A 115,343-nucleotide genomic window follows, 5' to 3' on the forward strand; every position below is an offset into this window, starting at 1 on the left:
CGCTCGCGCCCCGCCGCCCGGTCGGGTAACGGCTGAGGTTCCGGAACGGGATGTCGCATCACGTGCAGCCGCGACGGCTCAACGCCAATCGACTCCAGGCGTGTGCGATCCAGGAGCGTATGCACTACGATGGCGCGAATCTTATGATGGCAAAAGTTGCGCCGGTTGGCGACGGTCAGCGCCAGTCGGCGCAGCTTGCTGCCGGTCGGTGATACCACTTCGTGGGCCGTAACTACCAACGGCTTGCGCGCGGCGCCATAAACTGCGCCGATATGGCTTCGCAGCGGAGAGACTCCGCCGAACAGAAAGTACTGGTGCTGGATGTGAATCAGATCCGCCGACGCAGCGGCGGCCAGCGACCGGATATAGGCCGTGCCGTCTACTGCGCGATGCAGCAGTGCGCTGCCAATGCCGATTCGCCGGATCTCCGGTATCGGCGCACGAAGGACTGCGGGCGCGTCGGGCAGCCTCTCAAACGCACTCAACAGGTGCTCCGTATAATCCCGTACACCACACTGCAGTCGGTCCGGCAACATCATTGCCACCCGCAGCCGTGCGGGGTCGGTCACGGTGATTCAGTCCGTACCGGGCGACCGTGGACGGCTATCCAATCCAATGTTGCCTCCATTGGGAGGACCCCGGATGTGGCGCCGTTTCCCATTACCGAAAGCGCGCCTACCGCATTGGCGAACTCTGCTGCCGCGAATGGATCCCAGCGGCGTGCGAGGCACGCCAGGAAGCCGGCAACCCAGGCATCACCTGCTCCCAGCGTATCCGACACGGGTACCGACCATGCCTTCACGGTAACATGTCGTCCCCCCTCGAGCAACAGGTAGCATCCCTCGGCGCCTAGCTTTATACCAACGTTGCGTGCACCCAGGCTCTGCAGGCGGCATGCAATTTCGGGCACCGAGGTAATGCCATTGACCATGTGGCTCGCCTCCTCGTAGCTGGGCAGCAGGTAGTCTACGTAAGGTAGGCACGGCGCAAGACGTGACATCCAGTCACCAGCCGGATCCCAAACGACGTCCAGAGAGGTGGTGACGCCCGCCGCCCGAGCGCGGTGCAGCAAATCTGCCATTGGCTCGCCGTCGATGCCGGGCATCACCAGGGCGCCGCCGATGTTCAGGAAGCGCGTGTTGAGCAGGCGTTCACAATCCAGTCGTGACGCGGAAACGGTGCCGCTTGCCCCGACATCGTGAAGAAAGCTGCGCTCGCCATCCGGCGCGACCAACACTACGGTGCTGGCTGTCCGCGAGGCGACATCCACCACCACATCATCCGTTTCGACACCACTCTCGCGCAAACGGTGGAGGAGGAACTCGCCAAAGCCGTCTCCACCAACACATCCCGCCGCGGCGCAAGATACTCCGAGCTTGGCAAGCGCAATCGCCGTGTTGGCCGCATTACCGCCGGTCTGCAGTTCAATTCGCTCCAACATCGCCAGCTTGCCACGGCCGGGCAATCCCTCTACCGGCCGCGCCACCACGTCGGCAACCAGGATACCAAGACAGGTAACGTCGCGCAACGGCTACACCTCCCGCCCAGTTCCATGACTGGGCCCGGAGCGGTCGTCCAGCTGATAGGCTCGGGAATCCGGCGGAGGCTCACCCGTATCAAAGGCGGCGAGTACGCCGTATCGAACAAGTTGGGCACGCGCACCCTGGCAGCTGCAGATTGCCAACAGCGGTATGGCGCAAATCATCATCGGCAACACTGAGACCAGCATTATCGCAAACACGATCAGCGACATCCCCATGAGCTCGGCGGCAAACATGGGATCACCGATTGTGAGGAAAAAGGAACGCTTCAATGCCGCTCCGGCGCCTCGCCTGGCCTGGTGACCCGGGTCGTCCAGCGCGCCCAGCTCCTGCGCCGCAATCAGCGGGTACTGGTAAGCACCCATCATCAGCCAGAAAATGGTGATGTACAGGCAAACCATGGCGCCGAGCTGCCCGGCAAGTCCGAGATGACCGTAGAACCGAAAGTTTATGCCGATCAGGAATACGAACGCGAGGTGCAATATGCTGAGCATAAGTGACGCACGCCAGAGCCGGGCCGCGTTACGAAACAGATCTCCCCACGCTACCTCTTCGCGAGCGCAAATCTGCCACGCAACGCCAAATGTGCCACCGACCAGGAGCATCAGTACGCTCCAGAGAACCACGACCAGCGCGCCCCTCATGCCCCACGCCTGCGGCGGCAAAACGTCCCAAATGGAACCAATCGCCAGGATGATGGCCGCGATGGTAACGCTGATCGCCACTACAAGCCCGATGTGATCCCAGGTTAGGCCAAAAGCGGTGCGCATCTCGCGGAGAAACCGCGCGGGAGGCGGCCGATCCGTGACTTCAGATCGGTCCGGCTGCGGAGCTTGTTGGTCGTCAGCGCGCCGATTGTCGGGCGTCTTGAGCATAGCGTTGGCGAAACGTGGGTGGAGCAGCCGATTGAAGGAATAACGCGGCCTTAGACACAATACCCGAACCACATCCGTAACCGCTTGGCTACAAAATGGCATTCGCCCCGCTGCATACTCTCCTGACTTGGCTGGCTGCCGCCGTCGTGCTGCTTTGCGGCTGGGTAGTATGTGGATTCGCGCGATGGACTGCTGGGCGTTTGCCGGTTCGCTGGAGGAGGCTGCTGGTTGGAGCGGCCGGGTACGTCGTGTTGGTGCTCTTCGCCGTGGTGTTTGTTACCCCGTTCCTTTGGATGCTGGTCACCTCGGTAAAGGTTGATACCCAGATATTCAGCAACCACGTGCAATGGCTCCCAACGGTGCCAACGGTTCGCGAAACTGTGGTTGATAGCAACGGAATCCGCAAAACGAGCTACGTGCCGGTAGTCGTTTTGCACATCGGCATACAGACGCGGCGAGTGGCGCTGCTGGCAGACCTGGAACACGGGCAGAGCCGTGTCAGGGAACTTGGCGCAAACGCGCAAATTGAGGTCGTCCCAACTGCCAACATTACGCCGGTGCGCCGTGTTGAGCCGCAATGGCACAACTATCCCGACGCGCTCCGTTCGTTTCCGTTCTGGCTCTACACCGCCAATACGCTGCTGATCTGCGTGCTAACGATGGCGGGTACCGTGATCTCTGCAGCCTTGCCGGCGTACGGTTTCGCCCGGGTGCGGTGGCGTGGACGCGACACACTTTTCTTCATCCTGCTGGCCACCATCATGCTGCCTCCGCAGGTCACCATGCTGCCTGTGTTTCTTATCTTCCGAAGACTGCACTGGACAGGCACATTTCTGCCGCTGATTGTGCCGGCGTTCTTCGGCCCGGCGTTCTACATTTTCCTGCTGCGGCAGTTCTTCAGAACGCTTCCGCAGGAACTGTCGGACGCGGCGCGAATTGATGGGTGCTCGGAGGTAGGAATTCTGGCGCGAGTTATCGCACCGATATCCAAACCAGCTTTAGCCACTGTAGCGCTTCTAGCCTTCACCAGCGCATGGATGGACTTCAGTGGACCGCTGATTTACCTGCATGACGAACGAACCTATACGCTGGCTGTTGGCCTTCTGGCGTTTCTTGGCCGACACGGCGGCGAGTGGGCGCTCCTGATGGCAGCCAGTACCGTCATCACATTGCCGATGCTGGTGATCTTCTTCTTCGCTCAGAAGACCTACATCCAGGGAATAGCGCTTACCGGCATGAAGGGCTGATCTACCCGGACGAGCTTTTGCCCGGCTTACGGGGCGCACTGGCGGATTCTGGCCTGGAAGATACCGGCGCTACTACCCGTGCGCGGGCCAGCGTGCGCTCAGCATCGTCCTGCGGGCCCTTGCGAATTCCCGGGATGCCAAATCTGCGGACGATGCGGTCCAACAGCCGGTCTCGATCGACTGGCATCATGCTCTTCTCACCTCCACAACGCGCGATATCTGCCGTACGGCAAGATTACCGCGCAGGTTTCGCGGATTGTGCGCTTATGGACCAGCCGGTGACTCCATCGGCTATACTATCGATTCTGCGACGATCAGGCCTGGAGGAGGATCCCGAGCGTGAATACGTGGAAGCGGACGGTTGGCTGCGGCGAGTTGACGGTTACCGATGTCGACGCCACCGTTCGATTGAATGGTTGGGTAAATCGTCGGCGCGATTTCGGCGACCTGGTGTTCATCGACGTCCGTGACCGGACCGGACTGGTGCAGGTTGTAGCCGACGCTTCCGTCTCCCGTGACGTGCTCGAGCAGGCCGGCGCCCTTGGACGTGAGTATGTGGTTGCCGTTGAAGGAGCCGTGCGCTTACGCCGGCCCGGAACGGCGAATGCAGCCATGGCGACTGGTGAGATCGAGGTTGCTGCAGCGCGCATCGACGTGCTGAACGCCAGTGAACAACTGCCATTCGGAGTTGCCGATGACGAGTTTCAGGCATCTGCAGATGAAACGCTGCGCGTTCAGTACCGATACCTGGATCTGCGAAGGCCCGACATGTACCGCCGCTTGAAGTTGCGACACCAGGCCGTGAAGTACATCCGGGACTTCCTGGACGGTCACGGCTTCCTTGAAGTGGAAACACCGCTGTTTACCAAGAGTACTCCGGAGGGTGCGCGCGACTATCTGGTGCCGTATCGCCTGAATCCCGGCATGTTTTACGCCCTGCCACAATCGCCTCAGCAGTACAAGCAGCTTCTCATGGTCGGCGGAGTAGAGCGGTACTTCCAGATTGCGCGATGTTTCCGGGATGAAGCCCAACGGGCGGACCGGCAGCCGGAGTTTACACAACTCGATCTGGAAATGTCGTTCATCGAGCAGGAAGATGTGCTCTCATTAATCGAGGAGCTGCACATCGGCCTGGTCAGGGCAATGAGCGGCAAAAGCATGCTCACGCCTTTCCCGCGATTCACCTACGACGAGGCAATGGACCTGTATGGCACCGACAAGCCGGACATCCGCTTCGGTCTGGAGGTTGTTCGGCTGAACGGGATCGCGGCCCGATGTGACTTTGGCGTGTTTCGCTCAGCGGTCGATGCCGGAGGCGGCGTAGCCGCAGTCCGATACCCGGGTGGCAGTGCTCTCAGTCGCCGCGAGGTGGATGAGCTTGGCGCGATGGCGAGGGAGGCCGGCGCCGGCGGATTGGCCACTATTGCCGTAACGGAGTTGAGCGCGGCGCACGTAAAGTCTGCTCTGTCGCGCTACTTTGATGCGACGGAAATGGAGGCCATCCTCACCGCATGCCATGCCGAGCAGGGCGACCTGTTGTGCCTTGTCGCAGACGCCGAGCCGGATACGGTGAATGTCGCAATTTCAAGACTGCGCCTGGAGATTGGCCGCCGACTGAATCTTCGATCACCGGACATGCTCTGCTTTTGCTGGATCACCGACTTCCCTCTGGTGAAGTGGGACGAAGCGAACGAGCGTTGGGACTCGGAACACCATCCGTTTACGATGCCGCACGAACAGGATCTGCCGAAGTTTGATACCGACCCGGCCGCAATCCGGGCTCATTGCTACGACCTGGTGTGCAACGGGCAGGAGAGCGGATCAGGCAGCATCCGGATCCACCGGGCCGATATTCAGGAGCGGGTCTTTGACCTGTTGGGCATCTCGCGGGAACGCCAGCAGGAGCGCTTCGGCCACATCCTCAAGGCATTCTCGTACGGTGCTCCACCTCACGGCGGTATCGCTACAGGCATTGATCGGCTAATCATGAACCTGCTCGGTGAGGCAAACATTCGGGAAGTAATCGCGTTTCCTAAGACCGGCATGGGATATGATCCCCTGATGGACTCGCCGTCGCGCGTGGATCAAGAGCAGCTCGACGAACTCGGTCTGGCTGTCAAACGGCAGAAGCAATAATCGCGGCGTCCTGCCGACCACAAATGCGGGAGATTGCTGATAGAAGCGGGAGCCTTGCGCGTGCGCAGGTGCAGCTATGCCGCAGCCGGCACGCCCAACAATCGCGCAGAAGCCGGCACAAGCAGATCCGGCGCAAAACCGGCCAGGCTACAAGGCTTCGTCGCCCTCGTCACCAGTTCGGATGCGTACCGCGCGCTCTACATCCGATATAAAGATTTTGCCATCACCCACCTCGCCTGTGGCCGCGGCCGCGAGCGCAACTGCCAGCGCATCTTCGACATTTGCATCGGCAACGACCATTTCGACCTTCACTTTAGGAAGCAAGTTGACGACATAGGTATTGCCGCGATACTTTTCGGTCCGTCCGCGCTGGTGGCCGAAGCCACGAACGTCGGTCACCGTCATACCCACGATGCCGATGTCGGCCAGCGCCTGTTTCACATCCTCAAGCTTGATCGGCCGGATTACACACTCAATCTTCTTCATGGCGCTCTCCCGGCCGGTTAGAAGTCTGTTCCTTGAGCCGCTGGAGAACAGCAGCCCCGATGGCGCGAGTACCTACGGAGCACTCTCCCGGCGCGGCAATATCCGCCGTGCGGCAGCCGGCTGTGAGCGCGGCATCCACGGCCGCCTCAATGGCGACGGCCGCAGGTTCGCAGTCCAGCGAATACCGGAACATAAGCGCTACTGAGAGGATAGCAGCCAACGGATTTGCCACGTCGCGGCCGGCAATGTCGGGCGCTGAGCCATGTGCCGGTTCAAACAACCCCCGCCGGTGTCCGGCCGGGCCGAAGTCGCTGCCCAGACTGGCCGAAGCCAGCATCCCAAGGCTGCCGGTAAGCATCGCCGCTTCATCGCTCAGGATATCTCCAAACATGTTTTCGGTCACGATCACGTCAAACTGCGCGGGATTTCGGATCAACTGCATGGCAGCGTTATCAACCAGCATGTGACTGAGTTCTAGATCCGGATACCGGCTCAAGCCCATCCCGGTCACGGTCTCCCGCCACAGCCGTGATGTCTCCAGGACATTTGCCTTGTCCACGCTGCACATGCGCCCACGCCGGCTTGCGGCGGCACGAAATCCTGTTTCTGCGATCCGCTCAATCTCGGCGCGCGAGTACACGCATGTATCCACTGCGAATTCGCCGGTAGGATCGCGGTGCCTTGGCTGACCGAAATAGATCCCGCCCGTCAGTTCCCGGACGACCATCAGATCGACGTCGGGATCCTCCAGCGCGCGACGCAACGGCGAGCTGCCACGCAGCGCAGCGTGCACGCGTACGGGCCGAAGATTGGCGTACAGGCCGAGTTCCTTCCGGATTGGCAGCAGCGCACCGGATTCAGGCCTCTTGGTCGCGGGCTGTATCGCGTCCCACTTCGGGCCTCCGACAGCCCCGAGGAGCACCGCGTCCGAGGCCCTGCAGAGCGCTCGTGTGGCCTCAGGCAGCGGCTCGCCGATCGCATCCAGCGCGGCTCCGCCAATCAGCGCATGCTCGATATCGAGAGAGACGCCATGCAGTTCGGCTGCGGCTGCCGCAACCAGCTCAGCTTGAAGCAGAATCTCCGGTCCGACACCGTCACCAGCCAGAACAGCGATACGGAATCCAGTCATGCTTCTTGCTGTTCCGTTCCGCACCGGCTCAATTGCATCAGGTGCAGCACGGTTTCGAAAGCCTGTGCCCGCCAGAAGCCGACTGCGGCCGGGTTGGACGCAGCGGCACACAACTGAACGGTAGCTCCCTGCTTCAGCGAGAAATCACGTAGCAGTGCCCGGACCAGGTTACCAGCAACTCCGCGGCGGCGCCATTCCGGCGTCACGTACAGGTCGGCTATCCAGGCCTCGTTACCGGTGAACATGAATGGCGACGGTACGCGCGTGGACCCGGCAACAAATCCAAGAAGTGTGGTCGCCAACGGCTCCTCGGCGACCCAGACGTGCCAGTCGCGTCCAGTCAGCAGGCGCCTTGCGTGCTCCAGGTGCAGCCTTGTGCCCGGCGGCACCCCCGGCAGCCGCCGATCAAGTTCGTGGTGCTCGTTCATCAACCGCAGCCAGAGTGCGGCAACCTGCTCAGCATCGCGCACTCCGGCGCGGCGAACCGTTGGTACGGGGAGTGCGTCTGTGGGCAAAGTCATCCTTCCTGCGGCGAACCCAAATGAACCGATCCGAGCACAGGATTCTACCGTATTCGCCCGCTGCCAGGCACGTGGCTATGGCAGCGCCGGACCATCAAGGCTTCGGAACCAGACGCGCGCGGAGGTTACCGTATTCCGGGTGGGAGCCACGATACGGAACGGCACAGATGCGCCCGCCGGCATTGTGGTATCAGTGGCAACCGCAGCTTGCGACGACAGGAGCCGGCCGCTGCGGTCAACGAGGCTCACTGCCGCCTCCAATCCGGTCAGCGCCCGGCCGCTGGTGTTGCGAACCGAACCCGTCACGACCAGGAACCCGGGATGAGGCGCAACGTGAACTGCGCTCGCTTGCACAGCGCGATTCGAAAGGACGGCCACAGGCATCCGATGCGCCGCGGGGCTAACAAGGAACCATCCGGCCAGCGCCGCGAGCAGCGCAGCGATGCCCAGTGCAGTTTGAAGTGCGCGCCGTCGTGATGCGCCACGCGGATCGCCAGTTACCAGCCGGAGTTCGGGCTGCCCGTCCGGGCAGGCGGTTGACTTCGGAAGGCTGAACGCAGTTGCGTAGGAACGTGTCATTGGAGTTACCCCTGGTGGATATACGTATCGGCGTCATAAATCAACGCCTGTTTGTCTACTATCCCGTCGGGAGTGAACCCGGAAGCAACATCACAATTCTGCCCGAAATCGTTAGAAATCGGTTGTGGGCGGCCGCGTACGCGGGCTAATGCGGGTGCGAGGGCACTGCCGGAACTGCGGCGGCCGGTGTCGCAGCGCGGCCGTTTGGAGCGCGCGTCGCCTTCTCTCTAGCGATATTCCGCGGCTCAAGTGCGCGACGCAATACATCGCTCACGTCATCCACAAACTCGATATCAATCGCCTCACGAACCGGCTCGGGTACTTCCTCCATCACGTCCTTTCGATTACGATCCGGCAAAAGGAGCGTGGTGATGCCGGCTCGGTGCGCACCAAGGACCTTATCTTTGATGCCGCCGACCGGCAGCACACGGCCCGAAAGCGTTACCTCACCCGTCATGGCCAACAGTGGTCGCACACGACGGCCACTGAAGAGCGACGCCAACGCCGTGGTCATGGTAATGCCGGCGGATGGTCCGTCTTTAGGTATTGCGCCAGCCGGAACGTGGATGTGGATATCGTGCGTCTCGTAGAAGTCGGACGGAGAGCCGATCTCCTCGGCGTGTCCGCGGACATACGACAGGGCTGCCTGTGCCGACTCGCGCATCACATCGCCCAGCTGCCCGGTAATCGTAAGCACACTCGGCCGGGACGCCGGCGCCGGCGTGGCGGCTGCCTCGATAAATATAATATCGCCCCCCATCGGCGTCCAGACCAGACCGGTGGCCACACCCGGCCGTTCCACTCGCTTCATGGCTTCTTCACTCTCGAAGCGAGCCGCCCCTAGGTACCGGCCAACCACCTCAGTTGTCACGCGGAGGTGGTCGCGGGTGCCCTCCGCAAACTGCCGCGTTGCCTTACGGCAAATCGCCGCTATCTCTCGCTCCAGGTTGCGCACACCGGCTTCACGCGTGTAGCCACGGATGATCAGGCGGATTGCGGGCGCCAGGAAGCTGATTCTACCGGCGATACCATGTTCGGCCACCTGTTTGGGAACCAGGTGCCGCTTGGCGATGGCAAGCTTTTCCTCTTCGGTATAGCCAGAGATCTCGATCACTTCCATCCGGTCGCGGAGCGGCGGCAGAATGGTGTCCAGCACATTAGCTGTTGTTACAAACAGTACGTTGCTAAGATCGAACGGCACGTCCAGGTAGTGGTCTCGAAACGCGTTATTCTGCTCCGGGTCGAGAACCTCCAGCAATGCGCTGGATGGGTCCCCGCGAAAATCAGCCTGAACCTTGTCGATCTCATCGAGCATGAATACCGGGTTGTTGGTTTCCGCGCGCTTTATGCCCTGGATGATCTGACCCGGCAGCGCGCCGATATACGTGCGCCGATGCCCGCGCACTTCTGCTTCATCGCGCACCCCACCGAGCGATATCCGGACAAACTTACGATGGATCGCCCGCGCTATCGACTTGCCGAGCGACGTTTTGCCCACGCCGGGAGGCCCGACAAAACAGAGGATCGGTTGACGTGCCGATTCACTGGGGTTGAATTTGCGCACAGAGAGATACTCGAGAATCCGCTCTTTGACTTTGTCGAGCCCGTAATGGTCGCTATCCAGCACCTTTTTTACCGCGGCAATGTCGAGATTGTCCTTGCTGCTAACCTTCCATGGCAGCGAGACCATCCAGTCCAGATAGGTGCGCGCAACGTGATATTCGGGTGCGGCGGGGTTCATGCGCAAGAGGCGATCCAGCTCTCGATCGGCCTCTTTGCGCGCCTCTTCCGGCATACCGGCGCTGGCGATCTTTTCGCGGAGTTCGTCGGCATCTTGTGTTCTGTCGTCGCCCTCGCCCAGCTCCTTCTGGATCTGCCGCAACTGTTCGCGCAGGTAGTACTCGCGCTGGGTTTTACCAAGTTCCTGAGCCACCTCGCTCTGCAGGCGGCTTCCGACTTCGAGCACCTGAACCTCGCGCGCCAGAAGCTGGAGCAGTCGCGTCATGCGCGGTTTCAGCTCAATCGCCTCGAGAATCTCCTGACGTTCCGAGAAGGTCAGGCGTGGCATCTGGGCCGCGATGAGATCGGTGAGGACGTTTGGTTCCTGAACGTTGTTAGGCAGGTTCTGGAGTTCATCCGGCAGATCGGGTGAGAGTTGAACAACCCGTGCGAACTGTTGGCCGATAGCGCGTGTGAGCGCCTCAACGTCCAGCTTGTCCTCTTCGTTGATTTCCGGTTCGGCGATCGGCTCGATCTTGACCCGCAGATAGGGCGTGGTTTGCACCGCCTCCAGTATGCGGATTCGCTGTATCCCTTGAACGATCAAGCGGATGCCATCGGCAACTTGCGCCATCATTCGGATAGCGACGATGCATCCGATACCGTACACATCCTCCATCGTCGGATCCTCGATGGCAGGATCCTTCTTGCACACGACACCGATCAGGCGGTTGCCGTCGACCACCGATTCGTTGACAAGTTTTATCGAATTCTCACGGCCAACGCCGAGTGGCGCTACGAGGACCGGAAAAATCACAACCTCGCGGAGCGGCAGCAGATTGACCACATCGGGTAAAGGCGTCCGAACGCCGCCCTCAGATGCTGCCTCGGGAGTTGATATGCTGCTATCGTGATGTTCCAGTATCTCTGTAAGGTTTTTGGGTTCCATTCGTCCTCGCAATCGCGGATCACTAAATCGGCGCAAGTCAGGGTCGTGACTGCGCGATGAGCCGGTCAGCTGTCGCCGTCAACTTCAATCACGCGCGCACGCCCGCCGGTGGGCTCTCGCTTTCGCAGGGTGACTTGCAGGAATCCATCGCGATAGATCGCCCGGATTTGGTCCCGATCGATCCTGACTTCGGAAGGCAAGGGTATCTCCCGTTGAAACGGGCCGTAGTAGACCTCCAACTGAAAGCAGCGTGTCCGGTCGTGTCGTTCTTCATCCGGTTCGGTTCGTTCGCCAGAGATGAGGAGGTGCCGGTCATCACCGGAAAGCGTGATGTTCAGGTGCTCCGTACGCACGCCGGCAAGCTCTACCTTGAGTACCAGCGCCTCATTGGTCTCGTACATGTCGACGCACGGTTGAAATCTTATCGCGCGCATGGCTTCCTGTGCCGTGTGCCGCATATCGGATTCGAGCTGCAGAAACACGTCCAGCGGCGACAATCGTCTGCCTGTCATTTCACTTCTCCTTCCCTGGTGACGGTTTGCCATGGCGTTCAGCCCGATTTAGCCCACGCAAACCCGACGCGTCGTTGGGAAAAACCTTCAGAAAGCGCTCCCATGCACTGTGTGCCGCACGCCAGCGGCCCTCACGCTCAAACACCAGCGCCCATGCCATCCACGTTTGCCGATCTGTCGGGTCCAGCTGCCGTGCAATCCGGTAGTGCTGCTCCGCCAATGCATATTGACGATTCAGGAGGCAAGTTTGCGCCAGAAGCACCTCGTAGCGTTTGCGGTCTGCGGGCGCCACCTGCTCTCCGACCTCCAGCGTTTTCATGGCGTCTGCCGGGTCACCAGCATTGTCGTACAGGTCTGCCAACGCTTCGCGGGCAGCAAAGTAGCCGGGCTTAAGCGCTACCGCCTTCTTCATCTCCGTAAGTGCGCGGTTCTCGTGCCCGTCTTCTTGAAGTTCGTCACCTAGATTGAACGCATGCACTGCCGAATAGTCCACCGATCTTGGCAGTGCAAACCGAATCGCCATCGCCACGGCCAATACTGCCACGACCGCGGCGACAACAAACCGGCGCCGCCCATTTCGCGAGGGCTCGGTTACGTCGCCCGGATTGTTCGAGAGCATAGGCTGGAAACTACGATCGGCTGCAGCTTACACAGCACACGCATCGAATGCCTGCTGCATCGCCGCCCGGATGTCGCCTTCCGGTACCAACTCCTGCCCGATATACCCGGTATAACCCGTCTCAGCAATAGCCTTGCTGATTCCCCTGTAGTTCAGTTCCTGTGTATCGTCCAGTTCGTGGCGCCCCGGGTTACCCGCGGTGTGATAGTGGCCGATCCACTGCGCATTGTCGCGAATTGTTCGGATGACGTCGCCTTCCATGATCTGCATGTGGTAGATGTCATAGAGAAGCTTGACGGATGGTGAGTTGACCAAACGGCACACCTCTACCCCCCATGACGTGTGATCGCACTGGTAGTCCGGGTGGTTCACTTTGCTGTTCAGCAGTTCCAGCGTGAGCACTACTCCCGCCGACTCGGCCGCGCGAGCCACGCGTGCCAGGCCTTCGGCGGTAACGTCCAGGCCCTCCGAATCGGAGATTCCATCGCGGTTGCCGCTGAACACAATCATAACCGGCACCCCCCACTCGCCGGCGATCACCAGGTTATCGTTTATTTCCCGCTCGATCCGATCATGGTTTTCGGCGCGGTTCAAGCCATTGGTCAGGGTTCCGTGGCCACCCATCGTGGCAATGGCCAGACCGGCGTCGCGCACCATTGCCCACGACTCGCGCGGGATCATCTCCACGCCGTGGTAGCCAATTCGCTTCGCATCGCGCAGCAGGCTAACTGGATCGTTTCCATCTCGGTGGAAGCACCACCATGCAAACGATTGTTTCAATTTTGAATACTCCTTTCATTCAGCCACGGCAATTGCGCCTCACAATTCCTCACTTCAGATCGGCGCTCCTTCATCCGCACGGCGGTCGTGGTGCGTTCGCACAATTGCCGCTGCACGGGTTGACATGCCGCGCAGCGAGCAATATAATGACTGCGTTCAACACGGCGTCGGCAGCCGGGCATTTGTCCGACGGGCCGCCGGAGGCGATTATTGGCCCGTATGATCGGTAACCCGACCCAAACGCGTGGCGTCCAATCGTTTGTTCAGCTGTACCGCTCCAGATTCGCATTAGCGGCTGGGCCACCCACGGCATCCGGCAAAACAGGCAGGGGGTTCTACATGATCAGGCTTCGGCCCGCGTCACCCATTTATCGAGCAGTTGCACCGCTCGCGTTACTCCCGTTGCTCGCGATTCTGGTTGGAACTGCGCGTTCCGCCGCGGCACAGGACGCTGCCATCCAGGCGCCGTTGAGTATCTATTGGCAGTTCACGAGCATTCCAACGCCGAACAATCCGGCGGCCGTCGTCGAAGACGGGAACACCGCCTACCTCGCCGCAGGCGCCCGCGTTTACGCAGTGAACCTTGCAGACGGCTCCGAGAAATGGCGTTATCCTCGGAGCGGCAATCTCCCCTCAACGATTCAAGGGACGCCGGCGATCGCAGATGGAACGTTGTATCTCGCTACCGGCGAAGGCCTCGCAGCGCTCGATACCGCGACGGGTAAACCGGCATGGCCAACGTACCACGTTCGTGGCGGAGCGGCAACCGCACCGCGCGTCGTCGGGAGCGCCGTGTACTTCGCGGGCCAAAATGGATCGTTTTACGGCGTGGATGCTCATTCCGGTCTGTCGCTTGGCGGCGTATGGGATCAGAATGGCCGCATCGGAATCCCGTCCGGCGGTGACCTGGTCGGTGATTTTGACATCGCCAACGGCAGCCTGATCTATATCACGGCCGATCAGGCGATGCACTCCGTCAACATCGGTACCGGTGTTCAGGAGTGGGCGCGCAGGATGGATGCAGATGTTTCCAACGCTCACCTGGTGCTTGGCGGCGAAGTGATGTACGTTGCCGCGCAGAATACGCTCATGCAACTGCGCACGATGAACGGCGACCCGCGATGGACGATTCCTCTTCCGAGCTCGGCCGCAACACCGCCTGCGGTAGGGCCGGACGGCACCGTCTACCTGGTCTGCTCGAACCGGCGCGTCTACGCCATCAACGCGCAAGGGCACGGCGCGTGGAAGGTGTTTCCAAAGTTGCCGTACGACGTTGCAGCGCAGCCGACGGTTGCCGGCGGTCTGGTGATCGTTCCCACGCTCGAAGGCGGCGTATTTGCTCTGGATGCCGCCACCGGAACCCTGAAATGGAACTGCAAGATCGCCCCATCGGGACGCAACGCAACTGCGATCCCAACGGCGGCGAATGCGGTGCGTCGCGCGCTTGTGGCCAACGGAGCGCTGTATGTCTATACGGATGATGGCACGCTTACTTCGTTTCACAGCGGCGATGTTGCCGATGTGGCGCCGCGTGTCAAGCCAGTCGATCCGAAGTCCGGCGATTATCTGAACGGTGAGCCACCATTCCGGGTTGCCGCCACGATCACGGACGGGAGTTCTGGCCTCAATTTCGGAACACTGAGCTTGATGCTCGATTCCGCGCGCATTCCGTTCAAGGGCACGCCCGATGATGCATCCGCGGATAAGCCGGGCTTTACATTTGATCCGGACACGAACACGGTCGAGTTCTTCACCACCCAGACGGACGTTGGGCGATCCAACGCTCTCTCGGACGGACCGCATACAGCAACCGTGAGCGTCACGGATTGGTCCGGCGTCCAAACCGTCAAAACCTGGACATTTGTTGTGGATAACACACTGGCAAAGCGATCCGACACGAACAACAATCAACAGGGTCCCGGCAAGGGACTAGGCGGCAACGGAGGCAACGGTGGCAACGGCGGAGGGGGAGGCGGTGGCTAGGTACTGCACAGGCCACCGGCTTTTGAGCCGCTGTGGCCGCCATCGTGCACTACATGCCCGCTAGCTCCGATACTCCCGCGGAGACGGTCGACGGTACTCAACCTGCTGCGACGGAGTCGAATGCGTCGTTCGCAGAAATGGAAGCCTGGCTGTGGCTCGCCAACGCTCAGCTGCCCGCACGCGCCGCCTCGGAGCTGCTGCGCCAGACATCGTGGGACCCGCTGACTGCTCTGCAAGCCACGGATGAGCAGCTTATCCAGGTTGCGGGGCTGCTTTCCCGCCATGCCGAGCGCCTCCGTGACCGGCAAAACCGGCCTCCGGCGCGGGTTGTGGACTGGGCATTGGCGCATCACTTACAGGTGGTGCCTCAGTGCAGCGGCGCCTACCCGGCGGGACTCCGATCCATCGGTGATGCTCCGGCCGCGCTCTATGTGTTGGGCAATGTCGGTCTTCTAACCTCGCCGGGCCTCGCCATCGTTGGCACTCGCACTCCAACACCATACGGACGCGCCGTAGCCGAGAGGTTTGCCCGCGAGCTAGCGGCGCTGGGCGTTACGATTGTCAGCGGCGCCGCGCACGGTATCGATACGGCGGCACACCGCGCAGCGCTGGATGCCGGGGGTGGGACTACAGCGGTTATCGGATGCGGGCTGGACGTAGCATATCCACGCGAGAATCGCGAGCTACTTCAGCGGATAGCGCGATCCGGGGCACTTGTTTCTGAGTACGGCCTCGGCGCCAAGCCGGACTCGTGGCGATTCCCGCAGCGGAACCGCATTATAAGTGGCCTCTCCGACGGCGTATTGGTTGCGGAGGCTGCGGCGGTCTCAGGCGCGCTTCTTACAGCCCGGCTGGCAGCGGAGCAGGGCCGGGTTGTGCTGGCCGTACCCGGGAATATCGATCGGGCAAGCGCCGTCGGGTGCAATGAACTGATCAAATCCGGCGTCACGGTTGCAACGTGCAAAGAGGATGTGCTGGCCGCGCTTCGGTACTGGCCGGTGAAGGCGCCGGCCTCACCGGCTTCTCAGTTGACGTTTGACGAGGGCGAGCAGAATCCGCCGGCAGCAACGGGATCTGCAGCGGTCCGGATGCCCGACTTACCGACATCACAGGCAGCGGTCTTGGCGGTTCTTTCGCTAGTCCCGCAGCACATCGATACGGTTGCCGAACTGGTGCAGAGGCCGGTTGCCGACACCGCCGTGGAACTTACGATGCTTGAGCTCGCCACATTGGTCGCGCGGCTCCCGGGCAATCTCTTTGTACGCACGTTCTAGCCATCTGAAATCGCCTCAACTCAGAACGCACTCCACGCCAGTCGCTGTACGCAGGCGTGTACCGGGTTCCGCATGCTCATGGCGGACAAAGCCGAGTGCTAGCGCACCACCGGCCCGACTGTCGGCAAAACTAGTGATTCGCCCAACTACGGCTGGCTTGTCTTCCTGCAGAAGTTCCTGGCCAACGAGCGATTCCTCGGCATTCCGCACCGTCAGGCGGCATAGCTTGCGATTCGTATGACCGCGAGCCTGGATGCGCGCCACTATCTCCTGCCCGATGTAACATCCCTTCCGTGCGCTGATATGGGTGTCGTCAAGACCCAATTCAGGCGCTAACACCGCCTCGCCAAACTCCTGGGGCCATCGCGGAATCCCTGCTTCAATCCGGCAAAGCTCCCAATCGCTCAAACTGGCGCTCGGCATTGCCGCTTTCAGCCGAGCGACTAAGGGATGAACGGCAGACGCTGCTGTCACAACGTCAACTCCACCGGATCCGCATCTAGCATGAGTGACGAGCTGTGCGGCTTCGCCTTCACTCAGCGCACTTGCCGCTGCCTCTTCCGCCAGCGGGCCCTGAATACTTACGACCGATAACTTGTCAGCCGGAACACTTAACACCGCGTCTTCCGCGATTAGAAACTGATCCAACCAATTGACGACTGGACGTGCCGCGCCGTCCGGAACGATAAGCACGACGCAGGTATCCGGCGGCTCGGGATCGAGAACGGCTCGCAATTCGGGGCCAGGCAGCACCGTGCACGCCTCGAAACGGGCGTGTCCGGTTGCGTCCAGCAGCAGCGCGCGAACCGGGTAGTTCGGCTTCAGCTCGGCAAGGTCGTTCGAAACGAGGCCCTGCAGCCAGCTGATCGCGTCGGCGCCATGACAGCATACGATCTCCCCACAGGGAATTGGCAGCAGGGCGGCGCCGGATCGGAGCGCGGCCAATGCGTCAGTGGTTGCGCTAGCCGGGGGCACGGTGCGCCAGAGTCACCGAGGCCTGGGCCAGCGGCTTGACCACGATCTCATCCACATTCACGTGTGCCGGCCGGGTTGCCGCCCAAACCACACAATCTGCAACATCGCCGGCAGTAAGCGGCGTCAAGCCGGCGTAGACCTGTGCCGCCCGGGACTTGTCACCGCGAAAGCGCACCTCGCTGAACTCGGTCTCGACCATCCCGGGCACGATTTCCGTAACGCGCACCGGCTTGCCCAGAAGCTCCACGCGGAGCGCCCGGGTAATAGCTCGCACGCCGAACTTCATGGCGTTGTAGCCGGAACCACCTGCGTATACCTCGCGTCCGGCGATACTACCGATGTTGATGACGTGTCCATCGCCAGACTGCTCCAGCCTGGGCAAGAGCTCGCGAGTCATTCGCATCAATCCGAGAACGTTGCTGTCGAACATCTGCTGCCAATCCTCGTCTGTGGCGTCTGAGACACGATCCAACCCCAGTGCTCCGCCGGCGTTATTCACCAGCAGGTTGATGTTAGGAACATGTTCGCAGAACGCCCGAACACTAGCTGCGTCGGCAACATCCAGCGGCCACGCATCACCACCCGCGGTGCGAGCAACCTGGTTCAAGCGCTCGACCCGGCGCGCACCGCAAACCACGTGGAAGCCGGCTGCAGAGAGTGCGCTGACGCAGGCCGCGCCGATTCCGCTGCTGGCGCCAGTTACTACAGCTACCTTTGAATGCGTCATAAAAGAAAAGATACTCTCACGCTGCCGCCAGCTCGGTCACCAGCTGAGTCAGCGTCACAAACCTCGCGCCGCGCTTCTTCAAATAGTCGGCAACATTCCTTAAGTGGGCACCATTGTCTGCACAGTCGGTCATGCCCAGGCACAGCACCGACTGCGTTTGGCGTGAACTGTCGATGATCGGCTTGAGCTTGTCCAGCCCAACGTCCACATAGCCACGCACTTCATCCAATCCCGCGACCGGTACCACCCAGAGTTTGGATGGCCCGGGCTCGTGCACGTGATCGTACGCCGGGTGGTACGGCGACCGTGGTGCGCCCTCGGGTGGGTTGGAGCTGGATCCTGGCGTCGCATCGACCAATATGCCAACGTCCTCAAGCGCCTTCACATCGCCCGCCTGCAGATCGCCTTGCGCGGCTCGAAAAGCGGTGGGTTTGATGGAGTACTGCTTCAGTACATCCTTGCCCAAACGGATGAGATCGCCGCGCTCCACGGTGCTGCCCGCGGTGGCATCAAATGTAAGGTAAAGTCCCAGTTCGTGCCAGGCGGGTATACGATGCAGATACTCCCGATGGTACAGGCTGGCGTTAGTCAGCGGGTCGTGCTCTTGAACGCCGATCAGCCAGGTGAGCGGTATAGCCTCCTGCTCGGCCGCCGACACAATGCTCGAAACGAAACATTTGGATTGGGAGGCACAGGTGCAATCCACAGTGACCGCTACAGTTGTGTCCGACATTCTCCTACCTCCCACCATCTGGATTCGCCAAACATGGGGCGGGTCGCCGTCCGCCGATCACCGCCTCGGTTCGCCCAACCGGCCGTCTAATCCTGCACCGTAGCGCGCTATCCGTTCTTCACGGGGCCAAGGATCGGGGCGTTTATTGCCTGCACGTCGTCGGCCATGGTGCACGTGTAGACTGCCGTTCCGTCCCACGCCGGCGTGGAGAATATGTTGCCCGGGCCGAGATTATACGTCCACTGCAGCCGCCCAGTTGCGGTGCTGACCACAGCAACTTGACCGCGCACTCCCATGATGGCAAAGCTTGTGCCATCTGGCGACAGTGCAGGCGAGGAGTCGTAGATAGTCTGCCCGATTGCGCCCGTCCACAGCGGCGCGCCGGTCACGCGGTTGAATGCGTACACGTTGCCATTGGCGCCAAGGCCCCCAACGACGATCGCCTGGCCGGCAACCACCGGTGATGAGTAGCCCAGCGTGTCGCCGCCCGTTGGCGCCGACGTGGTCCATAGCTCCGCACCCGTGTCTACATTCATGGCATGCAGGTCACCGTCATCTGAACAGACGTATACGGCATCACCGGATACAGCAGGCGAAGAGATTGCCGGCGAAAAGTAAAAAAGCCGGCCGATGTGCCGAGTCCAGGCGATCGTGCCGGTCTGGCAATTCAGTGCGTAAAACGTGTTGTCCCATCCGCCCAGAAAGAAGAGCGTGCCGTTTGTTGCTGCGCGAGATTGAAAGAAGGCTCCAGCGGCTTGGCGCCATCGTAGCGTACCACGCTCCGCATCGAGTCCAATAATCTCGTGATCGCCGCCGATGCAGACCACACCCGCGGCTACGGCTGCCGAGCCAAACACTGGCGCACCCGCGTCGTATTTCCACTTCAAGCGGCCGTTTTGCGCGTGCAACGCATACACAAATCCATCGGTCGAACCGATATAGAGGCTGTCGCCCCTGATGACCGGCGAGCTCAAAACGGCACCTTTGGTGGCAAACACCCAAAGACGGCGTCCGGTTTTGGCATTGAACGCGTATACATGATGATCGTTACTGGAGACGTAGAGAATGCCGTTATCCAGCGTGGGACTTGATTGAATGGCCCCGTCCAGATCGACCGCCCAGCGCCGGTTGGGCTCATTTACATCGCGCTCAACCTCAAAAATCAATTCGTCCTCGAGAGTTATCTGATTGCTGGTGGTAAGGGCAATGTCACATGCGTGTATACCGATCTGCATACCGGCCGTAAGGAATTGGTCACGCCAAACGTTGCGCGCCGACCTGGTAAGCGGCTTCCAGGCGCCATCGTCGATCCGGTACTTGGCCGTCTCGTGGTCGGGTACGTCGGCGATTGCCCGCGGTTCGAGGCGAGCGGCGGGTCTCCGGCGCGCGAGGTAGGGTACATCCGGATCATCCCATGCTGCCTGCAGATGTGACGAGGATTCTCCCGGTGAGATTGGAATATCTGCGATGTGGACGGGCTTGTCAGGCTCTTCCTTTTCGACGCGGTCGATGCGCACAATGAGCGGACTGACACTTACCTGATACCACGAGCCTTGATAGAGGCCGCGCGCCATCAGCGTGAGAATGCCGTTCGTTCGCCATACCAGGTCCTGATGTCCATGGCCGACGAAGATCGCCAGGACGTTGTGACCGGCCAGCGCGTGGTCCACATCAAACTCATTATCGATCATCCGTGTATCGGGTGGATCGCGCCCTATCCAGTGATGCATGAACACAAAGATCGGTGTCGTGCTGCGAACGTGCTTAAGGTCAGCCCGGAGCCAGTCGAGCTCGTGCCGATCCACGTGGCCGAAGTGCTCCAGCATCACGGTGGTATCCAGAATGATAAAGTGGACGCCGTGATAGTCGAAGGACTGGTACAGCCTTCCGAACTGACGCACGAATCCCTGCTTTCCCTCCGGACACCAACGCACGTCATCGTTGCCGGGCGCGGCATAGAAAGCGATGCCGGCCTGCTGCAGGCCGTCAATGCCTTCTTTAAACCGGGCGTACTCCTCCGGCCGCCCCGACTCCGTGATATCGCCGCAATCCACGGCGAACGCCGGACGCGGATCCATGGCGAGAGCCGACGCAACAAGGTTCTTCAGCCCCTGATTGTCGCCGCTTGCCGTCTGGTGTGTGTCGCTAAAATCCAAGAAAGTAAACGAACGGTCGCCGGTGCCTTCCTGTGCTCGGCAGGGCTTCCCTCCGGCAATTTGGAGAGCCACCAGTAGCGATATGGTGACCGGCAAAAGCGCGGCGCTGAAAAGCCTGGCAGCGGTCACCGATCTATTTCCAGGCGGGGTGGCGTGGCAAATGCAGCGTACTGAGCGTTGAGGTCCGCCATCGTGCGCTCGCCAGGATGGAACAGCAGCCGGTAGTGAAGATGGAGTGTCTCGCCGGGTGCAAGCGTAAAATCGCCCGCGCCTTTAGGCTGGTGCAAGAATTCGTGCAGCCCAAACGGATTGGCGGCAAACAGTCCATAATCACGAGCGTGCCAGGTCTCCGGGTGCCGAAGGTTGTGCGGTGCGTCCATCATGGTGATTCCCCAAAGCTCCCCATGAACGGGACCTGTGTAGTCCACCCAGTCTTGACGGGTACCCCAAATCTGACCGTCAACCTTGCCGTCGGACGCCGTCATCCGCGCCTCCGGATCGCGTGATGGACAGAGTGTATCCGGTACCCGCATTCCAAAGGAGCCTTCCTTGGTATCGCCAAAAACGAGGGCCCGGGCAACTGGTGTCACGGTTACGTCGAAATCCATCACGCGGGTACCATCGGAGAGTAGATAGACCGTCACGCCGCGCGTGTCATCGGCCACGTGCTGACCATCGGGCTGGATCCAGGCGGTTTGCGCGGTGAACCCGGCACAAACCGGTCCGCTGTACACTTGCGAGAATCCGGTATTGATCGTCCTGCCCGTATTGCGCCCTTCACTCCAATAGTCCACGCCGTTTACATCCCCATGGGTAAACCACAGGCCCCTGTGGTGCGGGTGGTCGTGCGACTCTCCAGGCACGTTCTCCATCGGGTAGTGGCGCGTGAGAGCATGCCCATCGCCATCCAGAATGGGATAGAAGAACGGCTTGTTCGGACCTCCATGGGTTTGGTAACGGGTGAATAGTGCCTGCCCAACACGAATGAATACGTCACCGCCCTCTGTAGAAGCGGCGCAGATCGTCGGGGCGTCGGAGAGATGTTCCAGCAACGTATAAGTGCGCTTCTCCCCCTCATTCAGCGGCGCCATGATCAGCATGATCGACATTTGAGTGCCCACCGGCACAGCCTGGCAGTAACCACAGCCGGCATCGCTGGTGAACAGCCATGTACCGGCGGCCAGGTTCCATGGCGCCATAATACGGATCGCCGCCTCGGGGTAGGAGGAGTTTTCCGCGTGCAAGGTAAATCGGTGGTTCGCTTCGGCCCGTCCTGCCGCGCCCGCTGCAGCGACGGCAGCCATCAGAGCGGCGGAGGCGATCGCGGGCCTCACTCCCAACACTCGGAATAGAAACAGAAGGTGGTTGTGCATGCCGGTTGTGACAGTTGATGGAGAAACGAAGGTTGAATGTGAATGGGGTAAAAAGCTCGTGCTGTGCCTTGAGGATGGCGGCATTGACATCCTCCATCGATGCGGTGGTTTAGCCCGCTGTACCACATGCCGGGTCGTGGTTCTGGATGGCTCCGTTCCGCCTATGAGCATCCGCGAGCAAGCCGCGCTGGCTGATCCTGAGTTAATCGCCACATACCGGCTATCCTGCCAGTTGCGAGTCGAGGGAGATCTTGTTGTAAGCGTGGTCAACCGCGCAACGGCTTGCGGTCTCAGTCCGGGCCCTCGTCCAGCGCCGTAGGTCCACGACCGGCCCTCCCCTCACCAATATCTGCTCCGCGGTTCGACAGGGCATCGGCTTTGCGATTCTGCTCGCGCGGAATGTGGCGAATTGCAGCTTCATCGAAGGTCGCCATCAAGGCTAATGCCCGAGCGTGGAGTTGAGAAAGGTGTGCGGCGCGAACCTTGTAAATGCCCATCACCTGGCGTGCCATCAGCTCACTGTCGGTACGAACCTGAACACGCGTGGCGCCCAACTCCGCAGCCTTCTGCAGTCCCCGGATGAGCGCCGTGTATTCGGCCACGTTGTTAGTGGTTGGCGCCAGCGGCTCCGCCAGCTCTGCAAGCTGCTCGCCGGACCTTCCCTCAATATAGACTCCGATGCCGGCCGGACCGGGGTTGCCGCGGGCAGCGCCATCCACGTACACGATCACATCCATGTGGTCAGCCGCCGGACCGCCGCACGTGTTCCGCTAAATGGGACGTTCTACGCACGACGCTGCGGTGGCGGCGAACAGAGGAACCGACCGCAATTGTTGCACATTGGCAGGCCGCGCCCAGCCAGAACGTCACGGATCACCGAATCGGCAACTGCCATTCGGCATGACCCACAGTTGTGACCATCCAGCAACGGGGCCACAGCCACACCGCTTTTGGACGCACGAACGGCATTGTATTGTTGCAAACGCGCCGGCGAAAGACGGGATGCCGCCGTGGAGCGAGCGGCCTTCATCTCAACAGCCTCGGCCTGCAGACGATCCGCACTATGTTTCAAACCTGCACGGACCTCCGCCAGCCCTTTGGCCGCAACGTCTACTGCGGCGCGACGCGCGTCGCACTCGGTAGCCTGGGCATCGGAGGCTTCGGCAGCAGCGACGGCACGCGTCAGTAACAGGTCGCGCTGACGCGCCAGAGCCGCGACCTCGTCCTGCATCGCCTGGAGTTCCTTTGGGATCGTTACCGTGCCGGAGTATAGCTTCCTTTCGTAATCAACGCGCTTTTGCTCGACGCCGCGCGCTTCAATTTCCAGGTCCTTCGCCGCAGCGCGCTTCGCGTGAAGCTCCTGCTCCGCCACGGCCAGTGCCGCCTCGGCGTCTTGCAGCGCCGACTTTTGAGCGTCGCCGCGATTCAGATTTGCCCATGCATGGGTAATCGCTGCAATGCGATTGTCCACCAGTTGTAGTTCGTAAAGGTCCTGCATGATGTGAGTGGTTGTATTCATCGAAAATGCAGCGGCGCCGTTGCCTTACACCGTTTCGGTCGCACCGCTCGTTGCGGGTGCTTCAGTCCTCGTTTGAGACGCGGCTCTGTACCGCCAGCACAAATTGCATCTGCTCTTTCTCGTACCCGAAATCCTGCGGATCGTCATCCGGCGGCCTGAGGTAGCCCTGCTCGGCGATCAGCTGATGCAGTAGTCCCCGCACGACAGCGGATGCCGATACGCCATCCCAGTGCGCCTTCCTGCGCAGCCACTCCACCTCCTCCGTGGTTAGGCGAACGGTCGTGATATGGGGGCGCGACACTGCGGCACTCCGTAACCGATACATAACATCTGTTTAACCGTAAACATTATACCGCCGCCGGTGCCTACCGACTGATTTCGTCCTCGTTATGGTCGGTTTGCGTGCGCCGATTTATGATGACGCGCATGCCTTCCTGCGCTATACTTACGCCATCAAATGTTCTCTGGCCCCTCCCAGGTATTGGGTGTCGGCCGCAGTGGTTGATGAGGCTCCATTTCACTCTCGACCAGTCTCGCGGTATGGACGCGGCCGGATCGCACCTGCAGGGTTAGCACACCAATCGAGCAGCGTGAAGCGGTGAGGCTGGCTTGCCGCTTGTTTGCAAATGGTCGAGTTAATCGGTTGGCAACCAACCGCAGTGTCGTCGTGTGGAGAGGTCCGCATCCTATGCCGTCAAACACCAGAGCCGACCATCACGTGCCAACGGCACGGACACGCACTCGCAGCGTTAGCGCAGTGACAATTACCATTCTGTTTGCTCTGGTTGGCGCAGGCGTCATGGCTCAACAAGCTGGGCCCGGCCAGCCGGCGCCACCGGGTCCGGGCTCAGGCGCCAAGCCTCCGACGGGAAAATCGCAGGTTCACCCGCAGCCCCCGGTCGCGACGCCGAACAATCCTCTCGTCACGCCGCTAACGCCGCAACCGGCCACACTCATCCCACCCACTGCAAACTATGCCGGGCCGTTTCACGATTATCGCTTCGAGGGCACCGGCGTGCCGGAGGCCGTGTCCTCGACGAGCCTTCCGATTCTGGGTTACGACTTCTTTGCTCCCGCGCGAGAGTTAATTCGATTGCGGGCGAAAGCGCTGCAGCAGAAGTACTCGAACGCCAACTCGGTGCCGACCATAACCGGCGCGCCACAGCAAACTCCTGCCGTAGGCGCCGGTGGCGCGCCACCGGCCGGCACTGCGGCCACTGGCGATGCCCAGCAACCGGGCACCGGTCCGGCAACGGGGGCCGGTGTCACCACCGGCGGAACCTCCGGCACAACCGGCGCTGAACTGCAGGCACCGATCCAGGGTCCCCCGGGCCAGATCGGCCAGCCGTTTATGGACACCTCCGGCAGCCAGGCAGCAAATGGATATCAGGGCATTCTCGACCCGATGACCTTGATGTACGGCAACTATGCCGCCACTCCCCCACCCAACTACCGTTTGCAGCCGGGCGACACCATCGTGATTCGCTACTGGTCGCCCACGATGAACGCGCGGGAAGAGACCTTGACATTGGACACGCGCGGCGATGCGGCTCCCGCCGGAACCGGGCCGATCGCATTACGCGGGGTCACGACGCAAGAGGCAGACCGGATCCTGACGCAAAAGCTTCGCGGGTACTACCGCGATGTTGAGGTTACGGTTACTATGGGCCGGCTGAGGACCATTGCTGTGACGGTCAATGGTCAGGTACAGGAGCCGGGCACGTACCTGGTGCCGGCCGGCACAACGGCGTTCAATCTGCTGGCTGCCGCCGGAGGTCCCAGGTCGACAGGCACCATGCGCGACATCGAACTTCGCCGGAACACTCGGGTTGTTGCCCACCTGGATATGTACAAGTTTCTGCTGGACGGCCTCGCACAGGGCGACGTCCGTCTGGACCCGGGTGACATGCTCTATATCGCGCCGCGGCGCGCACAGGTCTCGGTGAATGGAGATGTGCGGAGCCCGGCGCTGGTCGAGATGCTTAGCGGCGAGACGCTCAAGGATGCGCTGCGCTACGCCGGTGGTATTAAGCCCTCCGGTGTGGCGCAAGAGGTGCAGATCACTACGCTGGTTCCCGGCGAAAAACGCGTACTGCGCAACGTGAACGTAACGGCGCCGGCTAGTGCCGGCCAGGTTGAGTTGTTTGACGGTGACCAGGTGAACGTATTCTCGGTAAGAAACCGGTTGGATAACCCCGTAATCGTGGAGGGGCCCGTTCAACAGCCCGGCGACTACGCCATGGCGCCCGGTATGCGCGTCTCCGATTTGGTAGCCCGTGCTCAGGGCCTTCTACCGGAGGCTTACCTGCAGCGGGCCGAACTGTTCCGTTGGAATCCGGACAACACCACCACGCTGGTGCCGGTCAATCTAGCTCAGGCTATGACGGGTGACGCCGCTCAGGATCCGGTTCTCGCACGTTGGGACCGCCTCCATATCTACACGCAGGACGAGATTGCCTGGACGAGCTTCCATCGCGTGACGATAAAAGGCGCGGTGAAGAACCCAGGCATCTACACCCGCAGCGATGGCATGCTGCTGAGCGACCTGGTGCGGATGGCCGGCGGGTTAACGCCAAATGCATCATTGGGTCTCGCGTGGGTGCTTCATCGGCACGGAGATGGCACAGCCAAATACAGCAACGTTCAGCTGGAAGCCGCTCTCAACGGCGACCCCACTCAGGACGTGGTGCTTCAAGACCGCGACACGGTTGCGATCTATACAGCGGATGAAGCGCGCTACATGCCGGAACATGTAGTCACGATCCGTGGTGAAGTCGTGTCACAGGGTTCGTATCCGCGCGGTGAAGGAATGAAGCTCAGTGACCTGATCCGGCTCGCCGGCGGCCTCAAGCCCTCGGCAGGGTCCACGGTCGTCGTGGCGCATGCGCGAAAGGTAGTCGATTCGCCCGGCTCGCAGCCGGTTGACATCACCGTGCACAGCGATTCGCACGGGAACTTCCGGCCCGACGACAATGTGCTGCTGAAGGATGGCGATGTCGTTACGGTGCAGGGCACCGGCGGCTTCATCGACCATGTTCAGATCGTAACGGTGGAGGGCGCGGTCGCACATCCCGGGCCTATTGTGATCAATACGAAAAAGATGCGGCTCAGCGACGCCATCCGACTGGCCGGCGGCCTTCGGCCCGAGGCCTATCCAACCGGCGCAGAGCTGACGCGTGATCCGAAGCAACTTGGCACCACTGGCCAGCGTGCGATTGCAGAGAAGATAGCGCAGTTGAACGACCTGCTGAATACGAGCGAATATGGGCGTGAGGAAGCCCGCGCCAACGTTGCGCAAACGCAGGCGCTGGAGTCGGCTGTTACCGGCGGGACTTCCGCGTTCGGAGGCGCCGCGCCGGCGGCGCCGGTTGGCCTGACCACGGTAACTGCCAGCAAGCTCGTTTCCCCGGCGCGCGAGCTCACAGATCAGCAGCTTCAACCTACCGGCAATGTGGCTATCAACCTACCGGACGCACTGCTCGATCCGGGTGGATCGCATGACATCCTGCTAGCCGACGGCGATAGCATCACGGTGCCCGAGCAGCCGACGACCGTCCAGGTTATCGGTGCGGTTTTCAATGCTCGCGGCGTTGTGTTCAAACGTGGTGCGAACTTGCATTACTACATCGATCAGGCAGGAGGCTTCGCGCCCGATGCGGCAACAAAACGCATCGAAGTCATCCACATGGGCGGAGGCTTGATACCGGCGAGAAGGGTGAGATCACTGTCGGCGGGTGACTTCATACTGGTTCCCACCAAGGTGCTCGCGGCACGAATCAGCAACAACCAGAACCTCTTCGACTCGTTCTTTCGGTCACTAACCAGCGCGGCGCTTGTGTACAAGGTGGCCACAAGCGTGTTCGGCCTGTAGCGCGTATGCCGATCAACAGCGATGGTGACAGTGATGGCGCGACCGCCTCGGGTGGCGCGGTGCCGGAGGCAGCCGTGCTGCGCGAGATGCTGCGGGTGCGGCCGCGGCAGTGGCTGCGCGCCTGGCTGATTGCATTCGTTGTGCTAACGCTTCTTGGCCTGTTTGCCCTTCCGCAGACGTACACATCCACGCTCTCGCTTTCGCTGCAGCAGCCCGGACCCAGCATCTCGGGAAGTGGTCTCGGCGCTCTTGTTGGCCTTGGAGGTGGCGCCAAGACCTATACCGGAGTGCTGCGCAGTCGACGATTTGCAACCGCCGCGGAGGCCGTGGGCCACCTGCAGCAACTGGAGCACCTCCGTTCTCACGCCGACGCCGTAGACGAGATTCTGAAAGACGTGCACATCGACGATAATGTGCTGGACGGCCTGGTGTACGTGAGTGTCTCCCTCAAGGGTCCGCCGCTTCTCTCCTTCGCCGGCGCGACGCGTGAGCGAGTTCGACGGACGGCAGAAGCGCTGTGCAATTCGTACGCCACGTCGCTGCGCAACTATCTGGTTTACAACGACACCGATCGCGACTCAATTCTCCGCCGCCACGCTATTGAGCAGCTCGATCAGGTCAACTCTGATTTCAACGCCAGTTTCGCCAGCTACGCCGCATTTGTTCGCAGGTCGAACGCCCGGAATATGGAGGCCGTAGCAACCGCGAACGCGATTCAAGCAGTTCCCATACCGGGCTCATCTGCCGCCACTGGCGCTCCAGTGGGTACGGTAGAGTTGCAGGCGCAGCTTCGCGGCATACAGGCAGAGATTAGCTCCCTGCAATCCGCACAGGACGTAACCCGTCAGATGCTGACCGCGCCCGGCGGAGATATCGCATCCGTTTCGATTGAGGATCCGGTTCTTCTGCAGGAGCGCAAGGCCTATCTGGAGGCACAAGCGACGTACGAGGGGCTCGCGCAACAGTTCGGCCCCAAGTACCCGGCACTAGTCCGTGCGCGCCAGGTGCGTGACGTGACTCGCACGCAGCTGCAAAAGCAGATCCACTCCGTACTGAGCGGTAAGACAAGCGACGCCGTCAAGCTCAAGGCTCTGCAAACGGAGTATGTCACGGTGGCCGACCAGTTGACGGATGCCGATCGCAACTTCAAGGCGGGGCGGGAGCTGGCAACCCGACTGCAATTGAAGGCCGACCGGGTGGCCATCAATCTCGAGAAGTTGAAGGCCGCTGAGACCAAATACCAGGAATTAACGATGGATACGGTCTCGGCACAGAGCCGCATGACCGTGGTCGATCCGGGTCGGGCGCCGCGTCGCGGGGATCCGCACTTTGGCGTGCTCCTGGCCTTGTGCGCCGTTCTGAGTGCGATGGCCGTCGGCGCCTGGGCGGGTTGGGAATATGTGAGCCGCTCCTACACCATGGCGGCGCGCTAAGTGACGGAGGAGCCTGGCACAGGCCGTGGCGCCGCGCATGACCGCTCCGACTACATCGGCGCTGCGGCTGCTGGCCTGAGCTACAACGCCGTCAACGTGGTGTCGCAGTTGGCGGTTGTTCCTATCTATTTGCACGCGATCGGGAGCTACGCTTTTGGGGTGCTTGCGATTCTGATGCAGGTGACCATGTATGCACCGATCGCGGTGAAGTGGATGTCTGGTTCATCGGAGCGCCTGCTTGGCGAAGCGTTTGTCCGTGGCGATTGGCAAGGGTTTGGCGAGGTGCTCCGCGTTACGCGGTTGATCTATGTTGGACACGCGGTCGTGGTGGCCGCAGGTATGGTGTTGTTTGCATACGTCGGCGTCGCCGGCGGCATGGTCCCACTTGCCAGGTTGGCAGATCGGCATGATATCGCTCTGGCGCTCACTTTTACTGGCGCTTACTATGTTTTGCTCTACGACCTGCACGTCATCCGCATTGCTCTCAACATGTGCAAGCGGCAAGCCGTGGGTAACGGTCTTCAGATACTGATGGTTGCGCTTTTCACCTGTCTTGTGATTCCGTGGCTGCACCTCGAGCCACACCTTTGGGTGATAATGGCCAGTTGGACGGCAGCCGTTGGCATCACTCGCATCGCCGCCGACATTTGCGTACGCCGGTCCGGGCTGGTTTTTCAAAGCGGTCTGCCTGGCCGCGCCTGCCGACCTGTTTTCGCCAGGTTGCTTGGCCCGATGGGTTGGGGATATATGCTCTACGGCTTGCTGCTGCTGACGCTGCAATCGGATACGCTTATTGTCGGCTGGCTGGGAGGCGCGCTGGCCGCGGCCGCGTTTGTAATGGTATGGAAGGTCGCCGACAATGTCGTGCAGATTCTCTGGCGCCTTGCCGACTACCTCGCGCCCTACCTGATGCACATGGATGCCGCCGATTCTACGGACCGCATGCGCCATTTGGTCGCGCGGGCGCGGCGCTGGTTGATTCCATTTGCGATCGTCTCGGGCGCTGCATACGCCGCTTTTGGACGTACCATTGTTCGGCTGTGGCTGGGCAACCGTGCGCCGGTCAATCCGGTCGGTTACTGGCTGGCAGGGGCCGCAGTCTTCTGGCTGGTAGCCGCGCGTCTGCCTGCAGTGGTTGCTTTTTCCACCGTCCGGCTCCGGCCATTGAACCTGGTGGCCGGCGCTGAGGTAGGCGGAAAACTCCTGCTCACGGTGCTGCTGTTCAAATCCATCGGTTATCTGGCGCCACTCGCGGCGCTCTCCATTGTGCATATCTGCGGCGTTGCGTTTGCCTACCAGCGGCTGACGGCCCAGACAGCACAGCAATCGGGTGGAATGGCGCCGGCATGACGCCCACCGTAACGCTCTTCCTTACAGTTACGCTAGCCTCGCTGCCAATTATCGCATATGCTGCGGTCAGTATCCGTCGCCTCGGCGTGGGAGCATGGCTCTTCACGCCTCAGCCTACTTTTTATTTCTCGTACTTGCTTAACTTTCTGGTTCGCCCCATCCTGTTTTTCACGTTCAACTTTGGCTACGGTCTCTCGCCGTTCGATCCACGAGTATTCATTGAGTCGCAGATATTGGGCACCGCTGGTTGTTGGGCGTTCATGGCGGGCTACGCTCTGCTCCGCGAGAAAAACCTCAGGGCGCGCATCGGCTGCGATGTTGGAAAGCCGCCGATGCCGGCCGATAGCCGTCGACAGACTTGCGCCCGGCAGCTTGCGGCCGGCCTGCTCGCGCTGTGCTGCATGCTGATCTACGCGGCCTTCGTTGCCAAAGCTGGGGCTCTGACGCTGAACATCGGCGAGAACCGCAAGCTGTTTCTGGCTGCCGTCATCGGCGGCGGGTACCTGCTGATGCTGAACACGATGTCGGTCGTGTTCATTACGGTATCGGTGGTTTGTGCGCTCTATACCGGCCGTATGGACAAGCCGGGTATGGCCGCCTTAGCGCTCTACGTGATCGTGAATTCGTTGGTTTCCACACGACACTACGTCACATCGGTAATCTATATCACCGTCTTTGTGCTTTACATACAGCGCCTTCGAATGGGTAGGGTTATTCGCACATCCCGGATAGTCGCCGGGCTTGCAGCGATTCTGGTACTTGGAGTGGGATTGGGGCTGCTGCGCGGCGGTACACAACAGAAGGGCGCGTTCCTGCTTCCACTTGCATACCTGACCGAAACGTTTGACATGTCGGAGATGCTGCAGGAGACGATCAAGGCCCGGTTGCCGCTGGAGTGGGGACGCTCCTGGGTTGAGGACGTGGCATACAGCTTCATTCCGCGGCAGCTTTTTCCAAACAAGCCAACCGTGTTTGGGACTACACGACTGGAACTTGAGGTTGCGCCGGGCCTTGCGCCGTTGCGGACGCTGGTATTCCGGGCTGTCTTTCCCATCGGTATCTATGGGGAGGCCTATGTCAACTTTGGCATTCCCGGCATCGTGCTCCTGATGTTTGGCATGGGCCTCTTTTTGCGGTTTGCAAGCAACTGCTGTCTGGATCTTGCTTACAGCAACGTTCCGCGCATGCGCCATGTGTTCTATCTGGTAATCTTCGGCACGCTCTGTGCAGATACCCTGGGATATATGCGGACTTTCGGCCAGTTTTTAGCAACGATCGGGTTTGATACCCTGCTGTTTGCAGTCTGCTGTCTCGTCGTTGCTGTTGGTCGCGACTTCGTACTCATTCTGACGCCAAAAGCCACGCCACCGGCGGAAACTTCGAGGAGCCTGGATGCGATCCGTTGACGGCAACTACATTCCCGTCGCCGCAATTACTGCGCTCAACGTGGCGTCCATTCGGCGTGCATACTGCTCGCTGGGTACCTCTCATGTATAAAGAGTTTCGCACCAAAGCGAGTACACCGGAGGTATGGACCTCTAACTTCGTGGGTGATCGAAGCTTTACGCTGAGTAAGCTCAACCGAAGCTTGTTCAGCCTCAACCGGCGCCTGTTCGACCCACGATGGCGCGAGATCGCCGCAGCAACACATTCCGGCCAGGAGATACTCGATGCCGGATGTGGCATGGGGCAATGGGTGCAGTTTTTGAACGCGCAAGGTTACGTTGCCGCCGGCCTGGACTACTCCGACCCAATGATTGGTCTGCTGAAGCAGGCATACCCGGCAACCGCCTGGCATGAGGGCGAAATTCAGGCGATACCACTGCCACCCGCCAGCATGGATGCGGTGATATCGTGGGGTGTTATCGAGCACGATGAGGCAGGACCGGAAGCCGCCTTGAAGGAGTTCCATCGGATATTGCGTCCTGGCGGCAAGCTGTTCGTAACGGTACCGATCGACAGCGCCGCCACGCGACGTCTTTCGCTGATCACAGAAGGTCCGCCAGATCGCGATACTGCGACGTTCTACCAGTACTTCTTCACACCGGAGGAGCTGGCCGAGCACGTTGCCGCGGCCGGCTTCACGGTCGATCGCGCGTTTCCATGCACGCGCCACTATATGGTCGCGGCGCCCGGTGTGTACAGGCGCCTTCGCGGATCTCGCCACGTGGTGGAGGCAATGTTGGCCCTGCTGCTTCGCCCCTGGCTAGCAATGCACAAGGATAGCTACCTGATGACCATGGCTGTGGCAACCCGGCATGGCTGACCGTGAGGCGCTGCAACCAGACAGGCGCCGTACCGTGGTGCACATCATTGCGCGGCTCAACGTCGGTGGCCCGGCCATCAACGTGATCTTGCTTACCGCGCGCCTGGATCCTGCGCGGTACCACTCTCTGCTTACCGCGGGAACTGTCTCTAAAAGCGAAGGCGACATGGCCTATCTTGCCGAGCTTGCCGGAGTTGAACCGATCATTGTTACCGGACTTGGACGGGAGCTCTCGCTGACGCGCGACTCCGCCACTCTGATTCGACTCGCACGGCTTCTCCGTGTACTGCGACCGGATGTTGTTCACACGCACACTGCTAAGGCCGGAACGCTAGGTCGGATTGCTGCCCGGATGGTACTTCCACGGAGCACGCGCGTGATCCACACCTTTCACGGGCACGTGTTTCACAGCTACTTCGGGAGGAATAAGACGCGCATCTTCCTTGCGATCGAACGTTGGCTGGCGAAGCGGACCGACCTGCTGATCGCGGTGAGCGAGACGACCCGCCGCGAGTTGATCGAACTGCGGGTGGCGCCACCCGAACGCATCTGCACGGTAGAGCTGGGGATCGACCTTGCCCCCCTCCAGGCGTGTTCCTCGCTAAAGGGCCAGTTGAAGGCGGAGTTAAAACTACCCGCCGATTCCGTGCTGGTTGGTCTCGTCTGCCGGCTGGTCCCGGTGAAAGCCGTGGATATCTTTATCCGTGCTGCGGCGGAGCTCAGGGATCAGTGGCCGCAGGTATACTTCGCCGTGATCGGCGATGGCGAATTGCGCGCGCCGTTGGAGGCTCTGGCAAGCAGCCTGGGACTGGACGGACGCTTGCTGTTTACCGGGTTTCGGCGTGATCTTCCACGGGTTTATGCCGATTTGGACATCGTTGCGCTCACGTCGCGCAATGAGGGGCTGCCGACCAGCCTCGTCGAAGCGATGGCGGCAGGCTGCATTGTGGTGGCGACGCGGGTAGGCGGCGTGCCCGACCTCATCGAAGATGGCGTTACCGGTTACCTGGTGGAACCCGGGGACTATGCCCGGTACGCCGAGCGCATGGCGCAGTCGCTGCAAGAGCAGGCAAAGTGGCCGGCAATGCGGGCCGGCGCGCGAAAATGCGCCTCAGCACGCTTCGGTTTGGAGCGCCTGCTGCGGCAAATGGCCGGCATCTATGACGGAACGGACGACGGCGCCGCCGGCGCAGGCGCCGGATAAGGAACTCCAACAGTGAATATCCTCGTGACGGGCGGCGCTGGATTCATCGGATCGCATCTGGTGGATTACCTCACCGAGAACGGTGCCGAGGTCTATGCCATTGATGACCTGAGTACCGGCCGGCGTGAGAATGTCGCGCACCTGCTGGCACATCCCCGATTCCATCTGGTAACCGAGTCGTGCCTTCAAGAAGCCGTGATGAACGAACTGATCCACCGCGTGGATCAGGTGTATCACCTGGCGGCGGTGGTTGGTGTGCGGCTGGTGGTGGAGAGCCCGGTTCGCACTCTGGAAGTGAACCTCAAGAGCACGGAGCTTGTCTTCAAGCTGGCGCACCAATTCAACAAGAAGGTGCTGATGGCCTCAACGTCGGAGGTTTATGGACGGCATGCGGCCAACAACCCTCTAAAGGAGTCCGACGACCGGGTATACGGACCAACCACGGTAGGTCGGTGGAGTTATGCCGGGGCGAAGGCAATCGATGAGTTTCTCGCGCTCGCGTACCATCGAGAGCGAGGACTTGACGTGGTGGTCGCCCGATTCTTCAACACAGTGGGACCGCGCCAGACCGGTGAATATGGGATGGTGATTCCCCGATTTGTTCAAGCGGCACTTGCCGGTGATCCGATTGTGGTCTATGGTGATGGCGAGCAATCTCGGTCGTTCACGTATGTTGGCGACGCCGTTTGGGCCGTTACGCACCTCATGCAGTGCCCTTCGGCCGTTGGCGAGGTCTTCAACATTGGAAATGGTCAGGAGGTCACCATCAATGCGCTTGCCCAGCGCGTGAAGGAGCTCGCAAATTCGCGCAGCGAAATACGGCACGTTGGGTATGAGGAGGTTTACGGCAAGCAGTTTGAGGATATGGCGTTTCGCACTCCAGACATCAGCAAGCTGGCAACCTTCACCGGATACGAACCGACCGTTGACTTGGACGGGATTCTGAAGCGAGTGATACTGTTCGAGGAAGAGCAGATGAGAATTCGCGATAAAGAACATGGCGCGCGACGCTCCGTACGCGGAAGCGCAGCATAACCAGGTGAGACCTGCTCCGGTTGTTGCAGCGTTTGCAGTCACACTGCTCATCAGCAGCGTCCTAACACGACTCATGATCCGAATCGCTCACTCGCGAGGATGGCTGAGCGAGCCGACGGAGGACCGATGGGGCAAGTCGAGAACCGCGCTATACGGCGGCGTAGCCATGGTATCGGCGTATTTTGCCGGAGCTGCAATCCTGCTGCGGCCACTGATTGTGGGAGCACATTGGGACCTTGTCGGTCTGCTAATCGGTGGGCTGTTGATCGGTATTCTGGGCCTTCGCGATGACATCCGTGCCCTGGACCCACAGGTCAAGATGCTGGGACAGGTAATGTGCGTCACGCCGTTCCTCGTTGGCATTGGCCTTACCGACCCATCGCCCGTGTTCCTTTTCAGCATGCCGGTCGTACTGTTCTGGATGGTATCGCACAGCAACCTCTTTAACCTGATCGATAATATGGATGGTCTTTCCGGGGGCACGGCCGCGATTGTTGGACTGGTGCTCGCTGCCTACTGTTACGTGAGCCATACCAGCGGATCGCGTGTCGGTCTCCCCGGAGACCTCGGGCTGCTGGTGTCGGCGACGGCGCTCGGCTTCCTCATCTTCAACTTCCGGCCAAGACGCCCCGCGGCGATATGGATGGGCGACAGCGGCAGCATGTTTCTCGGCTACATGCTCGGTGGCGTCGTGGTTGAGGGAGTGAGCGCAACAGCGCACGACTATGTTGGCGCAATCGTGCTGCCGCTGATCATTATGGCTCTCCCAATATTCGACGGTGCGCTTGTAATAGTTACGCGAAAGCGCGCACACCGCAGAATCTCGCAGGGCGGGCGTGACCATTCCTCGCATCGCATGGTTTACGCCGGGCTCACCGAAAAGCAGGCCGTTCTGACCTCTTACGCCATCAGCATGTTGGCCGGTGGATCTGCGGTAGCGCTGCAACTGCTCCACTCTCCGCACACCACCGTGGTAGTTGCCGGTCTTATCGCGGTTCTGCTCTGCTGGTTTGGTGTGTTCCTCAGCCGCGTGAGGCTGCCGGCTGCCGTGACTGCCCCCGGCAGCTAGAGGGGCACCTGGCTGGCCGGACACACAAAAGCGGCCGACGGCATTTGCCGCCGACCGCTTCTACAATCGGGGTGACTGGATTCGAACCAGCGACCTCACGGTCCCGAACCGTGTGCTCTACCATGCTGAGCCACACCCCGTTGGACCACGCCGTGGAGTATAGCACGGGCTGAGTAACTTTTCAACGGGCGGGGCGCGTCGAGTGGCTTGACTTGCACGCCTTGCCGGGCGCATAATCAACCGGCTGCTGCGTCGGGGTGTAGCTCAGCTGGTAGAGTGCATGGTTTGGGACCATGATGTCGCAGGTTCAAGTCCTGTCACCCCGACTTACCGCGGCGTCGCTAATTACGCCACGGCCATCCGCTTAATCGCGCCGTACCGCGTACTCGCCGCGGCACATCGATATGCCTTATGCTGTACCGCAGCAGACTTCACCGACTTGAGCGCCTGACCTCACCACACACAACACCTTGCGCCGCAGCGGTTGCAGTTGCCGCGGCGTTCATGGTTCTGATCGGTAGCCGATGCCTGGCCCAACCCTCGGGGCAAGGGGCGCCGCCCGTACTGGTAAAAATCGCAGCGATACCGCTCGCCGCCGGTGTCGAGTTCGCACAGTACAGGCTTGGACAGCCACTACCGCTGCTGGTAAATGAACTCCGCGTCGATCTCTCGGCTCCAGGCGTAACCGTTGGTGTGGGCCAGGCCAACGGCGCCGTGGTTACAACGGGCCATTGGCAAGGCCGGCAGCCTCTCAGTACCATCGTGAAGCGGGCCGGTGCGATCGCCGGAGTCAACGCCAACTTTTTTCCATTCACCGGTATGCCGATTGGGCTGGCGATACGGAATGGCGAAATCTATCACGACTCGACCGGATACCGCATGTGCGTAGGCTTTGATGGAGCCGCCGTTCACATTGGCGCTCTGGTTTTTCGCGGATTGGTTAGCTTTGACGGCGGCCGCTCGATCGCAATTGGGGGTATCAATCGCGCGCCTCTGCCGGGTGAAACGGTTCTCGTCACCTCCGCCTCGGCCAGTCCGCTCAAACTCCCGCGTGATGCGCAGGTTATCGTACTCTCGGAGTTTGACCAGCCCGTGCAATTGGGGCATACGCTCACTGCGAAGGTGGAGGAGACCGACACTGCACCAGCCGGGACGCCAATTCTGCCGCCGCCACCAACATTCGCCACTCTGATAACCCTTGCAGGACCCGCGCAACCGCCGACTCCGCCCGCAAATGGCGTAAGCGCAGCGGTTACTCTGGGTCTTTATCATCCTCCGCCGGCTGCGCGTGGAGATCTGCCCTCACGCGGGGCCGCGCCGGAACTGGCGGAATCGTGGCAGCGCGTCGCCACTGCCGTAGAAGGCGGTCCGTGGCTGGTCCGGAATGGGCAGATCAGCATCGACGCTACCGCGGAACACCTCGCCGGCGGCTTTACGACCGGACGGCACGCGCGAACCGGCATCGGCGTCCTGCCGTCGGGTGAACTCATTCTCGTAACGGTGGATGACTACGCGGGCATCAGTATCGGGGCCACTCTGCCCGAGTTCGCGGCGATTATGCAGCAGTTAGGTGCGCGCAATGCGGTCAATATGGATGGCGGCGGATCGACCAGCATGGTGGTCGCCGGCGCCGTTGTCAACGGCCCTGCCGATGGTGCGGAGCGCCCGCTGGCAGATGCTCTTGTCGTGTATGCGTCACCGTCGTCAAAAGGTGGATCCGGCAATGCGATTCCCACGATGAAGATTGTGGCTGCAAGCTCTTCGCCCACCCAGGTTCCAGCGGGAACACCCACCCGCTTGCAGCTGGTGGATGCACAGGCGGGTTCCCCGCAATCGGCAGGTCTGCTATGGGGCACGGCGGATGGCGACGCATTGATCACCCAGGACGGCACGATCACCGGTGTAAGAAGTGGACCCTGTACGGTGGTCTGCCGCTATCAGGGCGCCGAATACACGCAGCAGATCAACGTCATGCCGGGCGCGCCGGCAGAGCTTTCCGGTACCATGACGCCGGCGCCGAACAATCCGCCGGACCGGAACGAAGTGGTAATTGCGCTTCGCGATCGGTATGGCAACGGCATTCAGAATACTGCGGTGCAGGCAACTGTATCGGGCGGGCAACTCCTCGAGCCACTGCAGACCGATGTTCACGGCAAAGCGACTGCTGAGGTAGTATGGGACGCCAACCCGGGCTCGCGGTCGATAACGCTGCACTCCACAGGCGTGCGCGACCTGAGCCTTCACGGTTAGCCCGACTCTTGCCAAATGCCACTAATCGACTCGTACAACCGGTGCATTGATTACCTCCGCGTAAGCGTCACCGATCGGTGCAATTTCCGCTGCGTGTACTGCATGCCGCTGGAGGGTGCGGAAACGGCCCCCCGGGACGAAATCCTGACCTGCGGCGAAATTGTACGGTTGGTTCGAATTGCGGCTCGGCTGGGTATGCACCGGATCCGCCTTACCGGCGGTGAACCGTTGGTCCGGCCAGATATCATTGAACTTACGGCAGGCGTTGCCGCTACGCCAGGCCTCAAGGACTTTTCGCTCACCACGAACGGGTTCCTGTTGGCCCGACATGCCGCGGCGCTGGCCGCTGCAGGGCTGAATCGAGTGAACATCAGTCTCGATACGCTCCGCTCGGACCGATTTGAGGCCATCGCACGAAAGGGCAAACTTGAGCCGGTACTGCAAGGAATTGCAGCCGCCATCGCCAACGGCCTGACGCCGATCAAGCTCAACTGCGTGGTAATGCGAGGATGGAACGACGATGAGGTCGTTGCGTTTGCAGCTCGAACGCTCTCCGAACCGCTTAACGTTCGCTTCATCGAATTAATGCCGATCAACTGGTCGCGCGGCGACGACAGCATTCAAGATTGGGCCGCTGGTCCGCTTCCGACGCCGCGACGCGGAGACGGGACAAGTCAGATTACGCTGTTCGCCAGCGCTGAGGCGGCATCGTTCCGCAAAGCGTTCGTGATGCAGGAGAGCAGCGAGCGGATGCTGGATGGTGAGGCGCTGCGGCGCGCCTGGGTCTCGAGCAGCGAGTCGCAGGCGAGAATTGAGGCGGAGTTCGGTCCGCTCGAGCCGGCTGAGTTGCTCACAAACGGACCCGCGCGAACCTACCGGATCCCTGGAGCTGCGGGAACGGTTGGCTTTATCAGCCAGATCAGTAACGACCTGTGTGAACGGTGCAACCGGCTGCGGCTCACGGCGGACGGATTCCTTCGGCCCTGCCTGATGGCGGACGGTGAAGTGAACCTGCGAGTGCTGCTTCGAAACGGTGCGAGTGACCACGACCTGGCTGAGCAGTTCATTACCACCGTGCGGCACAAGCCGAAAGAGCACCGCATTGAGGACGGCCTGATGCCATCCAGCCGCAGTATGAGTCAGATTGGCGGCTAGTCCGGTCAGCGGAAGCTCGCCTGCAGAGTTGGTGAGCCATCGGTGCGGGCCGGCTGCCGAGCTTGCCCCGGTAACCACGAGTGAGTTTGACTACACACTGCCGGAGCAGTTGATTGCTCAAACTCCGCGGCGACGCGGCGCGGCGCGATTGCTCGTCGTCGAACGCAAAGCGGGCACGGTTCGCCATGCCCGCTTTGCCGATCTGCCCCAGTTTCTAACGTGCGGTGACACGCTCGTTTTGAATAACTCGAGGGTGACCGCGCGGCGGCTAACTGCGGTGGCGCCGAATGGCGTTACGCGCAATGCACTGCTATTGCGCCGCATCGGCGAGAAACAGTGGTCGTGCCTTCTGCCGGGCTCACGGAGCATCCGCATCGGCGGCTCCCTGCGCCTTCTGGAAACGGACGATCCAGGTGCGCGTTCTGTTCAGGCGGAGGTATCCGCCATACTTCCGGCCGGAGAACGGCTTCTCCAGTTCCGATCGATTACCGACGCGGCAGCGCTGGAGAGGTGGGGAACCTCGCCGCTGCCCCCGTATATTCGTCGCACACTTTCTCGCCGACAGGAGGAGCGCTATCAAACCGTATACGGTACTCAGCCCGGCTCTGCCGCAGCTCCGACCGCCGGCCTCCATCTAACGCGTAGAATGCTGGCGGAGCTCCACTCCATCGGCGTTGGCGCAGCGCGCGTTACACTCCATGTTGATATCGACACCTTCCGGCCGGTGCGGAGCGAACTCGCGGCCGAGCACGTGATGCACGGCGAACAGATGGTGGTGTCGCAACGAGCCGCCCTGGCAATCAACGCGACCGTTGGCCGAGTCATTGCCGTGGGCACTACCAGCGTGCGAGCACTGGAAACGGCCGGCGCGCATACCGGCCCGGGAACGACCGGCCGTATAGCGCCATGCGACGTGACGACAAGGCTCTTCATCACGCCGGGTTATCGTTTCCAGTGTGTTGACGCGCTTATCACAAACTTCCACCAGCCAAAATCCACACTGTTGATGCTCGTTTGCGCGTTTGGCGGCCGTGACCTGGTGATGCGGGCATACCAGGAGGCAATACGGGAACGATACCGCTTCTTCAGCTTCGGCGATGCGATGCTGATCTTGTAGACCACCGGAACCTGGCCAACCACACCGGAACGGGAGAAAACTTGGAACATCTGCTGGGCGCGCTGTCCAACTGGATCAAATCGGTGATCGCCACGGGCGGATACCCGGGCATCATTGCGCTGATGGCCATCGAAAGTGCGTGCGTGCCACTGCCGAGCGAGTTGATCATGCCGTTTGCCGGCGCGCTGACCGTAGCGGCCATTGCGGGAACACACGCACCGCTCAATCTGAACGCCGTTGCTTTTGCCGGCGCCTTCGGCTGCGCGATCGGCTCAGCCCTGGCCTGGGCGGTCGGAGCTACCGGCGGACGGGAAGCGGCGCTTACCTACGGTAAGTATCTCTTCGTTCGGCCCTCGGACATTGCCTCCGGTGAGCGCTGGTTCACCCGATGGGGATCGTCGGTGGTATTCGTAGCCCGGCTGTTACCCATTGTACGAACGTTTATCTCACTGCCGGCGGGCATTGTCCGGATGCCGTTCGTGCGGTTTATTGCACTATCGTTTCTCGGATCGCTGCCATGGTGCTACTTGCTGGCATGGCTGGGCATTTTGTTTGCGCGCAACCTCGATGCCCTCAAGCCGTGGTTCCACCGCGCCGACGCGCTCATTATTGCTGCGGCAATAGCAGGCGCGGCCCTCTGGTACTGGCGGCATTCGCGGCGCTCCGGTGGCGACGCAAGCTTGTAAGCCAGTGAAAAGCCGGCGCGAGTTACAGCCCGTGCTCGGAGTCGGGCCGACCGGCGCCATCAATCTCCGCCGCGTTTCAGCCGCGTTTAGTGCAGACCAACGATCTGCCACACCGGATGGTTGTTCGTGGTGATGGACCCACCGCCGATCTTCGTGACGCCCTGCATCAACCAGTAGGCCACATCGCCAGTGGTCTGGTTTTGCCAGATCAGGTCCGGATAACCATCGAGATTGAGGTCTTCCTGTCCGACCACGCGCCACGCAGGGTCGTTTCCCGTGGCCACAACACCGGTCGATACGATATGGACGCCGTTCAACAGCCAGTAGACCACGTCGCCGGTCTGCGTGTTTTGCCACAACAGGTCGGGATGGCCGTCGCCGTTCAAGTCTGGCGTACCGACAATGGTCCATGCGGAACTCACACCGGTGTAGAGCGTTCCACCGCCCGCATAGTGGGTACCCACCATGTACCAGTACGCCACGGTGCCCGTCACGGAGTTAAGCCAGAGGATGTCCGGATGCCCGTCGCCGTTGAGGTCCGGCGTGCCAACTATTCGCCAGCCTGGCGAGTTGCCCGTTACGAGCGTTCCACTGGAGACGCGCTGTGCGCCGTTCATGATCCAGTAGACAACGTCGCCAGTTTGCGTGTTCTCCCACAACAGGTCCGGCCGGCCGTTGCCGGTGAGATCCGGAGTGCCCACGATCTGCCACGCCGGCGAGACGCCGCTGGCGAGCGTGCCGCCACTCACTTTCTGCGCTCCTGCCATCAGCCAGTAGACAACATTGCCCGTCTGCGTGTTCTGGAAAAGCAGATCCATCTCACCATCATCGTTGAAATCGAACCCGTCGCTGACGATGGCGTGCATCAGGCCTGTAAAGTTGGCGCTGCCCCACCCGGTCACATAGTCCCATCCCGGCGTGCAAGTGAAGACACCGTTGTTGCCGGAAACTATATCGTGGAACTGATTGCGGGGCAGGGATGCCAGCTTATAGATCTCGGCATTCAGATTGCCGGGACGCAGTTTGCCGGCCTGGTTGATCAAGAGTTCAATGGATGCCCACAACGGCGCAGAAGCGCTCGTGCCGCCAATCAGCTCCCACGAGCCGCCGGCGTAGATGCTGTAGCCCGGATTACCGGCAGTGGCCGCAACATCAGGAACCTGGCGCATGCCATTGCTGTTTGCATTGTGCACACCGGGACCGGTTTGCCAGGCAGATTCGGGGAACAAAACCGAGAGGCCACCCGTGCTGCCTTGAACCGGGTTCGATCCGCCGGGCGGATTATAGGGCCAAGCGATCTCCGACTGCCAGTTACCACTGCCATCAAGACCCAGTTGTGTGCCACCGACGCCGGTAACCCACTGGCTGGAGGAGGGCATACTCACGGTAACCGTACCGTTTGCGTCGGTTGCGCCGGAATCTCCACTCGCCGCGTAGAGTGCTTCACCCTGCGTGTACATCTGGGCCAGTATCGTATTCCATGCGGCTGCCAGGCTCTGTTGTTGGTTCTGCGCCACAATGTCGGACTCGTTGATGCTCCAGCTTGTGCTGACGGCCGGCGGATTGTCCGCAGCCATGGCGTTAAACTCGTCCAGCAGGTTGTTCTCCGGGCCCTCGTACATCACCAGCGTGCAGTGCGGCGCCTGACCGACAATGACTTCGGTATCGAGCGCCGGTTCGGTGGCATCAATTAGCGTCGTCGGTCCCCCATCCACCATCACCTCCTGCAGCGTGTAACCTGAGATTCCGTATGTAGCGGTAAAGTGCGATAGGTCTGACGAATGCCACTGTGTAGGACTGTAGATTCCGATCTTGAACCCATCGCCGTTCAGCCCGGCGTTGTGCAGGCCGGCCACGTTGTAGATCCGGGACACGTCGGATGGCGCGAACCCACCCGGCGCCTGGAAGAACAAAAACGGTGACAATGCCGGCTGGAGCTTTCCGTGCTGCGCCATTGGCACAAGCAGGTTGTCCAGCCCGAAAACGTTCTTGATTGCGGCGGCGGCGGACGTCGGCACTTGCGGCGTAGCAGATGGCCCGTAAACCATCGGCACAGTGTTAGCGGCACGATCGGTCGTCGGGCGCTGGTACCGGCGAATGGCAACATGAAACGCCGCCTGAGCCGCCGCCACGGTGGCATCGGCTGAAACGAAGAGGTGATTGGGCCAGACATGGATCCTGCTAAAGGCGGCGCCGGCGGCGAACCGGGTTACCGCTCCGATCGCAGCGGCTGTAGCGCCGAACTTCGCGCCAAACTGGTCCGGCGTTAGCCACTTGTGGTAGAGCGGCGACGCAGGGTCTTGCTGACCGCGCGCATAAGCGGCAATCTGTGCGGCGCCGGCTCCGTTCAATTGGAAGGTGATGTGCAGCACATGCGTTGGCGCAAAGGCGGGCGCAGGAACGGCTGTGTACGATGCCGGCAGCGGTCGGCTACCATCAACTGTCGAATAGCGAGCAGCTGTCTGCGCGATTGAGATGGCCGGCGCCAGCATAAGCGGCGCTGCCGCAACGAAACCAAAGATACGTCGAGGGTTCAACGAGACCTCCTGATTCATGGTGAACGGCGCCGATGCAGCATCCCGCCGTGGGGGTGTGTCGGCGCCGATATCCGTTCGTAAGTTTGACAGAAATGCCCGCGGATTGTTCCGGGCTTACCGATATTCACGCGATACGCCCCGGCGCTCTGCCGGGGCGTATCGCGTGAGACGAACCAGTCACCTATCCGTGTATGCAGTTCGGGAACTTACTTCCCATGCTTGCCGCCGCCATGTGAACCGCCGCCGCCCCTCGATCCGCCACCACCGCTGAAGTGAACCGGCGGTGCGTGATAGGTAGGCCGCGATGGCTGGTACCGTGGCTGCTGCGGGCGAAACTGCGGCTGCGACGGCCGGTACACCGGTGGCCTATACGACGGCTGTGAGGGCTGCCATACCGGCGGCCGGTATGAAGGCTGGGACGGCCGGTATACCGGCGGTCGGTACGCTGGCTGGGACGGTTGGTACCGCGGCACGAACGGATTGCTCCGATAGGTCGGCTGCTGCCGCCCGCTGCCCCCAAACGGCTGGCTCGGAGCCGTGCCGAAACCGCTTCTGCCGGTTCCGGCGTTTCCACCGGTAAACGGAGAGCGCGGCGCGCTGCCCGAGTGGCTGGACCAATCGGCAGGTGGACCGCCGAAGTGACCCTGCCACTGTGGCGGGCTATTGCGGCCCACGCTACCACCGGAGGAACCATTAAGGCCGAAGGCCGCCCGAGCACGCGCCACACGATCTGCTACGCTGCCAGACTGCCCGCCGAACGATGGCGGCCGCGAGAACGAACCCGTCGAGCCGGAGCGGCCGGCGAAGCCGGGCGGTGCTACGGAAGTACCGGGTCGCGGCGCGGCAGGCTGCGACCGGAACGAACCGAACGGCGAAGGATTCTGGCCACCGCGCTGCGTCTGGCGAGGCGCGGAACCACCGAAGCCGAACGAACCCCTTCCACTTGCCGGGTTGCCAACGCGCCGCGGGGCCGTGGCAGGCTGCCCGAAGTTCGATCCAACAGAACCAGACCGACTACCGCGAACGACGGGCGCCGCGAAGTTGGATGACCGGGAGGTACGGACCACCTTGACGGCGCCGGCAGCAGGAGCGAAGCTCCGCACGGCTTGCGGCAACCGGGCGCCGATCACCGGGCGGTTGAGCACCAGCGGGCCGGGACCAAAGCCGGGATTCGAGAATCCGCCGCCACCGTTGAAGCTGTCGCTTCCCGGCTGGACCGAGGACGGACCCGAGAAAGGATTGCCGCTCGCACCCGGCGCCGGTATTTTGCCGCGCTGGAAGTAGCCGACGTCGCCCTTCGGAAGCCGTGTGAAGCTGCCGCCGCCGCGGAAGGAACTTGCAGTAGCGAACGTGGCCCCTGGAGCACGCAGCGCATTGCGCGGTACGAAGTTGACGCCGTGCATGAACACGGGATTTCCCGGCAGGTTCGAGCCGCCGCGGAATCCTGCATCCGTAACGCCACTGAAGCGACGCCGATTCAGGAAGCCGTTGTTCCATGGCGAGGGATTGCAGTAACCGCCGTAGCCCGGATAGTAGACGCCCGCGCCGCCGATCGAGAAGAACGCGCCCCAATCACCTCCACCGAAGCCGATGGAGAGGCTGACCGGGTAGCGCACCTCCCACGGGCTGAGGGGAGCCCAGGCCACGCCGCCGTCGCATACGCTGAAGCCGACGACTGCTGGGGACCAGTACTGCGTTTCGGGTCCAGGGCACCATGCCCAGCCGTATGGCTCATCGATCCACGTTCCGTAGTGGTACGGAGCCCAGCCCCATGGCTCGTTGGATACCCACGTCCAACCGAACGGGTCGACCCACGCCCAGTGGCCATCGCTGTAGGGCCGCCAGTCGCGTCGTCCGACGCGCGGCACCCAGACATGACCCCACTGCGAGTCCTCCTGCCAAACCCCGTAGTCACCCAGGTTGCCGGCGACAAGCGCGACATCCGGCGGGAGATAGGAGTCACCCTGATTCGGAGCATACAACTGCTCATCGCGCTGAGCGTTCCAGGTATCGAAGGAGTCTTGCGCGGGAAGCGGTGAGACTTCAAACTGAGATGAAGCATCCTGGATGTATAGATACTGGCTGGCGTCTACCCACGAGGTGCCTTGCTGCCCTTGTACCTGGGCACGCCCGGAGTATACGGCGACGCCGACCGCCTGCCCGGCGTTCACACGAAATCCAACCGGACCATCGGCCTTCACGGAAGCCAGCGGCGAGTCGACCTGATAGATCGAGTGCTGGTGAGAAACATGAAGCTCTGCAGACCCATTCTGCAGACTAAGCTCCGTAAACTCGCCTTGCGAATCGGAGTAGAGCGTCTGCAGAGTGATTACGGCGCCGTTACCGAGCCGCAGTGCGGAGCCGTCGTCAAACTGGACTTCGGCGCGGGCCGAGCCGCTCACCCAAATCTGTGAGCCCTGCCGCAGCGGCTGGTTTATGGAAGCGTCGGACCACGACTGGCCGGCGTCGGGCCGCCACGACACCTGACCGTCGATCGCCGAGAACCGCGCGAGGCGTACGGGCCCCTGCGAGGTAGTATCCGACGCACCGATACTGGCATCGGTGCCGGCGGCGCTCGGGTCGTAGGCTGTTTGAGCAGAGACGGCGGTTGCGGAGAGAGAGGCCGCGCCCAGAAGCGCGGCGAGCAGACCAATTCGGCCAAATTGAACACGACGTTTCATGCCGTGACCTCCTCGGCAAGCCAGAACGTTTAGCGAGGGCGCTGGAGAGCGAGCGGGCTTGCTGCGCGGCTCCTGCATGGAACTACGGATTTCGGGGCGTCGTGTGACGCGGCGTATCTGAGAGTTTACTACGAATTTCAAGCCGGTCTTCGCGCCCAGTTGCCGATGGGCGACATCCCCGCGACGGAGTGTGAGAGCACTGGGACTCGAACCCAGGGCCCACGCCTTAAAAGGGCGTTGCTCTACCAACTGAGCTATGCTCTCAACGGGCCGATGGTACCAGAACGCATGTCTGGTGTCAACGACCGCGTATTGCCCGCTTACGCCAGCGGATCGCTCAGCGTGATCGTCTGGTCGCGAGACGGGCCGACAGAAACGGTTGCAACCGGCACACCCGTCAGTTCGGAGATACGGTGCACGAGTTTCCGGGCGCTCAGCGGAAGCTCCGAAAACCGCCGAACCTCCGTCACGGGCTCATCCCATCCCGGCAGCTCCTCATAGACGGGACGTATGCCATCCGCTTGGAGGATAGACGAGGATGCGCATTCTGTCACGGTTCCATCCGGAAGCACATACGACGTGCACAACTTCACCGGACCAAGGCCCGAGAATACATCGAGGTGTCCCAGCGCCAAACTGGCCAGGCCGTTGATACGCACCGCATACCGCAGTACCGGAACATCCAGCCAACCGCACTTTCGCGGTCGCCCGGTGGTGGTTCCGTACTCGTTGCCACGCGCGCGAATCGCGTCACCCGTCGCATCCTCGAGGATCGTTGGAAACGCCCCTTCGCCAACGCGTGTCGCATAGACCTTGGAAACGCCGACGACCGAATGGATGGATGTTGGCCCGGCTCCGGTACCGATACATGCGCCGCCAGCTACGGTATGCGATGACGTGACGTAAGGATAGGTGCCGGAGTCGATATCGAGCAGGGTTCCCTGGGCGCCCTCGAAGAGCACCCCACCGCCGGCAACAGCCCGTGAAACCAGCACCGACGTATCGCACACGTGTGGTGCGAGCTCTCGCGCGGCCTCCGCGTATTCCGTCACGATGTCGGCAGCCGAGATACGTGCGTCTGGATCCTGCGATGCGAGTTCCGCGTTCTTGACCTTCAATGCCGCTTCCGTGGCCACAAGGAAACGGTCGGTTCGGATGAGGTCCGCCATGCGCACACCTAATCTCGCATACTTGTCGCGATAGGCTGGGCCAATTCCCCGGCCGGTGGTCCCGAGCTTGCCGGAGCCGCGGTTTAACTCCTCCAACGCATCCAGCCGCAGATGATACGGCATCACCACATGTGCTTCATCACTGATGAAGAGCCGATCCAATGACACACCGCGGTCCCGCAGATCGGCGATCTCGCGCGATAGGACGAGTGGATCGATGACTACTCCGGCAGCAATGATGCAGTCGACATGGGAGTGCAGAATCCCCGCCGGCATCAGGTGAAACTTCCAGGTGTCGCCGTTTGCGGTCACCGTGTGGCCCGCATTGGCGCCGCCTCCGTAGCGCACCACCATGCGCATGCGGCCGGCCAACATGTCCACAACCTTGCCCTTGGCCTCGTCGCCCCATTGGGCGCCGACAATCACAATGTTCTTATTCATGCGAAACCTCCTCGTGCAGACGGTGGAGAACCGCCATAATCGGTCCTCCCTTTTCCCTCATCTGCAGTCCACAAGGGGATTCGGAGGCGCTGCACCATGCGAGCAGCAGTACGCAACTCGCCGAACCGCCAAAACCGTGCAGCAAGCTGCGATTATGCCCCCAGCGGGGCCAGCTTGTCAACCAGGCGCCGCAGAGCCAGTCCGTCAGCCGGAGGTACCGAAAAAACGCCGCCGATGCTGCTGCTCGCAGCGCCGGTGACGCGTGGCAGAGCTGTCGGCAATCCACGCACGGCGCGCAGCCCCAGCATTGCAAAGGCCAGCGCCTCCTTAGCGTCACTGCTCACTCCGTATGCTTCGTGCGGCGACACCAGGGCGGGAGCCAGCGCCTGTTTCAGGCCATCCATCAGCGCGGGGTTGTGTACGCCTCCGCCACATACGATCACTTCCGAAACCGGCACGGCCGTGACCACAAAACTTGCAAAAGCATCGGAAACCGCGCCTACCGTGATGGCCGCAGCAGTCGCCATCGTGTCGGCCGAAGAGAGGTGCCGTCGACCGCAAGCATCGAGAAACCTCTCGCACCAACAATTGCCAAAGAGCTCGCGACCCGTAGACTTCGGCGGAGCCTTCCTGAACCATGCCGCGTCCAGTTCGGCTGCGACGGTCTCCGCGTCCGCGCGTCCTGCCAGCGCCAGGTGTCCGTCCTTATCGCAACGCAACTCACCACTTGTAAATCGCTCCGCCAGCCAATCCAGCACCATGTTGGCGGGTCCGATGTCGAACGCGACGACCTCATCTACGTTCGCTCCAGCTGGAATTACCGTAACGTTGGCGATACCACCCAGGTTAAGCACCGCACGCGTACAGCTATCGGATGCGAACAGTTCGTAGTCCACAACCGGAGCCAGCGGAGCGCCCTGCCCTCCCAGAGCCACGTCGGCCGTACGAAAGTTGGATATAGCCGGCCTGCCGGTCCGAGCGGCAATTACGGCCGGCTCGCCAATCTGGAGCGTGCCGGCGGCAGTGTTGCCGGCGAATTCATGCGCCGTCGGCTGATGCCAGATCGTGTGCCCATGCGAGGCAATAAAATCGATGTCCGAAATCTCCAGGCCGGCCGCGTTCGCCACGGTAAACGCCGCCTCAGCGAACTTTTCGCCGAGAACGACGCCAGCCAGGAGCGCCTCCGAAATCGGCGCCGCCGGTTGACAGAGGTTTAACAAAGCGCTCCGCATCGCGGCTTCATACGGAAAGCACTCAAATGCGCGCACGTGCCACTCCACGCCGCGATCAAGAATAGCGAACGAAGCGGCGACGGCATCCACGCCGTCGCAAGAGGTTCCGGACATAAGGCCGATCGCCGTGCCGCGAATAGCCCTGCTTGAAGACCTGATCTGGTATCCCGCTCCCGGCATCTTCTCGCCTCCGACGCCAACCAACAGCTATAATAGTGCCTGGCGGCCGTTTGGCTTCAACCCGAAACGGTGCGCGTCACGCTGAGGAGTCCACTTGCCAACTTACGCTTATCGTTGTACCGCCTGCCGCCGGGAGTTTACGACTGTCCAGAAGATGAGCGATGATCCGCTTAAGGTATGCCCGGACTGTGGCGGCCCGGTCGTAAGGTTGCTGGCGCCGGTCGGGATCGTCTTCAAGGGGTCGGGCTGGTACGTCAACGACAGTCGTGCACCGGATACCTCCGAACTCCCTCCGAAAGCAGATGCTGCCCCGGCTAAGGACGGCCAGGCTGGAGCAGAGGCAGGGTCTGCGGAGAGCGCAAAGGCGCCTTCGGCGGCGCCGGCCGGCAAGGCCGGCAAGGCCGAGAAAACGACGCCGGCCGCGTCGACCGCGGCCACGCCGGATCACAAGACGAAACCGCACGAATAACGCCGCCTAAAGAACTGCTGTTCACAGCGGCCGGCGTTAGTTCGAATCAGCTTCTGCTTCGGCTTCTGCTTTTGCTCCCGCCTGTTCGGGCGTCTCGACCATCTCCGCATCGGCCATCACGCGCACAAGGTTATCGTCGTTCTCCAGTGCGTCCGAGCATGCCATATTCACGAGGTGCCAGTACGGATGTTCTTCAGCAGCACGGATCGGCAAGCCAAGATCGTGTGCCTCGTTGCGGCTGATCACAAACTCATGTGTCGAGTACATCTCGATCAGGAGCTTACATATCCGTTGAATATCCTCTTCGCTCGTGGCTGAACATACATCCTCATTGCGCGCGTGCATCATCCGCACGGCATAGTCACCCGCCACGCGCAGCTGCTGGGCGGCGCGGTGCATCAGGTGTGGATCGAGCTTGGCGACAATCGGCTGCATGAATGCATCGATAAAGCGTGAGCTTTCACGAAGGCCCAGCTGTCGTGAGATGGCGGTATCGTTGACAAACGCGTTTGCGCCGCGAAGGACAAGCCGAACGCAAGTGTCTGCCAGATATTCGAGGCAGTAACGGGCATCAAGTCCCGATATCGTCTCCCCGTCGCGGTCCGGATGTGGAATCTGTACGTCCAGCGGTCCCAATTCGGCGCATGGTCCCATCCATATCTTGTCCATACCCAATACCAGAAGAGTCGCCGCACTTTTGGCATAGTCAGGTATTATAGCTTCAAGCACCATACACCTTGACCGCAAATCGAGAAACATTTTGTAGGTGGCATGCGCATCTCCGCCTAGCGATTGCAGCACAACGCAGATCTCGGTCTGCTCGGGCGGCGTCGAGATCGCCGCTTCCAACTGCTGATGAACGTGCCACTGAAGGTCGCGATCCATCGCCTCGTCAAGCCTTTGTACCAGGAAGAGCGTATAGCGCGTCAAAGCCACCTCGGTCGGTGGTGCCGATTTGGAGCGTGCGCCATTGCGACTCCTCGACGGTGCGGTGCGATGCGCAGTGGTTCGGCGAGGTTTTGCCGTTGATCTCATAGTTTTCTCCCGGTGCAAGACTTCCGGCGAGCAGAGCGTCGGACCCACTGACGCGAAAACATCCGGCCTCGCCTATGCGCGGGGCCGGATGTATTCCGAGAGCGGTTCCGGTCCGCGCGCTATTTCCTGTTTTCGAGTAGCAGGTGCCCGGTAACCGGGTCATAGCTGACGGTGACGTTCAGCGCCTCACGCACAAAAGAGACGGGAACGATCGCACGGCCCGAATCGATGAAGGGCGCCTGCTCCAGGGTCAGTGCCCGATCGTTGACGCGAGCGCCGCGCGCTCCGATCTTGAACTGGATGCTGGTGACGCTGTTCTTCGCCACGACCTGCTTGGAGCGGCTGAGCCACTGCAGGCTGCCACCTGTGTACTCGAAGATCTGGCGGAACGGCGCCAGTGGCACGCCATGTACCACGCGGGGCAGTACGTCGAAGTTCAGTTCAGTACCGTTGAAGTCGAGCCCGTACGGTCCGTTTGGCGCGAGAAAGTCGAGCCCATGCACTCCTGCGCCGGCCGGTACCAGCGCCAACGCCGGCGCCGTATGTGTAGGCGAGGCCGCGTGGTCGGAGCCCAGAGACGGCCTGGCAGCGATGTTGCCGCCTGGCTGCGGGCGCGCTGAAAGCCGCGCGAGGTGAATTGGTGCCGGTGCGACGGAAGGCACCATATCCACGAAGGCGTTGCTGTTGGAGAGTATGCCGCCGAATGCCGATGAGGCGTGCGGCGCGGGTGCTGCGCCATGCGGCGCCGGTGCGCTAACAGCTGGCGCTGGTACGTTGGCGAACGGCGCGGCCGGCCGCATGGAGTTACCATACCTGCCCGCGCCGGTGAGATGAGCCAGGTTCTCAACCGCTGCGATAGGCGCGAGCTTTGCTGGTGCAGCAACCGGTGCCAGCGCCGCTGCGATGCCGTGAACCACCGGAGCAGCTGCTGCGCCGCCAGCAGCGGTTCGGCGGGATAGGTCGGGCATTGTTGTTAGGCGCGATGTGAATCCGCCGGGATTGTTGACGCGCACCCGGAAAGAGAGGGTGCTGATTGCGGCGGCCGAAGCGCCGTCGAACACCTGCACCGACAAGAGGTGCGGGCCGTTCGGTACGGTCGTTGAATCCCAGTTGTAGGTGAAAGGCGCGTAATTGCCCAACGCCTGCCACTGATTGTCGACCAGGAAACTTACATAGGGGTTCTGAATCCCGGCATCTACACGAACCTGGATCGGAACAACGCCCTGAACCACCGAATTCTGAAATGGGGACGTCACGCGGGCGATAGCGTCACCGATCGATGCCCCGCCCACCATCATCCTGGCCGTGGCCTGGGCAGTGCCGCCGCGAACATCCCATGCCTTTATCTGGAGCTGGTGCTCTCCAGGTGAGAGGACGGTGGGATCGAGTTCAAACCTGATAATACCGTGGCCATCGTGCGTCTGGACCGCTTGATCCTTGATCAAAACGCCATCCAACAACAACTCCACCTTCTGGAGGTTGGCGCCATTGAATGAAACGGAAAGCGGAACCGTGGTGTCGCCGGTTACGTTCCCCGGCGCGACGATGTTGAGCTGCAGCCCGTTGATTCGCACCGGACCCAACACCGGTGACAGGGGCGAGGCGCCGGCAGCGGGCACAAGCCCTGCCCCGGCGACTATAGCGAACACGCAAGCCGACTGTTTCATGATCTGCTCAGTTGCTCCATTTCCCGTGGCGGCGCTCCACGGCGTTCGGCCGGCCCGTTTGCGGCAGCGTTGTCACAGTGGTCTGCGACCGGCCGCGAACGGGTCTGTTCACTGCATTCAGCGAACGAGCGACGTACTATTCACCACCGCATGCGGCGGCTCCTCCTGCATAGACGAGCCGGCGCAAATAAATGGCAGATAATTCTGCCGGAGGGCTTATGGGGAGCTGACGGGAGGCTGGTCTGTACCGTGCCGTTAGTGGATGGCTGCCGGATTTGGATTAATGGGCGGCGGACTTCCGGGCGACGTTGCGACCGGCGACAGCACAGACGGATGCGCCGTCTGGTCCGGGTGGATCCGCTTCTGGTATGCCATCCAGGCTTTCTGCGCCTTCTTCATGCGGGCATCATCGGTCTTCTCGCCGGCGGCGCCCATCGGCGTATTCAACCAATACGCAGGCGTCACCTGAGCGGCCACAGGATCTACAGGTGGCTTGACATAGGGAGCTTTTGGTCCCGGCGCCAGCTTTTTTTCGCTCCTCATAGTCTGCGCCATCTGGCCCATCTGCTTGACTCTGGCGATTTCAGCCTGATGCGGGTCGAGATTGGCCACCGCCTTCGGCGCGGGCGGCGGTGGGCCCGGCGGCGCCGGCGTTACAACACGGCCGACCCCATATATGGCGCCGATCAGCACAACCATCAGAACAACGGTGGTTATCGTTATTTTTCCGCTATGCATTGCTTTGACAAGCCTTCCGCGATTACAAGTGCCGCACTCGCTGCGCGCGTGCCGCCGCAGTATACGGGCAGAGCTCCTGCCCTGTCAACGAAGGTTACGCGGAATCGCCGTCCAGATGTTCCGCGCGGGACAATTCGCGGGAGAACTCAACGCCGGCGTCGGGGGCCTTAACCGGCACCGGAGTATTCAGGTAAAGCGCCGCATTCGCGGTGTCCTGCCAACTGGAGACACGCGCACTCACGATGTGCCAACCCAATCGCGCTGCAGCGCCCGCCATTTGGTAGAGCATCGACTGGGCGTCTGTGCCAACCGCCTCCACAATGACTAAACCACTGGCGCTTTCACCGTGCGAACCGGTCACCACAGGTGGCTGCGCCTTCACGATCGCCGACTTCCGTGCCGGAACGGTAGCGAGAACCGCATCAGCCGAGAGCTCACCCGACAGCAACCGTCGCAGCGCAGTGCTCACCTCTCTGCGTTTAGATGGCAGAATCGGTCGGCGCTTGTAATCAACCAGGAGCGTATCCATCGCGATTCTGTCGTCGGCGTCCTGGCGGGTCACAACCTGGGCGCTGTGCACATGCAGATCGCAAACGTACAAGCCGGCCGCGATACGCGCTAAGAGACCTGGCTTCGGATCGTCGAGCGCGTAGATCGCTATCTCGGTGCAGGCCGCATCGAAATTGTCTCGAAAATCGATGACAGGTTCTCCGGCGAGGACCGACCGGATGCAGCCGATGTCGAACGCTATCCGGTTCAATGGTCGGTTCAAGAGGTAGCTGGATGGGACGGCGGCAACGTGATGGCGCACCTCGGCCTCGGGGAGCTTTTCGAGCGCCAGGTCACGCGTGAGGCGGCTCCGAACGCGGCGGATCGCTGCGTCATCCCATCCCAGGGGCTCCTCATCGGTTAGAACTGCCGATGCGCGCCGCCACAGGTCGGAGAGGTATTGGCCAAATACACCGCTCCAGATTCCAGCGCCTACCGCGTGTACGTCGGCCCATGTCAACAGGTAGAGCATGTCCAGCCGCTCCACGTCGACCACCACACCGGTAAAGTCGCGGATTGTGGCGTCAACCTCCACATCGCGGAGCCGCGCCGTCTCCGACATCAGCAGGTGGTGACGCACGAGGAAGCAGACCGCATCCGCGGCTGCGGCGTCCCATCCCAGCCGGGCACAGACCTCGGCCACAATCTCCGCTCCGCGTTCCGCATGCCCGGATTCACCCATCGGCTTGGCGCAATCGTGGAGCAGCGCCGCAAGATGCAGCTGCTCGGGATGCGGCAGCCCACCGTACAACCGCTTCAGCTCCTCCTTGACCTCACTCGCGGGATCGTTGAGCGAATCCAACTTGCATAGGAGTTGAAGCGAATGCCAGCCCACGGTGAACTGGTGCGCACCGTCTCCTGGAACCTGCGTCATCGTCGGGCCAAGCTCCGGGATCATCCAGCGCAGCAGACCGAGCTGCGACATGGCGCGGACTGCAAACCAGACGCGAGTGCGGCCCGCCAGGATTCTTGTGAAAACTTCCGCGCAGGCTGCCGGCGGCGGCTCGTCACCTGCGGAGCCGGTGGCGGCGCAGATCCGGTCGCGGACGGCTCGTCCCAGTTGGAGGTCATACCGTTGAGCAAACTCGCATGCCCAGAACGCCCATGCAGGATCGCCGGCCGGCTCGCCACTGCTTGCCGGAACGATGACTCCGCCAACGCAATCCAGGCTGAGACTCAGGATCAGCCGCGAGTTGAGCAGCCTTTCCCATGCATCATCGGCTGCTCGGAAAATGGTCTCCATTGAGCCGTAAAGCTCTGTCATAAAGGCTTGCATAGCCTTAGGATCCGAAACATCCCAGCCAAGTGCGGTCGCCGTCTCCTCGTGCCGCGTGGCAACCAGTTGATTGCGGTCCGCGCCCGAAAGCGCCTGCAATGTATTCCGTATCGCCATAACCGAGAGGCGTGCTTCCGTCAGCTCCCGCGTGCCGTCACTGTGGTAATCGAGCCAGGCAGCCAGCCGATGGACACCACGCTCGCCACGGGCGCGGGCCGCATGAGTTTGTTCGGCAGCCTGCGCCATCCAGACGGCGAACTGGAGGTCGCGCAAGCCGCCGGCGCCCTCCTTCAGGTTCGGCTCAACCAGCCAGGGTGCTGTGCCGTAACGGTCGCGTGCCGTCGCGCGCTCCAGCTTCTTGGCAAAAGCAAACTCAGCCACATTGAAGGTTGACCAACAGGCTTCTTCAAAACTGAGAAACAGTCGCTGCGAGCCTGCGAGCAGCCGCGCGTCCATATAACCCGTCAGTGTGTGGTGATGCAGATCACCGAAGTCGCTGAGCAGCCGATATGCGTATCCGACTTCGATGCCGGCCCGTGCCATGAAGCTGTGCATGACCAGGCTGAACATCGAGCGAACTAATGCATCAACGGCCAGGTTGCCATCGCGTGCAGCGATAAACGTAAGATCGATATCGGACCATGGCGCCAGCTCCTCACGACCGTATCCGCCGGTAGCCACAATAGCGATAGGCGAGCGGTCCGGAGCGGTGCCGGTCTCAGCGCAGGCGGCGGCGAAGAGCTCCTTGATCGCGGTATCGGCGGCGGCCGTCAGCTCACGCGATGCGGCGGCGGCCTGAACGCGGCGACCCGACTCGCTCGCCGCACCGTCGCCTTCCGCGCCACGCAACCTGTCGAGAATCGCGATACGCGTCTGAATCAGGCGGTCCGCCACACCATCGCCGCGATCCGCGGCGCCACTCTGGTCGCCCGAAACCGAGTCGGGGCCCTCAGTCACACTCGCAGCCGATCGTACCGGAGTCGCCTAACCCTCACGAATCTCCACCACGAGGCCAATAGAGCGCAAAATCCTGGCCACACGCTCGCATTCCGGTAGATCGGCGTAGTGCACGGCGGCCTTCCCCAGGTGGTGTATCTCCCATGTCTCCATCGCGGCCTCTTCCAAACAGCAACCCGTAGCTTTCTGCAGAATTGCAATCACGGCGTCAAATGTGTTGTAATCGTTGTTGAAGACCACAACCACATGGTCCCAGTCGCGCTGATGATCGCTGGTGCTCTTGGGGTCCTTGATGATCTCCGGTACCGCGATTTCACCGGTGCTTGCTGCTGCCGCGTGCCATCGACTCTTCTGCGGCGGGGTCGTGTTCGGCATGGACCAATCGGACAAACAGATCCTCCAGCGTTGAAGCCGCCCGCCCCACGAAATGCACGCGCAAGCCGGCATGCACCGCCGCGGCGGCAGCGTCGGCTGCTTCATCCTCGGTGCCAAGGTTCGCGATTGCTCGGTCATCATCCTGTTTGAATACGCCGCCAGGCGCGCAAAATGCAGCAATTGCCGGTACAGCGCCTCGGACGCAGACCTGGTACGGCGCTGATTGTCGCAGCATCGTCTCCAATGAACCGGCGGCGACTACACGGCCGTGATCCAGTATCGCGACCTCGTCGCAAGTCTGCTCGACCTCCGAGAGAATGTGTGAATTGAGGAACACAGTAGTTCCACTCTCCTTCAGCGTCCGGATAACGCCACGGAGGTCGCGGCGGCCAATGGGGTCCAGCGCCGAAGCCGGTTCATCCAGAATGACGACGTCCGGCCGGTGCAAAACCGCTTGCGCCAGACCAACACGCTGCTGCATTCCCTTTGAGAACTCGCCAACGCGCGTGTCGGCGCGCCCAGCCAGGCCTACCAACTCGAGTGTTGGCGCGATACGCAGCCGGAGTTCGGCCTCGCTCATGCCCTGTAGGCTCCCGTGGAGGCGAAGCAGCTCCGTTGCGGTGAGAAACGGATGAAACTGAAACTTCTCCGGTAGAAAGCCCACGCGCCGCCGCGCCGCCCAATGGCCGACACTCTCGCCAAGCATGCGGGCTTCGCCGCATGTTGGATGCAGGCTGCCGAGCAGTGTGAGGATAGTGGTGGTTTTGCCTGCGCCGTTCGGGCCAAGGAATCCGAACACAACGCCGCGCTGCACCGATATGTTGAGGTCGCGAATTGCCCAGGTCCGACGGAAGCGCTTGCCAAGCTCTAAAGTCTCTATGGCCGGCGCACTCGCGCCCGAAGCGGTCACGCGTGGATATCCCGGTGCTGAAAAACGATCAGAGCGACGATGGCGGCTGCGATTGTCCAGGCTGCCACATACCAGATGCCTCCGGCTGGCGGGCCTATCTTAACCGGCGGATTGAAGAAGTTGGGATCGACGGCGCGCGGTGACAGGGTTCCGAGGCTGCGTTCCACCATCACCTCCACGTGATTCAGCGGGGTGAGATACCTGAGGATGGTTCCAGCCAACACGAGGGCACGCACGTGAAACTGCATTCCCATGATGCGGATTAGCAGGTGTGGCCATGCCGCGGCGCCGCAGACGAGCGCGAAGCTGGCAGCAAGGGCCGTTGTGCAGAACGTGGAGAACATTAGCGTGAGCGTGCTGAACATGACCGGGTAGAGCATGCTGACTGCGCCGGCGAGGAACAGTGTTGGAAAGGATTGATGCGTCTGCACAAGAAGCGAAACCCAGAGAAGCGTGGTCCAAAACAACAGGTTCAGGGCCATCACGCAGTTGATGCCGAGCCATTTGCCCGCTAACACATGCCAGCGCGGCATCGGTTTGGCAAGTATACAGACCAGGATGCCGCGCTCGATCTCACTCGATACCGCGCCGCATGAAAGGCCGATCACCTCGATAGCGCTGAAGAACTTCAGCATCGGCACACCCATGAACACCACCATGAGCACGGCTACGCTTTGCCACCGGCCGGTTGTCGGTATCGGAACGTCGTGCTTGCCGAAGAACAGCGGCATCAAGGATATCAAGAAAAAGAAGAATGCAATCACCACCGAGATCAGGTAGAGCCTGTTCCGCATGGTCTCACGGACCGTCAATCTGGTAATGATAACGATATTGCGCAACGACGGCTCCATCCCAAGCTGCCGAAGCGACCGAATGGCCAAAAACGGCAAGCCCCAGACCGCCATTCTGGAACTGTTGGTCGGCATTGTCAAGCGCTCGTGCTGCATGCGGCACGGTTTGAGACGAGCGATTCTCCGCGGTCGAATCCTTGTGGTACGTCAAACCACGGCCGATATGCCCTCTCAATGTGGGTTAGCCGGACGAGGCTGGGTATAATCCCCATCATTGGGCCCGGACGCCGCCCCTCTCAACATGGCCTTTGCGCACTTTCAGGAGTTTTTGCAGCAGCTGGAGCAGGCCGGTGAGCTTAAACGCGTCACCGAGCCGGTCGATCCGTACCTGGAGATCACCGAAATTGCCGATCGCGTGATGAAGTCGCCCGGCGGCGGTTCCGCTCTGCTGTTCGAGCATCCCAAGGGCAGCGACATTCCGGTAGCGATCAACTGCTTCGGCTCCCGCGCCCGCATGAGTCTGGCGCTGGGCGCGGCTGACCTGGATGATATTGCGGATGAGTTAGCCGCGCTGCTGAAGCCCGAGATGCCGGCGGGAGTCCTTAACAAGGCGCGAGCCGCCTGGCCTCGCCTCAAAACGTTGATGACGCTGCCGCCACGCCGCGCGAGCGGCCCCGGACGCTGCCAGGAGGTTGTCAATCTTGGCGCGGATGTCGACCTGACCAAGCTGCCGGTCCTGACCTGCTGGCCACAGGATGGTGGCCCGTACATCACCTTGCCGCTGGTCTTCACGCACGACCCACTGACCGGCAGCCGCAACGTGGGTATGTACCGGATCCAGGTGTTTGATGCCCGAACGGTGGCGATGCACTGGCAGATGCACAAGGTCGGCGCCGAACACGCGCGACGGCGCGCGGAACAAGGCGGCAAGATCCAGGTTGCCGTGGCGCTCGGTGGAGACCCGGCCTTGACCTACGCAGCAACCGCGCCCCTGCCGCCCGGAATCGACGAGATGCTGTTCGCCGGGTTTTTGCGCCATAAGCCCGTATCGCTGGTTCGGGCCAAGACGGTGGAGATCGATGTGCCGGCCGACGCGGAGATTGTAATCGAAGGGGAGATCGACCCGGCGGAGACCCGAATGGAGGGGCCGTTTGGCGATCATACGGGGTACTACTCACTGGCCGACCTCTATCCCGTGCTGCATGTATCTGCGATTACAATGTGCCGGGCTCCCGTGTATCCCGCAACGATTGTGGGGCGTCCGCCGATGGAAGATGCCTGGTTGGGCAAAGCCACGGAGCGCATCTTTCTGCCGCTGCTGCGACTCACACTGCCCGAAGTAGTGGATATGAATCTGCCGCCCGAAGGTATCTTCCACAATATCGTGCTCGTCTCAATCCGAAAGCGATATCCCGGGCACGCTTTCAAAGTGATGTACGCCCTGTGGGGGCTTGGCCAGGCGATGCTCTCAAAAATGATCTTCGTCTTCGATGCCGAGGTCGACGTTCAAAACGTGCAGGAGTGCCTGTGGCGGCTGGGCAACAACATCGATCCGGAGCGCGACACAGTGATTGTTCGCGGTCCCATCGATGTTCTCGATCACAGTTCGCGGGCGCTCGGCTTCGGAAGCAAAATAGGCTTTGATTGTACAAAGAAGCTTCCCGCCGAGGGCTTCGATCGCGAGTGGCCGGATGTTATCGAGATGTCGCCTGAGATTAAGACGCGCGTCGACAGGCTCTGGCCCAAACTGAAGCTGTAAGAGCCGGCAGGTAGCTTTGCCGGCTGCCACAAGCGGGAATTGAACGGAGACTGAATAGCTCTATATGCCCAAAGAAACGATAACTCCGCGAGCAGCCGACTACTCGCAATGGTACCTGGACATTGTGCGGGCGGCCGACCTGTCGGAAAACTCCGGTGTGCGCGGCTGTATGATTATCAAGCCGTACGGCTTCGCCATCTGGGAGCTTGTTCGCGATGCGCTGGATGCGCGGATTAAAGCCACGGGGCACGTGAACGCCTATTTTCCCCTTCTCATACCGATGAGCTATTTGACGAAGGAGGCGGAGCACGTGGCCGGCTTCGCTCCGGAGGCCTGGGAGGTCACGCGAGGAGGTGGCGAACCGCTTCCGGAGACCTATGTGATTCGACCCACTTCGGAAACGATCATCGGCGAGGCCTTTTCGCGCTGGATCAAGTCGTGGCGCGATCTGCCGATGCTGGTCAATCAGTGGGCCAACGTCATGCGCTGGGAGATGCGGACGCGGCCGTTTCTGCGCACTTCGGAGTTCCTCTGGCAGGAGGGCCATACGGCGCATGTAACCGAGGAGGAGGCAGAGCGGGAAACGCTGATGGTCCTCAATGACGTGTACGCCGAGACTGTTGAGAACGTGATGGCGCTTCCGGTATTGAAGGGCATGAAGACCGAGAAGGAGAAGTTTGCCGGCGCGGTTCGGACCTACACGATTGAGGCGATGATGCAGGATGGCAAGGCGCTGCAATCGGGCACCAGCCACAACCTGGGGCAGAACTTTGCGCGCTCGTTTGACATGAAATACCTCTCTTCAGCAAATACCGAGGAGTATTGCTGGACGACTTCATGGGGCGTATCAACGCGGCTGATCGGCGCCCTCATCATGGCCCACAGCGACGACGAGGGTTTGGTGCTTCCGCCGGCTGTGGCGCCTATCCAGGTTGTGATCGTCCCATTGTGGCGAAGTGACGCGGAGCGCGAACAGACGGTCGCGGCTGCGCGCCGACTTGGAGGTGATGCGGGGAATCGCTTCCGGTGGCATGTCGACGACCGCGAAAACCTGTCACCCGGCTTCAAATACAATGAGTGGGAGGTCAAGGGAGTACCGGTACGCGTGGAACTGGGTCCGCGCGACCTGGCATCCGGGAGCGTCATGGTCGCCCGACGTGACCTACCCGGTCGCGACGGCAAGCAGCCATTTCCGCTGGAGACGGCGACCGAGCGCATTGAGGCGCTGTTGACCGATATCCAGGCCAGCATCTACAAGCGCGCGCTCGATTTCCGAACCTCGCACACGTTTGAGGTCGAAACGCTTTCCGAATTCTCCGACGCAATCGAGAGCGGTTTTGCCGCCTGCTGGTTTGACGGCGATAGCGGGGCGGAGGATGAAATCCAAACGCGCTGGAAGGCGACGGTTCGCCTCTTGCCGCTGGAGCCGCCTCAAGGCCAAGGAGCTTGCTTCTATACCGGACGGAGAACCACACGGCGGGCCGTCTTCGCGAGGTCGTATTAGGTGGTTGAGTCTGCCGGTGTCACAGACAAGCGCCTGGTGGTTGCAATCACCGGCGCGAGTGGCGCCGCCTACGCGCGCCGGCTGCTTCAGGTCACAGCCGAACTCTACTCCGAAGTGTACGTTACCATGACCGCGCAGGCGGTTCAAGTAGCCCAGCAGGAACTGCTCGTTCAGCTGGACGCTGACACGCCGGATATGGAACTGCTCCTGGGCGCGCCCTGCCCCAATGTGATCCCGGTCGCCGGCAGAGACTACTTTTCACCGCCGGCAAGTGGCTCGTTCCGGCACGACGGCATGGTGGTGGTACCTTGCTCGATGGGCACACTGGGACGCATCGCCAACGGCATCAGCAACGACCTGATTACGCGCGCAGCCGACGTGTGCCTGAAGGAGCGGCGTAAACTCATCCTGGTACCGCGGGAATCGCCGGTCAATCTCGTCCAGCTTCGCAATATGACGGCGGTGACCGAAGCCGGCGCAGTGGTGCTTCCGGCTTCCCCGGGCTTTTACAATCGACCCACCTCGGTCGATGATCTGGTCGATCACGTGGTCGACCGGATTCTGATGCAGTTGGGCGTTTCCCGCCGGCTTTCTCCAGAATGGCAACATCCCAACAACTAGGCGTTGCGCCACTGCGCCGTATGCGGCAGCTGCTGGAGCTGGTAAAGTTTGAGCATACGGTCTTCGCACTTCCTTTTGCATTGATTGCCTTTGACCTTGCGTGGCGGCTGCCACATCCACAGCGCCCCATCACCGCGGCTTTGCTCTGGATTGTGACAGCGATGGCTGCAGCTAGAACCGGTGCAATGGCGTTCAACCGCCTGGCGGATTCACGGCTGGATGCCCGTAATCCCCGTACAGCCGGCCGTCACCTGCCAGCCGGAATACTGACGGCTCCGCAGGTCTGGCTGCTTTTCACGCTGGCGGTGGCCATGTTTGAAGGTGCCGCATGGCAGCTCAATTGGCTCTGTCTGGAACTATCGCCGATCGCCTGGATCCTGCTGCTCGGTTACTCCTACAGCAAGCGGTTCACCTGGTTGTGCCACTTCTGGTTAGGCGCCGCGATCGGGCTCGCGCCCTCGGCCGTATGGATCGCCGTGACCGGGTCTGTAGCGCTCACACCGTTGCTGCTGTCGGCCACAGTGATGCTCTGGATCGGTGGATTCGATATTCTCTACTCCCTTCAGGATTTAGAGCATGATCGGAACGCTCCAGTCTACTCGCTGCCGAAGCAATTTGGTCCGGCGCGAGCGCTGGCTGTATCGCGCACGATGCACGCGATGATGGTTCTGCTTTTGGTATGGCTGGGCTGGGCCGCGCACCTGCACCTGATTTACGCCGTAGGTGTCGTGGTGACGGCCGGATTGGTGTTCTACGAGCAACTGCTGGTGAAGGCAGACGACTTTAGCCGATTGAACCTGGCCTTCTTCACTCTCAACGGTTGGGTCAGCGTTTGCCTGCTGGTATTCGTTTGGCTGGATACCCTCGTAAAGCTGCCGAGGTGACACTGTGACTCTGCGAATCGGCTGTGTTCCGTATCTCAACGCCCGGCCACTGGTCGACTACTTCGATGGGCCCGAATCTCCACAAGGATGCGAGTTGATAACCGCGCCACCTTCGCAGCTGGCATTGATGCTGCGAGCGGGATTTCTGGACGTCGCGAACGTCTCCACATTTGAGGCGCTCCGCCTGCCTGGCCTTCGGATCGTACCGGGCATATCGGTCTCTGCCGATGGACCGGTGAAAAGCGTACGCCTTTTTCACCGTCGGCCCCTACCGGACCTGGAAACCGTTGCGCTCGACTCCAGTTCGCTGACCTCGGCAGCATTGATCCGCCTGTTGTTGAGCGATATGTACGGCTGCAATCCGGCGTACCGGAGTGCCGAGCCAGACTTGCCACGAATGCTGGCAGCACACGACGCAGCGTTACTGATTGGCGACCTCCAGCTATTTCACAACCTTTCCGGCGTCGGTGTATTCGACCTTGGCGCGGGATGGAAGCAGATGACCGGCCTTCCGTTTGTCTATGCGCTCTGGTTGGCGCGCGAGGAGGCAGCGACATCCGGATTGACAACGCTTCTCCAGGCATCACGTGACTGGGGCTGCACGCACCTGGATGCCATCGCCGACCGCTGGTCGTGCCGGCTCGGTTTGCCACCTGAGCAAGTGCACGACTATTTCGACCACGTCATGCACTACGGGCTTGGTCCGGAGCGCGCTGCCGCCATTCTGGAGTACCAGCAGCGCCTGCACCGTGCCGGCCTCATTGCCCGCTGCGACCCGCTGAAGTTCGCACCCGAGGCTGCATCGGTACCGGGAGTTGCTGCCACGGCTCGCTAACACCGCTGAGTGGGCTGCCGCGATGCATCCTCCTGCGCAGGAAGTCGGACGAGCGGCGGTGAAAGGAGTGGCCTACACCGTGGGGATTGGGCTTGCAGGAGTGGTTTTGCACGCATGATGATTTTGATGGCCGCCGAAGCAAGCGCGGCTGAGATATCGCAGGTTATTGAGCGCATTCAAGCCCACCAGCTGAACGCTCTGCGTCTGCCGGGCGACGTCCATGTGGCGATTGGTATCTCGAGTGCGATTCCGCCGGAGCTGCGCGAGCCCCTCACCGGCATCCTTCAGGCTCTGCCGGGCGTTGAGTCGGTTATTCAGATCAGTCGGCCGTACAAGCTGGCCTCGCGCGAGTTTCGGCAGGCCGATACCATAGCTGCGATTCGCGACGTGCGAATCGGGGGCAGCCGGTGTGTTGTGATTGCCGGTCCATGCTCGGTGGAGTCGCACGAGCAGATATTCGGCGCAGCCGAGGCAGTGAAGGCTGCCGGCGCTGTTATGCTGCGCGGCGGCGCCTACAAGCCGCGCACCTCTCCGTATGCGTTTCAGGGTCTGGGTAAGGAGGGGTTGGAGTTGCTTCAGGCCGCCGGCGAGAGGTACGGCCTGGCAACCGTAACCGAGGTGATGTCTCCCGAAGACGTCGGCCTCGTGGCGGACCATGCCGATATGCTGCAAATCGGCGCTCGCAACATGCAGAACTATGCGCTGCTGGTCGCCGTCGGTAAGCGTGGGCATCCCACGCTGCTGAAGCGTGGGCCCAGCGCATCGCTCGACGAGTTCCTCCTGGCCGCCGAGTATCTGCTCCACCACGGCTGCACCAATGTGGTCCTATGCGAGCGAGGAATCCACCCGCTGGACCGAACACATACCCGCAACACGCTCGATCTGAACGCCGTACCGGTTCTGAAGCAGCTGACCCATCTGCCGGTACTCGTGGACCCGTCGCACGGCACTGGCATCAGCCGTCTGGTGTCGCCGATGGCACGGGCTGCGATCGCCGCCGGCGCCGACGGTCTGATCGTGGAAGTCCACCCGAGCCCGCGCGAGGCGCTGTCCGACGGAGCGCAGTCGCTTGCTCCTGCGCAGTTCAAGGAGCTGATGACACAGGTTGCACGCGTGGCGCAAGCCATCGACCGCAGCCTTTAGTCCGGGCACACGCCGGGATGAGGAATCCGGGCTTTGGTTTATAATATGTTCGCTTGCCGCAAATGCGGACGGCTGCCGGCGGCATCGGCCCCGACGGAGGAGGAGACTGGCGTTGAGCAAATCGAGACTAATCGGCGTTGTTGCCGCGACGGCGACCGTGTTTGTCGCTGGCTGTCACTCCGGCGGCGGTTCGGGCAGTAGCAGCTCTGCCGGCGGTACTACCCTTCACATCGCCTGGGCACAGTGGAAGCCGTCGGACTACCTTCAGACTGTTGCGAACGAATACACCAAGCAGACCGGTGTGAAGGTGGTGGTCGACCAGATTCCGTGGTCTCAATACCAGGACAAGATCACCACGGCATGGTCGGCCCACAGTTCTGCATACGACCTGATCGTGGGTGACAGCCAGTGGCTGGGTCTTGGAGCGACGCAGGGCCATTACGTGGACCTGACCGATTGGGCAAAAACACATGTGGACATGGCCGGAATGTCTCCGGCTGCGTTAAGCAAGTACGGTGAGTACCCGCCGGGCAGCGGGAAGTATTACGGCATGCCGTGCGAGAGTGACGGCATTGGATTCGCCTACCGGAAGGACCTCTTCGAGAATCCAGCGGAGAAGGCGGCATTCCTGGCCAAATACCACTATCCTCTGGCGCCGCCTACAACCTGGGCGCAGTTCCGGGATATCGCCGAGTTCTTCACTCGGCCACAGCAGAAGTTGTACGGCTGCTCACTCTTTTACTCCAAGGAGTACGATGCGGTAACGATGGGTTTTGATCAGGTGCTTTGGTGCTATGGCGGCCACCTGAAAGATGCCAACGGGGTGGTGCAAGGAGTTATCAATTCGCCGACGGCCGTGAACGCACTCAAGTTCTATGCGCAGGATCTCAAGAAGTTCACTCCGCCCGGCTCATCCACCTACTACTTTAACGAAGATCTTGAGGCATTTGCCAGTGGCCAGACTGCTATGGTCGAAGACTGGTTTTCATTCATGCCGGGCTTTACCGATCCGAACGGCAAAAACAAGAACTACCTGAGCAAAACCGGCTACTTTATCTCCCCGGCAGGGCCGGGCGGCCACTACATTCAGCTTGGCGGCCAGGGCCTCTCAATCTCCTCGTACTCCAATCAAATCCCGGAGGCCGAGAAGTTCCTGGAGTGGTTCGAAAAACCGGAGCAGCAGCAGAAATGGGCGCAGCTGGGCGGCCTGACGGCAACGCTGAAGGTGCTGAACTCACCGGCTTTCGATACCTACGCGCCGTATAACAAGGTCTTCTCCGAAAGTCAGAAGTACTTCCGCGACTTCTACAACAATCCTGCGTACGCTGCTCTGTTGGATAGCTGCCAGAAGCACTGGAACGCAGTGGCATCCGGACTCGAAACGCCGCAGCAATCGCTGGATGCAGTGGCTCAGGAACACACGCAGATACTAAAGAGCGCGGGTCTGTTGAAATAGCCGCCCGGCGCATCCCTGTGCGGATCCGCGTGCGGGCGTTGGCGCCTGCCGCAGCGGTTTCAACAAAGGCCGCAACAGCTGGAGGCGTGCGCGCCCGCTGTGCTCGCCTGCCCGTTATACTGCCTGAACTGTCTGTACGATCCCCTCGGGCGATTCCATCAAGATGACCGACGGCGACACCGAAGCATCAACGACCGCGCGCCGCCGGCTGCCGGCTCTCTCAGACAGGTCTGTCGCCAACCTGTTCCTGCTGCCGACTATCCTTCTGCTGGTCGCAATGAATGTGTTTCCCCTTGTCTGGTCCCTGTACCTGGCATTTTGCCGTTACAGCACTATTTCCAACAATGGGCCGGTGTGGGTGGGCGGCGCAAACTTCTCCGCGCTCCTGACCGATCCGTCCGCGCATCAGAAGTTCACGGTAACCGCGACGTTCACGCTCTGCGCCGTCGGAATCGAGATGGCAGCGGGCTTCTGCCTGGCGCTGCTTCTACACCGGGCATTCCGCGCCAAGGCGCTGATTACCACACTGCTGCTCTTGCCGATGATGCTTTCGCCCGTGGTGGTGGGCCTGTTCTGGCGCCTGATGTTCGACTCCACGACGGGTCTCGTCAACTTTCTCCTCCAGGCTGCCCACCTTCAGAACCCGCTTCACCCGGTCAGCTGGCTTGGGCGGCCAGGCTACGCGATGGCGGCGCTGGTAATTACGGATGCGTGGATGTGGACCCCATTCGTAATGCTGATCTCATTGGCGGGCCTCAGCGCAGTGCCACCACACCTGTATGAGGCCGCCGAGGTCGACCGCGCATCCGTCTGGTTCAAGTTCCGGCACATCACGCTGCCTATGACGGCGCCGCTACTGATGGTTGCGCTCCTGTTCCGGACGATGGACTGCTTTAAGCTTTTCGACACCGTATTTGTCCTGACGTCCGGCGGACCCGGTTCCACCACGGAAACCGTCTCTTACAGCCTGTACAAACAGGCCTTCCAGTTTCACAACACCGGCGCCGCATGCGCGCTGGCGTATGTCATCCTGCTTGTAATCATCGGCCTTTCCAACATCTACATGAAGTGGCTGGCCCACATCCGCGGCGAAGGTACGGCAGATGACAGTTCACTGTGGTCCTCCACCGTTCAGCGCATCGCGCGTGGTACCAGGCTGCGCAAGCTTGCCGAACGCCCCGACGCATTTGCAATCGGACTGGCCGCAGCGCTGATGCTTGTTCTGGGTGGTGGCCGGTGGCTTGTGCAGAACGCTGCGGTCGCTGGTTGGTGCACCGGCGCCGTAGCATCGGTTGTCGCGCTGGTGTGGGTCGGTCAGTTGCTGCTGGCGCGCGCGCCAGCTTTGGTCCGCTCCGTGGTCCTCAACACACTGCTTCTTGGCGCCCTGGCGGCTTTTCTACTGCCGATCTACTGGATCACGGTCACCAGTTTGAAACCGCCGGTGCTGATCGACAGCCTGACGCCACGCTTCATCTTCCATCCGACACTGGTCAACTACGGTTCACTGCTGTTTCACCACCTCAACGACGACCCGTCGGCAAGAATCACAGGACTTTCGGCATTCCCAGTAAAGCTGTTCAACAGCCTGCTGATCGGTTTGGCTGCGACGGCGCTGGCCCTGCTTCTGGGCACTACCGCAGCCTATTCTCTGGCACGATTTCGGATCAAGGGAAAGTCAGACGCGCTGTTCTTCATCCTGAGCACGCGTATGCTGCCGCCCATCGTGGTCGTGATACCCATTTTTTTGATGTACCGATTTCTCGGACTGCTGGATACGCGCCTGGGGCTCGTTATTCTGTACACGATGACCAACGTATCGTTTGCGGCATACCTGATGAAGGGCTTTTTCGACGACATTCCGCACGAGTATGACGACGCTGCCCTTCTGGACGGCTGCTCGCGCCTTCAGGCATTCCGACGGGTCTCACTGCCTCAGGCAACGACGGGGATGGCGGCAACAGCGGTCTTCTGCTTTATCACGGCATGGAACGAGTTTGCGTTCGCGCAGCTTCTGGCGACCGGCGAGCCGCTCACCGCCCCACCCTATATCGTCTCGCGCACCGGCTCTGGCGGTATCGATTGGGGACCAATCGCGGCAGGCGCGCTGATCTTTCTGATACCGGCCGCCCTGTTTACCTTTCTCATGCGTCGCCACCTGCTGCGCGGCGTAACTTTTGGTGCAATAAAGCGGTAAATGGCAAGAGTTCAAGTAATCGACCTGGTGAAGCGGTTCGATGCCAATGTGGCTGTGAACCAGATATCGCTTGATATCGCAGATGGCGCTTTCATGGTGTTCCTTGGCCCATCGGGCTGTGGCAAAACCACCACGCTGCGCTGCATTGCCGGCCTGGAGCAGCCACAATCCGGCTCGATACGGATTGACGGCCACGATGTGACACGGCTGCCGCCTTCAGCGCGCGACATCGCCATGGTGTTTCAACAGTACGCCATCTACCCGCACATGACGGTAAGGCAGAACCTGGAGTTTCCCCTTCGCGCAGCCCACATGCCGCGTTCCACAGTGGACGAACGTGTGATCGAGACGGCAACGATGCTCCACATTGAGAAGCTGCTGGAGCGGCGCCCCGGCAAGCTCTCTGGAGGCGAGATGCAGCGCGTCGCGATTGGTAGGGCTATGGTCCGGCGGCCGCAGGTGTTCCTTATGGATGAGCCGCTCTCAAACCTGGACGCCAAACTGCGCGCCGAGATGCGGAGCGAGATCAAGCGGCTGCAAAACGACCAACGAGCGACCACCGTGTATGTGACGCACGATCAGCTTGAGGCCATGAGCATGGCCGATCAGATTGCTGTAATGTACGGCGGCATCCTGCAGCAGGTGGGTAGCCCCGCGGACGTGTACGACCGGCCGGCTAATCTGTTTGTGGCGGGATTCATCGGCTCACCCGCCATGAACTTCCTGCCATGCCGGCTCCGAACTGCCTCCCACGTGTTCGCCGTTGAGGGCGCTTCGGAAGTACCCATCCAGTCGCCGGCGGTTCCCCGCTTTGAGCGGGCAACGGACTCCGGATCCTACGTACTTGGCATCCGCCCTGAGGATATTGCCCTCAGCGTGGAGCCAAAGCCCGAGTTTACGGAGGCGGAGGTCTACGTGGTTGAGCCTCTTGGTTCCGAGAATATTGTGAACGTGGTGATAGGCGGAAAGATCGTCAAGGTGCGGACTGCGCCAACCTTCACCGCTCGACCAAAAGAGCGACTGTACGTGCGGTTTGAGCACACGCGATGCCATCTTTTTGATATGGAGACCACAGAGGCGGTGAGCCGCTGATGCTGCAGGGCCGGTTTGGTCAAGCGATGGAGGCGATATCGCTGACGCTCATCCTGGGAGGTATTGTGGCGCTGTGCCAGGCGCACTCACAGGTGCTGTACCACCATGGACTCGGGATACTGGTTGTTGGGTGGCTGGGTTTCAGCGTCTTCTCACACCGCAAGCCGGTATTGGCCAATGGCGCCGGTGGGAACCCCCAAACGACGATTGACGGGCGGCCGCCGGCCAGCGTGACGCTCGAAATGGAACCGCCTGTCGTAGGCGAGCGTCCGGACCATTCGACGGCTTGAGCCGACCCGAACCGGCGCATCGGTCCCGCGGATTTGGCGAGAAACAGCGCTCCAGCGCACGCACACTCGGTCCCGCGGGCCCATAAGGCCGTGCCTGAGTGGGCTTAACCGGGTCTCACGTCCCTAAACGCGTGGCATACTGCGTGCAAAACTACTGTGTGGGCGAGAACAGTGTGCCCAGCAGTCAGTCTTCACCGGAGTTCCCGGGTGCCGCAGGAAGTGTAGAACCATGATGAGCGACTTTGTACGCGTGACTCTCGATTTGGCCGCTGTGGCGATGGCGTTGCCGGCTGTTGGCCTTGCGACCCAGGTGTGGAAGCTGCGCAGCCAGCAGGTCCGCGTCTGTCGTGAGCGACAGGGCGAAGGGTACGCTGAGTTCGCGGCAGCCTTTACCGGCGCCAACCCGAACCTTCTGCATGCCGTATATCAAACGCTGCAGCAGATGGCGCTTGCGCCGGGCATGCCGGTGCGGGCCGGCGACTCACTGGAGCGAATGTATGGCATCGGCCAATTTGCAGGCACGAGGGCGTCCGAAGTGTGCGAATGGATCGGCGGACTTGCCGGTGTGTCCCGGGTTGCCGCGCCGGGAGCCATTGAACCTGCGACGGTGGCAGACCTTGTGGACGCGCTGGCCGCTCCGAATCCGGTCCAGGCGAGTCGGCGACGCGTTATTCAGCCGGCAGCCAGAACTCGGGTTGCGCTGGTCGCCAATCGCTGAACCTGTCTGAATCAAATTACGCGCTGCTTTAAAGGCTCCTCCGGTCACATTCCGGATGGAGCCTTTATTGCTGCGCCGCCCGCGGAAGGTAGCCGCCGCGCTTTTACCCGTAAGCCCCGCTTGGCAAAAAGCCCAACAGCCGCTTCAGGCGATCGTCTGCGCCCTGGAAGCAGTGCTCGGGCATCATGTAGTTCATAAACGGCGCATACTTGTGACCAACCAGCCGGCGTGCATACGAAACCTGCGTCATGTAGCGAGGAACGGTGCTGAGATTTGGCGCACCACGATGCCACACCTGATTGTTGAACATGACCACGCTGCCGGCGCCGCCAAGGCAGGATTCAATTCGGGGCTCGTACTCAGTCCCGCTCATATCGCCGCTCGGCGAAGCGCCGAACAGATGCGAACCCGGTATCACCTGCGTAGGACCGTTCTCCACGGTAAATACGTCGGTCAGGTAGTAGTTGGCTGTAAACAGCAAGACAGGCAGGCGTACATTCGTCGGCGGCTTGCCGTCGGTAACCAGAAAGTGCGGCGGGTCATCCTGGTGCCAGGTTGTTATGCCCTTTCCAACCGGCGTGCGAAACGAGTTGTTGTGTACTACGTGCGTGGTTGTCGCGATGAGGGCCTCAGCGAATGACACGATCGGCTCCATGGCAAACAGCCGTACATTGGCCGCACTGATTTCAAACATACGGCAGTGAATGTCGATAACGCCACTGCCGTTATCCTCGCGCTCCGCGAGGGCGGCGTCCAGATCCTCCTTCAACACGCGAACGGTTTCCGGTAGCAGAACGTTCTGCAAAAAGAGATAGCCGTCCCGGTGAAACTGCTCAACCCAGGCCGCGATCTGTTCGGCGTCGGCAACACGTCCTTCCAGGCAGCCATCCGATTCAGCGGCGATTGCCATTACCGTCCTCCCGCCGGCGCGCTTGCCCGGTTATGGCGCTCATTTCGCGGATTCACCCAGAGGATCCCGTTACGGAACACATGGCGTATCTCCGGCTGATAATAGATTGGATAGTCTTCGTGACCGGGTTGAAAGTAGAATACACGCCCGGCGCCGATCTGCCAAGTCATGCCCTGCCTCGACTCCTGCGTGGATCCGGCCGGAAGCGTATAGATGCCGTCGAAGACCAGAGTTTGAGGCGGCGGAACGTCGAACGGCTCGGTGTACCTCTCCGTGTGCGGCACCACAAAGTCCCTGACGTCACGAGCGATCGGATGCTTCGGCGCCATCACCACAACGTTCAGTCGCGATCCATCCTCTACATAACCACCAGCCCAGCCGCACGCAGTACCCATCAGCGCTTTGAACGGCTTGGACCAATGAGCTGAATGCGTGCCGATAAAGCCCATGGAGCCGGACCGGACACGGGCAGCAATGCGTGCCGCCAGATCGTCTTTCACCTGATCGTGCCGCAAGTGGCCCCACCAGATCAGCACCGAAGTGCGGTTCAGAAGTTCGTCGGGCAGGCCCTGTGCGGGTTCGTCGATATTGGCCGTGACAACATCCCAGCCGTCCATGCCGCGAATCCCATCCGCGATGGCGGCGTTGATATCGTGCGGGTAGATTCTGCGCGGCGCCGTCCTCTCGCTCCAAACCACGACGGTGCGAGGCGAAGAGGCCTCGGCGGCGCCCATGAGGAGCGAGGCTCCAAGTGATCCACCGGCGGCCAGAAGTGACCTGCGGGTTAGTCGAGGCATCGAACCTCCGATTGAAAGCTATATTTGGTACGCATCGGCTGGGATTGCGATGCGTGTGCCTTTTTGCATCGCCTCATTGGCTGTAAGGATGGCGACCGCCGTATTGAACCCTACCTGCGGGCCGCAGACCACAGGCTTGCCTTCACGGATACTGGCTGCCCAGTTGTACAGCTCCAAATCGTAGGCGTCCTTGCCTGTCGGCGAAACCGGCAGCTGCTCTTTGCCGATGTGAACCCCGGTGTCCAGCTTTTTGGTCGCGCTGGCATCCAGCACCACCCCGAGGTGGCCATGAGAGTCCTTTTCGGTCTGCGCGTATTTCGCCCAGTCCAGCGTCTCGGCCCGGGGTTCACGGTAGAGAAGTCCCATCGCGTGGTTGCCCGGGCCCAAAGTTGTGATCAGCGTGCCCTGGTCGCCCATGAACTCTTCCGAGAAGCCGTCGAACTGGTTGGTACAGATCGATTGATAGGTCAGTTTCACGCCACCGGGATACTCGAAGATGCACTGCACGTTGTCCCAGATATCGCGCCCATCCTTCCAGTAGTCAAGCCCAGCCATACCCACAACGGCAGTCGGTACGGCATTGAGGAACCAGTTGACTACCTGCACCTGGTGGCTCGCCAGCTCGGCCATCAGCCCTTGCGATGTACGGCGATACAGACGCCAGTTCACAAGGTGCTCCTCGTCGTGCCAGAATCCTGTGTCTCCCAGGATCCGCCCCTTCGGCAACGTGCGGCGCCAGGAACCGTTGCGATTCCACTGCGCGCGCACATGGGTCACTCGCCCGCAAATCTTTTTGTTCGCCAACAGATCCCAGGCGTGGTTATAGCCAACCGACGAGGCGCGTTGGTGACCGATTTGCAGCACCTTGCCGGAGCGCTTTGCAGCCGCCGCCATCCGTCGAGCCTCCGGCAGCGAGTAGGCCATGAGCTTTTCGCAAAACACGTGCTTTCCGGCCTCCAATGCCGCAATGGCGATTTCGGCGTGAAGCGGCAGCGGCACGGTTACCAGCACGGCATCCACGTCGGATCGATCCAGCACGCGCTGGTAGTCGGACACGGCATCGCGATCGCCGAGATGTGTGATCTGTTTGGCGCGGTTCAGGTTCGGCTCGAAGATATCGCAAACAGCCACGCACTGTATGCCAGGGATCGCTATGGCTTTTCGCAGGTCGAACTGGCCCTGTGAACCGGGTCCGATACTGGCGATGCGTAGCGGCGCTACGCTTCCGCCCGACTTGCTTTCAGCCAGCGTGTGGTTTGCGGCGAGAAATGCAAAGGCTCCGGCCGTGACGGCCGCGGATTCCTGGATGAATTCACGTCGACTGACGGCATGGACTCGGTAACGGGTGTTCATCGTGTAAAGACTGGGACGTAGGCCGATGCCGCTGGTTGCGCCACAGATTTCGACCACGTGCCGCGCTATACCTTCTGCTCAGGTCGGCCGCCAATTGCCGTACCAGCGGGCCCTGGTTCCGGGTCGCTGCTGCAAAGCGAGCCGTGAATCGGGAAGGCTCGCGGCAAGGCGTGCGGCAAAAGCGTCACCGCGCACGGCTGCGGCCGTGCTCATCGCCTCGGCGGTAAGCGCACTGTTGCAGATCGCAATGGCCGTCACCCCGTACCGGGCTGGACGCCCGTTTGCGGGATCGATGATGTGGCTTCGCCGCCGGCCATTCACGCTCAGCCACTGCTCTGCCGATCCCGAGACGCTCATCGCTTCATCACAGAGTGCAATACTATCGGCCGGGGCGATGTTCGGTGGCAGCCCCACCCGCCAACCTGCTTCGCCGGCTGGGAGCCCGAATGCCGCGATCGAACTGGATCCCAGGCTGACAATCGCGGCCGGCACGCCGCCGGCTTTCAGATACCGGCACGCCCAGTCGGCTGCGTAACCCTTTGCCGCCGCCGAGAGATTGAGCTCAACACCGGGTGAATGAAAGCGTACTGCTCCTCCCACCACATCCAACTCCACGTGGCGCCAGCCGGATAGCGCCGCCGCTCTATCGAGGTCCGCGTGAGTCGGCTGTCGCACCACGTGGTGGGCCGTCGCGCCATCGTGGAGCATGTTCCACATGCGCAGGAGCCGACCACAGGTGCAGTCAAACGCTCCCTCGGTCCATTCGCTCAAGCGCTTTAGTTCCACCAGCAGCGCCGCCATCCACGCCGGTATCGTACACCAGCCGCCAGCCGCCTCTTCGTTGATGCGTGCGACTTCGCTCTCCGAATTGTACGGGTTGAGGTGACAATCCAGCCAGTCAAGGCGTAGAAGAGACTCCTCCGCGATCTCCACACCAGCCGTGTCCGGCAGCACCACCTGCGCCTCAGAGCCCATCACACGCGAAGTGCAGCGCCTGAAGCTGGTACCAACTATCGGCCGATCGGCCATCACGTCATCCGTTCGGGCATTCGACACGTGTGTCGGTTTCAAGGTCAAGAGGGGCAAGGTCGATACGCACGGTGCTGTAGACCAGCGAGACAGGATGCGCACCCGCCGGCGCGTGCCGGCTGCGTGAGACGAGCTGAAAGCAGAAGCGCTCGCGTAGAGTTACGATAAGCCCGGTGAAATCCCTGCGCCTGTTAGCAGGTGCGCTTGTTCCGACACGTGGCATCCGGCCCTTGCCGGCGGCCTGAGGTATACTTTGCGAGAGGAAATGTGGCATTGCCGCCCATGAGCGGGGCGGCGCGTTGGCCCGATCCAGGAGGATTGTTGATGACGATTGCAGAGCGTGCTACGGCTCCAACGGCAACGGAATATGTCCATCTTAACGGCCGGCTCACACCGTTCGCGGAGGCCTCCGTTTCGATTTACGACCATGGGTTTTTGTACGGAGATGGCGCGTTCGAAGGTATCCGCGTTTACGAAGGCAATATCTTCCGGCTGGATGATCACGTTGCCCGGCTCTTCCGCAGCGCCAAGGCGCTTGGCATCGATCTCAAGACAACGCGGCAAGCCATCACGGATGCTATCGTGGCCACGGTTGCCACAAACCGGCTAGCTTCAGGTTACATCCGCGTCACGGTATCGCGCGGCATCGGTTTGGGCCTCGATCCTTCGCACATCGATCTTACGCCCACGATCGCGATCTCCACCAACGCGCGAATGCGGCTCTATGCGCCTGAGATGTATGTGAATGGCCTTGACGTGATAACGGCGTCAACACGCGTTCCACCCTCCGTCTGCGTGGACCCGCAGATCAAATCCCTTGGCCGTTACGTCAACAATATCATGGCGAAGCAAGAGGCAGCGCGGGTTGGCGCAGGTGAGGCTCTGATGCTGAACATGCAAGGCAATGTGGCTGAGGCCACGGGCGATAACATTTTCGTGCTGTCCGGCGGCGTGGTGCGCACTCCGCCGACGCACCAGGGCGCGCTGCCTGGAATTACGAGGGCTGCGGTAATGGATATTGCCGGCGAGTTCGGCATCGAAGTACGCGAGCAGGAGCTCACTCTGTATGATGTGGTGAACGCAGACGAGGTCTTCCTTACCGGCACAGCGGCCGAGATCGTCCCGGTTGCCATGTGCGACAACAGGAGAATCGGCTCAGGGGTAGCGGGCGATGTAACAAAGCGGCTAATGGAACGTTTTCAGACTCTGGCAAGAGCGCAAGGCACAACGGTGCCGACCGCCTGAGGGAGCGATTGGGAACTTTTTCCCGTGTTCATGCCCTTGTATAGAGAGTTGCGCGGAGTCCGGGCGTGGCCTGCCGGCTGCCGTGCTGACGATCGGAACGCAGCGGCGGGCATCGGCAGGAGCTGGCACACGACGTGGCATCGGTTTACAGAACGCGCGCGCCGCGCGGTGTTTTTCGCTCAGGACGAAGCCGGCCATCTCGGAGTGAACAACGTATGCACGGAGCACGTGCTGCTGGGTCTGGTTCGTGAAGATGGCAGTGTCGCGATGAGGATACTCGAAGGAATGGGCGTTTCGCCGGGCCGCGTTCGTAGCGAAATTGAGCACCTGGTAACACGTGGTGAAGGCCGCCTGGAGCACGCGATGCAGTTGACGCCTCGTGCAAAGCGTGTGATAGACCTGGCTCTCGATGAGGCACGCCGGTGCAATAACGATTACATCGGCACGGAGCATTTGTTGCTCGGCCTGATTCGTGAAGGGGACGGTCTTGCCAGCCAGGTGCTCGCGAGGCTTGGCGTGGAGTTGGAGCGTACACGCTCCTGCGTGCTTGCAATTCAAGGTACAGCCGCGGCAACGGAAGGAACTAGCTAACCATGTGGCAACGGTTTACAGAACGCGCGCGTCGCGTTGTGTTTTTCGCTCAGGAAGAAGCCGGCCGCCTCGGCGAGAACTACGTATCCACCGAGCACCTGCTGCTCGGCTTGGTACGCGAGAATGACAGCGTCGCGGCCAGAATCCTGGATCGCATGGGCGTCTCTCTCGGTCGGATTCGCAGTGAGATTGAGCGTCAGGTAACGCGCGGTGAAGGTCGGCTGGGCCAGGAGATGCAGCTCACGCCGCGTGCGAAGCGTGTGATCGACCTGGCCTATGATGAAGCGCGCCAACTCAATAACAACTACATCGGCACGGAACACCTTTTGTTGGGTCTGATTCGTGAGGGTGACGGCCTTGCCGGGCGCGTGCTCGCCAAGCTCAGCGTGGAGCTGGAACGTACCCGACGTGAAGTGCTTGCCATGCAGGATACCGACAGCGGTATGCCTACCGGGCAGAAGCAGGGCGCCCGCTCACGCACGCCGACGCTTGATGAGTTCGGCCGTGACCTCACGGACCTTGCCCGCAATGAGAAACTGGATCCGGTTGTTGGCCGCAACACGGAGATTGAGCGCGTCATTCAGATCCTCAGCCGGCGCACCAAGAACAATCCGGTGCTGCTGGGCGAGCCGGGCGTTGGCAAGACCGCCATCGCCGAGGGTCTGGCGCAGCGGATTATTGCCGGCGACATCCCGGACACTCTGAAGGACCGCCGCATTGTGTCGCTCGATCTCGCCGGCCTGGTGGCGGGAACCAAATATCGTGGTGAGTTTGAAGAGCGAATGAAGCGGGTGATGGAGGAGGTCCGCAAGGCCGCCGGCGAGGTAGTGCTGTTCGTTGACGAACTCCACACACTGGTGGGCGCCGGCGCCGCGGAGGGTGCGATCGACGCCTCCAATATCATGAAGCCGGCGCTGGCCCGTGGCGAACTGCAGTGCATCGGAGCGACAACGCTCGATGAGTTCCGCAAGTACATCGAGCGTGACGCAGCGCTTCAGCGCCGGTTTCAGCCCGTGAAGGTTTCGGAGCCGTCGGTTGAGGAATCGGTGGAGATCCTGCGGGGCCTCCGAGACCGGTATGAGGCTCACCATCACGTTAAGATTACCGATGCGGCGCTCAAAGCTGCGGCGTTGCTCGCCGAACGTTACATCACCGACCGCTTTCTGCCTGACAAGGCTATCGACCTCATCGACGAGGCAGCCAGCCGCGTGAGACTGCAATACGCCTTGCCACCCGTGGAACTCCGTGTGGCGAAGTCGCGTCTGGCCGAGGTTGAGAAGGCCCTGGCGGCCGGCGACACCGCCGGCTGGGAACCAGGTGCGCCGAACTATGAAGAAGAAGCGGCCACGCTCAAGACGAGCATCGCAAATTTGGAACTGGAGTGGCACAGCAATCGAGAAAACCTGGCCCGCGTTGTTGATGAGGATGAAGTCGCCCGGATCGTCCAGAGCTGGACCGGCATTCCAGTCAGCCGGCTGGTGGAGGCCGAAACACAGAAGCTGCTTCGCATGGAGGATGAGGTGCACAAGCGCATCATCGGCCAGCACGAAGCCATTGTGGCAGTTAGCCGCGCTGTCCGCCGCTCACGCAGCGGAATGAAGGACCCGAAGCGACCGATGGGCACCTTTATTTTTCTCGGTCCCACCGGCGTAGGCAAAACCGAGCTGGCGCGAGCTTTGTCGCAGTTTCTGTTCGACTCGGAAGCCAATCTGATCCGCATCGATATGAGCGAGTATATGGAGCGGTTCGCGGTGTCGCGCCTGGTCGGAGCGCCACCCGGATATGTGGGCTACGATGAAGGCGGCCAGCTGACCGAGGCCGTGCGCCGCAACCCGTACGCCGTGGTGCTGCTGGATGAAATCGAGAAGGCTCATCCCGAGGTCTTCAACATCCTGCTGCAGGTGGCGGAAGATGGTCGGCTCACCGATTCGCAGGGCCGCGTTGTCGATTTCAAGAATACCGTGCTCATCATGACCTCCAATATCGGCGCGCGCGCCATTCAGGGCGAACGCACAATGGGAATCCGCGCCGACCTCGAACGGCGCGGTGAAGACAGCAAGTTGTACGAGGGCATGAAGAATCGGGTGATGGAAGAGATGAAAAAGGTCTTCCGACCCGAATTCCTCAATCGCGTGGACGAAGTGATCGTATTCCATCCGCTCTCCGCCGACGAGATTTTCCAGATCGTGGACCTGATGCTGGCACGTGTAAACAAGCAGGTGCAAACGCAAGGCTTTACGCTGGAAGTCACTCCGGAGGTCAAAGAGTTTCTGGCGAACGAAGGCTTCGATACCACGATGGGCGCGCGACCGCTGCGGCGGGCGGTTCAGCGGCTCGTTGAAGATCCGCTGGCCGAAGAGGTGTTGCGGGGAACGCTGCGGCCCGGCGACACGATATTCGGCGAGATGGAGGATGGCAAGGTTGCGTTCCACGCGCGGCCGCCCAAGATCGATGAGGGCATGCCCAGCGCGGATGATCCGCCGAACGACGGCGGGCTGCCGCCGCTGGACGAGCCTGCGACCGTAAGCTGACGGGAGGTATCGACTCGCATCTTCAGAACGCCTCCGGTGCGCGCCCGCCCTGGCTGCGGGTCGCAAACCGGAGGCGTCTGTTCGGGTTGCTTATCGCCCCGGCAGGCGTGCTCTTCCGCCAAATCCACCGTCCGTCACACCAATCGACCGCTATTCCACAGCGGTCAGCCTCAGCACGGCTGCCTGCCGCTCCGCAAGGTCGGCGCCTCGCTGCACGGCCGCGCGTTCAATGAGCCCCCGATCACACGCATTGCAAAATGTACATGGTGCGGTATGGCAGTCGGGCGTCAACTGCTCCGCGCGTGACCGCTTGTCCTCTGCCCGCAGGTAGGCTTTCGAGACGCCACAGTCGATGTGATCCCACGCCAGGGCTTCTTCATGCGCCTTCATCCGATGCGCATAGAACGCGACGTCAACGCCCGTTTGCTCAAACGCGCTCATCCAGCGATCCATATCCAGATACTCGTCCCAGGCGTCAAATCGCGCGCCGGCGCGCCATGCCCGTTCGATCACAGCCGCCACTCGCCGATCACCCAGCGAAAGCGCCGCCTCAAGCACCGCACAGCTCGCGTCGTTCGGGCGGTAAGCCACGGCTCGATCGCGAATTGACCGCTTGAGCAGTTTCTGCTTACGGTCAATCTCCTCCCGCGTATCCTGGCCGTGCCACTGCCACGGCGTGTTCGGCTTAGGTACAAACGCCGAAACGCCGATATTGATGATAGGCGCCCGAACGCCATGTTTGCGCGCGATGGCAGCGCATTGCGCGGCAAGTTGGCCGATCGCCAGCACGTCATCGTCGGTTTCGGTGGGTAGTGAAACCATAAAGTAGAGCTTGATGCGCTGCCAGCCGTTTTGGAACGCCGCATCCGCCGCATCAAACAGATTCTCCTCCGTGACGCCTTTGTTGGTGACGTTGCGCAGCCGCTGTGAACCTGCCTCCGGAGCGAACGTAAGGCCGGTTTTGCGAACCTTGTTGATCTCCTGTACCAGCTCAACACAGTCACGATCGGCGCGCAGGCTGGGAAGCGACACTCCAACCCGACTGCCGGCATGCTGCGCGATGAGGTCGGTGACCACCGTCCGCACGCGTGTATAGTCCGCAGTGGAGAGCGATACCAGTGAAACATCCTCGTGCCCGGTATTGCGGATCAGTTCCTCGGCAAGCTGCATCAACCTCCGCGGCGATTTCTCGCGGACCGGCCGCGTGATCATCCCGGCCTGGCAAAAGCGGCAGCCACGCGTACAGCCGCGCATCACCTCAAGGGAGATTCTGTCGTGCACAACCTCAATAAATGGGATGATCGGGCTGGTAGGATACGGCAGCGCGTCCACGTCCCAAACCAACCGGCGCACAATACGTCGCGGCACGTCATCACGCAGCGGTCGCGTCTCCAGCAGATGCGGCATGGTGTCGTACTGCCGACCGCTGCTTTCCGTGCCCGGAGAGTAAATGGGCTCGTAAAACCTCGGCACGTAGCAGCCGGGTATCTGCGCAATTCGCAGCAGCAGTCCCTCTCGATCTTTGCTCCGATGGAGGAGGAACACCTCGTGCAGCTCAACCAGCACCTCCTCGGCCTCACCGATAATAAAAACGTCCACAAATGGGGCCATCGGCTCCGGATTGAATGTGCAGTGGCCACCGGCAAAGACGATCGGCCACGCCCGGCCGCCGACCTGCGCCTCATCGCGGTCGGTCGTGCGCACCGGAATGCCGGCCAGGTCCAGCATGTTGAGGAGGTTCGTATAACCAAGCTCAAACGAAAGAGCGAACCCGATGAGGTCGCACTGCGCCAGCGGCGTCCGGCTCTCCAGCGTGAAGAGTGGCAGGTCGACGCGGCGCATCTCCGCTTCCATGTCCGGCCATGGCGCATAGACACGCTCTGCCGAGCAGTCTTCCCGACTGTTCAGCAGGTGGTAGATGATGCTGCATGCAAGGTTGCTCATGCCGATTTCATAGGCATCGGGGAATGCGACTGCATACCGCACTCTCACACTGGATGGGTCCTTGGTGATGCTGTTCAGTTCTCCGCCGGTATAGCGCGCCGGCTTTTGAACGCGCGGGAGCACCTCCTCCAGCAGGCTGTCCATATCATTACGATTGAGCATTACATCCTTCCATCTGCGCCGCACCAACGTCCGCTCTTAATATAACACACCCGATTGCAGCCGCCGATTGACGCGTCGCGCCCATGGCCGCAGCGGAGCAGAATCGTGATGGCCGCCGGAATGCAGTTTGGCTACCAGCCGCCGTGGTCTTTGAACCATCGAATGCTTTGCAGTGTGAGCGCTTCCTCATCGGCAGCCACGGCGGCCGCGCTGCCACCGCGCTCCCAGACGCTGCCGTATGGCTCGAGCATCGGGCGGCCGGACGACCAGAGCAGTTGGAGAACCGGTAGGAACTGCGGCACGGACCGAGGTGCAAACTCCTCCCACCAGGCCGGGTCGATCATCGGTATCGTTCGCGTAGCCTGCGCGGCCAGCTCCACGCCCGGTAACAGTGCGTGTTCACTGGTTCGCAGCGCCTCTCGAATCGCGCGGAAGTTGATAACACCATCCCCGGCCGCGCACCGAACCAGGCGATACCCTTCCGGGCAAAAGTGGAGCGTGTAGTCCTTCATATGTAGGTGTCGGATTACCGGCGCGAGCTGCCTGGCAGTGATGACAGGATCCTGGCCCACCGCGAGCGGATTGCCGGTATCCAGCGTAACGCCATAAGAGGTTGACTGTCCGCTCACGTCAAACAGGCGGAGCAGATCCTCAACCGCGGCGTCCTGGTGGTTTTCGATCGCGATACACAGACCGAGGCCTTCGGCAACCGGCAGCAGCTTCCTCAGGCGATCGGCGGCCAAATCCATGCGGGCTTTCCAACCGCCCTCCAGTTTGCCGCGCTCGCCGCAGAGCACACGACTGAGCGTGGTCCGGGTGATGCGAGCGCCAAGCGCGGCGGCGGTCTGCAAATCCGCAAGCAGTTGCTCCTCCGGTGCCTCCGTCAGTGAGCCAATATCAACGATAATTCGCAGGTTCTCCTCGGCAAGTGCTGAGCGCAGCTCGCCGGGGTCAACGTCGCGAAGCGGCATTTCGATGCCGGCCAAACCCTCGTCGCGAGCAATCGCAATTAGTTTCCGCCAGTCTGCCGGCTGTGGATTCGCTTCACCGGCGATGGTGTCGAGCCAACCCATGGTGAGTGGCAAACTGAACGCCGTGAGCACCATCGGCAGCGTGGCAGCGGTCATCGCACAGCCTCCGGGAACCGGACGTGCAGCAGGTGCGACACGGCCCGGAATCCGCATGCATGGCACACGCCATTGGCTGCCGGGTCGTCACGCTCGACGATCGTGCAGCACTCAAGCCCGGCAGCCGCGCTGTTGGCGGCCAGCGCGCTGAGCGTGCTGGACGCATACCCCTTCAACCGGTGCTCGGGCAAGGTGTAGAGCATACCTACGCGGGTCATATTGGCCGAGCGACCAACAACCGCCGCCATCGCGCGCGGCTCGGGATCGCACCACAGCCACAAGCCACGTGCCCGGAACAGAGCGTCGATCACACTGGAGACGCGGCTGGTGCTGCGCACCGTATCGAGAAGGTACTCTCCCGCGCACGCCATGCACCAATCCCGGTGACGACGGGTCGCTTGCTCCAAATAGCCCGTAACCGCCGACGGTCTTGGTGGGCCGGAGATACTCCATACCCGCATCGAACGGTGGACGCGCCCTCGCGGCCCACCGATGGCCCGGGCTTCCGACAATAGGCGTTGAACGGTTGACGGTCGGCCGATGACGCCGGGGCACCGAGCCGCCGCTGCGCAAACATGCGCTACCACCATGCGAAGGACGTCCGACCGCGCGTGCGTAACCAGCAGCGGCATCCCGCTCGCGGCAGCCGCAACTGCTTCCACCTCACCGTACCGCGCAACGGACAGCATTACCCGTCCGGAAGGCTCCTCCAGCAGTTTCCCGTTTTCCGGGCCGCCCGCCGCCATACCGCCAATCAGCGAGTTTTCGGCAGGCGTGCGCGCCAGAAACGAGGAGACGTCCCGGGCAAACTGACGCCGATCTGCGTACGGCGTCAAAGTCAACATGGCCGCAGGACTCCCAGCGTTACAACAGCCCGATTCGGCATATGCCCTACCCTTTCAGCGCACCGACGGTGATGCCGCGCGTAAGCTTCTCTTGCAGAGCAATATAGACAAGGAGTGTCGGCACCATTGTGATGACCAGACCGGCAAATAGCAGACCGTAATCGCTCTTGTACTGTGCTTGGATGCCTATGGAAGCCAACCCAAGCGGAAGGGTCTTCAGGCGGTCACTGGTAATGAACACCAGGGCAAACAGATACTCGTTCCACAGGCCAAGGAAGTTGAATATCGCCACCGTAACGATACCAGGTTTAGCCAACGGCATCATGACGCTGATGAAGGTGCGGTATTCGCCGGCGCCGTCCATCATGGCCGCCTCACGCAGTTCACCCGGCAGTGTGCGGAAGAATGCGTGGAGCACAAACACCGTGAACGGCAAACTGGCCGCCACATAGATCAGAATGAGACCCGCATGTGTATCGTGCAGCGACACGGTGAGCGTACCGAGGCCGATCGCCTTGACAGGTGGCGCCAGAATTGCGGTGAGCGCACGACCCATATCCGTGAACTGGAAAAAGAGCGGAATCAGGATAAGCTGCATCGGTATCAACAGCCCGGCCAGAAAGAGGTAGTAGATCGTCCCACGGAGCGGAAACGAGAACCGCGCCAGCGCATAGGCGGTCATGCTTCCCAACAGGAGGATCAGCGCCAGGCTGATGCTGACCACCTTGACGCTATTGAAAAAGTACCAGCCGAAATGGCTGCCGGTCCATGCGTTGGCATAGTTTGCCGCGATGGTGTGCAGCGCTGCCGCGCTCGGTTTGACCAGGACCTCAGGCAAGCCAAACGGGTTTCGGAAGATCGCGCGTGTGGTCCGCAAACTGGTGGAGACCAGCCAGAGCATGGGCAGGACCACCGCGCAAAACCACGCGAGCAGCACTGCAAAGTGAATGGCGCGAGTAGTGGCTCCAACAACGCGTGCGATCAATACTCCAGCGCCTCGCGCCGCATCAGCCGCTGGCTCAGAAGAGTGGCCAGAAGCACCTGCAGAAACAGGAAGACGGCGATCGCCGTGCCGTAACCCACGTTGTACTCTTCAAACACCTTGCTGTACATCAGCGTGGCCATGGTATGTGTCGAGTTGGATGGCTGTCCGTTATCCATCACCCAGATGACATCGAATATCTTGAGGCCGCCAATGACAAGGAAGATCACGCCAACTGTGATCACATCCCAGATCAGGGGTACTGTGATTTTGCGGAACAGCACGGTGGGCCCAGCGCCATCCAGCCTGGCTGCCTCATAGTAGCTTTCGGGGATGTTCTCCATGGCGGCCAGTAACAGCACCATGTAGAATCCCGTTGCCGCCCATGCCATCATCGGGACCAGCGCCCATAGCAGATTCTGATCCGAAGTGAACGGTACCGGCTGCTTTACATGGAACCAGGCATGCAGCGCGTGGTTAAGCAGCCCGACCTGGGCCGTGCTGTAGATGAGGATCCAGAGCAGCGAAATAGCGACCGAACTGATGACGTTTGGAAAGAAGAATGTAATGCGAAACACGCGGGCGCCCGGTACGCGCTGGTGGATGACAAACGCGAAGTAGAGCGCCAGCGCAAGGATGAGCGCGCCCGGTACCACTGTGAGGAAGACGTTATGGCCAAACGCAACGGCAAATTGCGAGCCGTGCGCGACGATTGAGCGAAAGTTCTTCAGCCCCACATACACCGGTTTGCCGAGCCCATCCCACCGCAGCAGGCTGTAGAGGAAGGCATTGATGGCAGGCCATAAAACGAACGCGCCGTAGAGCAGCAGTGATGGGCCGATGAACACGGCCAGAAAATGTAGAGGCGGTCCGCGCCGGCGGCCGCGGCGCGCTACTTGTGCTGCCATGGAACTCCCCGCGCGGGCGGCTTGTAGATATCGGGGTTGGCTCGCACCGCCTGCATACCTGCCTCGAGGCGCTGCGCGAATCGAAGAGGTGTCACGTGGCCGGAGACCAGGTCGCCAAGAGCGTCACTCACCACGTTGCGATTCCAATCGAGGTAGAGACCACTGAGCCGGTCGGAAAAGAGGTGGTCGGCATGACCCAGCACGGTCACGGCGCTCGAGAGAGCCGATGAGAGTTTCAACCCGTCAGCTGCTCCAATCACCGGCGAGAGCGTATCGAGCTGGGTAATGTACGATTTGCTGCTCTGCCGGCTCACCATGAACTTGAGGAAGTCTGCCGCCAACCTCGGATGCTTTGCCTCGCGGAACACAACAAAATCCTCACCGCCTCCGGCATAGACGGCGTTCGGATCGCCGAGCCCGCCGGTTACCGGCGGCACCTTGAAGCAGGCCATGCGGAATCCTTTTGGGATCGCATTCTTCATCTCGTTCTCCAGCCAGAGGCCGCAGAACACCATGGCCGCCCGGCCGTTGCACCACTCCATCTGGCTTTCGGTGTGCGTCATCGCCAGCGCGCCGGGCTCGTAGTAGTTGAGGGCCATCTGCTGCATCATGGTGGCCGCCCGAACGAATCCGGGATCCAGAAAGGCGCCGGGCTGCGCGTCCTGCATCGCATAGTAATTTCGCCACGGCACGATTCGCTGATACAGGCTCAGCAGCGTTGCCCAGGCGTAGTAGGGGTATTTCCCCTGAAACGCCAGCGGTGCTATATGGGCAGCCTTGATCTGGGCGCACAGGCGCATGAACTGGCCCCAGGTTTGCGGCACGCTCCAGCCATGCGCGTCGAACATCCGCTGATCGTACCAGCAGACCCAGGCGCTTAGATTGCTGGGAATCGCGTATGTCTTGCCTTCGTACTGTGAATCGGCAAGCACACCCGGCACCAGTGTGCTGCGCCATGTACCTTTGGCGCCGTATGCTGGTGAATCGAGCGCCGCATCCAGCGGATAAAGCTTGTTGGCCACTATCAGCTTCCAGAATGGGAGGCTGCTGTTCGCCGCGTCCGGCGGATCGCTGCGCAGAATACGCGGCTTCAGCTTTTCATCCACGCGCGGATCTCCCCACAGGTTGACGTGTATGCCGGGATGCAGGCGCTCGTAAGCCCGAGCAATGCTCTTGTGCCAGGATATGCCATAGCCACCTTCGAACACGGCAACTTCGATTTCAGTCTTGTGGCGTTCGCCTGGCGGCTGGAGGTGGCAGCCGGCCAGACACAAGGGCAGAAGGAGCAAAAGGAGTGCTGGGCGGCGCATAGGCGTGCATTAACCACCGGCAGGATGCTCTCCTGCCGGAAGGGAGCCGGGGCATAGGGATAGAATTATGACCGCAGGCGACCCACCTGTTGAATCGCCACTTGCCGACCGCGGGAGCTAAGCATGAGTTGGAAGGTACTGGTAACTGCGCGCGCGTTCTGGATCAACGGACAAAAGGCCAACGACGCCCTGGAAGCGGCGGGCTGCCGAGTGGTGCGGTCACCGAGAGCCGGACCATATTCGCAGGAGGAGCTTGCGCCGATTCTGGAGGGCTGTGACTCCATCGTTGCAAGCAGCGACTGGTTTGGCGATCACCTGTTCGCCGCGTGCCCCAACCTGAAGCACGTGTCGCGATGCGGCGTCGGCACCGATTCGGTCGACATGGCTTCGGCCACGCGATTCGGCGTCGTGGTCACCAACACGCCCGGCGCCATGACCGAGGCGGTGGCGGATTATGCGTTCGGTCTACTTCTCGCTGCAGCCCGCAAGATTCCACAAGGCGACCGCCTGATGAAGAGCGGTGGTTGGGATGAGTACCCGGGAACCCTTGTGGTTGGCAAGACACTGGGACTTATCGGCCTCGGTGCGATCGGACGTGCTACAGCGGAGCGATCCATCGGTTTCCGCATGCGGCTCCTGGCGTACGATCCGCAATTGGAGAGGAGCGGCGCGCTGCCTGAGAACCTGCGCCATGTAACCTTCTGCAGCCTGGATCGGCTGCTTGCAGAAAGCGACTTTGTGTCGGTACATGCGCCCAGTACACCGGAAACACGCCACCTGATCAATGCCGAGCGCCTGGCCATGATGAAACCGAGCGCTTATCTCATCAATACTGCCCGTGGCGCGCTGGTGGATGAGCCGGCCCTGATCGATGCTTTGGAGCGTGGCATCATCGCCGGCGCCGCAACCGATGTGTACGGCGAGGAGCCGCTGCCGGCCGAGTCACCGCTGCGGCAAGCGCCGAATCTCGTATTGACGCCGCACAATGCATTCAACGCGGTCGAAAGCGTAGCGCAGATGAGCATGGCAAGCGTTACGCCGATTCTGGACCTGCTGAACGGCAAACGGCCGGAGTTCACATGCAATCCGGAGGTATGGAGCGCGCCGTCGCTGCGCATGACGGAGCTCGCCTCCGCACGTTGAGGGGGTGGATGGCGGAGCGGAAAGCGGTTGCTCACGCGGCGTGCGCACCGCCGTCCGGATCGGTCGGATCGATCGCGTGCAGCCAACGTGTCCGGTTGGCATACCCGAGGCGACAAGGGCGGACATCCTCGCAACAAAATCCACCGCCGGTTGTCATCCTGAGCGAGGTGAGGGATCTCCCTGCCTCGACACCCGCGACACGCAACCCGATTCAACGGAGCCGGACGCAGGGCGATTTTCAATTGCCCGTCCCTCCAATCCGGCCGCTCCGAAATCGCCGCGGGCTTTCTGCTTCCGGAAGCCCTTGAGCGTCGAGAATCACGCTGGAGGAGCGCGCCGACGGACGCTGGCCCCGTGCAGGCGTCCGCTTCGTCAGTGATGCGCAGGTTGTGCACGTTGTAGCGCCGAAGGTTGGGCGGCAGACCGCTGCCCTCGATAGGTTGCTGAGCGTATGACATGCAAAGAGCCTTCCCGGCCCTGGATCCCAGCCGATGTCGATGCAGTGACCTGTCTCATTCTATATGGACACACAGGGACGTGCGGACGAAGCGCCGGAATCGGTCAACGGCTCCGGTGTAGCCCATACGTCCGATCTCTTCGAGCAGACGCACCGCCGAGAGCCCGCACTCGGTAAAGCGGGCCCGGATGTACGCCTTGTGCGGGTCGATGCGCGGCGCGGGGCCGCAAAAGAGCGTAGGCTCCTTTACTTTGAGCTTGCGATTCACCGTGTTTCGAGCGTCACACGTCAACTGGGCGATCATCCGAATGGAATAGCCCTGTCGATGCATATCTTTGATGTTCATCGATTCCTCCAGGTTGACCATAGCCGGTTCCATTGACTGAATTTGGACCAGCATACAACCGGATGGGGCATCCGATCCCGCCAGAACCCGGAGGGTGGGTCAATTCTAAATGCCTGTTAGTGGGTCACAGCTGAGCGGCTGTTTTCATCCTGCAGCATCGGCCGAAATTGCGCTCTCCCGGTCAACTGAGAATTACCGAAAGGTCGTGGGATTATAGTGGAGCAAACGACCAGATGCATGCACAGCTATTCGCTTCGCGGCATCGTAACGGCGGAAATTCGGCTATTGGGTCAAATCTGAGTGCCTGTCTTCAGGCGAGAGGATGTTCAGTACGATGGCGGCCGCGGTAGCACTTGTGGGCGCGACCAGAAGCCACAACCACGGCGCCACAGGCGGCCTCGCTACGAGCAAGTGCCCCGTGCGAACGCACAGAATGACGGAATAGGTCGCCCACACCGCCGGGTACCCCACTACGGTGACCACCGGCACCGCCAGCCAGCGGCTACGCCTGCGCTTCCGCCACCAGTGGCCACCACCAGTGGTGGCATCCGGTCCCCGGCAATTTTGCGTTCGCATCCTTGCGTACCTGTCCCATCTGCGCTCCGATCAACGCGCTAAAGGTTACCGCGGCCTTCATCAAGCCACGCTAAAGACGGCGGCGCCTCTATTCGGATAAGGCCGTTGTACGGCCACGGACCGGGCCCGAAGGGGGACGGTTCGGGGACTGGGTCGGTGGTGAAGCGATCCCAGGGCACATCTCCGACGAGTAAGCCTACGACCGGGCCGCCGACCGCTCCGGCGGGTCCGAGGGGCGAGAACGCGACGCCGCCTAGCCGGGCCATGCCTGTTTCGAACGCGCCCTTCCAGTCGATCTCGTGTCCGCCCGGGTCCACGTAGTCGTTCGGCTCGCCCCCGCAATACGCGTACGGTATCTGGTCCAGCATGCTGTCGCGGCTGGCGAACCGCCCAACCTGCGGGTCGTAGTAGCGTACTCCACCATGCTGCAGCCCCGCGTCCCCGTCGCTCTGGTACGCCCAGCCGCCCGCGAAGTTGTACGGACTGCTGGTGCTGCCGCTGCTCGCGATCGTGTTGCCAAAGGCATCGAAGTCCTGCGTCGCCGTGGCTGTGCCGGAACTGTTGGTTTCGGCGCGGGCTGAGCCAAGCCATCGAATGCCGGGTACTCGCCGTTACGCCGGCGCAGATCGTTACCGACGGTGTACGCGGCAGTAAAGGCGCTTCCCTGCGTCTCCGTCACCGGCGCGCCGCCGGCATACTGCGTGGAGGTCGTGGCGCCCGACGCCGTGCGGCTCACGCGGAGGCCCAGGGCGTCATAGCCGAATCCGGTCACAGCCGTACCCTGCGCGATCGACTTGAGCTGGCCGTCGTTATCCATTGTGAAGATGGTTGAGGTGTTTCCCACCGTTTCGCCGGTGCGGTTTCCTACCGGATCCGCCGTATACGAAATGGAGTACGGATTCGAGCCAGTCCGCGTTTCTGAACGTCAGGGACCGATGCTCGACCCCACATTTACGGGTGGCTGCGGCAACTGTGCGGTCGGCGCGCTGGCACGCACGAGGTCGTCTGATCCTCCAAGGTCGACACCGCCGGGGCGCAGCATCTCGGTGTCGTGTCCTGCTGAAGTAACGGTAACCGCGCGAACGCTCTGGTGCGCCAGTTGGGCGGCGGCGGCCGCCTCGGCCAGTATAGCGTCAGCGCCGCTGATTGCCGTAGCAAGGTCGGGCACGTCGCGCTCCTGTCCACCGGCGGCGCGTCGTCCGAGTTGGCGCCGTGCCCGTGCCAGCTCCGCCGGGCTCCCGCCTAGCGACAGCGCGCGGGCCGCCGCTGCCACCACCGAGCTGTCATGCGCCCCGAGGAGGCGGCGGATCACGTCCGGATAGCGAACAACGAATTCCGCGCACTGCTCTGCTTCCATGGGGATCAATTGTCGCGAAACTGCGAGGAGCGCCGGTGCCGCAAGCCTCGAGCGGGGCCTTGTTTGCCTGGCGATAGCCGCGAGCCCGAACGGATCGGACGTCTTAGCGAACAACATGGCGATTTGGCGCTGTGCCCGCAGCCCGGCTGCTACGCCAGCAGCCAGGTCCGCGATGCAAAGGCACGGCTCCCCAAAACACACTCGTGCCAGCCAAGCGCGGCCGGGCAACTGCATCGCAAACCCAACGAGGCCGGCAATGAGGCCTCCGCCGAGTGCGCGGATAAACAGCACGCACTGGATGCGAAACAACTCTCGCTTCGTCTCGTTCTCCATGGCAGCTATTGGTTCTTGTACTACTGGGGCACTGGCATGGTCCAGCCCGGCTTCGGTTTGATGTCCGGGTAGAGGTCGCGGTTTTGCTCGTACTCCATTTCCGCTGAGAAGCGATGATCGCCGCCGTCTGGAAACGGCATGCCGACTCGCCGAGCCCTCTGCTCTTGCCCAATCTCCGCGATACCCTTCCAGATATCAACGATGCCGACGATGATAAGCGCGACACCCGCGGCGGGCAGGCACACCCCACCTGCGCCGATCAATCCGAGGCCGCCGCTCACAAGGAGGATATCGCCGAGCCATATGGGCGCACGCCCGCTCGGATCGACGCCATCTGTTGGCTCGCCCCCGCAATACGCGTACGGTATCTGGTCGAGCATGCTGTCGCGGCTGGCGAACCTCCCAACCTGCGGGTCGTAGTAGCGTGCCCCGACGTGCTGCAGCCCAGCGTCGCCGTCGCTCTGGTAAGCCCAGTCGCCGGCGAAGTTGTATGGACTGGAAGTCGAGCCACTGCTCGCGATCGTGTTGCCAAACGCATCGAAGTCCTGCGTCGCGGTGGCTGTGCGGGAGCTGTTCGTTTCGGCGCGCACGGAACCCAGCGCGTCGAAGGCCGGATATTCGCCGTTGCGGCGCAGCAGGTCGTTGCCGACGGTGTACGCGGCGGTGAAGCTCGAACCCTGCGTCTCCGTCACTGGCGCGCCGCCGGCGTACTGCGTGGAGGTGGTGGTGCCCAAAGCGGTGCGGCTCACGCGGCGGCCCAGAGCGTCATAGCCGAAACCGGTCACCGCCGTACCCTGCGTGATCGACTTGAGCTGGCCGTCGTAGTCGGTCATATGACTGGTATTGCAGTCATGTTCGCATTTTACCACGTTGTTACTGACGTCTGCAGACGTTGGTCCGCGCCGCGATAGACTGGCTCCGGAAGTGTGGCCGGAACCATCGCAGACGCGGCACAATCAGGAGCAGATTCCTTGGCGTCGCTCCGGCTGACGGCTGGGCGGCTGGGTGACCGAGCGTAACGCCGTCGCTGTCGCAACGCAAACGCCGCTGCACACCGCTTCCTGAACCAGAAACGTGTGCGCAGCGGGTCGCGACGGATGCGGATAGCTGGCCGTTGGCCACGTGCATGGCTCATGACCCCTTGGGGCGGCCCGACGGTGGGGCTGATGTAATCTCATCCGCCAGATAGAGCCTGCGTGCCGGGCCGTCAAGAATGAGAACGGGCACTGAGCGCCAGAACGGCGCGTCGACCTGCGCTGGCGGATCCTTGCCGCCCGGACCTGCGCGGATTGCCGGCGCGTCAACCCAGTCGAAGCTGCCGACGCGGACGTCTCGCACGCGTACCACACCTCTCGGTGGGCCGCCGGAAAGCGCGCGGCGCGGGACCACCATGTGGGTACCGCCGAACGTCAACAAAAAGCTCGCCGGATTCCCATCGACGGTGGCGGGATAGGCGCACCCACCGTAGTTACGAATCCCGATCGGGACCGAGCAGCGTACGCGATAGCCTCCATATCGAAGGAGTGAGCGCAGCGGTCTTTCGCCGCCCCACATGGTAACGTTTTGGCGCTGATAGTCAACTGACAGGATGATCTGCGACAGCAAATCCCAGCAGATCGCGCCATCGCATCCGTTTGGCCTCGGGCGGAGCCCTGCGACGGGCAGCGGTCCCCCTCCGATGCGCAGCCCACCGATTGACAACTGTGCAGCGCAGCTGCCGGCCCAGCCGTGCCGCAGCCATTGCGGATCCGCCAGAACGCGCAGGTTGAGACGGCGCGCTGCAGCGCTCGTTATATACGTCGGTACCACGGAGGGTTCGATGGCCAGCCAGCAGGGTCGTCCCGCGATTCGTACATTGATGGCTACAAGGCCGTCACCACCGCGAATCGCGAACGGAACCGTCGCCTGTACGAGGTGCGGCGCAGCGCTGCTCGTCATCGGGCTCGGCGGATGGTTCGCGCAGCCGGTGGCGGCCAACGCCGTGGCGAGGAACCATCGCGTTGTACGTCGCCGGGATCGCCGAACCACGCACGCGCTCCACGACTTGGCGCGGTGGCGCTCTTCCGGCGCGTGGTTAGTATCCATTCGGGTACTCGCCAGTGAAATCGTCCATTGGGTGTTCTTCTGGCCGTGTGCCCACAGGTTCGTCTTGCGGCACCGGGACCATGTCTCCACCGTCTCCCGCTTCAACGCCGGGGTCGTCTCCACCGGGATCGATCGGGTGGCAATGCGGAAGCGATGGATCGTTCCTGGCCCTACCGCAGGGCTCCTCCCAACCCGGCCAATCTTCGGCCTGCGGCGGTGTGAATTCGGGGACCCACACCGGCGCTTCGATGTCGGGCAACGGGAGCCAAATCACATATGGAACAGGACGCGCGTGGGCAATTCTCACGCCGCCGCTCGGATCCACGAAATCGTTCGGCTCACCGCCGCAGTACGCGTACGGAATCTGGTCCAGCATGCTGTCACGGCTGGCGAACCGTCCGACCTGCGGGTCGTAGTAGCGTGCTCCTACATGCTGCAGCCCTGCGTCGCCGTTGCTCTGGTAGGCCCAGTCGCCGGCAAAGTTGTATGGGCTCGAAGTCGAGCCACTGCTCGCGATGGTGTTTCAAACGCATCGAAATCCTGTGTGGCCGTGGCCGTGCCGGAGCTGTTGGTTTCGGCGCGGGCAGAGCCGAGGCCATCGTAATCGAAGGCCAGGCTGTACGCCGTGCCGGCCAGCGTGCGACCGGTCTGCTCACCATTCGCATTGTACGAATAGCTGTTCGCGAATCCGCCACTGGTCGCCGTAAGCTCATCGTCGTTATCCATCGTGAAGCTTGTAGAGGTGCTTCCCACCGTTTCGCCGGTGCGGATTCCTACCGGATCTACGGTGTACGAAATCGGGTACGGGTTTGACCCGGTTCGCGCTTCCGACGTGAGGCGGCTGCCCCGTGCTTGACGGCTATGGACCGGAATCCGGATGCGCCAGATCGTAACGCGCCTCGTCTGCGAACCAGGGAGATTTGCTTCGCGCAACAATCGCGCGCTCGCTTTGTGCGGCGGCATGGTCACCCTCGGCCCACTCGTCATCCGCGATAGCTAATCGGAGCCAGTCGTCGTGCGGTCCGCCGGTCAAGTGATCCGATGCGAACGCGACGGCAGCACGATGTTGACCGAGGGATTCCAGGTCAATAAGCATCATTGTTATTCGACCCGGATTGTTCGGGTCGTGATAATACGCCACCTTGTCGGATTCGAGACGATGCTCGTTCCGCAAGCGCAGCGACCACCACCAGATCGACCAGCCGACCACCAGTACCAATACCGCCGCGGCAGTGCACAGCGCGTAAACTCGCAGGAGGCGTGGCCAGATGTAAGTAAGCATTGGGTATGTACGCGGACGTATCCTGTATCAGGCTGGCTATTCGACGCGTTGCCTCGAAAGGACCGGTTCCGAAATCATCGTGCGTTCGGTTAACGTAACCACTTCTGCCCAGAGCGGCAACACTGGCTTCCGAGTTCCGATCTCCGGCACACGCCAAGCGGCTGTACCGGTGCCGGCAGCTTCGTCACTTGCCCGGCGTGTGCCGTCGAGCGCGGGGAACCCACGACCTCCCTCTCGCCTCGAACCCACGGCCTGCCAAACGCGGCACGGGTTGAAAGCGGCCACCGTTGCCCCCGGTGTGGTCGCTCTGTTCGTGTTAGCCATCACGCACCAGGCGCCGGGTGCGCCAGGTCGTAGCGCGCCTGTGCCGCAGCGAGGTGAGATTTACTCCGCGCCACAATCGCGCGTTCCGCTTGAGCCTTGGCGTGGTGACCTTCGGCCCACTCGTCGTCTGCGATCATCAGTTCTAACCCGTCGTCCAAGGGGCCGCCGGTCAGGCGACTTGACGCGAGCCTGATCGCCGCCCGATGCTCGCCTAGGAAGTCCAGGTCCAGGAGCATCATTGAGACGCGTCCGGCGCTGTCAGGATCGTGATAAAATGCCGCCCGGGAGGTCTCCAGGTGTCGCTCATAGCTCAGGCGCAGGGACCACGACCAGATGGAAAAGTAGCCAACCAGCACGGCAGCCGCCGCGGCCCAGGAGACCATATACGCACACACGAGCCGCCTCCAGCTGTTAGCTACCATGGTAGACTAGCCCAAAGGCATCCACTATCACCTTTGCGACGCCGCATGCAGCCTCGGCTTGCTGCTTGCGGATCTGCTCGTCTATCCTGCCACCGCGACCGTTGCCGCCACGGGCGACCCACTGCTCATAGATCTTTCGCTCGGTGCTGACAGTTTGCATCGCCCCCCAGGTAGCGCGCCCGTCGACTACAGCTACCACAATCACGGGCACTATCAACACAACAGCGACGGCGCCTCCTATAACCTTGACCGGCCCGTCGCCGATCTCCCGCATGGCGTCGCCTGCCGAGTAGGCCAGGAACCTCAGCCACTCGGGGAGCCGCCCGCTCGGATCCACAAAATCATTCGGCTCGCCCCCGCAATACGCATACGGAATCTGGTCCAGCATGCTGTCACGGCTGGCGAACCGCCCGACCTGTGGGTCGTAATACCTAGCGCCTACGTGTAGTAGGCCAGCGTCCCCGTCGCTCTGGTAGGTCCAGTCGCCGGCAAAGTTGTACGGGCTGCTAGTGCTGCCGCTCCTCGCGATGGTGTTCCCAAACGCATCGAAGTCCTGCCTCGCCGTGGCTGTGCCGGAGCTGTTCGTTTCGGCGCGCACGGAACCGAGCGCGTCGAAGGCCGGATACTCGCCGTTACGCCGGAGCAGATCGTTACCAACGGTGTACGCGGCAGTGAAGCTCGAACCCTGCGTCTCCGTCACCGGCGCGCCGCCGGCATACTGCGTGGACGTGGTGGTACCGGAGGCCGTGCGGCTCACGCGCCGGCCCAAGGCATCATAGCCAAAAGCGGTCACCGCCGTGCCCTGCGTAATCGACTTGAGCTGGCCGTCGTTATCCATCGTGCAGCTTGTTGAGGTGCTTCCCACCGTTTCGCCGGTGCGGTTTCCTACCGGATCCACCGTGTACGAAATCGAAACCAACGTAATCATAATCTAACAGAACAAGCCTGTCAGGGATTATACAAGCTTTCTTTGAAAATGTTCGCACGCATCCGGCACTCAACAGGTAAAGCGAGTTTTGCGGGCCGGAAAGTTCCATCCGAGCGACTTTTTTGGATTTTATTTGTTTGAGAGCCAATTTGTGCAGCGGTGAGTGCCGGCTGCCTGAACCGGAACCATCAACAGCGGATCCTTCGGTGTTGCTCGGAGTGACGACTGTGGGGGTGTTCGGTTCCCGGCATTCTATCGGCAGCGGCAGGTCAACCTGCTGCAGAAGTGTAAATCATTGTGTGGGCCGGGTCCGACTGACCTGGCGCACCACAACCGTCTGTCGAACCGGGAGTATCAACCTTGAAATCGAATCGTGTGAAAGAGGGCCTCAAAGCCGGAACGCCCCAGATCGGCACGTGGCTGTCGCTCGCCAGCCCATTTGCCGCCCGGTTCATGGCCCGGACCGGATTCGCCTGGCTCAACCTGGATATGGAGCACAGCCCGGCGACCTGGGAGACGGCAGCGCAGGTATTCGGCGCCGTGGCGGATGCCGGCGGCATTCCGCTGGTTCGCGTGCCGTTCAACAGCCTGGAGAATGCAAAGCGAGCGCTGGATGCCGGTACCTACGGCGTCATCTTTCCCATGTGCAACACGCGCGCCGAGGCCGAACGCGCGGTAGCCGCGTGTAAATACCCGCCGGCAGGGGAACGGAGTGTCGGCGGCGGACTCCAGGTCTTAAACTTTGACGCTCCGGCGAGCGAATACTACGCACGCGCGAACGAGCAGATCCTGGTGATTGTGCAGGCGGAACACGTGGAGGCCGTGCGGAATGCCGAGGAGATACTCTCTGTACCGGGGATCGATGCGGTGTTTGTGGGGCCGAACGACCTGCTGGCCTCGATGCATAAAACACCACGGATGGAGACCGATGACCCGGAATTCGTGCAGGCTCTGGCCCACGTGAAGGCCACGGCAGAGAGATTCGGCGTGGCGCCGGGCATACATGTTGCCGATGCGGAGGCGGCCCGGCGCAGAGTGGCGGAGGGCTGGAAATTCATCGCAATCAGCAGTGAACTTGGCTTCATGCTGGAAACAGCGAATGCCACCGTGGAGCAGGCGATCGGCGTGGCTGCGGCCGGTGTTGGGGCGCGCTATTAGTCCGATCACGCTACCGGTTCAAAGTGCGCCGTGAAGTGGCGCAGAAAAGCCGGTTGGCTTGTAATTCGCAGGCCGTGAATACTGGACCGGCTCTCATAGACGCCGATAATCAGTTCAGCCACGTAGTCAACGTGGCTCTGGGTGTACACACGGCGCGGAATGGCAAGGCGCACCAGGTCCATCGGTGCGAACGTCTCGTCGCCGGTCACCGGGTTGTGCTTGCCAAACATCACGCTACCAATCTCCACACTGCGTATGCCGCCGGCAAGGTAGATGGCGCAGACGAGCGCCTGACCAGGATACTGCTCGATGGGCACGTGCGGCAGAAAGCTGCGCGCATCCAGGTAGAGAGCATGGCCGCCGGGCGGCTCAACAAACCGGATACCACGGGCGCGCAGCTTGTCGGCGAAGTAGGTGACGCACGCATGTCGGTAGTCGAGGTACCTCTCGTCCTGCGCCTCCTGGATGCCTACGGCAAGCGCTTCCAGATCGCGCGCCGCCAGCCCCCCGTACGTTGGAAAGCCTTCGGTGAGGATCAGTAGGTTGCGGGCCTGCTCCGCCATCGCGTCGTCGTTCACGGCCAGAAAGCCGCCGATATTGCAGATGCCATCCTTTTTGCCGCTGAACGTGGCGCCATCGCAAAGGCTGAACATCTCCTGGGCGATCTTGTGGATGCCCACATGCGCGTAGCCGGCCTCCCGCTGCTTGATGAACCAGGCATTCTCGGCAAACTGGCAGGAGTCGAGGAAGAATGGAATGCCTCGCTTGCGCAGCGCCGTGCTCACTGCGCGGATGTTCGCCATAGAGACCGGCTGACCACCGCCCGTGTTGTTGGTTATCGTCAGCATGCCCAGTGGGATGTCCGCTGTGGAATCCAGCAGCGTCTCTAGCGCAGCAATGTCTACATTTCGCTTGAACGGATGAACCAACTGCGGGTCCTTGCCCTCTGGAATCACCAGATCAACGGCCTCAGCGCCGGAGTATTCGATATTGGCGCGTGTGGTGTCAAAATGGTTGTTCGAGGGCACCGTCCGCCCCTTCCCCCCGGCGATCTGAAATAGGATGCGCTCCGCCGCACGGCCCTGATGGGTGGGAATCACATGTTTGAGGCCGGTAAGCTCCCGAACCACCTTCTCGAATCTGAAGTAACTCTGGCTGCCGGCGTAGCTTTCGTCCGCAACCATCATGGCGCCCCACTGCGCCGCCGACATCGCCGCTGTGCCGCTATCGGTCAGCAGATCGATGAGCACATCCTCCGCGCGCATCAGAAACGGGTTGTAGTGCGCTCGAGCGAGGATCTCCACGCGCTCTTCCGCAGTGGTGAATCGGATCGGCTCAACCACTTTGATCTTGAACGGTTCAATGACGGCCTTCAAAACGTGCCTCCCAGAGCCGGCCGCGAGCGAGTCGATGCCCGTTCCGCGCCTGGCTGTCGACCTCCATCTTACCCCGGCGGCTGCCCGGCGATCGCACCGCCATGACGCGTTCCAGATCCCGTTTGCAGCCGTTGATCGCTCTGGTTACGCTTACATTCTGCCTCGTTCTGTTTGGTCGGTTGGCATGGCGCCGGTATCATCGCTATATCGACCGTCAGTTGCTGCAGGCTTCCTGCCACGGAGACCTGAGAAAAGTCCGGCACTGGCTCGAACTGGGCGCTGACCCAAACGCACTGGATGACGGCGCCGGCCCCTGCTTCGGCCCACCACTCCTGGAGGCGGTATCGTGGGGTGCATACCCCGCCGCAAGAGCCTCCGGGCGAGTGAAACCATCCGCGAGTGACGTGCGCACCTTTCGAATGAGGGCGGAAGCTATCAGCCGGTTGCTGCTTCAACACCACGCTAACCCGGATGCGCGCGGTCGGTACGCCGGTGGGTCTCTGGCAACCGCCGCAGGCGTAGGCTGGCACAGTCTGGTCCAACTGCTTCTGCATAACGGCGCCAGTGTGGATGGCGGTGTGGGCTGCAAGGAATCGCCATTGGCTGCGGCCGCTGGCGGAGGCGACCTGTCGACAGTGAGCTTGCTGCTGGCATCAGGCGCGAACGTAAACGGCGCTCGGACCGACGCACTGTCGCCGATCTCGGCGGCCGCTCAGAACCCGAGCCCTCAGGTCACGCTGCTTCTGGTCCACCACGGCGCCGCCTTAAACGGTAACGTCAACGATCTGCAGTCGCCGCTGGCCGCGGCGGTTCTTGGCAGAAACGGGGCGCTGGCAAATGTGCTGCTGACGCGCGGGGCATCGCCGAACGGCTCGCCGCATGACGCGACCAGCCCTCTGTGCGCGGCGATCGGCCAGCGCTACTTCGGCCTTGCAGAGCGGTTACTGCATCTCGGCGCGAGTATACGCGGAGTAGGCCCTGTTCCCCAAGACCCGCTGCGAGCCGCTGTCGCGATGGACAATGTCCCGCTCACGCACGAGCTGTTGGCGCGTGGAGCAAGCGTAAAAATATCCGCTGGCGTGCTCGAGAGCGTCCGCTCGGTCGCCATGATGCGGCTGCTGGTGGCTCACGGCGCAAACGTACTCGCGGCAGACAGCCAGGGCACGACCGCGCTGATGGCCGCAGCAGCAAGTGGGGAGATACCGGTCGTACGCCTGCTGCTTTATCTGGGGGCAGCAGTGAACAGCAGAGATGCGATGGGTATGAGCGCGCTGGACTACGCTGTGGCGGCCGCACGCCAGCAATACGGCGCGGCCAGGCGTTCTCCCCCAAACGTGGCACGCTGTATGCAGCTGCTGATCGCCCATGGCGCCGAACCAGCCGATGTCCGAGACCATGACAGCTCCCTGATGCTGGCCGCATACCCCGGCTGCAAAGCAATTGAACAGGTTTTGCTGGCGCACGGAGCCACCGTTGACACCAGGAATCCAGACGGGTGGACTGCCGCACAGTTTGCCGTGATGAACCGGGCGCACGATGTACTGCGCCTGCTGTTGCGATCTGGCGCGAGCCCGAATGGAAGGGATAAGGCGCGTCGCACGCTGCTGCAGCTCGCGGTTGGAGATAGCGACGCGCCCGCCGTCAGCGCACTATTGGCCGCCGGGGCGGATCCGAAGGCGGAGACTTCAACGGGCGGAACGGTTTTGGATGAGGCCCGCCATTTGCGGCACAGTACGACGATTGTGGGGTTGATTCAGGCTGCGCTGCCGAAGCCGGTAAACGCGCCACGACCGTAAACCGCAGCTCGGCGCTGGCTCTATCTGCGCTCCGCCTCATCGAGAAACCGCGCCAGATCGGCCTTTCCAAGGTGTGGTTCGCCCGGAGCCACGTGGTCCAGCCGGCCCTGCCGCATCCACTTCTCCAGCAGATCCACCTGATCAAAGAGGTGAGCAAAGGACTCAACGTGGAACAGCAGCGGCTGATAGTGGTTGATCTCGAAGTACTGATTGATCACCCACTCCAGCTGGATGGGATATCGCTGCACCTCCGCGGCCTCGATGGAGTGGCGCAGCTCTCCAAACGAGCTCAACAGGCCGCTGCCGTAAGCTTTGAGGCCATCGGGTCCGCGCATCAGTCCAAATTCGATCGTGAACCAGAAGAAGCGGGCCAGCGCCTTGTAGACGCTGGCAATGCGAGCAGCGCGCTCGGCCCTATTCCTGATTGACGCAGCGATCTCCACCGCGGTATGGGCACAATCGCCGAATCGGACCAGCGTATCGGCGAAGGCGGTGTCGGTGTGCATGGGGACGTGCCCGGCGATGTCATGGAAGATATCGGGCTCCGGCAGATAGTCCAGACGGCCCGCGTCGCGAATGGTGATGGTGGTTGGGAACTCGCGGTTGCGAAGCCGGTCGAAGAAGACAAAAGCCGGCACATAACCACTTACCGGCCGCGCCTTGAATCCCGTAAGCGGCGAAAGGAACCGATTGACGTCGTCAAGTCGCGGCACTCGCTTTGAATCGAGGCACAGGTTGGATATACCGGCGAGAAAGTGCGAGTTGGCGTACTTGTTCCAGGGATCCTCCATACGCGCATAGAGGCTGCGCCACGCGGCATGGTTCTCCTCAGTGTAGAGTTCGTAAGGCTGCTCTATGTACAACTCGCCGGATTGGCGCGCGTGCTCGATGTAGGGCGAATGGTTTGTGGTGAGGCCCGCCAGACCCTTAACCGCCGCTGCCTTCATGTCGTCACCTCCGCACGCGCCTATGCGTCCGTTACCGCGCCACTTCCGAAGCTGATCGTCACGCCCTACCCTGCAGCCTTGAACTGGGTCGACTTCCACTGCTCAAACAGGGGTTTCAGCTTGATACGCTGATACTTACCCGTTGAGGTTACCGGAAAGGTCTCGCCGAAAACCACCACCTTCGGGCACTTGGCAAACGGCAGCCGTTCTCGACACCAGATGATCACATCCTGCTCGGTGAGCGATCCAGGCTCCTCGGGCTGAACGTAGGCACCGATCTCCTCGCCGTAGAAGTCGTTGTCAAATCCAACGGCCATGGCCGCCTTGACGCCGGGAACTGTGGCCAGAACCTCGTCAATGTCGAACGGCGAGTAGTTGACGCCACCTCGAATGATCAACTCCTTGATGCGCCCGGTGATGAAGTAGTACGGCGAGCCATCTGGCCCGGGGCGCCAGAACCCCTCGTCGCCGGTCCTGAACCAACCGTGCGCAAACGCATCGGCATTTGCCTGTGGCCGCTTGTAGTAACACTGCATCACGTTGGCCCCACGCACTACGATCTCGCCGCGTTCGTCCTCGGGCTGCTCCTCACCTGCTGCATTGTGGATCGCCATGTCGTTGGCCGAGATTGCGCAGCCGATAGAAGGGAAGCCGCATTCGAACATCCAGTGCACATAGGCATTCTCGTCGAGCAGTGGAGGGAGGAAACAGGAGTAGCAGGTGGTCTCGGATAGGCCATAGCCATGAACGACACGCACACCGAACAGGTCGTGAAACTGCTTCGCAAGCCCGGTTGTGAGCGGTCCGGCGCCGCAAATGACGTGCCGGAGCACGCTCGGGGTCGATCGCTTGTAGAGTCGCGGCTGCGCGCAAAGAAACGCGAGAACCGTCGGTACCACGCTGGCCCAGGTGCAGTGCTCGTGCCTCAGCGTGTACCAGAACGTATGTGCGCGGAAGCGGTCGTTGAGGACCACGCTCCCTCCCGAGACCAGCGGGGTCATCAGCGTGACGACCACTCCGTTGACGTGGTGAATGGGCAAGATGCAGAAAGCACGATCGCGCGATGTGAAACCATGCCAATCTGCGATGCTCAACGCATCATTCAGCAGGTCCGCCTGGTCCAACACCACACCCTTCGGCGCTCCGGTTGTCCCGGAAGTGTAGACGATCAGAGCCTCCGCGGTTTTCGGTACCTCCGGCAGGTTGGCCGGCGGAGCGTTCAGCAAGTCCGTAAGGCTCTCCAGATCTCCTGTCGCGGGTCCCGCGATAATCCATCGGCCCACGGCCGGTAGCCGCGCCATGAGGCGGCGTGCCCGATCGAGTTGTGACGGCAGCACAAATACCGCAGCCGCTTCGGCGTTCTCCAGTACGAACGCCGCGTTATCCTCCTCTTCACCTGCGTTTACGGGTACCACGCACATACCTGCGATCCAGGCGGCAAAGTAGACGAGAACCGTGTCGGGGTCGTTCGCCATCAGCGTGCCGATCCGACTACCAACCGCGAGGTTCAGGCGCGAGTGCAGGGCATGCGCCAACCGGGACGCCAGATCGAAGAACTCCGCGCGCGTCCATGCGCCGGCACGCTTGCCTTCCCGATACCATGTGAGCCACGACGCCTGGTCGGCTTCATGGCTGCGATCGCTCAGGAGGCTGCCGATGCTCTGCCACGGGGTGAACGCCTTGCGATCCACACCGCTGGAGAGGCGCTGCGCGGAAGCGATCAATCCAGCCGTTTCGCTGCTGTAACTTTCAGAACTCACGCCATTGTGTTCCCGGATGTGCCGCCGGTCCGATGATGCCGGCGATTTCGATTTTGGCAGATGCGAATCGTATAATGGTATCGCATAACGCTCCGTGACGAGCACCGAGAGGAGAACCCAGTGTCAAATGAAGGAATGCCCCTACGAGGCATCGATCGGCTTCGCTTCTTTGTAGGCAACGCACGGCAATCGGCCTACTTTTACCGAAATGCGTTCGGCTTCGACGTCGTGGCCTATGCCGGTCTCGAAACAGGCAGTCGCAATGAGGCCGCCTATGTGCTGCGCCAGGGCTCCATCACGTTTGTGCTGGCTTCACCGCTTGGCCCGGACCACCCCGATAACCACAGGCTGATAGAGCACGGTGATTCGGTTCAGGACGTTGGTATCGAAGTCGACGATGTGCAGGCCGCCTTTCACGAGGCGGTCCGGCGCGGGGCACGGCCCGTGACTGAGCCGCAGGTGCTGGAAGACAGGAACGGCGTCTACGAGATTGCCAGCATTCAGGCGTACGGCGATACCACCCACAGCTTCATCAATCACGATGGATACCACGGCGTGTTCGCGCCCGGGTACGAACCGCTTGAAGCGGAGCGGTATGACGCAGGCAGTTTCCATTCTTCCGGCCTCACCGCCATCGACCATGTCGTCGCAAATGTGGAAGAGGGCCGCATGAACGAGTGGGTTCAGTTCTACGAACAGGTGCTGGGATTCAGCCAGTTGGTGCACTTCGACGACAAGGATATCAGCACCGAGTACTCCGCTTTGATGTCGAAGGTGGTGCAGGATGGCGGCGGCCGGATCAAGTTCCCTATCAATGAGCCGGCGGATGGGCTCAAGCGCTCTCAAATCGAGGAGTATCTGGAGTACTACGGCGGCCCCGGAGTGCAGCACATTGCCCTGGCTACCGATGACATTGTCGGTACGGTGACCAACCTGCTGCGAAATGACGTATCGTTCCTCAAGGTGCCACAGACTTACTACGATGCCCTGCCCGACCGTGTCGGCCGTATTGACGAGGACTTCAAACAGCTGGCGAAGCTCGGCATACTTGTGGACCGAGACGACGAGGGATACCTGCTGCAGATATTTACCAAACCGGTGGAGGATAGGCCCACGCTCTTCTTCGAGGTGATCGAGCGACACGGCTCGCGCAGTTTCGGCAAAGGCAACTTCAAAGCGCTCTTCGAGGCGATCGAGCGCGAACAGATGTCGCGCGGAACGCTCTAGCAGCGATGAAGCTTGTCCGATTCCTTCGACCGGGCTCGGATCAAGCCGAGGTCGGCATGGCAGCCGGCAATACCATCCGCCCTCTGGCGGCTATGGCTCCGCCGGGAGGCTGCTGCGATGTCCGGGCTGCGCAGGCGGCGATGCAGGCACGTGGAGCCGGACAGGCGACCGGCGAGGAGCAGCTGGCGCTGCGGGATGTGACGGTTCTGGCCCCGGTTGCGCCGCGGTCGTTCCGCGACTTCTACGCGTTTGAGCAGCACGTTGTCGCAGCTCGACGGAACCGAGGGCTTGAGATGGTAGCCGAATGGTACGACGCACCAGCTTTCTACTTCTCGAATCCGGCCGGGCTTATCGGGCCTGGCGAAAGTGTGGTGTGGCCGGAGGAGACTCAGGCACTGGACTTCGAGCTGGAACTGGCCGCCGTGATCGGTGTTGAGTGCCGCGATCTAAGCGCTTCCGCAGCCGATGAGGTAATCGCGGGGTTCACCGTTCTCAACGACTGGAGCGCGCGCGACATTCAGAAGCACGAGATGAAGGTGGGCCTTGGACCGGCAAAGGGCAAGGACTTCTGTACGTCGCTCGGCCCGTGGCTCGTAACCCCGGATGAGTTGGCGCCGTTCACGCATAGGCACGCCACACGCGGCTGCACGTACTCGATGCGCATGACGGCGGCAGTGAACGGCAAGCAGATATCTGCGGGCAACAGCGGAGAGATGCGCTGGACCTTTGCCGAACTGATCGAGCGGGCCAGCTCGTGCGCAACACTCCAGGTGGGAGACGTGATCGGTTCCGGTACTGTTGGCACCGGCTGCATCACGGAGTTTCCGACAGGCACGTGGCCGTGGCTGCAGCAGGGCGATGTTGTGACGCTCGAGGTGGAGGGGATCGGGCGGTTGGAGAATCGCCTGGCTCGATCCCCTCGATAAGCGCTCCAGGAGAAGAGACGATGCCAGGGTATATGCAGCTGGGCCAGATTCCGCGAAAGCGCCACACGCAGTTCCGAAAAGCCGATGGCGGCCTCTATTCGGAACAGCTTTTCGGCACGCGAGGCTTCTCGGGCATCGCTTCGCTGCTCTATCACATCCATCCACCGACGCAGGTGATGGAGTGGTCACCGGTAGAGTGTGCTGACGCCGAAATGGAGGAGCATGCGGCTCTCCATCACCGTCACCTCAGGACCGGCGCGATGGAGCCTTATGGCGACCCGGTCTCGGGCCGCATACCGCTGATGCAGAATGCCGACGTCCGCATCGGCATCTGCGTGCCTGCCGCGCCGATGCCGTACTTCTATAAGAATGCCGATGGCGACGACCTGTTATTTGTCCACAGGGGCTCAGGCCGGCTGGAGACGATGTTCGGCGCCCTGCCTTTTGGCGTCGGCGACTACCTTGTGGTACCCCGCGGCACTATCTATCGCATCGTTACCGACGGCGCACCTGCACGTTTTCTGGTTATCGAATCTGCGACGCCGATCCAGACGCCCAAGCGGTATCGCAACGAATACGGCCAGCTGCTGGAGCATGCGCCGTACTGCGAGCGCGATATGCGGGGTCCGAGCGCGCTGGAGACGCACGATGAGGCGGACCGGTTTGAAGTCCGCATCCGGGCGCGCGGCGCGATGGCGTCGTACTGGTACCCGTTCCATCCGCTGGATGTAGTTGGCTGGGACGGGTTCGTATATCCGTGGGCATTCAACATTGCCGATTTCGAGCCGATTACGGGCAGCCTTCATCAACCGCCCCCCGTTCATCAGACGTTTGAGGCGGCGAACTTCGTCGTATGCTCGTTTGTCCCGCGGATGCTCGATTACCATCCGAACGCCATTCCGGTGCCCTACAACCACAGCAACGTAGACAGCGACGAGATGATCTACTACGTCAACAGCCGGTTCGGCAGCCGCCGTGGTATCGAGGAGGGTTCGATCACGCTGCACCCCTCCGGCCTGCCGCACGGGCCCCAGCCGGGCGTGGTGGAGTCAAGCCTCGGTCAGACGCGCACCGAGGAGTTGGCTGTTATGGTTGACACATTCCGACCGCTTCAACTGTCTGCCGCCGCACTTCCGCTCGAGGATGCCGCCTACCCGATGAGCTGGAATCCGGCCACGTGACGGAACCGGCGGCCATCGCCGCAGTGCGCAGCTTCCTTCCGGAGAGCATTACTCAAGCGGCGGCATACCAATTGCTGGTTCAGTCGGTCGGTCCACGGCCCATCGCACTGACCAGCACGATGAGCGCCACCGGCCTGCCCAATCTTGCGCCGTTCAGCTTCTTCATGGCGGGAGGCGGCAGCCCGCTTTCGGTCACGATATCGCCTTTACTGAACCGCGCCGGATTGCCTAAGGATACGCTGACCAACATCTCTGAAAACGGCGAGTATGTTATCAACGCGGTCTCTTTCGAAATGGCCAGCCGGATGAACGTTGCCAGCGCCGATTATCCGCCCGATGTAAGTGAGTGGGATCGCTCCGGGCTCACGCCCGCGCCATCGGTGCGCGTAGGGCCGGCGCGTGTGGCTGAGAGTCCGTTCGCGCTCGAATGTCGGCTGTTCACTATAGTGAGCCACGGGTCCGGGTTTCTGGCCGCCAACTACATCATCGGCGAGATCGTTGCCATCCACGTGGCAGCACGGCTGTACGACGGCGACCGCATAGTGCCGCAGCGTGCCGAGCTGATCGCGAGAATGGGTGGCGACTGGTACGCCAGAGCGGATGCCGCCAGCATGTTTGAGATGGCGCGGCCGGCGCCGGCGCCGGCGCGGTCGGAGGCGGGCGGCGAATCGCGCACGACTGCTTAGCTCCTCCAAAGGTGCGGCTCCGTCTGAAATCACAGGTTGCGGCCCGGTCCGTCCGATGTTCCCCCGGCTCACGCGCCCGATCGCCCCTACGCACGCGCCGGCAGTTGGGGTATCCCCATCGCCGTGTTCCGCGCGGCGTACAAGCGGGAGGAACCGTGTTTGAAAGCAGGCAGGTGATAAGGCGCCGCGCATCGAAGTATGCGGAGCGCTCGCACTGTGTATTCGATGCGTGGGATGCCTGTCTGCCGGTGCTCCGAGTCCTGTAGTACGCTCGCACACGGCAGGCAATCTCCGCCGCGGCCAACTCGGGACAATCAAACTCGCATGGAGGACAGCTCATGAAGCAGAAATCGATTACTGGACTGCTTATCGGCATCGGCATCTGCTGCCTGGTCACGGCGGCGGCGGCCCAGCGGGGTCGCGTTTTCGTGCCGGCCTCTTCGGTAGAGCACGCGGGTGATCGCGGCGTCCGCGCACACACCAACCACCTTTTGATGATCGGCGGTGGCAATCCCGATCTCTTCACCGGAGTTGGTGGCGCCATGTCACCCGCCGATCTGCGCTCTGTCTACTCTCTGCCGTCCACCGGCGGCAGCCAGGCAATCGCCATCGTGGATGCGTACGCATACGGCACTGCTCTAAAGGATTTCAATGTATTTGCGGGCCAGTACGGCCTGCCAAAGGAGACGAGCACCAACGTGCTCAGTTCCACCAACAAGGTGTTTCAGGTGGTGTACGCAACCGGCAAAAAGCCGAGCGGCAACGGCGGCTGGGACCAGGAGCAGGCGCTGGATATCGAATGGGCGCATGCCATGGCGCCCAGCGCCAAGATCTATCTGGTTGAAGCCGCCTCCGCAAGCTTTACGGCACTCTTCAATGCCGTGAACAAGGCATCCAGCCTGGCCGGCGTCACGGAGGTGTCGATGAGCTGGAGCGGCAGTGAGTTCTCCACAGAATCGAGCGACGATACCTATTTTCAACATGCGGGCATCGTCTACTTCGCGTCAGCGGGTGATACAGGCGGCGTGAATGGCTATCCGAGCGTCTCACCGGACGTGGTCTCGGCAGGTGGTACCACCATCAACGTGGACGCTAACAAGAACTTCTCCTCCGAAACGGCTTGGAGCGGTAGTGGTGGCGGACCCAGCGCTTACGAGGCGCGCCCAAGCTGGCAAAACGGCATATCCACGATCGTCGGCTCGAAACGCGGCTGCCCGGACATGTCGTTCGACGCAAACCCGGCCACCGGCGTCTCGGTGTACGACAGCACCAAATCCGGCGGGCTCTCCGGTTGGCTCCAGTTTGGCGGCACCAGCGTCTCATCACCGTCACTGGCCGGCATTGTCAACCTTGCGGGGAGCTTCTACGGCGGGAGCACAGCCGAACTCACCGCGATCTACAACACATATGCCAGCGCCAGCTACGCGGGTGACTTTCGTGATATCACCAGCGGCACCGCGGGCTCGTTCAGCTGCACAACCGGCTGGGACTTCATTACCGGGGTTGGCTCACCACTCGGCCTAGGCGGCAAGTAAGCTCCGGCAGGTCCATCCATGCGGACCGGGGCAGGACGCGGTGGTAACGCCATCGCTCGGTCTGCCCCGGTCTGCGCTCCAGCGCCACTACGTAACGCAGGATTTGGCGCCCCGGCACGCGAACGCTAAGACTCGCGTTGAGCCGCAAACCCACCGTCACGCCGCATTGAACGCTGCCGGTTGGGGCGATTTCCGGGGAGTTTGAATGAGCCGCGACCTGCAGATACACAATCCGGCAACGGGCGCCCTGCTCACCACCCTGCCGGACGAAGGCGCGGAAGGCGTGGAGCGAGCCGTGCGGCGCGCACGCGATACCGCGGATACCGGCGTCTGGCGCTCGATGCCGGCCTCCGAACGCGCCGAAGCGCTCTGGCGACTGGGCGATATCATCCGTGCCGATCAGGATGACCTGGCGCGGCTGGAATCGGCCAACAATGGGAAGACCGTGCGGGAAGCCGGGCGAGGCGACCTGCCCCCGGCGGCGGATATCTTTCACTACTGCTCGGGTCTGGTCCGATCTGTCTGCGGCGAAACGATTCCGGTAGATGGTCCCTTTCTGACGTACACACTCCGCGCGCCGGTGGGCGTTGTAGCTGCTATCGTGCCCTGGAACTATCCCTTGCTGCTGGCATGCTGGAAGGCTGCTCCGGCGCTGGCATGCGGCAACAGTATTGTGATCAAGCCTTCCGAACTCACGCCGCTGACGGCACTGCGTTTGCCGGGTTACTGCCGCCAAGCCGGCATACCCGACGGGGTTGTGAATGTGGTGACCGGCTACGGAGCCACTACGGGTGATGCCCTGGCGCGGCATCGCGGCGTGGACAAGATCGCCTTTACCGGCAGCACGGCCACCGGCCGGAAACTGATGATCGCATCGGCGGAATCCAATCTGAAGCGGGTTTCGCTGGAGCTTGGTGGCAAGTCTCCCTTCATTATCTTTCCCGATGCCGACCTGGAGCGCGCACTCGACAAGCTGGCGGGCGGAATATTTGTAAACAAAGGCGAAATCTGCAACGCGGCTAGCCGTCTGTTGGTGCACGCGGACCTTTATGAAGAGGTGGTGAAGCGCGTGGCTGAGCGCGCCGCCAGGCTAAAGGTTGGCGATCCGACCGATCCCGAGACGGTGATTGGCTCGCAGGTTTCACCTGCGCAGCTGGACCGCATTCTCGGCTATGTCACCATTGGAAAGGCGGAAGGCGCCCGACTTATGGCCGGAGGCGGCAGGGATGTTACCGGTGCGAATGCGGCGGGTTCATTCTGCCAGCCGACTGTTTTCGCCGATGTGACGGCCGGAATGAAGATTGCGCAGGAGGAGATATTCGGTCCGGTACTGAGCATTTTGAAGTTTCATAATGAAGTCGAAGCTCTGGAGATTGCGAACAACTCGATGTACGGTCTGGCCGCCTCGGTATGGACGCGCGACGTAGCAAGGGCTCACCGAATGGCCGATGCGCTGGAGGCCGGCGTGGTGTGGCTGAACACCTTCAACGGCTTCGACAGCTGCGCGCCGTTTGGCGGATGGAAACAGTCGGGATTTGGCACGGATTTAGGCCGGAATGCCGTGGAACAGTACACGCGCCTGAAGTGCGTCTGGGCGGATATGGAGCGATGATGTGACTTCGCCGCGTACCAACCTGAGGCAGGAGCTGCAGCAGAACCGCACCAACCGGGTGCGCGTTAGCGGATTCGATATCGATGGAGTGATGCGTGGCAAGTACCTCTCTGCAGCCAAGTATCTGTCGGCATTGGAGGGCGGCCTGGGATTCTGCGATGTCATCTTCGGCTGGGATTGCGCCGACGCGTTGTACGGAACCGGCGGCTATACCGGCTGGCATACCGGTTTTCCGGACTTGCTGGCAAAGATTGATCCCGCCACATTCCGGTACATACCATGGGAACAGCACACGGCCATGGCGCTGGTGGATTACTACCGGCGTGACGGTACGGAACTGCCGTTCTGCCCGCGAGGACTCCTCAAGCGCATAACAGCCGCTGCAGCGCAAATGGGATACCTGCCGCGCACCGCGGTAGAGTACGAATTCTTTCTTTTTGACGAGTCGGCCGGCTCACTGCATGCGAAGCAGTACGTTGATCCCAGGCCGGAATCCCCGGGAATGTTCTGCTACAGCCTGGCGCGCGCTACCAGTCGGCCGGAGTTTGTGGATGCGCTTTTCGCTGCCTTGGAGGGCGTTCGCATTGAACTGGAAGGTTTCCATACCGAAACCGGTCCGGGCGCATTTGAGGCATCGCTGCGTTATGACGACGCAGTAACGGCGGCAGATTCGGCCGGGCTGTTCAAAGCCACGGTCAAAGAGATCGCTCGCCAGCATGGCCTCACTGCATCATTCATGGCTAAGTGGAACGCCGATCTGCCCGGCTGTGGCGGCCACGTGCACCAGAGTCTGTTGGAGCCGACCAACCGGGAGAATGTGTTTGCCGCCCACGACCGCGCGTTCGGCGCATCGTTCCTGGCGCTCAACTATCTAGCCGGGCAGCAGCAGTTCCTGCCGGAGTTCATGGCGATGCTCGCGCCAACAATAAACAGCTACAAGCGGCTGGTACCGGGCGCCTGGGCGCCCGTCGCGGCCACATGGGGCGTAGAGAACCGGACCAATGCGCTGCGGCTAATACCCGGCCTCACATCCGCCGCAACGCGCATCGAGACGCGCATACCGGGCGCGGACGCGTCACCGCATCTTGCTCTGGCCGCGTGCCTGGCTGCCGGCCTCCATGGGATAAAGGAGACGTTGGAACCCACGGCGCCGACATCGGGAAACGCGTATGAGGAACAGAACGTGCCCACCCTGCCCCTGAGCCTGCACGAGGCGACACAACGCCTCCGGAACAGCCAGGTGGCGCGATCGTGGTTCGGTGACCCATTTGTGGACCATTTCTGCATGACTCGCGATGCAGAGTGGCGCGCCGCCGGCGGTGCCGTGACCGACTGGGAGCTTCGGCGCTACTTTGAGGTGATCTAGTGCTGAGCCGGTTTTCATTTCCCACCAGGATCGTTTTTGGCGAGGGTGCGGCGGAAGAGACCGGCGAAACTGCCAAGGCGCTGGGAGCGCGCACGGCACTGCTGGTTACCGACCCCGGCGTTCTCGGCGCGGGCTTGACGCGGCCAGTGGAGGCTTCACTGCGGGCGTCCGGACTCGTGACGGCGATATTCTCGGGCGTGGATGCGAATCCGACGGAGGAGAACGTCGACTGCGGCGTGGAGGCATGGAGACAGGCCGGCGCCGACATTCTGGTGGCGGTTGGTGGCGGCAGCGCACTGGACGCCGCCAAGGCGGTCCGGATGAGGATCGATCACCACGGGCCGATGGAGCAGTACGATGACAACATCGGCGGCGATGCGAAGATCGTCCAGCAGATGCCGCCGCTGCTTGCGCTGCCGACTACCGCCGGCACGGGCAGCGAGGTTGGCCGGAGCGCGGTCATTATCTGCCGGTCCAACCGGCGGAAGACCGTCTTCTTCCATCCGGGCCTGATGCCCGATGCGGCGCTCTGCGATCCGCTCCTCACCGCTTCCATGCCGTCATCGATAACGGCATGGACGGGCATGGATGCGCTCACGCACAATCTGGAGGCGCGGCTGGCCACGCCGTATCATCCCATGGCTGACGCCATTGCCATCGGCGGACTGCGCTTATGCAGTTCCAGTCTGGTCCGGGCGTTCCGGAATGGCGATGACCTGGCGGCCAGGGCCGACATGATGATGGCGGCTATCATGGGCGCAACGGCTTTCCAGAAGGGCCTTGGCGCCACGCATTCGCTGGCGCACCCGCTTTCGAGTATGGCCGGCATGCATCACGGTCTTACCAACGCAGTGCTGCTGCCCGCGGTACTGGAGTTCAATGCGAAGGCCTGCCATGACGCCTATGCTGAAATCGGGCGGCTGCTGGATATCGGATCGGAACCCGCCGCGCTCCCCAACTGGATACGCCGCCTCAATGCGGAACTGGGAATCTCGCCGCACTTGAGCGATTACGGCATTACGGAAGCGATGATCGCGCCGATGGCAGAGCTGGCCATTCAGGACGGCTGCCACGTGAACAACCCCATGCCTTGCGACCGGTCAATTATGGAGCAGCTTTACCGCAGCTCACTGTAATGGCGGGATCACGGCCGGCGTGAGCTGCATCGTCTGCTCATGCATCTGGCGCTGGTGCTGCGCGTTGATCTGGTAGATCCCGAAGCCGTAGCAGAACGCGTATGCGGCAATGCCGACGCGCAGCATAAGCCGGATGAACCGCGGACGGCGCCGACGGAGAACCTCGAGCGCTACAACGGGCGCGAAGACCAGCAGCAGCTTCATCGCCGCGAAAACCGGCAGGCCGGCGCGCACATAGAAACCCATCACGGGGTTTGCTTCCGCTCCATGCCCGAGCGCGATCAGCCAGAGCGTGCTGATCAGATCGAACAGGCATAAAGCCACCAGGATGTAGCTTTCAGGGCAGAATAGCGCCAGCCGGCGCTCGAGCGGTTGTCGCTGCGGTTGTTTTACAGGGTGTTCGAATGAAGTCATAGTGTCAATATGTGCGGTCCGTATTCGAGTGGATAATTGCGCTGAGCGGTGGAGTGGCCGGCCATGCTCATACGCATACGACGATGCGGGCCCCGTGAACTCTCCGGGCGATTACGTCCTGTTGCGGGGTACCGGCGCGGCCCAAAATGCCTTGCCGGCGGCGAATGCGTGGAGACGCCGCGGTTCTCGCGATGCGCAACAGTTATCGTATGCCTTGCACCGATGCCGGTGTGCACGGCTCGCGCCAACATCGTGCTCTGGAACGGAGCGAAGCGCGTCGTCGCTTAGCGGCTACCCCGTCGCGCCAGAGAGGTTCTTTGCTCCGCTAGCGATGACAACGGCCTCTTTTTCAGAATGACAGCGCGCGGAAGACATCAAGACCGTTGGACCATGGTTGGTTGGTCGGGCTCGGAACGTGAGCGCTGATGGCACTATCAGGCAGTATGTGCACCAGCCCGAATGGCTCCGGGCCGACCGCATCCGCCCAGCCCTAGATCGCCGATGAGAGTTTGAGCAGCCGGACGCCGTGCGGTGGTATTTCCAGCTTCAGCGTGTTATAGGGCCGGCCGAGACTCTTTTGCGCCCACACGTCGCGGACGTCGCACGGGAGTGGCACGTTGAACTCGGTGAGGTTTTCCGTAACGGTCAGGCCCGAGTGATCGAGGTTGAAGAGCGCTACGTACCGGCTGCCGTCGGGCGCATTGGAGAGCCAGCGGACGAGATTGAAGGTTCGGTCGATCTGCCCGGGCGCGGCGCCCTGCTGCTGGATGCGGAGCGCTTCCGTGTTGGTGAGCAGGCCGAGCGTGAATCGATCGAGCGCCGGGAGATGGCCGCCGAACATCAGCGGCGACCGCGCGATGATCCAGAGCGTCATCATCGTCAACTGCTCGTCGTGCGTCAGCTTGGATGCCCGACCGCCCTTGTCGCTCTCCTGTGGCGGCAGCGCGATCCGACCCAGCGGCAGCATATCGGCATCCGGCCAGTGGCCGGGTCCGCCATACCGCACCCAGTTCGGCAGCAGGTCGAATGCGCGCAGCACATGATCCCACTGATCCCAAACGTCGTCGGATATGCGCCACATCTCGGCCTGGTGAGCCACGTCGCTCGCCCTGGAGAGCGGCGTCGGTCCCGGTGAAAGGCTGAGCACGATGCCCGGCGCGACCTTTTCGATCGCGTTGTGGAGCAGCCGGATCTCGCCTTGATGGTACGGCTGGCTCATGTCATCGGCCTTGATGAAGTCGACGCCCCAGGCGTTGTACAGCGTGATCAGCGAGTTGTACCAATCCTGTGAGCCGGGAAGCTCCGGATGTACGCCGTACATCACGCTGTTCCAGTCGCAGATCGACGTCGGGTCGGCGATATCCTGGGCATGCGCCGTGCTGCCAAAGATCGGCGTTTTAGCTGCGACGGCCTGGCGTGGAATGCCCCGCATAATGTGGATACCAAACTTGAGCCCGTTGCGATGAACGTAGTCGGCCAACGGCTTGAAGCCCGCCTGGTGGCCGGCGCTGGGAAACCGGTTGAAGGAGGGAATGAAGCGCCCAAACCCATCCATATCCATGGCGGCCTTCTCGGAGTATCCTGCCGTACCGCCGGTCGGGTTGTACCAGCCTTCATCCACCACGATGTACTCCCAGCCGAGACCCGCCAGCGATCCGGCCATCGCATCGGTATTGGCGCGTACAGCCCACTCGCGAACCCCGAGACCAAAACAGTCCCAACTGTTCCAGCCCATCGGCGGACGATGGGCCAATAAAGCTTGAGCGCGGTGTGCTGCCATCGAAGTAGATCTCCTTCGCCACCCGGTACATGGTATCACAGAGTCGGCCCGCGGGCCACAACGAGGGCGAGCGGCACTGGTGTTGCCGGGAGACAAGAGATATGACGCGTGAACGGCCGCAGTGGTCGACCGATGGGCAGGTGGAACGGCTGCGGGAGCTGCTCGGGGCGGAGCCCGCACACCGCCTTGCTCCGCTGCGCCGCGATGTACGCTCACTGGGCCGGCTCTTGGGTGTGGTACTGCGGGAACAGGCCGGAAACGAGCTGTACGAGGAGGTTGAGGCCATCCGCCGGCTGGCGATCGAGCGCCGGGAGGCGATGGATCGCGGCGAGCCCGATGCTGGAGGCCTTGAACCGCTGGCGGCGCGGTGTAACAACGCCGATACTAGCCGAACGTACGCACTCACGAAGGCGTTTGCTATCTACTTTGAACTGACGAACCTCGCCGAGGCAAATCACAGGAAGCGGCGACTGCGAGCCGCCCAGGTGACGGCTGGCGCCGCGCCACAGCCGGGCTCAATACACGGAACGCTGCTGCGCCTCCGTGCGGCATGGATATTTGATGAAGATGTGCGGCGGCTGCTTGACCGGGTGGAAGTGACGCCGGTGTTCACGGCGCATCCTACAGAGACGGCCCGGCGCACGATCCTCGCCAAAAGGCACGCGATCGGTCACCAGATCGAGC

At 61.6% G+C, this 115,343-nt stretch carries 100 protein-coding genes, 3 tRNA genes and 1 pseudogene (2 of these 104 cut by a window edge); 47 read left to right on the forward strand and 57 right to left on the reverse strand.

Features of this window, described 5'->3' with window-relative positions; translation table 11 throughout:
• From KGJ62_11495 to KGJ62_11505, 3 genes are all read right to left on the reverse strand, one after another.
• A protein-coding gene (locus tag KGJ62_11495) for a glycosyltransferase family 4 protein (GenBank protein MDE2127205.1) crosses the window boundary here: on the reverse strand, positions 1 to 485 show its beginning. It extends 601 nt beyond the left edge of the window; the window shows 485 of its 1,086 coding nt (coding positions 1-485); its start codon is at positions 483 to 485; its stop codon lies off the left edge, out of view.
• Positions 486 to 565: 80 nt separating this feature from the next.
• Positions 566 to 1,528, reverse strand: a complete 963-nt coding sequence (locus KGJ62_11500) for a carbohydrate kinase family protein (protein MDE2127206.1) — start codon at positions 1,526 to 1,528, stop codon at positions 566 to 568.
• 3 nt (positions 1,529 to 1,531) lie between these two features.
• On the reverse strand, positions 1,532 to 2,311 hold the full coding sequence (locus KGJ62_11505; protein MDE2127207.1) for a hypothetical protein: 780 nt from the start codon (positions 2,309 to 2,311) through the stop codon (positions 1,532 to 1,534).
• Positions 2,312 to 2,709: 398 nt separating this feature from the next.
• Here KGJ62_11505 and KGJ62_11510 point away from each other — a divergent pair, with 398 nt between their 5' ends.
• Positions 2,710 to 3,663, forward strand: a complete 954-nt coding sequence (locus tag KGJ62_11510; GenBank protein MDE2127208.1) for a carbohydrate ABC transporter permease — start codon at positions 2,710 to 2,712, stop codon at positions 3,661 to 3,663.
• 339 nt (positions 3,664 to 4,002) lie between these two features.
• Positions 4,003 to 5,799, forward strand: a complete 1,797-nt coding sequence (aspS, locus tag KGJ62_11515; GenBank protein MDE2127209.1) for an aspartate--tRNA ligase — start codon at positions 4,003 to 4,005, stop codon at positions 5,797 to 5,799.
• A gap of 147 nt (positions 5,800 to 5,946) precedes the next feature.
• On the opposite strand, the gene KGJ62_11520 is transcribed toward aspS, so the two are convergent.
• From KGJ62_11520 to KGJ62_11535, 4 genes are all read right to left on the reverse strand, one after another.
• Positions 5,947 to 6,285, reverse strand: a complete 339-nt coding sequence (locus KGJ62_11520; GenBank protein MDE2127210.1) for a P-II family nitrogen regulator — start codon at positions 6,283 to 6,285, stop codon at positions 5,947 to 5,949.
• On the reverse strand, positions 6,272 to 7,414 hold the full coding sequence (gene leuB / locus KGJ62_11525) for a 3-isopropylmalate dehydrogenase (protein ID MDE2127211.1): 1,143 nt from the start codon (positions 7,412 to 7,414) through the stop codon (positions 6,272 to 6,274). Before leuB ends, KGJ62_11520 begins: the two co-directional genes overlap by 14 nt.
• The gene (locus tag KGJ62_11530) at positions 7,411 to 7,929 is read right to left on the reverse strand and encodes a GNAT family N-acetyltransferase (protein MDE2127212.1); all 519 of its coding nucleotides are present in this window, start codon (positions 7,927 to 7,929) and stop codon (positions 7,411 to 7,413) included. The genes leuB and KGJ62_11530 overlap by 4 nt, the downstream gene beginning before the upstream one ends.
• Positions 7,930 to 8,010: 81 nt before the next feature.
• A complete protein-coding gene (locus KGJ62_11535; protein MDE2127213.1) occupies positions 8,011 to 8,514 on the reverse strand; it encodes an FxLYD domain-containing protein in 504 nt (167 codons plus the stop codon).
• Between KGJ62_11535 and KGJ62_11540 the strand changes: the two genes are divergently transcribed.
• On the forward strand, positions 8,514 to 8,663 hold the full coding sequence (locus KGJ62_11540; GenBank protein MDE2127214.1) for a hypothetical protein: 150 nt from the start codon (positions 8,514 to 8,516) through the stop codon (positions 8,661 to 8,663). The genes KGJ62_11535 and KGJ62_11540 overlap by 1 nt on opposite strands.
• On the opposite strand, the gene lon is transcribed toward KGJ62_11540, so the two are convergent.
• The 4 genes from lon to KGJ62_11560 form a co-directional block, all read right to left on the reverse strand.
• Positions 8,660 to 11,182 carry an endopeptidase La gene (gene lon, locus KGJ62_11545; protein ID MDE2127215.1) on the reverse strand — a complete coding sequence of 841 codons (2,523 nt, stop codon included), beginning with the start codon at positions 11,180 to 11,182 and terminating at the stop codon, positions 8,660 to 8,662. The genes KGJ62_11540 and lon overlap by 4 nt on opposite strands.
• A 65-nt stretch (positions 11,183 to 11,247) precedes the next feature.
• Positions 11,248 to 11,694, reverse strand: a complete 447-nt coding sequence (locus KGJ62_11550) for an Hsp20/alpha crystallin family protein (protein MDE2127216.1) — start codon at positions 11,692 to 11,694, stop codon at positions 11,248 to 11,250.
• Between the two features lies 1 nt (position 11,695).
• Entirely contained in the window at positions 11,696 to 12,313 is a 618-nt protein-coding gene (locus KGJ62_11555) for a tetratricopeptide repeat protein (protein ID MDE2127217.1), read from the reverse strand.
• Positions 12,314 to 12,340: 27 nt separating this feature from the next.
• Positions 12,341 to 13,093 carry a TIM barrel protein gene (locus tag KGJ62_11560; protein MDE2127218.1) on the reverse strand — a complete coding sequence of 251 codons (753 nt, stop codon included), beginning with the start codon at positions 13,091 to 13,093 and terminating at the stop codon, positions 12,341 to 12,343.
• 219 nt (positions 13,094 to 13,312) lie between these two features.
• Between KGJ62_11560 and KGJ62_11565 the strand changes: the two genes are divergently transcribed.
• The gene (locus KGJ62_11565; GenBank protein MDE2127219.1) at positions 13,313 to 15,076 is read left to right on the forward strand and encodes a PQQ-binding-like beta-propeller repeat protein; all 1,764 of its coding nucleotides are present in this window, start codon (positions 13,313 to 13,315) and stop codon (positions 15,074 to 15,076) included.
• 53 nt (positions 15,077 to 15,129) lie between these two features.
• Complete coding sequence (gene dprA / locus KGJ62_11570) at positions 15,130 to 16,350, forward strand: DNA-processing protein DprA (GenBank protein MDE2127220.1); 1,221 nt, start codon at positions 15,130 to 15,132, stop codon at positions 16,348 to 16,350.
• A 15-nt stretch (positions 16,351 to 16,365) separates the two neighbouring features.
• Here dprA and KGJ62_11575 read toward each other — a convergent pair whose 3' ends face one another.
• The 5 genes from KGJ62_11575 to KGJ62_11595 all read right to left on the reverse strand — a co-directional run bounded on the left by KGJ62_11575 (position 16,366) and on the right by KGJ62_11595 (position 22,275).
• A complete protein-coding gene (locus KGJ62_11575) occupies positions 16,366 to 17,325 on the reverse strand; it encodes a hypothetical protein (protein MDE2127221.1) in 960 nt (319 codons plus the stop codon).
• Entirely contained in the window at positions 17,312 to 18,052 is a 741-nt protein-coding gene (locus KGJ62_11580; protein ID MDE2127222.1) for an SDR family NAD(P)-dependent oxidoreductase, read from the reverse strand. The genes KGJ62_11575 and KGJ62_11580 overlap by 14 nt, the downstream gene beginning before the upstream one ends.
• A gap of 16 nt (positions 18,053 to 18,068) precedes the next feature.
• Positions 18,069 to 18,785, reverse strand: a complete 717-nt coding sequence (locus KGJ62_11585) for a hypothetical protein (GenBank protein ID MDE2127223.1) — start codon at positions 18,783 to 18,785, stop codon at positions 18,069 to 18,071.
• A 107-nt stretch (positions 18,786 to 18,892) separates the two neighbouring features.
• Positions 18,893 to 21,070 (reverse strand): PQQ-binding-like beta-propeller repeat protein, encoded by a 2,178-nt coding sequence (locus tag KGJ62_11590; protein MDE2127224.1) that lies wholly within the window; start codon positions 21,068 to 21,070, stop codon positions 18,893 to 18,895.
• Positions 21,067 to 22,275: a PmoA family protein gene (locus tag KGJ62_11595; GenBank protein MDE2127225.1), complete on the reverse strand. Its 1,209-nt coding sequence runs from the start codon at positions 22,273 to 22,275 to the stop codon at positions 21,067 to 21,069. The genes KGJ62_11590 and KGJ62_11595 overlap by 4 nt, the downstream gene beginning before the upstream one ends.
• A gap of 37 nt (positions 22,276 to 22,312) precedes the next feature.
• Between KGJ62_11595 and KGJ62_11600 the strand changes: the two genes are divergently transcribed.
• Positions 22,313 to 22,633 (forward strand): (2Fe-2S)-binding protein, encoded by a 321-nt coding sequence (locus KGJ62_11600; protein ID MDE2127226.1) that lies wholly within the window; start codon positions 22,313 to 22,315, stop codon positions 22,631 to 22,633.
• Here KGJ62_11600 and KGJ62_11605 read toward each other — a convergent pair.
• The 3 genes from KGJ62_11605 to KGJ62_11615 form a co-directional block, all read right to left on the reverse strand.
• Positions 22,605 to 23,051, reverse strand: coding sequence for a ribonuclease HI family protein (locus tag KGJ62_11605; GenBank protein ID MDE2127227.1), 447 nt, complete (start codon positions 23,049 to 23,051; stop codon positions 22,605 to 22,607). The two genes, KGJ62_11600 and KGJ62_11605, sit on opposite strands and share 29 nt — an antisense overlap.
• A 47-nt stretch (positions 23,052 to 23,098) precedes the next feature.
• Positions 23,099 to 23,833, reverse strand: a complete 735-nt coding sequence (locus KGJ62_11610) for a hypothetical protein (protein ID MDE2127228.1) — start codon at positions 23,831 to 23,833, stop codon at positions 23,099 to 23,101.
• Between the two features lie 61 nt (positions 23,834 to 23,894).
• Positions 23,895 to 24,134 (reverse strand): hypothetical protein, encoded by a 240-nt coding sequence (locus tag KGJ62_11615; protein MDE2127229.1) that lies wholly within the window; start codon positions 24,132 to 24,134, stop codon positions 23,895 to 23,897.
• Positions 24,135 to 24,590: 456 nt separating this feature from the next.
• Between KGJ62_11615 and KGJ62_11620 the strand changes: the two genes are divergently transcribed.
• From KGJ62_11620 to KGJ62_11655, 8 genes are all read left to right on the forward strand, one after another.
• On the forward strand, positions 24,591 to 27,704 hold the full coding sequence (locus KGJ62_11620; protein MDE2127230.1) for an SLBB domain-containing protein: 3,114 nt from the start codon (positions 24,591 to 24,593) through the stop codon (positions 27,702 to 27,704).
• A gap of 5 nt (positions 27,705 to 27,709) precedes the next feature.
• Positions 27,710 to 29,137, forward strand: a complete 1,428-nt coding sequence (locus KGJ62_11625) for a hypothetical protein (protein MDE2127231.1) — start codon at positions 27,710 to 27,712, stop codon at positions 29,135 to 29,137.
• The gene (locus KGJ62_11630; protein MDE2127232.1) at positions 29,138 to 30,487 is read left to right on the forward strand and encodes a hypothetical protein; all 1,350 of its coding nucleotides are present in this window, start codon (positions 29,138 to 29,140) and stop codon (positions 30,485 to 30,487) included. It abuts the gene before it with no gap.
• Complete coding sequence (locus tag KGJ62_11635; GenBank protein MDE2127233.1) at positions 30,484 to 31,893, forward strand: hypothetical protein; 1,410 nt, start codon at positions 30,484 to 30,486, stop codon at positions 31,891 to 31,893. The genes KGJ62_11630 and KGJ62_11635 overlap by 4 nt, the downstream gene beginning before the upstream one ends.
• A gap of 83 nt (positions 31,894 to 31,976) precedes the next feature.
• A complete protein-coding gene (locus KGJ62_11640) occupies positions 31,977 to 32,753 on the forward strand; it encodes a class I SAM-dependent methyltransferase (protein MDE2127234.1) in 777 nt (258 codons plus the stop codon).
• Positions 32,746 to 33,957, forward strand: a complete 1,212-nt coding sequence (locus KGJ62_11645) for a glycosyltransferase (GenBank protein MDE2127235.1) — start codon at positions 32,746 to 32,748, stop codon at positions 33,955 to 33,957. Before KGJ62_11640 ends, KGJ62_11645 begins: the two co-directional genes overlap by 8 nt.
• Before the next feature lie 12 nt (positions 33,958 to 33,969).
• The gene (locus KGJ62_11650) at positions 33,970 to 34,992 is read left to right on the forward strand and encodes a GDP-mannose 4,6-dehydratase (GenBank protein MDE2127236.1); all 1,023 of its coding nucleotides are present in this window, start codon (positions 33,970 to 33,972) and stop codon (positions 34,990 to 34,992) included.
• Positions 34,955 to 36,061, forward strand: coding sequence for an undecaprenyl/decaprenyl-phosphate alpha-N-acetylglucosaminyl 1-phosphate transferase (locus KGJ62_11655; protein ID MDE2127237.1), 1,107 nt, complete (start codon positions 34,955 to 34,957; stop codon positions 36,059 to 36,061). The genes KGJ62_11650 and KGJ62_11655 overlap by 38 nt, the downstream gene beginning before the upstream one ends.
• A gap of 66 nt (positions 36,062 to 36,127) precedes the next feature.
• On the opposite strand, the gene KGJ62_11660 is transcribed toward KGJ62_11655, so the two are convergent.
• Positions 36,128 to 36,201: transfer RNA gene (locus tag KGJ62_11660), tRNA-Pro, on the reverse strand.
• Between the two features lie 113 nt (positions 36,202 to 36,314).
• Here KGJ62_11660 and KGJ62_11665 point away from each other — a divergent pair.
• The 5 genes from KGJ62_11665 to KGJ62_11685 all read left to right on the forward strand — a co-directional run bounded on the left by KGJ62_11665 (position 36,315) and on the right by KGJ62_11685 (position 41,269).
• Positions 36,315 to 36,387, forward strand: a tRNA-Pro gene (locus tag KGJ62_11665).
• Between the two features lie 178 nt (positions 36,388 to 36,565).
• The gene (locus tag KGJ62_11670; GenBank protein MDE2127238.1) at positions 36,566 to 38,311 is read left to right on the forward strand and encodes a phosphodiester glycosidase family protein; all 1,746 of its coding nucleotides are present in this window, start codon (positions 36,566 to 36,568) and stop codon (positions 38,309 to 38,311) included.
• Positions 38,312 to 38,326: 15 nt separating this feature from the next.
• On the forward strand, positions 38,327 to 39,466 hold the full coding sequence (locus KGJ62_11675; protein MDE2127239.1) for a GTP 3',8-cyclase MoaA: 1,140 nt from the start codon (positions 38,327 to 38,329) through the stop codon (positions 39,464 to 39,466).
• A 31-nt stretch (positions 39,467 to 39,497) separates the two neighbouring features.
• A complete protein-coding gene (gene queA / locus KGJ62_11680; protein MDE2127240.1) occupies positions 39,498 to 40,583 on the forward strand; it encodes a tRNA preQ1(34) S-adenosylmethionine ribosyltransferase-isomerase QueA in 1,086 nt (361 codons plus the stop codon).
• 122 nt (positions 40,584 to 40,705) lie between these two features.
• A complete protein-coding gene (locus tag KGJ62_11685) occupies positions 40,706 to 41,269 on the forward strand; it encodes a DedA family protein (GenBank protein MDE2127241.1) in 564 nt (187 codons plus the stop codon).
• Between the two features lie 86 nt (positions 41,270 to 41,355).
• Here the strand turns inward: KGJ62_11685 and KGJ62_11690 are convergent, their stop codons facing one another.
• The 5 genes from KGJ62_11690 to KGJ62_11710 form a co-directional block, all read right to left on the reverse strand.
• Positions 41,356 to 43,806: a VCBS repeat-containing protein gene (locus tag KGJ62_11690; protein ID MDE2127242.1), complete on the reverse strand. Its 2,451-nt coding sequence runs from the start codon at positions 43,804 to 43,806 to the stop codon at positions 41,356 to 41,358.
• Between the two features lie 206 nt (positions 43,807 to 44,012).
• The gene (locus KGJ62_11695) at positions 44,013 to 46,487 is read right to left on the reverse strand and encodes a FecR domain-containing protein (protein MDE2127243.1); all 2,475 of its coding nucleotides are present in this window, start codon (positions 46,485 to 46,487) and stop codon (positions 44,013 to 44,015) included.
• A gap of 191 nt (positions 46,488 to 46,678) precedes the next feature.
• Positions 46,679 to 46,751, reverse strand: a tRNA-Lys gene (locus KGJ62_11700).
• 56 nt (positions 46,752 to 46,807) lie between these two features.
• Entirely contained in the window at positions 46,808 to 48,097 is a 1,290-nt protein-coding gene (locus tag KGJ62_11705) for an adenylosuccinate synthase (protein MDE2127244.1), read from the reverse strand.
• Positions 48,098 to 48,249: 152 nt separating this feature from the next.
• Complete coding sequence (locus KGJ62_11710) at positions 48,250 to 49,443, reverse strand: anhydro-N-acetylmuramic acid kinase (protein MDE2127245.1); 1,194 nt, start codon at positions 49,441 to 49,443, stop codon at positions 48,250 to 48,252.
• 160 nt (positions 49,444 to 49,603) lie between these two features.
• Here KGJ62_11710 and KGJ62_11715 point away from each other — a divergent pair, with 160 nt between their 5' ends.
• A complete protein-coding gene (locus KGJ62_11715) occupies positions 49,604 to 49,978 on the forward strand; it encodes a hypothetical protein (protein MDE2127246.1) in 375 nt (124 codons plus the stop codon).
• Positions 49,979 to 50,014: 36 nt separating this feature from the next.
• Here the strand turns inward: KGJ62_11715 and KGJ62_11720 are convergent, their stop codons facing one another.
• From KGJ62_11720 to KGJ62_11750, 7 genes are all read right to left on the reverse strand, one after another.
• On the reverse strand, positions 50,015 to 50,908 hold the full coding sequence (locus KGJ62_11720; GenBank protein MDE2127247.1) for a hypothetical protein: 894 nt from the start codon (positions 50,906 to 50,908) through the stop codon (positions 50,015 to 50,017).
• Between the two features lie 224 nt (positions 50,909 to 51,132).
• Positions 51,133 to 52,680 carry a hypothetical protein gene (locus KGJ62_11725; protein ID MDE2127248.1) on the reverse strand — a complete coding sequence of 516 codons (1,548 nt, stop codon included), beginning with the start codon at positions 52,678 to 52,680 and terminating at the stop codon, positions 51,133 to 51,135.
• A gap of 255 nt (positions 52,681 to 52,935) precedes the next feature.
• Positions 52,936 to 53,418: a hypothetical protein gene (locus KGJ62_11730; GenBank protein MDE2127249.1), complete on the reverse strand. Its 483-nt coding sequence runs from the start codon at positions 53,416 to 53,418 to the stop codon at positions 52,936 to 52,938.
• Between the two features lie 94 nt (positions 53,419 to 53,512).
• The gene (locus KGJ62_11735; GenBank protein MDE2127250.1) at positions 53,513 to 56,200 is read right to left on the reverse strand and encodes an HD domain-containing protein; all 2,688 of its coding nucleotides are present in this window, start codon (positions 56,198 to 56,200) and stop codon (positions 53,513 to 53,515) included.
• Positions 56,201 to 56,227: 27 nt separating this feature from the next.
• Complete coding sequence (locus tag KGJ62_11740) at positions 56,228 to 56,575, reverse strand: ATP-dependent Clp protease adaptor ClpS (protein ID MDE2127251.1); 348 nt, start codon at positions 56,573 to 56,575, stop codon at positions 56,228 to 56,230.
• Entirely contained in the window at positions 56,514 to 57,485 is a 972-nt protein-coding gene (locus tag KGJ62_11745) for an ABC transporter ATP-binding protein (protein MDE2127252.1), read from the reverse strand. The genes KGJ62_11740 and KGJ62_11745 overlap by 62 nt, the downstream gene beginning before the upstream one ends.
• The gene (locus KGJ62_11750; protein MDE2127253.1) at positions 57,482 to 58,411 is read right to left on the reverse strand and encodes an ABC transporter permease; all 930 of its coding nucleotides are present in this window, start codon (positions 58,409 to 58,411) and stop codon (positions 57,482 to 57,484) included. Before KGJ62_11750 ends, KGJ62_11745 begins: the two co-directional genes overlap by 4 nt.
• Before the next feature lie 166 nt (positions 58,412 to 58,577).
• On the opposite strand from KGJ62_11750, the gene KGJ62_11755 reads away from it, so the two are divergent.
• From KGJ62_11755 to KGJ62_11810, 12 genes and pseudogenes are all read left to right on the forward strand, one after another.
• The gene (locus KGJ62_11755) at positions 58,578 to 60,035 is read left to right on the forward strand and encodes a menaquinone biosynthesis decarboxylase (GenBank protein ID MDE2127254.1); all 1,458 of its coding nucleotides are present in this window, start codon (positions 58,578 to 58,580) and stop codon (positions 60,033 to 60,035) included.
• 64 nt (positions 60,036 to 60,099) lie between these two features.
• Complete coding sequence (proS, locus tag KGJ62_11760; protein MDE2127255.1) at positions 60,100 to 61,539, forward strand: proline--tRNA ligase; 1,440 nt, start codon at positions 60,100 to 60,102, stop codon at positions 61,537 to 61,539.
• Complete coding sequence (locus tag KGJ62_11765) at positions 61,540 to 62,160, forward strand: UbiX family flavin prenyltransferase (GenBank protein ID MDE2127256.1); 621 nt, start codon at positions 61,540 to 61,542, stop codon at positions 62,158 to 62,160.
• Between the two features lie 20 nt (positions 62,161 to 62,180).
• On the forward strand, positions 62,181 to 63,044 hold the full coding sequence (gene ubiA, locus KGJ62_11770) for a putative 4-hydroxybenzoate polyprenyltransferase (protein ID MDE2127257.1): 864 nt from the start codon (positions 62,181 to 62,183) through the stop codon (positions 63,042 to 63,044).
• A 4-nt stretch (positions 63,045 to 63,048) separates the two neighbouring features.
• Entirely contained in the window at positions 63,049 to 63,879 is an 831-nt protein-coding gene (locus tag KGJ62_11775) for a menaquinone biosynthesis protein (GenBank protein ID MDE2127258.1), read from the forward strand.
• Positions 63,880 to 63,993: 114 nt separating this feature from the next.
• Complete coding sequence (gene aroF / locus KGJ62_11780) at positions 63,994 to 65,022, forward strand: 3-deoxy-7-phosphoheptulonate synthase (protein MDE2127259.1); 1,029 nt, start codon at positions 63,994 to 63,996, stop codon at positions 65,020 to 65,022.
• A gap of 112 nt (positions 65,023 to 65,134) precedes the next feature.
• On the forward strand, positions 65,135 to 66,478 hold the full coding sequence (locus KGJ62_11785) for an extracellular solute-binding protein (protein MDE2127260.1): 1,344 nt from the start codon (positions 65,135 to 65,137) through the stop codon (positions 66,476 to 66,478).
• Positions 66,479 to 66,641: 163 nt separating this feature from the next.
• A pseudogene (locus tag KGJ62_11790) lies at positions 66,642 to 67,553 on the forward strand (sugar ABC transporter permease).
• Between the two features lie 138 nt (positions 67,554 to 67,691).
• Positions 67,692 to 68,672, forward strand: coding sequence for a carbohydrate ABC transporter permease (locus KGJ62_11795; protein ID MDE2127261.1), 981 nt, complete (start codon positions 67,692 to 67,694; stop codon positions 68,670 to 68,672).
• Positions 68,673 to 69,764: an ABC transporter ATP-binding protein gene (locus KGJ62_11800; GenBank protein ID MDE2127262.1), complete on the forward strand. Its 1,092-nt coding sequence runs from the start codon at positions 68,673 to 68,675 to the stop codon at positions 69,762 to 69,764.
• Positions 69,764 to 70,054, forward strand: a complete 291-nt coding sequence (locus KGJ62_11805) for a hypothetical protein (GenBank protein MDE2127263.1) — start codon at positions 69,764 to 69,766, stop codon at positions 70,052 to 70,054. Before KGJ62_11800 ends, KGJ62_11805 begins: the two co-directional genes overlap by 1 nt.
• Positions 70,055 to 70,283: 229 nt before the next feature.
• Positions 70,284 to 70,772, forward strand: coding sequence for a hypothetical protein (locus tag KGJ62_11810; protein ID MDE2127264.1), 489 nt, complete (start codon positions 70,284 to 70,286; stop codon positions 70,770 to 70,772).
• A gap of 103 nt (positions 70,773 to 70,875) precedes the next feature.
• On the opposite strand, the gene KGJ62_11815 is transcribed toward KGJ62_11810, so the two are convergent.
• The 4 genes from KGJ62_11815 to KGJ62_11830 are packed head-to-tail and all read right to left on the reverse strand — an operon-like array spanning position 70,876 to position 74,861.
• Positions 70,876 to 71,682, reverse strand: a complete 807-nt coding sequence (locus KGJ62_11815) for a phytanoyl-CoA dioxygenase family protein (GenBank protein MDE2127265.1) — start codon at positions 71,680 to 71,682, stop codon at positions 70,876 to 70,878.
• Positions 71,682 to 72,479 (reverse strand): ThuA domain-containing protein, encoded by a 798-nt coding sequence (locus tag KGJ62_11820; GenBank protein ID MDE2127266.1) that lies wholly within the window; start codon positions 72,477 to 72,479, stop codon positions 71,682 to 71,684. The genes KGJ62_11815 and KGJ62_11820 overlap by 1 nt, the downstream gene beginning before the upstream one ends.
• Before the next feature lie 18 nt (positions 72,480 to 72,497).
• Complete coding sequence (locus KGJ62_11825) at positions 72,498 to 73,889, reverse strand: Gfo/Idh/MocA family oxidoreductase (protein ID MDE2127267.1); 1,392 nt, start codon at positions 73,887 to 73,889, stop codon at positions 72,498 to 72,500.
• Between the two features lie 21 nt (positions 73,890 to 73,910).
• Positions 73,911 to 74,861 carry an FAD:protein FMN transferase gene (locus KGJ62_11830; protein MDE2127268.1) on the reverse strand — a complete coding sequence of 317 codons (951 nt, stop codon included), beginning with the start codon at positions 74,859 to 74,861 and terminating at the stop codon, positions 73,911 to 73,913.
• A 324-nt stretch (positions 74,862 to 75,185) separates the two neighbouring features.
• On the opposite strand from KGJ62_11830, the gene ilvE reads away from it, so the two are divergent.
• The 3 genes from ilvE to KGJ62_11845 are packed head-to-tail and all read left to right on the forward strand — an operon-like array spanning position 75,186 to position 79,228.
• A complete protein-coding gene (gene ilvE, locus KGJ62_11835) occupies positions 75,186 to 76,106 on the forward strand; it encodes a branched-chain-amino-acid transaminase (GenBank protein MDE2127269.1) in 921 nt (306 codons plus the stop codon).
• 30 nt (positions 76,107 to 76,136) lie between these two features.
• Positions 76,137 to 76,697 carry a hypothetical protein gene (locus tag KGJ62_11840; protein ID MDE2127270.1) on the forward strand — a complete coding sequence of 187 codons (561 nt, stop codon included), beginning with the start codon at positions 76,137 to 76,139 and terminating at the stop codon, positions 76,695 to 76,697.
• A 2-nt stretch (positions 76,698 to 76,699) separates the two neighbouring features.
• Positions 76,700 to 79,228, forward strand: coding sequence for an ATP-dependent Clp protease ATP-binding subunit (locus KGJ62_11845; GenBank protein MDE2127271.1), 2,529 nt, complete (start codon positions 76,700 to 76,702; stop codon positions 79,226 to 79,228).
• Positions 79,229 to 79,378: 150 nt separating this feature from the next.
• On the opposite strand, the gene KGJ62_11850 is transcribed toward KGJ62_11845, so the two are convergent.
• The 6 genes from KGJ62_11850 to KGJ62_11875 form a co-directional block, all read right to left on the reverse strand.
• The gene (locus KGJ62_11850) at positions 79,379 to 81,334 is read right to left on the reverse strand and encodes a TIGR03960 family B12-binding radical SAM protein (GenBank protein ID MDE2127272.1); all 1,956 of its coding nucleotides are present in this window, start codon (positions 81,332 to 81,334) and stop codon (positions 79,379 to 79,381) included.
• 131 nt (positions 81,335 to 81,465) lie between these two features.
• The gene (locus tag KGJ62_11855; GenBank protein ID MDE2127273.1) at positions 81,466 to 82,461 is read right to left on the reverse strand and encodes a sugar phosphate isomerase/epimerase; all 996 of its coding nucleotides are present in this window, start codon (positions 82,459 to 82,461) and stop codon (positions 81,466 to 81,468) included.
• Positions 82,458 to 83,306 carry a hypothetical protein gene (locus KGJ62_11860; GenBank protein MDE2127274.1) on the reverse strand — a complete coding sequence of 283 codons (849 nt, stop codon included), beginning with the start codon at positions 83,304 to 83,306 and terminating at the stop codon, positions 82,458 to 82,460. The genes KGJ62_11855 and KGJ62_11860 overlap by 4 nt, the downstream gene beginning before the upstream one ends.
• Before the next feature lie 46 nt (positions 83,307 to 83,352).
• A complete protein-coding gene (locus KGJ62_11865) occupies positions 83,353 to 84,291 on the reverse strand; it encodes a carbohydrate ABC transporter permease (protein ID MDE2127275.1) in 939 nt (312 codons plus the stop codon).
• Entirely contained in the window at positions 84,288 to 85,196 is a 909-nt protein-coding gene (locus KGJ62_11870) for a sugar ABC transporter permease (GenBank protein MDE2127276.1), read from the reverse strand. The genes KGJ62_11865 and KGJ62_11870 overlap by 4 nt, the downstream gene beginning before the upstream one ends.
• Positions 85,181 to 86,506, reverse strand: a complete 1,326-nt coding sequence (locus KGJ62_11875; GenBank protein MDE2127277.1) for an extracellular solute-binding protein — start codon at positions 86,504 to 86,506, stop codon at positions 85,181 to 85,183. The genes KGJ62_11870 and KGJ62_11875 overlap by 16 nt, the downstream gene beginning before the upstream one ends.
• Before the next feature lie 123 nt (positions 86,507 to 86,629).
• Here KGJ62_11875 and KGJ62_11880 point away from each other — a divergent pair, with 123 nt between their 5' ends.
• On the forward strand, positions 86,630 to 87,649 hold the full coding sequence (locus tag KGJ62_11880) for a phosphoglycerate dehydrogenase (GenBank protein ID MDE2127278.1): 1,020 nt from the start codon (positions 86,630 to 86,632) through the stop codon (positions 87,647 to 87,649).
• A 512-nt stretch (positions 87,650 to 88,161) separates the two neighbouring features.
• Here KGJ62_11880 and KGJ62_11885 read toward each other — a convergent pair.
• From KGJ62_11885 to KGJ62_11930, 10 genes are all read right to left on the reverse strand, one after another.
• Positions 88,162 to 88,473: a transposase gene (locus KGJ62_11885; protein ID MDE2127279.1), complete on the reverse strand. Its 312-nt coding sequence runs from the start codon at positions 88,471 to 88,473 to the stop codon at positions 88,162 to 88,164.
• A gap of 593 nt (positions 88,474 to 89,066) precedes the next feature.
• On the reverse strand, positions 89,067 to 89,624 hold the full coding sequence (locus KGJ62_11890) for an RHS repeat-associated core domain-containing protein (protein ID MDE2127280.1): 558 nt from the start codon (positions 89,622 to 89,624) through the stop codon (positions 89,067 to 89,069).
• A gap of 329 nt (positions 89,625 to 89,953) precedes the next feature.
• On the reverse strand, positions 89,954 to 90,385 hold the full coding sequence (locus KGJ62_11895; GenBank protein ID MDE2127281.1) for a hypothetical protein: 432 nt from the start codon (positions 90,383 to 90,385) through the stop codon (positions 89,954 to 89,956).
• A gap of 353 nt (positions 90,386 to 90,738) precedes the next feature.
• The gene (locus KGJ62_11900; GenBank protein ID MDE2127282.1) at positions 90,739 to 91,551 is read right to left on the reverse strand and encodes a hypothetical protein; all 813 of its coding nucleotides are present in this window, start codon (positions 91,549 to 91,551) and stop codon (positions 90,739 to 90,741) included.
• 298 nt (positions 91,552 to 91,849) lie between these two features.
• Positions 91,850 to 92,803: a hypothetical protein gene (locus KGJ62_11905; GenBank protein MDE2127283.1), complete on the reverse strand. Its 954-nt coding sequence runs from the start codon at positions 92,801 to 92,803 to the stop codon at positions 91,850 to 91,852.
• Positions 92,793 to 93,320, reverse strand: coding sequence for a hypothetical protein (locus tag KGJ62_11910; GenBank protein MDE2127284.1), 528 nt, complete (start codon positions 93,318 to 93,320; stop codon positions 92,793 to 92,795). The genes KGJ62_11905 and KGJ62_11910 overlap by 11 nt, the downstream gene beginning before the upstream one ends.
• Positions 93,230 to 93,739 (reverse strand): hypothetical protein, encoded by a 510-nt coding sequence (locus tag KGJ62_11915; protein ID MDE2127285.1) that lies wholly within the window; start codon positions 93,737 to 93,739, stop codon positions 93,230 to 93,232. Before KGJ62_11915 ends, KGJ62_11910 begins: the two co-directional genes overlap by 91 nt.
• Positions 93,663 to 94,085 carry a hypothetical protein gene (locus KGJ62_11920; protein MDE2127286.1) on the reverse strand — a complete coding sequence of 141 codons (423 nt, stop codon included), beginning with the start codon at positions 94,083 to 94,085 and terminating at the stop codon, positions 93,663 to 93,665. Before KGJ62_11920 ends, KGJ62_11915 begins: the two co-directional genes overlap by 77 nt.
• A gap of 323 nt (positions 94,086 to 94,408) precedes the next feature.
• Positions 94,409 to 94,831: a hypothetical protein gene (locus KGJ62_11925; protein ID MDE2127287.1), complete on the reverse strand. Its 423-nt coding sequence runs from the start codon at positions 94,829 to 94,831 to the stop codon at positions 94,409 to 94,411.
• Positions 94,821 to 95,759: a hypothetical protein gene (locus KGJ62_11930; protein ID MDE2127288.1), complete on the reverse strand. Its 939-nt coding sequence runs from the start codon at positions 95,757 to 95,759 to the stop codon at positions 94,821 to 94,823. Before KGJ62_11930 ends, KGJ62_11925 begins: the two co-directional genes overlap by 11 nt.
• Positions 95,760 to 96,119: 360 nt before the next feature.
• Between KGJ62_11930 and KGJ62_11935 the strand changes: the two genes are divergently transcribed.
• Positions 96,120 to 96,917 (forward strand): 2-dehydro-3-deoxyglucarate aldolase, encoded by a 798-nt coding sequence (locus tag KGJ62_11935; GenBank protein ID MDE2127289.1) that lies wholly within the window; start codon positions 96,120 to 96,122, stop codon positions 96,915 to 96,917.
• Between the two features lie 5 nt (positions 96,918 to 96,922).
• On the opposite strand, the gene KGJ62_11940 is transcribed toward KGJ62_11935, so the two are convergent.
• The gene (locus KGJ62_11940; protein MDE2127290.1) at positions 96,923 to 98,293 is read right to left on the reverse strand and encodes a tryptophanase; all 1,371 of its coding nucleotides are present in this window, start codon (positions 98,291 to 98,293) and stop codon (positions 96,923 to 96,925) included.
• 101 nt (positions 98,294 to 98,394) lie between these two features.
• Between KGJ62_11940 and KGJ62_11945 the strand changes: the two genes are divergently transcribed.
• Positions 98,395 to 100,089 carry an ankyrin repeat domain-containing protein gene (locus KGJ62_11945; protein MDE2127291.1) on the forward strand — a complete coding sequence of 565 codons (1,695 nt, stop codon included), beginning with the start codon at positions 98,395 to 98,397 and terminating at the stop codon, positions 100,087 to 100,089.
• Between the two features lie 20 nt (positions 100,090 to 100,109).
• Here KGJ62_11945 and KGJ62_11950 read toward each other — a convergent pair whose 3' ends face one another.
• Both KGJ62_11950 and KGJ62_11955 read right to left on the reverse strand, forming a co-directional pair.
• Positions 100,110 to 101,036 carry a phenylalanine 4-monooxygenase gene (locus tag KGJ62_11950; protein MDE2127292.1) on the reverse strand — a complete coding sequence of 309 codons (927 nt, stop codon included), beginning with the start codon at positions 101,034 to 101,036 and terminating at the stop codon, positions 100,110 to 100,112.
• 65 nt (positions 101,037 to 101,101) lie between these two features.
• Complete coding sequence (locus KGJ62_11955; GenBank protein MDE2127293.1) at positions 101,102 to 102,796, reverse strand: acyl--CoA ligase; 1,695 nt, start codon at positions 102,794 to 102,796, stop codon at positions 101,102 to 101,104.
• A 135-nt stretch (positions 102,797 to 102,931) separates the two neighbouring features.
• Between KGJ62_11955 and hppD the strand changes: the two genes are divergently transcribed.
• The 8 genes from hppD to KGJ62_11995 all read left to right on the forward strand — a co-directional run bounded on the left by hppD (position 102,932) and on the right by KGJ62_11995 (position 112,465).
• On the forward strand, positions 102,932 to 104,023 hold the full coding sequence (gene hppD / locus KGJ62_11960) for a 4-hydroxyphenylpyruvate dioxygenase (GenBank protein ID MDE2127294.1): 1,092 nt from the start codon (positions 102,932 to 102,934) through the stop codon (positions 104,021 to 104,023).
• A 5-nt stretch (positions 104,024 to 104,028) separates the two neighbouring features.
• Entirely contained in the window at positions 104,029 to 104,949 is a 921-nt protein-coding gene (locus KGJ62_11965; protein MDE2127295.1) for a fumarylacetoacetate hydrolase family protein, read from the forward strand.
• 20 nt (positions 104,950 to 104,969) lie between these two features.
• A complete protein-coding gene (locus KGJ62_11970; GenBank protein ID MDE2127296.1) occupies positions 104,970 to 106,130 on the forward strand; it encodes a homogentisate 1,2-dioxygenase in 1,161 nt (386 codons plus the stop codon).
• Between the two features lie 119 nt (positions 106,131 to 106,249).
• Positions 106,250 to 106,816, forward strand: coding sequence for a flavin reductase family protein (locus KGJ62_11975; protein ID MDE2127297.1), 567 nt, complete (start codon positions 106,250 to 106,252; stop codon positions 106,814 to 106,816).
• 338 nt (positions 106,817 to 107,154) lie between these two features.
• A complete protein-coding gene (locus KGJ62_11980; protein ID MDE2127298.1) occupies positions 107,155 to 108,351 on the forward strand; it encodes a S53 family peptidase in 1,197 nt (398 codons plus the stop codon).
• A gap of 205 nt (positions 108,352 to 108,556) precedes the next feature.
• On the forward strand, positions 108,557 to 109,963 hold the full coding sequence (locus KGJ62_11985; protein MDE2127299.1) for an aldehyde dehydrogenase family protein: 1,407 nt from the start codon (positions 108,557 to 108,559) through the stop codon (positions 109,961 to 109,963).
• A 91-nt stretch (positions 109,964 to 110,054) separates the two neighbouring features.
• Complete coding sequence (locus KGJ62_11990) at positions 110,055 to 111,329, forward strand: glutamine synthetase (protein ID MDE2127300.1); 1,275 nt, start codon at positions 110,055 to 110,057, stop codon at positions 111,327 to 111,329.
• A complete protein-coding gene (locus KGJ62_11995) occupies positions 111,329 to 112,465 on the forward strand; it encodes an iron-containing alcohol dehydrogenase (protein MDE2127301.1) in 1,137 nt (378 codons plus the stop codon). Before KGJ62_11990 ends, KGJ62_11995 begins: the two co-directional genes overlap by 1 nt.
• On the opposite strand, the gene KGJ62_12000 is transcribed toward KGJ62_11995, so the two are convergent.
• Positions 112,457 to 112,879, reverse strand: coding sequence for a hypothetical protein (locus KGJ62_12000; protein MDE2127302.1), 423 nt, complete (start codon positions 112,877 to 112,879; stop codon positions 112,457 to 112,459). The two genes, KGJ62_11995 and KGJ62_12000, sit on opposite strands and share 9 nt — an antisense overlap.
• 490 nt (positions 112,880 to 113,369) lie before the next feature.
• Positions 113,370 to 114,659 carry a glycoside hydrolase family 27 protein gene (locus KGJ62_12005; protein MDE2127303.1) on the reverse strand — a complete coding sequence of 430 codons (1,290 nt, stop codon included), beginning with the start codon at positions 114,657 to 114,659 and terminating at the stop codon, positions 113,370 to 113,372.
• Between the two features lie 101 nt (positions 114,660 to 114,760).
• Between KGJ62_12005 and KGJ62_12010 the strand changes: the two genes are divergently transcribed.
• Positions 114,761 to 115,343 carry the start of a phosphoenolpyruvate carboxylase gene (locus tag KGJ62_12010; GenBank protein ID MDE2127304.1) on the forward strand. The gene runs 2,156 nt beyond the window's last position, so only the first 583 of its 2,739 coding nucleotides appear in the window; its start codon is at positions 114,761 to 114,763; its stop codon lies off the right edge, out of view.

It is taken from the genome of Armatimonadota bacterium (genome assembly GCA_028871815.1).
Classification (GTDB): Bacteria; Armatimonadota; Chthonomonadetes; order Chthonomonadales; family Chthonomonadaceae; genus REEB205.

Bases quoted from the DNA above. Each gene is read 5' to 3' on its own strand.
- KGJ62_11505 (MDE2127207.1), bottom strand. From the start codon at position 2,311: ATGCGCACCGCTTTTGGCCTAACCTGGGATCACATCGGGCTTGTAGTG.
- KGJ62_11510 (MDE2127208.1), top strand. From the start codon at position 2,710: ATGCTGGTCACCTCGGTAAAGGTTGATACCCAGATATTCAGCAACCAC.
- KGJ62_11520 (MDE2127210.1), bottom strand. From the start codon at position 6,285: ATGAAGAAGATTGAGTGTGTAATCCGGCCGATCAAGCTTGAGGATGTG.
- leuB (MDE2127211.1), bottom strand. From the start codon at position 7,414: ATGACTGGATTCCGTATCGCTGTTCTGGCTGGTGACGGTGTCGGACCG.
- KGJ62_11535 (MDE2127213.1), bottom strand. From the start codon at position 8,514: ATGACACGTTCCTACGCAACTGCGTTCAGCCTTCCGAAGTCAACCGCC.
- lon (MDE2127215.1), bottom strand. From the start codon at position 11,182: ATGGAACCCAAAAACCTTACAGAGATACTGGAACATCACGATAGCAGC.
- KGJ62_11550 (MDE2127216.1), bottom strand. From the start codon at position 11,694: ATGACAGGCAGACGATTGTCGCCGCTGGACGTGTTTCTGCAGCTCGAA.
- KGJ62_11555 (MDE2127217.1), bottom strand. From the start codon at position 12,313: ATGCTCTCGAACAATCCGGGCGACGTAACCGAGCCCTCGCGAAATGGG.
- KGJ62_11565 (MDE2127219.1), top strand. From the start codon at position 13,313: ATGATCGGTAACCCGACCCAAACGCGTGGCGTCCAATCGTTTGTTCAG.
- dprA (MDE2127220.1), top strand. From the start codon at position 15,130: ATGCCCGCTAGCTCCGATACTCCCGCGGAGACGGTCGACGGTACTCAA.
- KGJ62_11580 (MDE2127222.1), bottom strand. From the start codon at position 18,052: ATGACGCATTCAAAGGTAGCTGTAGTAACTGGCGCCAGCAGCGGAATC.
- KGJ62_11585 (MDE2127223.1), bottom strand. From the start codon at position 18,785: ATGTCGGACACAACTGTAGCGGTCACTGTGGATTGCACCTGTGCCTCC.
- KGJ62_11600 (MDE2127226.1), top strand. From the start codon at position 22,313: ATGCCGGTTGTGACAGTTGATGGAGAAACGAAGGTTGAATGTGAATGG.
- KGJ62_11605 (MDE2127227.1), bottom strand. From the start codon at position 23,051: ATGGATGTGATCGTGTACGTGGATGGCGCTGCCCGCGGCAACCCCGGT.
- KGJ62_11610 (MDE2127228.1), bottom strand. From the start codon at position 23,833: ATGAATACAACCACTCACATCATGCAGGACCTTTACGAACTACAACTG.
- KGJ62_11625 (MDE2127231.1), top strand. From the start codon at position 27,710: ATGCCGATCAACAGCGATGGTGACAGTGATGGCGCGACCGCCTCGGGT.
- KGJ62_11635 (MDE2127233.1), top strand. From the start codon at position 30,484: ATGACGCCCACCGTAACGCTCTTCCTTACAGTTACGCTAGCCTCGCTG.
- KGJ62_11640 (MDE2127234.1), top strand. From the start codon at position 31,977: ATGTATAAAGAGTTTCGCACCAAAGCGAGTACACCGGAGGTATGGACC.
- KGJ62_11645 (MDE2127235.1), top strand. From the start codon at position 32,746: ATGGCTGACCGTGAGGCGCTGCAACCAGACAGGCGCCGTACCGTGGTG.
- KGJ62_11655 (MDE2127237.1), top strand. From the start codon at position 34,955: ATGGCGCGCGACGCTCCGTACGCGGAAGCGCAGCATAACCAGGTGAGA.
- KGJ62_11670 (MDE2127238.1), top strand. From the start codon at position 36,566: ATGGTTCTGATCGGTAGCCGATGCCTGGCCCAACCCTCGGGGCAAGGG.
- KGJ62_11675 (MDE2127239.1), top strand. From the start codon at position 38,327: ATGCCACTAATCGACTCGTACAACCGGTGCATTGATTACCTCCGCGTA.
- KGJ62_11685 (MDE2127241.1), top strand. From the start codon at position 40,706: ATGGCCATCGAAAGTGCGTGCGTGCCACTGCCGAGCGAGTTGATCATG.
- KGJ62_11695 (MDE2127243.1), bottom strand. From the start codon at position 46,487: ATGAAACGTCGTGTTCAATTTGGCCGAATTGGTCTGCTCGCCGCGCTT.
- KGJ62_11705 (MDE2127244.1), bottom strand. From the start codon at position 48,097: ATGAATAAGAACATTGTGATTGTCGGCGCCCAATGGGGCGACGAGGCC.
- KGJ62_11710 (MDE2127245.1), bottom strand. From the start codon at position 49,443: ATGTCCGGAACCTCTTGCGACGGCGTGGATGCCGTCGCCGCTTCGTTC.
- KGJ62_11725 (MDE2127248.1), bottom strand. From the start codon at position 52,680: ATGAAACAGTCGGCTTGCGTGTTCGCTATAGTCGCCGGGGCAGGGCTT.
- KGJ62_11730 (MDE2127249.1), bottom strand. From the start codon at position 53,418: ATGCATAGCGGAAAAATAACGATAACCACCGTTGTTCTGATGGTTGTG.
- KGJ62_11740 (MDE2127251.1), bottom strand. From the start codon at position 56,575: ATGCCGAACACGACCCCGCCGCAGAAGAGTCGATGGCACGCGGCAGCA.
- KGJ62_11750 (MDE2127253.1), bottom strand. From the start codon at position 58,411: ATGCCGACCAACAGTTCCAGAATGGCGGTCTGGGGCTTGCCGTTTTTG.
- KGJ62_11755 (MDE2127254.1), top strand. From the start codon at position 58,578: ATGGCCTTTGCGCACTTTCAGGAGTTTTTGCAGCAGCTGGAGCAGGCC.
- proS (MDE2127255.1), top strand. From the start codon at position 60,100: ATGCCCAAAGAAACGATAACTCCGCGAGCAGCCGACTACTCGCAATGG.
- ubiA (MDE2127257.1), top strand. From the start codon at position 62,181: ATGCGGCAGCTGCTGGAGCTGGTAAAGTTTGAGCATACGGTCTTCGCA.
- aroF (MDE2127259.1), top strand. From the start codon at position 63,994: ATGATGATTTTGATGGCCGCCGAAGCAAGCGCGGCTGAGATATCGCAG.
- KGJ62_11795 (MDE2127261.1), top strand. From the start codon at position 67,692: ATGCTTGTTCTGGGTGGTGGCCGGTGGCTTGTGCAGAACGCTGCGGTC.
- KGJ62_11800 (MDE2127262.1), top strand. From the start codon at position 68,673: ATGGCAAGAGTTCAAGTAATCGACCTGGTGAAGCGGTTCGATGCCAAT.
- KGJ62_11805 (MDE2127263.1), top strand. From the start codon at position 69,764: ATGCTGCAGGGCCGGTTTGGTCAAGCGATGGAGGCGATATCGCTGACG.
- KGJ62_11810 (MDE2127264.1), top strand. From the start codon at position 70,284: ATGATGAGCGACTTTGTACGCGTGACTCTCGATTTGGCCGCTGTGGCG.
- KGJ62_11815 (MDE2127265.1), bottom strand. From the start codon at position 71,682: ATGGCAATCGCCGCTGAATCGGATGGCTGCCTGGAAGGACGTGTTGCC.
- KGJ62_11820 (MDE2127266.1), bottom strand. From the start codon at position 72,479: ATGCCTCGACTAACCCGCAGGTCACTTCTGGCCGCCGGTGGATCACTT.
- KGJ62_11830 (MDE2127268.1), bottom strand. From the start codon at position 74,861: ATGGCCGATCGGCCGATAGTTGGTACCAGCTTCAGGCGCTGCACTTCG.
- ilvE (MDE2127269.1), top strand. From the start codon at position 75,186: ATGACGATTGCAGAGCGTGCTACGGCTCCAACGGCAACGGAATATGTC.
- KGJ62_11840 (MDE2127270.1), top strand. From the start codon at position 76,137: ATGCCCTTGTATAGAGAGTTGCGCGGAGTCCGGGCGTGGCCTGCCGGC.
- KGJ62_11845 (MDE2127271.1), top strand. From the start codon at position 76,700: ATGTGGCAACGGTTTACAGAACGCGCGCGTCGCGTTGTGTTTTTCGCT.
- KGJ62_11850 (MDE2127272.1), bottom strand. From the start codon at position 81,334: ATGCTCAATCGTAATGATATGGACAGCCTGCTGGAGGAGGTGCTCCCG.
- KGJ62_11855 (MDE2127273.1), bottom strand. From the start codon at position 82,461: ATGACCGCTGCCACGCTGCCGATGGTGCTCACGGCGTTCAGTTTGCCA.
- KGJ62_11860 (MDE2127274.1), bottom strand. From the start codon at position 83,306: ATGTTGACTTTGACGCCGTACGCAGATCGGCGTCAGTTTGCCCGGGAC.
- KGJ62_11870 (MDE2127276.1), bottom strand. From the start codon at position 85,196: ATGGCAGCACAAGTAGCGCGCCGCGGCCGCCGGCGCGGACCGCCTCTA.
- KGJ62_11875 (MDE2127277.1), bottom strand. From the start codon at position 86,506: ATGCGCCGCCCAGCACTCCTTTTGCTCCTTCTGCCCTTGTGTCTGGCC.
- KGJ62_11880 (MDE2127278.1), top strand. From the start codon at position 86,630: ATGAGTTGGAAGGTACTGGTAACTGCGCGCGCGTTCTGGATCAACGGA.
- KGJ62_11885 (MDE2127279.1), bottom strand. From the start codon at position 88,473: ATGGTCAACCTGGAGGAATCGATGAACATCAAAGATATGCATCGACAG.
- KGJ62_11895 (MDE2127281.1), bottom strand. From the start codon at position 90,385: ATGGAAGCAGAGCAGTGCGCGGAATTCGTTGTTCGCTATCCGGACGTG.
- KGJ62_11900 (MDE2127282.1), bottom strand. From the start codon at position 91,551: ATGACCGACTACGACGGCCAGCTCAAGTCGATCACGCAGGGTACGGCG.
- KGJ62_11905 (MDE2127283.1), bottom strand. From the start codon at position 92,803: ATGGATACTAACCACGCGCCGGAAGAGCGCCACCGCGCCAAGTCGTGG.
- KGJ62_11920 (MDE2127286.1), bottom strand. From the start codon at position 94,085: ATGCTTACTTACATCTGGCCACGCCTCCTGCGAGTTTACGCGCTGTGC.
- KGJ62_11925 (MDE2127287.1), bottom strand. From the start codon at position 94,831: ATGGTAGCTAACAGCTGGAGGCGGCTCGTGTGTGCGTATATGGTCTCC.
- KGJ62_11930 (MDE2127288.1), bottom strand. From the start codon at position 95,759: ATGATTACGTTGGTTTCGATTTCGTACACGGTGGATCCGGTAGGAAAC.
- KGJ62_11945 (MDE2127291.1), top strand. From the start codon at position 98,395: ATGACGCGTTCCAGATCCCGTTTGCAGCCGTTGATCGCTCTGGTTACG.
- KGJ62_11950 (MDE2127292.1), bottom strand. From the start codon at position 101,036: ATGAAGGCAGCGGCGGTTAAGGGTCTGGCGGGCCTCACCACAAACCAT.
- hppD (MDE2127294.1), top strand. From the start codon at position 102,932: ATGCCCCTACGAGGCATCGATCGGCTTCGCTTCTTTGTAGGCAACGCA.
- KGJ62_11965 (MDE2127295.1), top strand. From the start codon at position 104,029: ATGAAGCTTGTCCGATTCCTTCGACCGGGCTCGGATCAAGCCGAGGTC.
- KGJ62_11970 (MDE2127296.1), top strand. From the start codon at position 104,970: ATGCCAGGGTATATGCAGCTGGGCCAGATTCCGCGAAAGCGCCACACG.
- KGJ62_11975 (MDE2127297.1), top strand. From the start codon at position 106,250: ATGAGCGCCACCGGCCTGCCCAATCTTGCGCCGTTCAGCTTCTTCATG.
- KGJ62_11980 (MDE2127298.1), top strand. From the start codon at position 107,155: ATGAAGCAGAAATCGATTACTGGACTGCTTATCGGCATCGGCATCTGC.
- KGJ62_11985 (MDE2127299.1), top strand. From the start codon at position 108,557: ATGAGCCGCGACCTGCAGATACACAATCCGGCAACGGGCGCCCTGCTC.
- KGJ62_11990 (MDE2127300.1), top strand. From the start codon at position 110,055: ATGCGTGGCAAGTACCTCTCTGCAGCCAAGTATCTGTCGGCATTGGAG.
- KGJ62_12000 (MDE2127302.1), bottom strand. From the start codon at position 112,879: ATGACTTCATTCGAACACCCTGTAAAACAACCGCAGCGACAACCGCTC.
- KGJ62_12005 (MDE2127303.1), bottom strand. From the start codon at position 114,659: ATGGCAGCACACCGCGCTCAAGCTTTATTGGCCCATCGTCCGCCGATG.